The organism is Gammaproteobacteria bacterium, from assembly GCA_013697705.1.
GTDB lineage: Bacteria > Pseudomonadota > Gammaproteobacteria > UBA6002 > UBA6002 > UBA6002.
On sequence record JACCWJ010000002.1, the window covers coordinates 1 to 115343 of the forward strand.

Here is a 115343-nt window from a genome sequence, read left to right on the forward strand (position 1 = left end):
ATCCAGGTTCGAGGCTGGATCCCGCGATCAAGTCGCGGGACGACGAGTGAGTGTTTATCGCGGGACGACGAGTGAGTGTTTATCGCGGGACGACAAGTGAGTGTTTATCGCCGGAGGACGAATGAGTTGTGCCCTCCGGAGGACAACTGAGGCATTAAGTTACCAAGCAGGAACAGCCTCGCCTTGGAAAAGCTTCTTAGCTCTGTTAACTACTTCAGGAGAGTGGAGGGCATTCATTAGCTTTACGAACTTGGGATCATCTTTGTCCGCAGTTCTAATGACCACTATATTTGCATAGGGAGAATCAGAGCCTTCCACAAATAGCGCATTTTTGGAAGGGAGTAAACCGCCCATCATCGCATAATTGGTATTGATTACTGCCAAATCCGCATCGCTCAAAATACGAGGTAATTGGGCTGCGTCTAATTCTTTGATTTGGATATGTTTAGGATTATCGATGATGTCTTGAGAGGTTGCTTTTAAAGCAAGTCCGGGTTTTAGTTTTATCACACCTGCCTTTTCCAGCAGCATTAGAGCTCGTGCCTCATTACTCGGATCATTAGGAATGGCGACTATGGCGTTATCTTTCAGCTGGTCCAAATGCGCTATTTTGGTAGAGTAAATGCCCATTGGATAAATAAATGTTTTACCAATTGGCGATAATTTATAATGCTTGGCTGCGATAGTTTGTTCTAGATAGGGGAGATGTTGAAACATATTGGCATCAATACTACCGTCGGCCAATGCTTGATTCGGTAAAACATAGTCGGTAAATTCGACGACATCGATGTCTAATCCGTACTCTTTCGCGGCTACATTTTGAGCCACTTCCATTAGAGAGGTCTCCGGCCCGGCTATGGTTCCTACTCTTATTTTATTCGGGTTATTCTTCGTGGACTGTGAGCAACATGTTAAAATGAGAGTACACGCAAAGACAAAAAGTAAGTTTCCAAACTTCTTCATTATTTTCTCCTAATGTGTGAAACGATTCGCAATTCTGTCACCTAAATACTGAATGACATAGACTAATAAAATCAGAATGATGATGGTCGCCAGCATGATCATTAAGTCAAATCGTTGGTACCCATAATTAATGGCAACAGCGCCTAGACCGCCCCCGCCGACAGCGCCTGCCATGGCAGAGTAGCCAACTAGCCCAATTAAAGTAGTAGTGAAACCATGAATGATAAGTGGAAGCGCTTCAGGAATCATAATTTTGGTAATTGTCTGTAGAGGAGAAGACCCCATTGCAATGCCTGTCTCAATTAAGCCATCTCCAATTTTCACAAGAGCGCTTTCAACAATTCGCGCTACAAACGGGATAGATGCGATGCTGAGCGGGATAATAGCCGCATTAGTGCCTATGGAGGATCCAACAATAAGACGTGTTAGTGGAATGAGCGCTATGAGTAAGATGATGAATGGAATTGCACGTAGTACATTAATAACAGAGGATAAAGTTCTGTTGTATATGGAGTTTTGAAGAATGCCACCTTTCCTCGTGGTGAAAAGGATAATGCCGAGAGGCAGTCCTAAGCCGATGGCAATGATGCCTGACAAGACCACCATGTAAATGGTTTCTAGGGTACCTTGCCCGAGAAGCCAGAAGAAATTATTTTGCATAATATCCCACCACCTCTACAAATACATCTTTGGATTGTAAATATTGAGTGGCTTGCTCCAGTCTATCCGCTATATCAGAAACCTGGATCAGCATTACGCCGATAACATTGTCACGTATAACTTCAATATTTGCCTGTAAGATGTTGATATCTATTTTGAAATTTTGAACTATATGAGCGATGAGAGGTTCTTGGGCAGCGCCGCCAACAAATGAAAGTCTCAACAGAATATCGCTATTGGGCATTTTAGCTCTCGATAAGCGCTCTTGTATAAAGGTAGGCAAATTATCCTGTAGATTTGATCTTATGAATTGTTTGGCCATCGCTGTTTTAGGTTTGCTAAAAAATTCCAGTACATCCGCTTGCTCAATAATTTTTCCCTGTTCCAAGATGGCGAGGCAATGGCATATTTCCTTAACCACTTCCATCTCGTGGGTAATTAAAAGGATGGTGACACCCAATTGTTCATTAATGTCTTTAAGTAATTGTAATATGGAGTGGGTAGTGTGTGGATCAAGCGCCGAGGTGGCTTCATCGCTTAACAGTATCATCGGCTTGTTAGCCAGTGCCCTTGCTATAGCTACTCTTTGTTTTTGTCCGCCGCTCAGTTGGCTGGGATGAAAGTCTTTTTTATCCGTTAAACCGGTTAGTTCTAGGAGAGGTTTTACAGTTTCATCTATCTGCTTTTTCGAAAATCTAGCAATTTCAAGGGGTAATGCGATGTTTTCAAAGACTGTACGCGAGGAAAGCAAGTTAAAATGTTGAAAAATCATTCCTATTTTTCTGCGTTCACTGCGCAATTCTGGTGGGGAGAGCTGGGTCATGTCTCGCTTGGCTATCACTACTTGCCCTGAAGTAGGCTTTTCTAACATATTAACACAGCGTATTAATGTGCTTTTACCTGCTCCGCTCGGTCCGATAACACCGAAAATTTGCCCCTTAGGTACGCTAAGATTGACATTATCGAGTACTTTAAAGGTGGGAGAGTAATTTTTTGTAAGATTAATTAATTCGATCATGCATATTCGCTAATGTAATCCGAAAACTCCAAATGTGTGATCTTATCATTAGATTTTACTTCTGTCATGCAGCCCCCGCCTGCTTGACTGATCTCTGTTTGATCTCTATACTTTAGTGATTATCCAGAGGGAGTTGCATGTTGACGTTAAGCCAAAGAAAAGTTTACGAATTTATACAGCAGTTTATCCAAGATCACGACTATTCACCTACTATGGCGGAAATTGCTAAAGGGATTGGTATTCAATCCCGAGGCGTGGTTCATCGCTATGTAGCCGCATTAGTTACCGAAGGACTTATCAATATTACCCCGGGGAAGAGGCGTAATATTCATCTTATCAACTCGGAGAGCGTACTTCGCCTTGAAGGCAAGATCGCAGCCGGTAGTCCCATTGAAGCAATTCCTGAAAATGAAACCCTAGATATTGTGAATATTTTTCTCGGTGCGAACCGTTACGCGCTTAAAGTTAAGGGTGATTCTATGATTGAAGAAGGGATTTTTGATGGCGATGTCGTTGTCTGTGAGTATTGCAATGCTCCTGCTGATGGCAAAATCGTTGTCGCCTTGATTGATCAACTAGAAGCAACCTTAAAGAGAATCAAATACGATAGTGACGATACCATAACGTTGATTCCTGCAAACTCCAACTTGCTCCCGATCACCTATTCACGTGACAGAGTGACAATTCAAGGCATTTATATTGGTCTACTTCGCTTTGAGGGAAATTTTTAATGGTGCAGCAAGGGTGGTTGCCGTATTTTCAAGGACTTTCGCCTGCCTACCAGATGTTCTCCTGGTTCCCGCAGCAATTATTTTCAGGTGCCTGGCCGACGATTGATGACTACAATACGCTCTTTGCCTCGCGCCATGAAGAATTCGCTATTCGGTTTGTGCCGCAAGGGGCTAAGGCTCTGCGTTTTATAGAGGGCTATGAGCCACGTATTTTTCTGTCAGGTGAAATACAAACGAGGTCTAATAATTGGCATGATTTTTTCAATATGCTTATCTGGTGCAACTTTCCCACTTTAAAATCGCAGTTGAATAAACTTCAATATAGCGAGCTGCTCAAGCGAGAGACAAAGGATGCACGACGCTCTGCCCTTGAAAATTTTCTTACCTTATTCGATGAAAATGGAGTGGTTATACTGTCGTCCGAGGACAGTCTGCTTTCAAGAATTCGAACAATGCAATGGAAAGACTTTTTTTGGAACCAACGTCGTTTATTATCTCAAAAATTGCGTTGTTACGTGTTTGGACATTCTCTGCACGAGAAATTGCTGAACCCTTATATTGGAATGGTGGGACATGCTTTGTTGTTGAAAGTGGCAGATTCTTTTTTTGATAATAGTTTAGAACAACAATTTAAAGTAATTGAACAAAATCTCTGCGCACTAGATTTTGAACTTATTACTTCAAAAGCGCTTTATCCAATTCCTGTGCTTGGGTTTCCAGGTTGGTGTGTAGAATCAAATGATCCTTCTTTTTACGACAATAAAGATTATTTTCGTCCCCAACGTTTAACTAACACGATGGGCAATTAACCTTATTGGCGCGAGAGCTGGGGAGGGTTTCTAAATAGAGGGAAGTAAGGTCAATCGCGCGCGAATGCTTTTTAAATTATCAAAATCAAGATCTACACACATGAATCCAGGATCAGTACCCAGATCTGCAATTATATTCCCCCAGCCATCCGCTGCAAGAGAGTGACCCCAACAATCTCTGGTTTGATTATTTACTCTATGATTACCGGTTTGGGCGGGTGCGATTAAATATGTTTGGGTTTCCATGGCACGCGATCGACACAGTATTTCCCAATGTGCTTTACCTGTTTCATACGTAAAGGCCGAAGGTACGACAATCACATCTACTTTTTTCTTGATGAGTTCTTGAAATAAATTTCCAAAACGCAGATCAAAACAAATAGCACAACCGATTGTCGTAGTTCCAATCTGATAGGTGACAACTTTATCTCCGGGAGTGAGGAAACTAGCTTCATCATACTGATCGTTTTGTGTCGTAAATTTGAATAGATTTATCTTGCGATAATGCCCAATAAGTTTACCTTGGGAATTTATCACACAGGTTGTGTTGTAATACTTACCTGAAAAATACTCGCAAATACTACCGCTATGAATAAAAACTTTATATTTAAGGGCTAGCCTCATTAATAAAGCAACTGCTTCGCTTTTACCTGAGATGTCTTCCGCCGCAGCCTTTTTTTGCTCTATCGTGCCTCCCATGAAATGGAACATTTCAGGGAGTGCGATAAGATCAGGTTTATTTGTTTCGCAGGCTTGTTCGATCCATTTCTCAGCCTGCGACAAATTACTCTCTTTATCATTTTGAGAATTCAGCTGGATGATCGCTACCTTCATTGAGGCTGTTCTCGAATCCAGTTTATGAGTCCACCGGCTTTGACGATTTCAATTTGTCGTTCAGATAAAGTATGTTTGACCTCGAATTCTTTATTGGTATTCTTAATTTGCAACATTGCCTTACCATTTTTGAGAAAGGAATCAATGTCAGCAAGCTGAATGACTTCTTCCTTTTCAATTTCATTGTACACACCCGGTGCCATAAATTGAGCAGGTAAAATCCCAAAATTAATAAGGTTTTGCCAATGAATGCGAGCAAAACTTTTTGCAATAACCATTTGCAGACCGAGATAGCGGGGTGCTAATGCAGCATGTTCTCGACTAGAACCTTGCCCATAATTTTCGCCACCCACAATAATATGTCCTTTTACTGCAGATAATTCTTTGGCACGTCTTGCATAACTGGGATCCACCAATTCATATACGAATTCACTGATTTTAGGGATATTGCTTCTATAAGGTAATACTCGAGCACCCGCAGGTAAAATTGCATCAGTAGAAATGTTATCGCCCACTTTGAGCAAAATCGGGATTTCAAAAGCTTTCGCTAAAGGTCCGAGCGAAGGTAAGGAGGCGATATTCGGCCCTTTGATTAAGTTAACTTGTAGCGCTTGTTCTTCTGCAATGGGCGATTGCAACATTTCACGATTAAAGGGTCTTTCATCGCGATTAACAATATTGGGGTAGGGCATGTCTAGATCACGAGGGTCGGTAATTTTTCCGGTTAAGGCGGAAGCTGTGGCTGTTTCTGGGCTACATAGAAACACGCTGTCTTCAGGCGTGCCAGAACGTCCCGGAAAATTTCTAGGAGTTGTTCTTAGGCTGTTACGACCGGTTGCGGGTGCTTGCCCCATTCCTATGCAGCCATTACATCCAGCTTGATGCACTCTGGCGCCTGCATGAATCATATCCCCTAAATATCCTTCGCTTACTAACTCCTCTAAAGAGCTTCGAGAGGTAGGGTTCACGTCGTAGGAAACATAAGAAGGTACTTTTCGGCCTCTTACTATCTCAGCTGAAATAGCAAAATCGCGAAAGCCGGGGTTGGCTGAAGAACCAATATAGGCCTGGTAAATAGGTTCCCCAGCCACTTCTTTGACTTTAACGACTTTGTCAGGATTAGAAGGTTTTGCAATAAGGGGCTCCAGATCGCTAAGATTGATCTCGTCTTCTTTATCATAGGTGGACCCTTCATCGGCAAGGAGCTCAATCCATTCTTCTTCTCGATTTTGACCTTTCAGAAAGCGCTTTATATTTTGGTCAGAAGGGAACACGGTGGTGGTGGCTCCAAGTTCGGCGCCCATGTTTGCAATAACATGACGATCCATTGCACTCAAGTGTTCAAGGGCGGGCCCGTGATATTCAATGATGTATCCTACGCCACCTTTGACACTGTGTCTGCGTAGCATTTCCAAAATGACATCTTTAGCGCTGACCCAATCCGGAAATTTTCCCGTTAATTTCACCCCAAAAATTTTAGGCATTTTCACATAATAGGGCTGGCCTGCCATTGCTAGCGCAACTTCAAGTCCTCCGGTGCCTATTGCTAACATGCCAAGCGATCCGGAGGCGCAGGTGTGGCTATCGGAGCCGAGTAACATCTTGCCGGGCTTGCCAAATACCTGCATATGAACAGGGTGGCTTACCCCGTTACCTGGGCGGCTATACCAGAGGCCAAATTTTTGACAAGCGCTCTGTAAAAAAAGATGATCATCTGCATTTTTGTAATCTTCTTGGATAAGATTGTGATCGACGTATTGCACGGAGACTTCAGTCTTTACTCTTTTTACCCCCATCGCTTCAAGTTCTAACATGACTAAAGTCCCGGTAGCATCTTGAGTAAGGGTTTGGTCGACTCGTAACCCGATTTCGCTATCAGGCTCCATCTTGCCATCGATTAAATGTGAGTGTATGAGTTTGTGGGCAACGTTCATGGGCATAATTTTTTCCTCCTTGAAAAGAATTATTGTCGCATGTTTTTAATTTGGGAGGAATAACTTGAGGAGACAAACACTACGGCCATGCCTTGTTGTTGCCCCGCAGTCTGAAGTTAATCATTCGGCGGGGTCTCTTTATTCACTAACGTGTAGTTGCATGGGGGTTAGCCATTTTTGCGGGCTGCACAGCTTCATCAAACTGCTCGGCGGTTAAAAAACCTAATGAGAGTCCGGCTTCTTTAAGAGTAGTACCTTCCACATATGCTTTATGCGCAATTTCAGCCGCTCTATCATAACCAATAACAGGGTTTAAGGCAGTTACCAGCATCAAGGAATCTCTCACGTAGCTAGCGATTTTTTGTTTATTAACCTCCATGCCTCGAATAGCGTATTTTGTGAAGCAGCGACAAGAGTCTGCCAAAATATTAATCGACTGTAGCAAGTTGAATATCATCACTGGCTTAAACACATTAAGCTCAAAATTTCCTTGCGAACCTGCAATTGTTATCGTGTTGTCATTACCCATTACTTGGACGCATACCATAGTCAATGCTTCGCACTGGGTCGGGTTCACTTTTCCAGGCATGATAGAAGACCCCGGTTCATTCTCGGGGAGAATAAGTTCCCCCAAGCCGCATCGTGGGCCAGATGCTAGCCAGCGTATATCATTTGCTATTTTCATCAATGACGTAGCTAATGTTTTTAAAGCACTACTTGCCATCAGAATAGCTTCATGACTCGCCAAAGCAGCAAATTTATTGGGCGCCGTTGTGAATTCAATGCCGGTTAAAATTGCGATTTCTTTTGCAGCCATTTCTGCAAACTTGGGATGAGTATTTAGACCTGTACCGACTGCAGTGCCTCCGAGTGCTAATTCTTGTAGAAAAGGTAGTATTTTTTCAATAAATTGAAGATTCATATCCAACTGCGCAACATAGCCGGAAAATTCTTGGCCTAACGTCATAGGAACTGCATCTTGAAGGTGGGTTCGCCCAATCTTTATAATGCTATCGTATTCTTTTTGCTTCTTGGCTAACTCATCACGTAATTCTTTAACTGCCGGAATTAATTTATTGATTATTTGTTGGGTAGCGGCAATATGCATTGCAGTGGGAAAGGTGTCATTTGATGATTGAGACATATTTACGTCATCGTTCGGATGAATAAATTCTCGGCTGCCTCTCTGTCCACCCAATTTCTCGGCGGCCCGATTGCCAATCACTTCATTTACATTCATATTAGTTTGGGTACCACTACCTGTTTGCCATATTCGTAGCGGGAACTCTTGATCAAACTGTCCCTTAATCACTTCGTCAGCACTTTCCACAATCGCATTTGTTTTTTCTTTTGAAAGTTTGCCTAGCGCCAAATTGGTGAGCGCTGCCGCTTTTTTCAAAATAGCGAACGCTTTTATAAGTTCTGGAGGCATCACATCACCCCCAATATCAAAATGTGTGAGCGAGCGTTGCGTTTGGGCTCCCCAATAACGATTAGCCGGTACCTCAATTTGACCCATACTATCGGATTCTATTCTGGTTTTTTCTGACATAATGGCCTCATTGTTTAAATTTTTTTTGAAAGACGTAATCATACATAACACCTATAATTAAAAAAAGATAATTGGATTATACAATGCCGCAACAAGATGATTTTGATAAATATACCGAAAAGTCAGTGAAATCAATAGATCACGCATTTATTGAAGCGACAGAACTCAAGGAGCCCCTGGAAGTGGTGAAGGCGAGTTTCGAGCTCGCTGATAGAACCCATCGACCTCTTTTAGAAGCCCTGCAGACTATTGCCAGTGCCATTCCTCCTCTCAAGTTATTAATCACCAGTATTGTAGGTATTTGGGAAATTATTCATGCCATCTTTCTGGATAGAGAGACTTCTAAATTATCACGTGGCGCTAAAGTAGGCATGACGCTCACCCTTATCGGTCTTGGTATTGCAGCGATTGTTGCCTTACCGGTGGCGGGCGCTTTGTTAGTAGCAAGTGCGGGGGTGGCACTAGGAAAAGAACTGTTGAATGTGGCTACCTCTATGAGTGCTTATATTTCAGCGAAAGGAAAACTCTCGGCAGAATCTGATCCGGTTAAAAGAGTTGTTCTAGAAAAAGAGGTAAAAGCGAAGCGCGATAAGGTCATCGATAATATAATTTCAACGACATTGGCGGCTGCAAGTTTGGTGGGATTTGCTATGCTCATCACTCCATTAGCGCCGGTGGGGTTAGGAATATTAATTGCTACGTCTTCCATTGGTATCGGTATAAAACTCTTGCCGCCCCTATTTAAAAAAATAGGCAAGGGCATAAGCTCCATTTTTCAGCGAACTAAGAATGAAAAAACTGCAACATCGATTTCTGATGATGAATTATCACCTCAAGAAAAACTTAAAAATGATATTTCTCCTGCACCTTCTTTGGAAAAAGAGACCACTGCTCTCATCTCTGAAATTATTTCAGATCATCCAAAACAAGAAGTTGAAATGGGTCTTCAAGAAATGCATCAACCCAAAGAAGTGGATGAGCCAATTGTTCAATCAATACAAAAGGTCCGAGTTAAAGACCCGGAAATTTCTGCAGATAATCAGGATGAAGATCCGAGTAGTGGCAAATCCTTCGATAAAAATTCGTAATTAGATAGCGGCACCTCTGTTTCACCTAAGGAGGTTATATTAATCTATCCATCTTTTTACGGTTTTATTTGTGGACGATTGAAAAAAGCTTGCGCAATTTTTTCTGCGTCTGCTTGCTCCTGATCTTGGGATATTTTTGTATGACCCGCTATTTTACAGAGTAGTTCACGGGGGAGAGACGCGAAAATAAAATTAGAAGGGTGTCTGGTGGCTTGAGCTAAAAGTTGAGAATTTTTTCTAATTTCTTGGTGATTTATCTTAACCTCCATATATTCGCTTGGTAATTTCAAATTACCAGAATTACGATACAGAGGATTAATATCTTTTACCAGAGATTCCCACGAATTTACTACTGCCACTTTAAGTGGATAAAGCATGCTTTTAAGATCGGGTCTTACTTGATTTATTATACTAACGAATGTCTTTTGTAATGAAATCATTTGAGAACTTGGCTTGCTATTATTGTTGTTCTCATCTTTTATAAGATTGTTTATAATTAGTTTAATCAGGTTACTATCAATATCTTCGCTTATATACAATAATAGAAGAGTGAAAAAAGTTGTCGCGTATGAGCCGTATTCTTCATCTTCAATACCTCCTGATTTTCCAATAAAAAGAATGAGATCATTTATTGAGAATTGAGCATTGATAGTGATTAAAACCAAACTCGCCAAAAATTATGGATGGAGATATCCGCTGTGCCTCATCATCTGAGATAAATGAACCTAGATAGGAAATCACATGATGTAGAAACTCTTCTAACATCTCGTTAGATTTATCTACCTCAATAGCAGCGTGTGAGTTTAATTTATTTAAAAGACTAGTTTCTAAACTGTCTGTTAGTGTCGTTTTGACCCATGTGGATTCTTCATTTTTTAAGTTCATATTAATAATTTTCAATATAAATAAGGTATTAAAGTAAAGTATTTGCTATCTACCTACATAATAACCATTAAAAATTAACAAAATATTATAAACTCCAAAAATTGCTCAAAATCGAATGTTTTTCTGTTGGGAAGGCTGAAAAAGTTGGTATTTATGGGGGTTATGTTGAATAAAGGGAGGTAATGAATCGATCTATGTTTTTTTTCTGGTAAATAACTGAGGTGAGTTTAAAAAATCTAAAAACTCATCCGTAACTCTTTCAAGAGGGAAGTAAAGACTCAGGCGTTCAGGCGCTATAATCAGAATGTCCTTTTCTTTGCGTGTTAGTTTCTTGATATATCGTTCTGCCTGCATTGCTTGAGCTTTGGTGCCCATTATAAGCCAGGATTGCACTAAGCTGTGCGGTTTAAAACTTTTAGTATATTTACAGCCTCCTGTGCCTTTTAGGTGATGTTTATAGCGCTTGACAAGATCGGTGGTAAAACCGGTATACAAGCTATTATTGCTACAATGCAGTATGTATACAAAATATTCCTTTTGTGACATCTTTTTTGACTCCCTGGTTTAAGAATTTGGTTCTAATAATTAATTCGTCTCTTCCGATTTAATTTCTACACTAGAGATCAGGGGGTTCGCTAGGCTCAAACTCCTTTTTTAAACTCATGGCAAAACTATATTCAGTTTTGAGTAGGCCTTCAACATTAGTCGCATTTTTTTGCGGTCTTCTTGATTCCCCCGTCTACCTCTCAGAAATAATGAAGGGCACAAATTATATCTGTGCTGAATAGTTCAAAACAATGTAGCCTTGATGAAATCAAGGATCCTGGATTCCGCTGGCGCTTCATCCAGGCTACATTACTTTCGCGGCAGAATGATAAGTCGGGTCTCTTTAAAAGACATCGCTGAATAGTTTCAAACAATGTAGCCTTGATGAAATCAAGGTTTCTCTATTTGACTATTTATCATACAATGTGTGCCAGCCCCCACTGTGAAGCTTAACGCAATATTAATTTTTTTAAAAAAATGCGTCACCCAAAAAAAATTAAATGAGGTTAAAATGTTAATTAATATCGAAGGAAAGCCTTTTAGTATTCAATCGCAAAGCGAGTTTAAAGCAATTTTAATGCAGTATCCTAGTTTGCAGCACAATATTTATTTTCCTCTAATAGAGAGTTGGGCAGATATTGTGAGTACGATAAAGACATTTCCAGATAGCCGAGAATTTTTATTCCAAAATTTAATTGTACCTGTTCAAATGCATGCTCAATTTTTATCTAAGATTTTCCATTGGAAATGTACATTAGAAAATTTCCCTGATCATAGAGGAGATATTTTCGAACTTGTTTTAAACAAACAAAATTTTGCAATAAAAGTGCAATCCTTATTTGATTTGCGATCTGCTGTTGAGCTTTTTCCGGAATATAGTGAAGTTTTATTGCAATTTCTCACAAGTTCTTCGGAGATTTTCAATAGAATAGTAACGCCCTGCGTTGGTGCCCTTAGTTCGCTGGCGACGATATTTCTTAATCAAAAACAAAAAATATTTGAATTGACCTTAAAAGAAAAAGACGCTTTCCTGAGATTTGTGAAAAGTGCCGGCGATTTAGAGCTGGTAGTTAAACATTTTCCAGAAAATAAAGAATTATTATATCAAATGGTAATTACTAATCATGATATATTCCGGTCATTTATTATGAAATCTAGCGAAGAATATAATTTAACTGTTCTCTGTCAAATATTTAATGAACATGCTCAAGAAATCAAACAACTCTATTACGGGTTACTAAGTCAAGGTCAGGATGCAGGAAAATCAACTGAGTTCGTAGACGAATTTTTGTCGGACCAAAATTCTCAAGTAACCAAAGAAATGGTAACCGAATTTATTGCTGAAAATGAGACAAATGCTTATGTTAACGACTTCCTAGAGGAAACTAATTTGATAGCTGATGCCACCGAAGATTTGGTGAACGAATTTTTGGAAGAAGCGATAATTGATTTTATCTCCGATAAGCCAGAGCCTGTGAATAACCGCGCACTACCACGTATAGCGACCATCGCGAAGCATCTTTTTTATAAAAATTTAGACAATGTAATCAGCAATCAGAATAATGAATCTGACTCACCTAACATGGAAAATATAATTGATAATTTTAGAGAAACGAAGCAATTTCAACAACGATTTGTGCGTTCTTGTTTATAATCTCTATTGTGTCGTAGGGGAGAATTACACTTTTTATAGGCTCACATTACTCACGGTTATAGACTAATGCTAACGGTATATACCTTACTTTTGGAGGCCAAACATTATAGGTATTATTTGTTATTCATTTATGCAGAATTAGCGACCTATTTGTAGTTTAAATCAAAAAAACCCCCAGTATTTGCTATACTTGCCTTATGTCGCTTTTTTTTAATGGCTTATAGGCGATTTTCAACGCTAGAATCAACAATCACACGGACAGATACAAACAATAAGGTGTAAACTGCGAGGTGTGGTATGGCTATTATTTTGGGTAATTCTGAGGATAATCTAATTAATGGAACTTCCTCAAATGATGTTATTACTGGGGAGAACGGTGCCGATACCATTGAGGGAGGGGCTGGCAGCGATATTATAGATGGCGGCAATGGAGCTGATACTATTGAAGGAGGGTCAGGAAACGATATTTTAAGTGGGGGTAACGGCGAAGATACCTTAGATGGAGGCGCAGGTAACGACATTTTAAGCGGCGGCAATGGTGAGGACACTCTCGAGGGCGGAGCGGGAAATGATCTGTTAAGCGGCGGTAATGGAGATGATTATCTCGAAGGCGGCGCAGGCAACGATCTGGTCAATGGTGATAGTGGTAATGATACCCTGGCTTATAATGTAGGTGAAAATTTAACTAGCGTAGATTTTTATAATGGAGGTAATGGCACAGATACACTCCAATTTACTTTTGACTTCAGCGTTTTAAGTCAATTATCCAATTCATTTGGCTATTCAAGTGTTAATTCTTATTTATCGTCTATTCAAAATTTCTTTACGCAACAGAAATCCGCGGGTTACTCGATCGATTTTTCGCGTTTCGGATTTAATCTTACTGCTCAAAACATCGAAAACCTAACTATTAATATAGTGGATGGGCCGAATATTGCTCCTACAGCTTTACCTGGAGCTACTGCTGTTACCGTAGAGGATGCTTCCTATACATTTAAGCTTTCAAATTTCGGGTTTAGTGATCCGGATGTGGGCGATACCTTACAATCAATCCGCTTTACCAATTTACCTTCGAGTGATAACGGTCAGCTACTGTTAAATAGCGCTCCCGTAATTGCAGGTCAGACCATTTTAGCCACCGATATAGTGCAAGGAAAACTACAGTTTTCGCCAGCAGAGAATGTTAATGGCACGAATTTAACACAATTTAACTACCAAGTGAGTGATGGCGATAGCTGGAGTACGAATTCAGCGGCCACAAACATTAATGTCTCAGCAGTTAATGATGCTCCTATCGCACATGGTATATCCAACCAAGTAGTTAGCGAAGAGTCAACGTTCACTTTTACAGTGCCAAATGAAGCTTTTACTGATGTAGATAAGGCGACTAATGGCGATACCCTAACTTATAGCGCAACCTTAGCAGATGGTAATGCCTTACCTGATTGGCTCCATTTTGATTCCACCTCGCATACCTTAAGTGGCACGCCTGATGACCCAAATGTGGGAACAATAAATATAAAAATAACGGCGACTGATAGTAATAATGCTCAGGCTTCGAATATTTTTAATCTCACAGTTAATCCAGTCAATGATGCACCGGTTGCAAGAAACGATACTGCTGTCGTAAATGAAGACAATCAGGTCGTAATTAATCCATTAGCCAATGACACCGATGTGGATGGTGATAATTTGGTAGTAAGTAATTTTGATTCAGCCAGTGCGCAAGGGGGGGTAATTACTTACCAAGATGGTAATTTAGTGTATGCTCCTGCTGCAAATTTTAATGGTACCGATACATTTAATTATTCCATAGCCGATGGTAAGGGTGGCACGCACAATGCAACAGTTTCAGTAAATGTTCTTGCAGTGAATGATGCCCCAACCGCCAATGCCGATAGCTTAATTGTCGATCAAAATAGCAATAATAATATTATTAATGTGCTTAACAATGACACTCAAGGTCCCGCAAATGAATCCTCACAATTGCTGAAAGTTATCGCAGCAAACGCTGATTTTGGATTGGTTACTATCAATGAAGACGGTACGTTAAGCTATAAGCCTAATGACGGCCATTTTGGAGATGATGTCATTCATTACACCATCCAAGATAACGGTCTTACCAATGATGTTCTTGATCCCAAGACCGCTTCAAGTGTGGTCAATGTAACAATTAATCAAGCGGGTGATTTATTTACAGAACAAAATGACACCGTAAATTTTAATGCAATAACAGCCGGGCAATATCCTGTTGACCAGTATTATAATGCGCTAGGAGGTAATGATACTGTTTATCTACCTCAAGATGAAGCCCATGCCCAGCTCAGTGGTTATGATATTAACGTTGGATTTAGAGATGGCGCTGGATCAGACAATATATATGGCGGTAATTTAAACGATCTGTTTATTGCGAGCAGTGCTCCTGCAAGCGACCGGGATTTTTATTCAGGTGGTGGTGGAGTGGATACTGTGTTCTTCGGACAAGTGAATGCTGCTGTTACGGTGATATTAGAAAATGTATATCAAAATACAGGCGGTGCAGGTACTCAAGCCTATGGCAGTATCGAAAACGCAATTGGCACGAATTTCAACGATGTTTTAGTGGGCAACAGTGACGCTAACCAATTGGCGGGTGCAGGTGGCGATGACACCCTTTATGGTCAAGCGGGCAATGACTATCTTGTAGGCGGGCTGGGCAACGATACAATCTATGGCGGTACAGGTATAGATACTGTTTCTTACTATGATGCTGCTTCCCAGGTTAATGTTATCCTCTCTTCTCAAACAGATGGTATAGGCCACGTAACCGGCGGCGCTGGAAACGATACAGTTAGCGGTATTGAAAACATCGTAGGCTCCTATTGGCATGGTGGCACCTTAACAGGAAGCGATGACGACAATACCTTCTTTGTTGGCGTAGGTGACGATTTCGTGAATGGCGGCAAGGGCACAGATACTATTTCCTATGAGCTGGTAGATGCAGGTGTTGTGGTTAACCTATTATTTTCAGATATCAATAATAGCCCTTATGCCCAAAATACCCAGGGCGCGGGGGTTGATCTTATATTGAGCATAGAAAATGTGACTGGTACCCAATTCAATGATGCGATACAGGGCGACGCAAATAACAATATTATTGACGATGGTGGCGCAGGTAATGACTTGCTGGTGGGAGGCCTCGGTAACGATACCGCATCGTATTCTCTTGCTCAATCAGGGGTAACCGTTTCGTTGCTTTTACAATCTCAATCTCAAAATACAATCGGTTCAGGTTTAGATCAATTGTTTGGATTTGAAAATTTATCAGGGTCTAATTTCGATGATAAATTAATTGGCGATAATAATAATAACGTTCTTACCGGTGGTAATGGTAATGATGAATTAATCGGTAATGGAGGGATAGATACTGCTTCTTATTCTACAGCAGCGTCTGGAGTGAGCGTTGATTTACAATTACAAGATCAATATCAAAATACGCTGAGTGCGGGTCAGGATAAGCTAAGCGGCATCGAAAATCTCACCGGCTCTGATTACAATGATACATTAATTGGTAATGGCAGTAGTAATACCTTAACGGGGGGTAAGGGGAACGATACCTTAACCGGCATGGGTGGAGATGATTATTTAAGGGGTGGTCCAGGCACTAACATTCTTGATGGTGGCTTAGGCATTGATACCGTTGATTATCGCTTTCATAATTCTACGCTTCAAATCGGGGTTAATGTCTCTTTAACTGCCAATACTGCCCAAAACAATACTGGTGTCCAGGTTCCTGCTGGCGAGGTATTTCATGATAGTTTATCTAGTATTGAAAACATTATAGGGAGTGCATATCCTGATACTTTAATCGGTAATGATGCGGATAACGTTATATTCCCGGGTGCTAATAGCTTTTCACCCTTCTCTGGAAATTTTGACACGATAGATGGCAAAGGCGGAGTAGACACCGTGGACTATCTCTATTCCCTCGAATCGGTAAATGTTCAACTTTCCAATAACACTCATCTGCTGAATGTTGAAAATGTGTATGGCTCTAATTTTGATGACTCCATAACAGGCGACGCTGGGAATAATACTTTATACGGCCGAAATGGTAATGACATTCTCAATGGTGGTGCAGGCAATGACACTATCTATGCAAATGGCAATGACTTTATTGATGGGGGCCTTGGTACTGATACCGTTAGCTATAAATTTATGGACATTGGCGTAACCTTAAACCTCTTATTCCCCGGTGTATTTGCGCTTAATTCAATCACTGATACATTATCCTCAATTGAAAACATCGAAGGTACTAACTTTAATGATGGTTTAACAGGGGATGATTTTGTCAATACCATCACTGGTGGTGCTGGTAATGATACCTTAGTCGGTGCAGGGGGTGCTGATACGCTTGATGGCGGCATCGGCAATGACACATTGCGTGGTGGTGCTGATAATGATTATCTTGCAGCAGGCGAAGGATCTAACCAAGTTTTTGGTGATGATGGCGATGACTTTATGTTGGATGGAGGCATCAACAGTTCGGATCGTTATACCGGCGGAGCAGGAATTGATACCGTAAGTTATGCCAATGCTTTAAGTAATGTAATCGCCACACTGTACCCTGTTGATCAAATATTTTTCCAAGCCGGCAATTACTATCGCGATACCGGTGGCGGTGGTTCCGATTGGCATATAAGCATTGAAAATCTCATTGGCAGTAATTTTGATGATGTTCTTAATGGTAATGATGCGAACAACGTTCTCCAAGGGGGAATAGGTAACGATACGTTAGTAGGCGGCTTAGGTTCAGATACAGCTTCTTATGCAGATGCTGCTAGTTCAGTCGTTGTCACGCTGCAAACACAAGCTGCTCAGAATACTTTTGGTTCTGGCACCGATACGTTGGTCAGTATCGAAAACTTAATTGGTTCAGACTACGATGATTCCCTTACAGGCAACAGCGGTAACAATATCATCGACGGAGGAAAGGGGGATGATTTTATGGACGGGGGTCTTGGCAATGACACCGTCTCCTATGCTTCTGCGTCCGCTGGGGTTAGCATTGATATGTATCAAGTAGGCACCTATCAAAATACAGGGGGTGCTGGCAATGACGCTTTAACAGGCTTTGAAAACATTATCGGCTCTAGTTTTGGGGATGTCATCAAAGGTAATGATGGTAATAATATGATCTGGGGTGGCGCAGGTAATGACTTTCTAAGCGGCGGAGGCGGCAATGATATTATCGATGGTGGCGCAGGTGATGATGAAATCTATGGTATAGCGGGCTTCGATACCGCAAGTTATGGCTCCGCATCGGGTGGGGTCACTGTATCCCTTGCGCTGCAAGGGACTTTTCAAGATACAGGCTCTGCGGGTTCTGATAATTTAAATGGCATCAATAACCTTAGTGGCTCTAATTTTAATGATATTTTGACCGGAGATGACGGAGATAACATCATTAATGGGTTACTTGGGGCTGATACTTTGAAAGGAGGCAAGGGTAACGATAGGTTGAGTGGTGGTGAAGACCCCATGAATGTTAACCATGATACAGCAGTTTATACCGGTGCATTCAACGAATACGAAATATCCAGTCAAAACAACGGTGATTACTCTATCTTTGATACTGTTGCAGGCCGTGACGGCAGTGATGTTGTAAGTAATATTCGATATTTGTCGTTTTCTGACATGAATGTCGATCTATCAACTTTAATTATTGATTAGTGTTAGGAGGTTGGGTAAATAAGATCAATTTCTAACTATACTACTACCAAGGAGTAATACAGGCGGCGGTTTAAATGGATGAAAAGGTACAACCATCCTTAAATGACAGGGAGACAGATCCGTTATTGGGATGCCTGTTAATTATTAGTCAATATTATCGTCGCCCTTATTCCAAAGAGGCTTTACTTGCCGGTTTACCCCTTTTAAATAACCGCTTAACCCCCAGTTTATTTATTCGAGCCGCTGAACGTGCAGGCTTCATTGCAAAGCTAAATAAAAAATCCTTACCTAAAATTTCGAATCTAGTTCTTCCTGCAATTCTTATCCTACAAAATAATCAATGCTGTGTATTAAAAAATGTTGTTGATGATACTGCAGAAATAATTTTGCCGGAGTTTGGAATTTCTAATGTTGTGCACAAATCGATGCAAGAATTAGGCGAGCTGTATTCTGGTTATATGATTTTAATTAAACCTGCGGAAGGGCGAAAAAAACAAGAATTTGGCAACTTTGAAACAACAAGCCGTTCGTGGTTTTGGGGTACATTATGGCACTTTAGAGGCAATTATGTTGAAGTATTTATAGCCGCATTATTTATCAATATTTTTACTTTGGTAACCCCTCTTTTTATTATGAATGTGTATGACCGAGTTGTACCAAATAGTGCGATGGTAACGTTATGGACGTTAACAATCGGTATATTTATTATATTCGCATTCGATTTAATTTTACGTTTTTTGCGGTCATATTTGATTGATATTGCAGGCAAAAAAGCGGATGTATTATTGGCTGGCAGTATTTTTCAGCAGGTCACTACTATTCATTTACGTCATAAACCCCGTTCTGTTGGTAGTTTTGTTAATAATTTACGTGAATTTGAAACGATTAGAGATTTTTTTACCTCTGCGACATTAACAACTTTAGTTGACTTGCCATTCTTAATATTGTTTGTGGTGTTGATTTGGTATTTGGGTAGTTACATTGTGATTGTCCCTTTGATTGCAGTACCTTTAGTTATTGGTACTGTCCTAGTAATACAAAAACCGCTCTATAACGCTATGCAGGATGTCACCCAATCAGCAGGTCAAAAACAAGCCCTTTTAGTTGAAAGTATTGCGGGTTTAGAAGTATTAAAAACTTTAAATGCTGAAGGTTTAGTGCAACAAAAGTGGGAACAAATAGTTGCTGTAAACGCATCTAAAAGTTTAAGGTCACGTTTTTTATCGGGTTCGGTAACGCATTTTGCAAATTTTGTTCAGCAAATGGTGACAGTGGCAATAGTAATCATAGGTGTTTATGAAATTTCTCATAGCAGAATAACACTGGGAGGATTAATTGCATGCACTATTCTTGCGGGTCGCATGATGGCACCCTTAACGCAGTTTACTAGCTTGTTAATTCGCTATCAACAGGCCAAATTTGCATTACAGGGGTTAAACCATTTAATGAGTTTATCCACCGAGTACGATAAAAGCCGTGAATACATTCATCGTCCCAAGATAAAAGGTGACATAGAATTTCAGCAAGTCTCTTTTGCATATCCAGGGCAAGAAGCGAATAAGGCACTAATTCATGTTTCCTTCAAAATCGTAGAGGGAGAGCATGTTGCGATATTAGGCAAGATCGGCTCAGGAAAAAGTACTATTCAAAAACTCATCCTAGGGTTGTATCAACCTCTAACAGGAGCGATCTACATTGATGGAATCGATGTATCACAATTAGATACTGCAGCTTTGCGTCAAAATATCGGCAGTGTGCCCCAAGAAACTTTATTATTCACCGGAACAGTTCGAGATAATATTACCTTAGCTAAGCCATGGGCAGATGATAGAGAAATTTTAGAGGCCGCTAAATTATCAGGAACAGATGGCTTTATTAATCGCCATCCCCTGGGTTATGCTTTACCTGTTGGCGAACGAGGTGAAGGGCTATCAGGAGGACAGCGTCAAACTATCGCTATTGCTCGAGCATTATTGGGCAGTCCTCCTATTCTCCTCTTAGATGAACCCACTTCGTCTATGGATGACCAGTTAGAATCCGAGTGGATAAATAAAATGAAGCCTTATCTCGCGGGTAAAACATTGGTAATCACCACTCACAAACCAGCACTACTGCAGTTGGTTAATCGTATAATTATTTTGGATAAAGGCAAAGTTGTCATTGATGGTCCAAAGGAAGAAGTTTTGAAAAAAATTGTGAAACCACGAGATCAAAAATGAAAAAAATAAAAGATTTTTTTCGAAAAAATAATGATTCTCATATGAATAAGAAAAAGGAGGCGCGTCCTTCTCTTGCTGAAGAAGATTTTATTCGTGATAGTAAAGCCGCTTTAGGCGCTCGTACTTCGCGCAAAACCCACTTTATTTTATATGCAATTATCTTACTTATTTTACTGGGGTTAATTTGGGCATACTTTGCAACTATTGAGCAAGTGACGGTGGGAATGGGCAAGGTTATCCCTTCCTCTCAAATTAAGATTATTCAAAGTCTCGATGGAGGCATTGTAAAAGAAATCGATGTGAAAGAAGGTCAAATCGTCAAAAAAGATCAGATGCTATTGACGCTTGACGATACGCGTTATAAATCGGATTTTCAAGCCACCCACGCTAAATATATCGCGCTAGCTGCAATGATTGCGAGACTTAATGCAGAAGCTCAACAGAAGAGCACCATAGATTTTCCTGCAGAAGTAAAAAAACATCCCGAAGTAATTGCACGCGAAAATAGATTATTTGAGCTGCGAAAAAAATCATTAGAAGAAGAATTGAAATTGCTTCAAAATAGTTACGAAATGGCAAATAGACAAGTCAAAATGTATGAAGCGTTGGTGCCTCAAGGGTATGCTTCGAGGCTAGATTATTATAATAGTATTCAACGGGCGACAGATATCCAAAGTAAAATTGCTGAAAAACGTAATAGGTTTAGTGAGGGAATCAAAACAGATTTAACTAAGAATGAAGGTGAGCTGACTTCACTCCTAGAAGTACTGCATTCATTACGTGATAAAATGATACGAACTACATTGTATTCGCCTGTTTATGGTGTTGTGAAAAAAATAAATATTTATACGCTGGGTGGAGTAGTGAGCCCAGGCATGGATATCATGGAAATTGTGCCGCTGTCCGATACACTTCTTATTGAAACCAGAGTTCGACCCCAAGATATTGCTTTTTTAATTGTAGGCCAACCTGCAACAGTCAAAATTACGGCTTATGATTTTTCAATCTATGGGGGATTAAAAGGCGTTGTGGAATACATTAGTGCTGATACAGTGCAAGTGGATACGGATGCTAAAAACAAGGAAAGTTTTTATCTAGTTAATGTCCGCACCAATCGGAATTATCTCGGTACAGAAAAAAGAAAATTACTTATCATGCCGGGAATGTTGGCTACGGTACATATTGAAACTGGCAAAAAGACCGTATTGCAATATCTTTTGAAACCCTTGATCAAGGCGAAAGAGGAAGCATTGCGAGAAAGATAAGTTAGAATCCTGGCACTTTTTAAATCTTTTTGGGTTTCCTTGATTTCATCAAGGCTACATAATCAAGTTGTTAGCGCAGGTCCCTCATATTTGTAGCCTTGATGAAATCAAGGAAACCCAAAAAGATTTAACAGTCGACGGGGGAGCAGCAAAATGAAAGCGGTTAGCTATTAAATTCAGCAAAAATGATCAAACATCCCTTGAGAGAGATAAGTACTATCATCTAGGTAATTAAGCAATAAAGCTGAAGGTAAATTTTAATGAACTATCCTAGACAATTGGCTAAAGTGATAGATTTTATCGGTCAACATCTCGATGAAGAAATATCACTTGAACAGTTAAGTGCTATTTCCTGTTTATCTAAATTCCACTTTCATCGCTTATTTACGGCATTTATGGGTCTTTCTTTGCATCAATATATTAGATGGCTGCGTTTAAAAAGAGCGGGACATCAACTTATTATTGATAAAGACCAACCCATTATTAATATTGCAATTAATGCGGGATTTGAATCCCACGAGGCATTTTCTCGTGCTTTTAAAAAAGAATGTGGGCTCAGTCCTAGCCAGTACAGACTGGCATCAAGCTGGGCGCATTGGGACCAGTCTCCGTATTATTTGCCTAAACAAGGTGAAATTAACATGAAAGTAGATATTAGAAAAACAGATGCAATAAGATTAGCGATGGTAGAACATCGAGGCGATCCAAAATTGGTAGCTGAAAGTGTAACAAAGCTTATTACCTGGGCAAAAGCTCAACCGATCAGTCTTAAACCCGCCCCGGGTGACGCTTTTGGAATCGCATATGATGATCCTAAGACTACACCTGCCGATGAATTTTGTTTTGATCTGGGCATAAAAATCCCAGCGAATTTCAAACTTGAGGGCGATATCATTGAAAAATATTTGCCTGCAGGGCGTTATGCGATAACGATGCACAAGGGATCTTTCAATAATATTAGTGAGACCATACATGCATTATATCGGGAGTGGTTGCCTAATTCCGGTGAAAAACTAGGCGACTTCCCATGTATTTTCTGTTACCACAATTTTGACTATGAGGTTGCAGAAACAGAATTATTAACGGAATGTTGGCTTTTGCTAAGTTAAATTGTAACTCTAATCAAGCACAGGGAGTGTTTGATTAAAATCAATAAAGGTGATTAATCGAAACGACACCCTTCATTCCATTTTGAAGATTGATTTCCATAATCTGGAAATCCGTTTTTATTTTTTAAAATATTTGCGATATGCATTAAATTCCATGTCATAAAAGTTGTATTGCGATTGGTAAAATTATTTTCAGGACCACCTGAGTCTTTATCGCAATAAGAAGGTCCAGGACCCGCTTCCCCCACCCAGTAGGCATCTGCTTGAGGCGGAATAATATATCCCAGATGTTGTAGTGAATATAATATTTCCATAGAGCAATGCTTACCCCCATCTTCGTTGCCCGTAATGATGCAGCCACCGGCGCGTCCATAATAGGTATATTGCCCTTTATTATTGAGATCTGCAGAATTCGCGTAGAGCCTTTCAATTATTTTTTTACACACAGAAGATATCTGTCCTAACCAAATGGGAGAAGCAACGATCAAAATATCCGCTGCGAGTACTTTTTGGTATAGCTGAGGCCAATCATCTTTATCCCAACCATGCTGAGTCATATCGCCATAGATTCCATAGGCTATATCGTAATCAACGGGGCGAATAACTTCGGTGGCGACATTGTTTTTTTGCATGATCGCTTTAGAAATGCTAATTAAACCATCGGTATGAGAGGGATCTGGGCTACGTTTAAGGGTGCAGTTTAGAAATAGGGCGGTTAATTTAGAGAAATCCTCATTGTTTTTACCGCAATCGCTGCCTTCATTTCTATTTAAATCCATTAAATTCTCCCTTTTTGGATCTGCTAATAAATCTTGGTTTCACTCCATTTCGACTTCAAATAAATTATGTTTCACAAAATATGATTCGATAACTTTGACTGCGTTTTCATAATGTTTGCGTAGTAGTTTGGTTGCGACATCACTATTTCGCGCTAACGTTGCATCCATTATTTTTTTTTGCGATTTTGCATAAGGCAATCCGTCAATTTGAGTAGTGCCCGCAATTAGCCATTGCCGTCGGTAGCGCTCAGTCAAGTTATAAAGTTTTGACTGCACATTTAGTAAATAGGTTAACCCGCACGCATTTATTAATGCGAGATTGAAAGCACGGTGCCGGATTTCCCACTCTTGATAATCTTCTGTGTTAATAATCTTATGCTCAGATTCATATTTCGAAAGTTGATGATAGGCTGCAATAATATCTGCTTCCCATTTATCATTGCCCTGCTCAATAGAAAGTTGCAGCGCTAATAGTTCAATATGAATGCGGGTTTGATATATATCATATAAATCAGCGGAAGAGACGGGTGCTACGCGGAATCCTTTTTGGCTAATTGACGTAACAAGTTCGGTAGCGAGTAGTCTAGATAGAGCTTCCCGGACAGGGCTTAACCCAACGTTATACTGAGCTGCAAGCTGCGAGATATGGAGTCGTTGATTAGGCTGTAGATCGCCGGAAATAATCTCCTCAAGAATCTTTTCATAAATAGAATCAATTAAAGTTGCCATAAAATTATTAGCCAAGTTAGCTGCTGTTTACTGTATATCTATTATAGCCCCGATAATCGATTAAAACCAATTTATAAAGCAAACCCAATAAAATCGATTTTAGTTTGACAAATCGATTATGACAGGATAATATGGTCAAATATTGAACAATATTAAACGAGGTGATGTATGCAAAATAGACAATTAGGTAGTGGATTCGGAATAGTTGATGTGAAATTTCTCACAAAAATGCCAACGAAAGCGGAATTAGAAAATTACGGTCCTAATGAATATCTTTTGATAAAGGAAAATGACGAATTACGTCTTATTTATATTGATGTAGAAAGCAATGAAATCGACGTAGCAATCGATGAAGTTCCTGGCTTGAAAAATGCGTTAGCTCGCTTACCACAGTTGTCGATTGATGAGCTACAAGAAGAAGAGAGGAGTGAGGTTTTAGGGCGAATCCAGGCTCATCATTTAAAAACACATGGGGGGAATGAATTCCTACTTTTCAGAGATGAAAAATATAGGGGATTAATAAATGATTTTCCTAAAGACAAAATGGAGCTAATAAATAATTGGATAAATAGTAATGATCAAGAAAATAAAGATATTACCTCCATTTTAGATAAGGATACATTAGCACGTGTTATGCCTGACGTTTTGGTTAATCTTGAAGTAACGCGTTTGATTAAAATTTTACCGAAAATAATTGCAAGTTTGTCAGAGGAAATAAAAGCATCATTTTCCGATGAAATTCTCCTAAAAAAATTGGATAGACGATTTGTTGGTTCCTTGAAAAAATCCTTGCGCAATGATATGCCATCCAAGCTTGACGCCAAATCATTATCACTCTTTTTAGCAAAAGATAATCTGGTAAAAATTCGTCCAGAATTGATGGCTTATTTAATTCCAGCGATATTGGATTTGATGGAAGATAAAGAATTGGAAGCAGCATCGGTCGCGATAGCGAAGCAACTGGATAAAAAAGATTATCGTATGATTTCCAATGAAAAATATTTTAATCTCGATCTTGAGACAGTAGAGGATGAAGTAACTGTAAAAAACAATCATCGTACACTTGCATTTTATTCGAGTAACTCCTTAAGCACAGCATTTTTTAAAAATAAAAAATGGAATCTTAATAACACGCATATTCATCCTGAAGATGAGGGGCAAGAACCTGAGTATAGAATCTATGAATCTCGAAAACAATTAGAAGAGGTAAGGAAGGGCATTACTAGAGATCCTAATTTAGATACATTAGCTGAAGTGCATACCGTCTACAGTCGCGTTTCTAAGAGAGGCAATTTAAAATATATGGCAATTGGATTTGTATTCGTGAAGGGCAAAGAAAATGAGAATTTTAACAAGTTACTCAACCAAGTGGCCAATTTAGATCAAATTACGGATGACATGAAATTAAATTTACTTATAAATTATCAGCAATTTTTTATGCCAACTCTGCAACAAGCGCAACAGCGAAATTCGATTTTCTTTCATAGCTGGGGAAGCTTAAAGTCACCCACATATGGATTCAAGGCGGGTCTGCAATTTAATGTTGTTCCAGACACAATTGAAATTTCACAAAACCAATACAATCGTTTTAAACAATTGTTTGGTGAAATGTCAGTGTTAACAGACGATAAAGTACTAGAGCCTATTGATAGAAAAGCTGACCATCGCCAGCCGCGACCCTAATTTAGGGAGCTTGAGAAGTGGCTGATATTAATAGTAATAGATAGGATATAAAGTTGATGAAAACGCTGTAACATTATAAGCTATGATTTTTTCGCAACCTTGTTAAATGAACGAAACCCAACGGGTATAACCATGAGTTTTAAAAGTTGCTTCATTATCATAGCTTTACTCCTATTTTTTTCAGTCAACATTTACGCTGATGAAGAAAAACTACTCTTTGCAATAGATCTAATTCGACATGGTGATCGCACACCAACCGCTAAAATTCCACGGCAACCATATCCCTGGAAAGAAGGACTGGGCATGTTAACGCCAGAGGGTAGGGAACAGGTGATTCGGCTAGGTGAGCAGATGCGAAAAATTTATGTATCTCAATACCACTTATTATCAGGGAAATATAATAAATCGGATATCTATGTGCGCTCCACCGATACTAAGCGAACCATCGCTAGCGCTCGGGCATTCTTAATCGGTTTTTATTCTCTCAGTGATACCGTATGGATAGAGAATCGGGCGGTAATTCCCATCGCAGTCGTTTCTAAAGATCGTGACAATTTACTACAGGTAAAGCCAAGTAAAAATATTTCTTCTCTATTAAAAGTCTATTTATTATCGCGTAATGGGTGGAAAGAAAATACCCATACTATTCAAGTCAAGTTAAAACTTTGGAGCGACGCCACGGGTATCAAATTAAATGGCTTTAAAAAATTAAATATATTAGCAGATAATCTATATATTAGGCAGGTACATCATGTCACCCTCCCTCAAGGTATCAATAATGAAGATGCCACTAAAATAATTTCATTAAATGAACGGGCAGTAGTGCAAAATTTCAAACTAAAGGAAATTACGCAGCCAATGGGTCAGGCATTTTTGAAGCGAGTTGACCAATATTTCAATCTTGCAGCAAACAACAAAACGCCATTGAAATATATTTTATATGTGGGACATGATAGTTCAATCATGAGTGTTATGAACACCTTGGGAACGCCTTTATCTAAAATTCCTCCTTATGCTTCGCACATCAATTTTTTATTGTTTGAAAGAAATAAAATAAATTACATGCGTGTACTTTATAACAATAAACCTGTTTTTATTCCGGCCTGCCATGGCCAAATATGTTCAATATCTCAATTTAATACGCTTATAAATAACAAATAGCAGACCAAGAGGCTGTATATTTCCTGAAAAATTGTCGCTTTACCTATCCTATAATTATAAAAGTAGGTAAATGTGACCTCATTGTAAGGAGTATTAATGGCTTCAAGGCAACCTATAGCAATAGTAGGAATAAGTGGATTGTTTCCTGGATCAAATAATGGTAGAGGTTTTTGGCGCGATGTTGTAAGCGGCAAAGATCTTATCATTGAAGTGCCTCGTGATCGTTGGTTAGCGGAAGACTACTATCAGCCAGGAGCTAAAGTTCCTGATAAAACTTATAGTATGCGCGGCTCGTTTTTATCTGAATTTGATTTTGATCCCATTGAATTTGGTATTCCTCCCACAAATTTGTCTTCAACAGACAGCACGCAGTTATTAGCCTTAATAGCCACCAAACAGCTTTTAAAGGATGCCTATCCGAACGGAAAGTTGAGTGATAATGAACTTAGCAAGATAAGTGTTATTTTAGGTGTTACTTCCTCTCAGGAATTGGCAGAAGATGTCATTTCTCGTCTGCAACGACCCGTCTGGGAATTTGCAATGGGTCAGTATGGAATTGATAGAAAAATTATTAGTGAGATTAGTGAGCAAATTTTAAAACTGTATGTGCCTTGGTCGGAAAATACGTTTCCAGGAGTTTTAGGCAATGTAGTAGCAGGTAGGATCTGTAATAGATTTAATTTTGGCGGCACTAATTGTGTGTGTGATGCAGCCTGTGCAAGTTCGTTAGCTGCCATTTCTATGGCAGTGAACGAATTACAATTACATCAATCCGATGTGGTCATTTCGGGTGGTGCGGATACAATGAATAGTATTTTTATTCAAATGTGCTTCACTCAAACTCCTGCGCTATCACCTACAGGCGATTGCCGTCCATTTTCTGAAAATGCAGATGGAACTTTATTAGCAGAAGGCATAGGTTTAGTTGCACTAAAAAGATTAGAAGATGCAGAAAGAGATCAAAATAAAATTTATGCCGTTATTAAAGGTGTTGGATCATCTTCAGATGGAAAATCAAAAAGTGTATATGCTCCGACCGCTCGGGGTCAAGCACGTTGTATTATTCGAAGTTTCCAATCGGCAAATTATTTAGCCGACACGGTCGAATTAATGGAAGCACATGGAACGGCCACAATTGTGGGTGATTATGAAGAATTTCATGGTTTAAAATTAGCCTTTCATGAACTTAATGGTGATAAAAAGCAATTTTGTGCGATTGGCTCAGTCAAATCCCAAATTGGTCATGCTAAATCAGCTGCAGGGGCTGCAAGTATTTTTAAAGCTGCTTTGGCATTATCCCATCGTATTTTGCCGCCTACCATTAAGGTGACCCAACCGAATTCTAGGCTTGAAATTGAACAATCACCATTTTATATTAACTCATTTGCTAAGCCTTGGATCAGAAGTGAGGATCATCCTCGGCGAGCAGGTGTTAGCTCGTTTGGATTTGGGGGAAGTAATTTCCATATTGCTATTGAAGAATATTGTGGTAGCACGCTTAGAGCTAAAAAATGGCGTTATTTAGATCAAGAATTAATTATCCTAAGTGCTGAAAATTTGCACAGATTAAAAGCAAAATTAATTATGCTATTAAAAGATATTCCTAATATGACGCTGCCATATGTAGCAAAACATACACAAACCACTTTTTTGCCGACTGAAAATACACGAATAGCGATCGTAGTATCATCCCTTGATGAATTGAAAGAAAAGGTTGAGAAGTTTCTACTCCAACCAAATGAAGAGTTGCAGCAACCCCTCCTAAACGCGAATCTCCATTACTCGCCTAGTTCATTTCACAAAAAGGTCGCGTTTGTATTTCCCGGCCAGAGTAGTCAGTATTTATATATGGGGAAAGATATTGCAATGGCATTTGATGCTGCATTGAATTATTGGGATCTCGCAGCTAACCACGCTATAGGTAACGAAGATCATTTGCATAAAGTTGTTTTTCCTAAGACAGCTTTCAGCCAAGAAGAAAAAATTCAACAACAGGAAAAACTTGATAGAACGCTATGGACTCAGCCTGCAATGGTTGTAACTAATTTTACTTTTGGCGCACTATTGCAAGCGCTCGAAGTGAAACCGGACATATTAGTGGGTCATAGTTTAGGCGACCTTAATGCACTCGCTTATTCACAAGCTATCGATAAAAATGATTTGCTTTCACTCGCTATAAAGCGAGGAGAATTATTTTCTGCACAAGGAAATGATGCTGGCGGTATGACTTGTATCTTAGCGAATTACTCCGAAGTGAAAAAGCACATAGATGATAATCAGCTTTCATTAGAAGTGGCTCATATAAATGGCCCCCATCAAATCGTAGTTTCAGGTTCAATCGAAAATTTACAATTACTCGAAAATATTATAAAACAGCAGCACATTAGCTATCTCCGCTTAGCTGCTACTAATGCCTTTCACTCAAGTATGATGCTTCCGATTGAACGGGCTTTTAGAGATGAATTAGCGAATGTCAATTTTAGTTCGTTACACATCCCAGTATTTTCTTCAGTTTTTAATCAATTATATCCAAGCAATGATACACATCAAATTAAAGAAATGTTAGCTCAGCAAATTGCAAAACCTGTTTTCTTTCAACAGGCAGTTGAGACTTTAATTGATCAAGGAGTGAATTTATTTATTGAAGTAGGTCCCAATAACTCATTAACGAAAATCATTAAAGAAATTAATCCTCAGATACATGCTATTGCTTTAGACCAAAAAGATTCGCCCTTTGCGGCGTTTTGGAATGGTATAGGCTATTGTTTTGTGGCTGGGCTTAATCCAAATTTTAAAAGACTTTGGGAGGAATATGAAGATCAACCGATACCTGAAGTAGAGAAAAACAAATTTTCCTTAAAGCTTTCAGGTAAGACATATGGAAAAATATATCCACAAGCAAAATTAGATGCTATTGAAAATAAATTAACCAAAGAATCAGTTATACTAAATTTGAATAGCGGTGGTAATGAAGCGGAGGAATCTATGGACGATGCACAAACCTTAAGAATTTTTGAAGAATTAATAAAAACTTGTCAAAGTTTGCAAGGCCAAATAGTTGCAAGTCAGCAAGCATTTGACACAAGTGTAAAGCAAAATCAAAAATTATTTTCTGAATTACTCGCTACATTAAAGGCTACTGATAAAGGTGGTGCTTCTCTTCCTACTGAAATAAAACAACCTCACATTAAGCCTGTCGTACATAATGAACCAGCACCAGCAAAGCAACCACCTAAAATTGCAATGCCAACCCCACCTTCTTTTAAATCAGCTATTAGTCCTATGCCAAGCAAATCATTTGAGGAACCCTCTGCTTTACACATACAAACACCTGCTGAAAAAATTACACCATCTGTTGCTGCTGTTTCTGCTTCTGAATCCAGCTCAAAGGACACTTCGAAAATTTATCACGATATGATTGAAATCGTAGCTGAAAAAACCGGTTATCCAGTAGAAATGTTGGGTGGTAATATGCACCTTGAAGCAGATTTAGGGGTTGATTCCATTAAACGTGTCGAAATTTTGTCAGCCTTGCAAGAAAAAATTCCTTCTTTGCCCGAACTTAATCCTATTGAATTATCTACATTGAATACGATTGCGGAAATTTCTGCCTATATTAAAACACAAATGGAAATCGCTTCGTCTGCACCATCTCCAACATCTGGTGCAACATCTCCACCTTCTGCATCATCTCCAACACCCCAATTCACTAACACTAATATTACTGGGTCAGTGACGCCTTCTGTATCAGCGAATATCCAAAGCCCATCACAGGATAAAAAAGCTAATATTGATCAAGAATTGTTGAAAACTATGTTAGAGATTGTTGCTGAAAAAACCGGCTATCCTTCTGAAATGATTCAAATGGATATGAATATGGAGGCTGATTTGGGGATTGATTCCATCAAACGTGTGGAAATATTATCAGCAATGCAAGAAAAATTTCCTGGACTACCAGAGATGAATCCAGCAGAAATGGCATTATTAAATACTATTGCCGAAATCGTGGGTTATATAAGCTCCAAAGGGTCTTCAGAGAGTGGCGGAGGGGTTTCTGGCGCTGCGCCAAAAGTAACAAGTTTAGAACGCAATGAAGTATCATTACAAGCCACAGATGAGCATAAAAATGCAGAACTATTTTCTAAAAAAAAAGCATCTTAATAGTTAGCTCAGCTTCTGATATAGCAGAGCATTTGGTCAACAACTTTAGAGAAGCAGGCCACGAAGCTATTATAAGTTCTGATTATATTAGTAATGCAGATGTAGTGATTAGTCTATTGGGTCTGAATTCACTTTCTACTATTGATCAAGCCAAACATATCCAAACACTTAATTTTCAGCTTGCGCGTAAAATTGCCACGGAAAAAATTCAAGGATATATAGTTGTCGAAGGAATAGATGGCTATTTAGGCCTTAAAAATGATAATGAATCTAAAGCCTATTTAGGTGGTTGCGCTGGTTTGCTCAAAACGGCTGCTCAGGAATGGAAGGTTGAATATTTAAAATTAATTGATATTGATGTAACTGATGTGGATGAAGCCATTAGTGCTTCACGATTGTACAATGAAATCACGCAAGGTGCTGATAGTCTTGAAGTGGGTATTGCGAACAATGGTTTACGTTTTATTCCTAATTTATCCACAAATCCCATAGAAAGCATTGATAAAGCCCGTATCAGTAAAGATTCCGTAATTATTGCATCAGGGGGTGGCCGGGGCGTCACTGCATCTTGCATTCTCGCCTTGGCACGCGAAATTCCTTGCACCTTTATTTTATTGGGAAGGACCAAACCAATCGTTATTGATGACATATATAAAGGTATTGATGATGAACTTATGCTAAAGAAAAAATTAATTGAACTCGCTTTAAAAGAAGGTCAGACAATTACACCAAAAGAAATAAACCAACTACTACAAAAAATTATTGCTTCAAAGGAAATAAATAACACGCTTACTCAATTACGTTTATTAGGCGCAACAGCCGAGTATGTTATTTGCGATATTAATAGTTTTGATAATGTAAGTTCAGTTTGTGAACAAATTCGAAAAAAATACGGCAGAATTGACGGTTTGTTACATGGTGCAGGTATTTTAATTGATAAGCTCATAAAAGATAAAAATGATGAACAATTTAATATGGTATTTAGCACTAAGGTTGATGGTTATAATAATTTATTAAAAGCTACGCATAATGATTCTTTAAAACTAAATGTCATCTTTTCATCTGTCGCTGCGCGGTTTGGTAATAGAGGTCAAGTGGATTATTCCATGGCGAATGAAACATTAAATAAAATTGCACAGTACGAACAACGCCAGCGAGGGGAGGAATGTTTGGTTAAGGCAATTAATTGGGGTCCTTGGCAGGGCGGAATGGTTAATGAGACACTAAAAAAAATGTTTATTAGTAGAGGTGTTTGTCCGATTCCCATAGAGGAAGGTGTAAAAGCATTTGTTAATGAAATATTTGATACGCGTTTCGACCATGTAGAAGTTGTAATAGCCTCAAAGATGGGCACACATTATGTTTGAACCTATCGCTATCATTGCTCATAGTGGCATATTTCCTGGTGGTGCTAATGATGCTGAGACATTATATAGTGCCATTAATGATAAAAAAATTTTACTAGACGATGTGAGAGAACACTTTCAGCGAGTGAATCTTGAATGGGTCTTAGCAAAAGAGGGCCTAACGAAAGACCGAACATGGGGAAAAAAGGGAGGTTATATTCATAATTTCGAACAATTCATTCACCCTGACGAGATTGATTTTAATCAAATTGAATTTTTAAAGTTGGATCGTATCTATCAATGGTTGCTCTTTCTTTGGTCGCGCATAAGAAAACAACTCAATGAGAAAACACTCTCTGGCTTAGATGAACATACCGCTATTATTTTGGGAAATTTGGCTTTCCCTACTATATCCCTATCAAAAATTTACGAACACCTTTGGTTAACCAAAAATAAAATAACACCTTATTTCTCTTTGCCTGAAGCTATGAATCGCTTTCAATCAGGCTTGCCTGCCCAACTATTAGCCGACGTAATCCATGTCAACCCTTACACCGCTTATTGTATTGAAGCAGCTTGTGCGTCTTCTCTTTTTGCTATTAAGGGTGCTTGTGACTACTTGCAGGCGAATATTGTTAATGTGGCAATTGCAGGAGGCATAAGTTGTTATGATGACTTATATATCCATATGGGTTTTGCAGCCTTAAATGCACTGAGTAAAAGTGGCCAGTCTAGACCGTTAGATAAAAGAGCAGATGGTTTAATACCAGCAGAGGGTGCGGGTATTATCGTATTGAAACGTTTGCAAGATGCACTTGACAATGATGATACTATCTATGGAATTATTCGTGGTGCTAGTACCAGTAATGAAGGCAAAGGAAAAGGTTATTTAGTGCCTTCAGAAGTGTCTCAAACTAAAACTATAAAATCCGCTTATGAATTATCAGGCATTGATCCGGCATCTATATCGTGGATAGAGGTTCATGCTACGGGCACTCCTGTGGGTGATACCAAGGAGCTAATTAGCATGGCGGAAGTATTCAAACATGATTTAGATATAGGCGCTAATTAAAGGTAATATTGGTCACATGCTTACTGCTTCAGGCATGGGCTCGCTGTCTATGATTTTACAATTATTTGCAACAAAAATGAAACATCCTACTCTTTTTGCAACTGAGAACCCAGTTGATATTTTGCAAGGAACTCCGTTTCGGCTACTCACAGACAAAGAACCATGGGAATCAAATTATCCACGTAGAGCGGCAATTAATGCATTTGGCTTTGGGGGAAATAACGCACATCTGATTTTGGAAGAATTCAATCCAGCGCTTGGATTTAATCCTTCGAATTACTCACGTTCATTGTTTATTGAAGAACCCATTGTAATAACTTCTTTGGCGTCGATTATTGGGGTAAATAATTTACATGAACTTATAAATCAGTTTTATTTTTCAGATACGCCCTTAAGTGAAAAACAGCGCCGAATTGACAAAATAAATTTCAATATAAGTGAATTAAATTTGCCTCCCAAGAATCTTGAGAAATCGTTAGGACAACAATTAATCGTATTGAAGCTTGTTGATCAATTATTAGAAAATATTTTATTTCCAGATAACTATACCATTAGTGTGATGATAGGCATGCAATGTTCACCTGAAATGTGTCAACACGGTCTTCGGTGGCGTCTCCCAACTTTGTTTACAGACACTCCACCTAAGGTAAAAGAGTGGCTTGAACAAGCACAAAAAACTTTACTTCATCCGTTAGAATCGGCAGACGGATTGGGTTGTATGGGAAATATTTTAACGAATCAAATCAATCGCAAATTTGATTTTAAAGGTCCAAGTTTTAGTATTTCTTCAGAGCAAGTCTCAGGAATTGATGCTTTAGAGGTAGGAATGTTGCAATTAAAACGGCATGAGGTTGATGCAGTGATAATTGGAGCCGTTGATTTATGTGTAGAACTTACTCAACAACATAGCATAGCCGCAATGGGTTTTAGCAAGAATGTAAGTGATGCAGTAGCTATGATGATTTTAATGCGGCAAACAGAAGCTCAATCATTAGGAGCGACTCAAGTTGCAAGATTGGATATTACTCAAAAAGAAGACGATTCATCAAAAGCCACTGATTTTTACAAACTTTTTAATTATCATGATCAATTTGGATACTCACATGCTACTCATGGACTGTTACAAATAATGTGGGGTGCTATTTGCTGTTCACAAAAAACACTTCCGGGGAAAAATAAATTACGTCCTAAACCGTGGGCGCCTCGTGTAAAGGAAGGTAGAAGTATCATTTTCAATCCTGATAGTTTTATTACCTTTTCAAAAGGAGTCAAAGTTTCTGAATGTTCGGGGTCAACACTCACTTATTTAGATAGGGATGAAATTACACTTTATGTGTTTTCAGGTGAAACCAAAATAGAGTTGAAAAATAATATTAGTGATTTGAAACAAAGTGCTGATATGCCTCATCGTCTTGTGGTATTGGTAAGAGATGAAAATGAGTTAAGAGAAAAACTTGAACAAATAGTTTCATCATTAACTAAGTTAGGTGATAATTTTGCTGACAATAACCTGTATTATTCTGAAAATAATTTTGAGGGTAGTGTTGCTTTTATCTATGAATGCAATTCAGAATTATACCCACAAATCAGCTATGATTTAGCTATTACATACCCGCAGCTAATAACCAATCTATCCTTAATCATTCCTAATCTACAACTAACTTTAGATAGTCTATATGATTATCATGATCCATTTTATCTCAGCCATTCACAAAATGAGGCAGCGCTGCATTTTATTCGCGGGCTGCAGCTGCAATTTTTTAAATATTTATTTAATTTTGAAGCGCTCGTAATTGCAGATTCTTCAGAAAATATTCATCAAGCCTATAGAGATGGCGTTCGTACTTTTGTAAAAATAGGTCCTGGAACGATTTTAAATGAATCATATAAACCATTCATTGAGAGCGGTAGTCGTTTTTTTGCTTGTGATGATCGTTCAAACTCCTCATTAAATCAAATATTTTCTGTAGCAGCCCAACTTATAGTAGGCGGAATTATTGTTCCTAAATTGCCTTTAATATTAAATCAAGGTGAGTTATGAAAGGTAAAAAAAATGTAAACATTGAATTTCAGGCGCATTATCCTGATCCTGATTTCACACCTCCATACGAATCCACTAAGGGGTTTTTGCGAAGGAAGGAATTTATAAAAAATGATTATCCGGGGCCAAAATTTACCCGTGAAGATTTAATTTATCTATCTCATGGATCGATCTATAAGCTATTTGGTGAAATTTTTAAACCTCAAGATCAATATGCTAAACAAGTGCGCCTCCCCGAACCTCCCTTATTACTTTGTGGTCGTGTATTAGGCATTAAAGGCGAAGCAGGCACTTTAGGAAAGGGCACTATTTGGACTGAAACTGACGTGGTTACTAACGGCTGGTATTTACACTATGATCGAATGTTACCGGGCTTGTTGCTGGAGGCGGGGCAAGCTGATTTATTACTTATTTCATGGCAAGGAATTGATTTAATAAATCGTGGTGAGCGTGTTTATCGCGTGCTAGGCTCGGAATTAACTTTCCATCAAATGTTACCAAAACCCGGGGATCTGTTAGCTTATGAGATTAATATAGATAGTCATGCAAAGCATGCTGATATTAGATTATTCTTTTTCAATTTTAAATGTTTGGTTAACAACGTGCCTGCTCTCACGGTTCATACCGCTCAAGCAGGATTCTTCACACAGGAGGAATTAAATAATTCTCAAGGTGTTTTGTGGAACCCTGAATCTGCCGATTATACTGAAGATGTGGTCCCCTTAGCGCCTGTGGTCAAGTGCCAACATAGAGAATTAACTAGAGAACAACTTGAACAATTTGCAGCAGGGAATGCATGGAATTGTTTTGGTAAAGGTTTTGAAATGGCGGCAATACATACTCAAACGCCTAATATACCACCAGGCGAACTTCTATTAATTAACAAGGTCGAGATATTTGATTCACAAGGGGGGCCAGCGAAACGAGGATATCTTCGTGCAATCCAAGATATTTCTCCCAATGACTGGTTTTTTAATGGGCATTTTTATAATGACCCTTGCATGCCCGGATCATTAATGTTCGATGTTGGTTTACAAACCATGGCAATATATATGACTGCTTTGGGGATGACTTTAGATAAAGACGGATGGAGATTCCAGCCTATTTTAAATACTAAATATACTTTACGTTGTCGTGGTCAAGTGATTCCCACTTCCAAAAAAGCAGTATATGAATTATTTATTGATCGTGTCATTTATGAACCCAGGCCGCAACTATGGGCACATATTTTGACGACTGTGGATGGGAGAAAAGCATTTCATGTAAAAATGGGACTAGAGCTTGTGCTTGACTATCCTGTTAAGGAGGCCGTTATATATGCCATAGAGGGTACAGATTTCGACTCTGTTCCTCAGCATCAAGGTTTTAAGTTTGATCTAAAATCCATTCAACATGGTATTTATGGCCCACCTACAAAAGCATTTGGAAAAGAATTTCATATTTTAGATAAAGGCGAAAGAAGAACGACTTTTTTCCCCAGCCCTCCGTATAGTTTTTTAACACGCATTGCTGAAGTAACGGGGAAATTTGGCGAGTGTGATAAAGATTCTAGCGTCATTATGGAATATCATATTCCACCTAATGCTTGGTATTTTCAAGAAATAAATCCTGTCATGCCTTTTTCGGTGATGATGGAAGTTGTTTTGCAGGCATGTGGTTGGTTAGCAACTTATATGGGATCTCCCTTAAAAGTAACTAAAGGTGTTCACATTCGCAATTTAGATGGAAAGGGAATTCTCCATAGGGAGGTAACTTCCAAAGATAAAATGGTTATTACAAAAGCACGTTTAAAAAAATATTCCCAAGTGGGCGATCTGATCATCATTTCATTTTATATAAATTGTTATACTGAAACTGGCCAAGAAATTTATTCTCTAGAATCGAGTTTCGGTTATTTCACTCTAGAAGCATTTGCAAGACAAATGGGTATTCCCGTTAAAGAAACTGAAAAGACTGTCCTCCAAGATATTTCTGACTTTGAATGTGATACGAGAACCCAAATTGTTTCTGGAAGTAAATTGCAACTACGAAATGACAAGTTATTAATGATAGACAAAATAACGGGTTATTGGCCGGAAGGCGGAGAACACAAGAAAGGAAGATTGCGAGCGATAAAACACGTAGATCCATCATTGTGGTTTTTTAAAGCTCACTTTTTTCGAGATCCTGTGCAGCCTGGATCGCTGGGAATAGAAGCTTTATTGCAATTAATGCAATTTTACATGCTGCAAAAAAACATGGACGAAGGGTTTGTCTCACCCTATTTTGAACCGATCATGCTAAATCATGAGCATGAATGGAAATATAGAGGTCAGGTTCTTCCTCATCAAAAATTGATCACAATTGTAATTGACATTATGGAAGAGGGTAAAAATGATAAGGGATCTTATGTTATCGCATCTGGAAGCTACTGGATTGATGGGCTAAAAGTGTATGAGGCTAATCTCGGCATGAGAATCAGTGAGTATCCTTTTAGTGAAACCAAAGAAGAAGACACCATTGAAAATGATTATCCCGGTTTAAAATTAAATCGCTCCCAACTTATTGATTTAACCAAAGGCAATGTTGCAGATGTTTTAGGAGAAAAATTTAGAGAGGTTGAAAATTACCTGCATAAAATTTCAATCCCTAAGGGAGATTTGCTTCTTTTTGATCGTGTGTTAGGAATGGACGTTCCACCTAATCAAATGTCAAAAGCCAAACTTTGGAGTGAAACATATATCAAAAAAGGGGAATGGTATATGTTTCATAATCACATGATGACGGGACCTTTAATTGAATCAGGGCAATCCCATATATTACTTGTTATTTTGATGGGTCTTGATTTTATATTTAAAGGGACACGGTTCTATCGTATGCTGGGAAGTGACCTCACTATTTTAGGTCATCTTCCCCCTGACAATAAAACTTTATTTTTTAACGTCGAAATTACAGGATCATTAATTAAACAAGAAAATTATCTTTTCTTTTATGATCTGCAATGTTATTGCGAAGGCAAATTACTGGTTGAGGTAAAGAATGCGCAGTTTGGATTTTTTACACGAGACGAATTGAAAAATACACAAGGATTACTCTGGAATCCGACTAAAATCTCAATACCCCCCGCAACAACCAAAAGCGAATTTTCAGAGGCAACTAAGTTTCGGAAATTTTCCAAGGAACAAGTTGAGGCATTTGTCGCAGGTGATTTAGAGCAATGTTTTGGACCACAATTTTCATTAGCATCCACTCATCGAAGAACCCCCACAATCCCAGGCGGTAAATATAAATACTTTGACGAAATTCTGGAGTTTAGTCCACAAGAAGGGATCGATCAAAGAGGGTACATGAAGGTGGCTTATTACCCCTTACCAAATGAGTGGTTTTTTGATTATCATTTTCCTAATGATCCCTGTATGCCAGGATCCTTGATGATAGAAGGAGCACTACAATGTCTATCTTTTTACCTCGCAGCCCTCGGTCTTACGCTCGATAAAGATGGGTGGCGTTTTGAGCTTATAAAAAACGAAACCTTTAAATTACGTACACGTGCGCAAGTTGCTCCAACTACTAAGATCGCTACCTACGAAATTTTCGTTGAGCAGATTTATACTTCTCCTCGACCTACCATAATCGCTCATGTGTGGGGAAAAGTAGATGGTATTTCCTCTTCACATGCACGTTTAGGTTTAGAGCTAGTGCCTGATTGGCCATTAGCTGAAGATGATCCGAAAATTGTAAATTATTATAATGATCGTCCCGCCTTTTCCTATCAAGATTTCACTTATGATTACCCCTCTTTACTCTTTTTTGCTGAAGGCAAACCATCAAAAGCCTTAGGGCCCGCTTATCAAGAATTCGACGATGGTCGACGAATTACTCGATTACCCTGTGAACCATTTCTGTTCATTTCTCGTGTAGTTTCAGTCGACGCGCCTCCTGGTAAACCTATAAGAAATGTGCAAGCGATATTTGAATACGATGTAGTAAAAGACGCATGGTATTTTGAAGGAAACTCATATCTTCCCTATTTTGCATTGCTTGAAATTGCCTTGCAACCTTGCATATGGCTGGGCAGTTATTTGGGAAGTTTCTTAGCGCCTGATAAAGTTATTTTATTCAGAGTTCTTACCGGAAAAGCTATCTTAAAACAACCCATTGGCGCTTCAACCTCACGTGTTAGTGCTCATCTTGTATTAAAAGATTTTTCCAAATTAGGAAAAACGACTATCGACACTTTTGAAATTAATTGTTTTGATGAGCATCAAAATTTACTTTATCAATTAGAATCACAAGTAGCTTTTGTTCCAGAAGAAGCTTTTGACACTGTAAAAGGATTACCTGTTGCAGCGTTCGAACAAGAAATTATGGCTACTCCTGACACCTCCTTGTCGTCATTACCCTTTATCATACCATCAGATAATCAATTACGTTTGGTAGATGCAGTCACGGGTTTTTGGGCTGAAGGCGGAACTAAATCTTTAGGACTGATTCGCGCAGTACGCAAAGTAAGCCCACATGATTGGTACTTCAAAGCACACTTTTTTCAAGACCCGGTGCAACCCGGCTCTATCGGGATTCAAAGCATCATTCAACTTATGCAGATTTATTATCTTTCTCAACAAACTGATGCAGTTAATAAACAATTCATTGTGATACCCAATCAAGAACACTATTGGAAGTGTCGCTCTCAAATACTACCTCATCATAAAGAAGTAGTTTTTATCGTTGATATCCAGGATAAAAATTTTGATAAAGATAAAAACTATATAATCGCTAATGGTTCCTGTTGGGTAGATGGATTGAAAATTTATGAAATAAAAAATATTGGGATTACGACTGTTGATTAAAGGGGTAATTCGATGATAAATAAACAGATACCGCACATTGAGACCACCGCGCAGGGTATTGCAGACTTGGCAGCCTCTTATTATTTACCCCTGGTCGTAGTACGAGATCAACATCAAAAGTTGGGGGCTTTTCTTCAGGGTGAAGATAATATTGAAGCGATTCTTCGGCAGTTAAATTTATCCTTAGTGGGAATTATTCCTGCTATTTATCCTGAGTTATTGGGCGATCAAAGATTCACTCAGATTCATGGCTGTCGCTATCCGTATATAGTCGGTGAAATGGCAAATGGAATTGCAACCGCGGATATGGTGATTGCTAGCGCGAAAGCGGGTTTGATGGGGTGTTTTGGCGCCGGAGGCTTGGTGCCTGAATTAGTTGAAAAAAATATAAAATATATAAATTCAAAATTGTCAGATCAAGAAATAAATTGGTCTTCAAATCTCATTCATAGCCCCAATGAACCGACAATAGAAGAAGCAGTGGTGCAACTTTATTTGCATTACAAGGTGCGTCGGATATCAGCTTCTGCGTATATGACACTTAGTTCTGATGTTGTTCATTATGCCTGTAAGGGTCTACATATTAATTCTCAAGGTATTATTGAGAGAAGCAACTTTATTATGGCAAAAATTTCTAGACCAGAAACTGCGTTGCATTTTATGAAGCCTGCTCCAGAAAAAATGCTTGCGCTATTAGTTGAACAAGGGAAATTAACACATCAAGAGGCTGAACTTGCACGTCACATTCCTTTAGCACAAGACATCACCGTCGAAGCAGATTCAGGTGGGCATACAGATAATCGTGCGTTAACTGCTTTGTTTCCGACCATTATGCAATATGCAAAAAAAATCACTCTGGAACACCAAAATCGTTTTCAATTTCGTATTGGCGCTGCAGGAGGTATTGGGACACCTGAGGCAGCTACAGCAGCATTTTCGATGGGCGCTGCTTACATTTTAACAGGCTCTATCAATCAAGCTGCAGTTGAATCAGGATTATCAATGATAGGGAAAAAAATGTTAGCTAAGGCTGATATGGTCGATGTGATGATGGCTCCAGCAGCAGATATGTTTGAATTAGGCGTAAAGCTACAAGTACTCAAAAAAGGCACTTTATTTGGAATGCGTGCTGCTAAATTATATGAGGTCTATAGTAACTACAAATCATTTCAAGAAATTCCACAATTGACTAAAAATAAACTCGAACAAGAACTGTTTCATGATACTTTAGAAAATATTTGGTTAACCACACGTGAGTTTTTTTTAAAACGTGATGTAAAACAAGTGGCCCTCGCAGAAAAAAATGAACACTATAAAATGGCATTAGTATTTCGATGGTATTTAGGTTTGTCCAGTCGTTGGGCAATTACGGGGCAGCAAGATAGATTATTCGATTACCAAATTTGGTGCGGCCCGGCTATGGGCTCTTTTAATGACTGGGTTAAAGGGAGTTTTCTCGAATTGCTAGAAAATAGAACGGTGGTACAAATTGCCAAAAATATATTGGCTGGAGCTGCATATTTAACAAGAGTTTATCAGCTTAAAAGCTTCGGTTTTGAGTTCCCAGTCGGGACCTCTGATTTTAAACCAGAAAAATTTTCATGATAATAATTGGGAAAGATTATGAAAGACATTAAGGTTAGATTAGTCACGGATCCTCAGGAGTTAGAAGAGGTTTATAGATTTCGTTACAAAGTCCTCATCGACATTAACAGGTTTCCTGATTCAATGAATCATGAAACTAAACAACTAGAAGATTCTGTTGATAAGAAATCATACATATTGGCTGCATTTGATAATGATAAAATGGTAGGCACATTAAGATTTTTGAAATTTTCTGATATCTTGCCAGAGGAAAATAAATTTGATTGCCGACATAATATCTTTCGTTTTGAAAATGTGTCACCCAAAAATTCTGTTGAAATTGGAAGATATATAGTAGAAAAAGACTATGAAAAACACGGTGTAGGGGTGCAGTTAATGAAGGAAACACTAATTCTTCAATCTAAATACGATCCCCATGTAGAGTATGTTTTCATTGAAGTATATGAATGTTTAGTTCCATATTACAAATTTTTAAATTTCAAAGTTTTTTCAGACCCCGTCTATGTTGAAGCTTATAATGACTCATTAGTTCCAATGGTGCTTGAAGTAAAGGATGTTGCGAAACAGTTTGCTTTGAAAAAGGAATAAAGTTCCCATGTAACCTTGGTGAAATTATGGAACCAAGGCAATCTGAATGCCCCTAGAGTGGGCGTCCTAGCCTATGGATCGCTTTGGGTGCGAGTAGATACGCATAATGTTCATGTCTAACCGAAATAGAACTATTGGGATGCTTTTTGCTGTGAGGAATCTGTACCCTTCCTAGGGGCGAGATTTTAGTTTATCAATGAGCTGTATGAAAAAGTCATTTGACCAAAGTCGTACACTGTCAGTATTTTTTAAAAAAGGTACCACGTCATCTTTCGCTTGATTAAAATCAATTTTCGCAATTTTTTCCTCGATCATGGATACAAGCTCATCATGAGTTAATTTTTTATTTTTCTGCCAATGATTGGTTTGTTGCAATCGTTTCTCTAAATGCTGAAGATTTACTGGAATTTCGCGTGCAATATACCATACAAGATCATACCAATGACGTCCTTTGATTCTATTTTTCCAGGGTCTGCAGAGAATGGCGTGCATTTTCCCCGCAAATAAATCAGAAGGAACATAAGTATTTACTGAAAATGGAATGGGCACGAGCAATATTTTAGCTTCAGTCTGAAACCCGCCTGGAGGATTTACGTCTACCTCTAGTTTGATTTTTAATAGCTCATCACGATGTATTATATTATTAATCTCAAAGGGCATTTTTATTTTTAATAAATTTGTTTTCGTTCCAGCCTTTATAAAAGCAGATTTTATACCCGTAGCATATTCTTTATTTTTGGTTTCAATCGTGACTTCAAAACCTATACCTTGCAATTCCATTTGTATTGCCTTTAAGTATTCATCTAGGGAAAAATTAGGATCCTTAGATAATAAGGAAAAGTCTAAGTCTTCCGAAAAACGATCTAGGCCATACAAGATTCGAAGCGCCGTTCCCCCATAAAATGCAGCTTTCTCAAAAAATTTTGATCGCCATAAACCTAATAAAGCAATTTCCTGTATGATTTCTTTAAGTGCGTTTTCATAATCTTTTCTACTTTTACAGTCATAACGCTGCAACATAAACTCTAATGCTTCGTTCATTATAATTTTTCCTTTTCAAAAAAATCCACCAATGAAAAAACATTCGCATTGGAATAAGTTAATGCTATTTGTCGCATTTTCTTCAGATCCAGATTGTGGACTTTATCAGGATACAGCCGCAAATCTTCATAGAGGTATTTAGCTACATCTTGCTCGTGATTCAGCTTCAGACCAGGACTTTCTAACACAATTTTATCAACTAATGCTTTCTCAGGCGTTGCGAATAATACAGGATGTGTATCATCAATTATTATTTGAGTAATGCCAACAGGATACTTTTTGGCGTTGAGATAGCGATAAGTAAAAAAACCGGCAGGGGTTTCAAAAGTTTTATCTCGTTTATTAGTAACACTCGTAATCACTTCCACCCTTTCGGGAATCATCCCATAAAAAGCTAAAGCGTACTCTAAAGATATGTAGGAAGGACCATAGATTAAATTGGCGAGTGTCTCTGTTATAAATGGTTTCTTGGCATATCGCTCACCAAAAATGTATAGACCTTTTTTGATACGTATTAAAGCTTTGGTTTTTAGTAAATGAGTAATTTTGTCTCGGGGATTAGAATAATTTTTTAAGAAGCTTGTTAGGAATAAATAATCTATTTCTTCATTAACAGCTGCTTTTCGTATTTGATCTATAATCATTGATCCCTCCAGTATGTCGTCAATTATTAGACATACTGGGTAAATAGTCAACTATACAGTTTGGTTTATTCGCAATTTTAATAGATTTTGAATCTACGACGATTGCTATAATTGCTGAGAACCTTGAGTGCAACACGCTCCTTAGTAAATTCCCACCAGTTTAGAAACTGCCTATGTCTAAGACATTAGTTCAATGAGCTGCTTATCTTTCCGTCAATAATCATTAAATGTGCCACCAGTAAGCCGATCGTCAATTTACATACTGGTAAATTACTTGCTAGTCCAATTATGGGAGTAATGCACTCTCCGGGAATCTTTCTGATAGCAAGGTGAGCTGATGGGCTATTAATTTTTTTGAGGCTGATTTATTTCGGATGGCGCGCCCGGAGAGATTGACTCAGGCCATCCTGGCCTTCGCCCCTTCGGGGCATTTGCTTTGCAAATGTCCAAAAATGCTTCCTGCATTTTTGCCGAACTCTTTCGTTCGAACTCTCCGGGAATCTTTCTGATAGCGATGTGAACTGATGGATTACTTATTTTTTTGAGGCTGATTTGTGTCGGATGGCGCGCCCGGAGAGATTCGAACTCCCGACCACTTGGTTCGAAGCCAAGTACTCTATCCAACTGAGCTACGGGCGCAGAGCTGGGGATTATACACAAATAGTTCTTCAGATAGGAATCGAAATATAACGATTTTGGATTTTAGCTGGCGATATTGTTTTCGTGAAACAGGGTCACGATATCTGCGTAAAGAGAATCGCGTAGGGCGTCATAATTTTTATGAGCGGACCATGTTGATAGTTGTAAATAAACGTCTGAGCCATCCAGCTCCACTATTGAGGCAGAGGGCAGGGGTGTCTTTAGGCTTAGGGGATTTTTTTTAGCCATCTCTACTAGCAGGGCTTTAATTTGGGGTAGATTTTCTTCACTTGATACTTTCAAATTCAGATCTAACCGCCTTGATTCAAAACGAGTTATATTTGTAATTTCAGATTTGATAAGTAATTCATTAGGGATTCTAACTAGGGTGTTATTCGCGGTTAAAATTTTGACCGAAAGCAAATCGATAGAAGAAATGATGCCGCTGGTATTGCCTACCTTAATTCTGTCGCCGATTTGAAAAGATTTCTCCATGATTAAAAATAAGCCGCTGATTATGTTAGAAATAGACGTTTGTGAAGCAATGGCAACTGCCGCTGTGGCGATGCCTGCAGAGCCTAAAAGAACACTCAGTTTGAATCCTAGTTGTTGCAAACCAGCCACAACAAAGAGAATTAGAATCGAAAAATAGATAATTTTTTGAAACACCATGGCCTGTTGAGAGGAGGCGTAGCGACCGAGGAGTTTTTCAGAAGCTTTGCTGGTGATGCGTGCCAGTAAAAACCCACTCACAATCAAGATGATCGTCTTAAGAATCGCCAACATTTGAGCTTCGTGAAAGCTGGAGACAAAATCACACATATTTTTCATGCAGTTTCCGGAAGATGAATTAACTAGATTTTGGAAATCTCTTCTTCCCAAGTTTCTTCGAGGTATTGGCGCTTATCAGTGACTTCTTTCCATTCATCAGCATCAGGAGGCGCATCTTTTTTAACAGTAATAGTAGGCCACTTTTTGGATAAGTCAGCATTGAGCTGAATAAATTCTTTTTTATCTTCAGGAACGTCATCGTCAGCATAAATGGCATCAACTGGGCATTCAGGCACACACAAATTACAATCAATGCATTCGTCAGGATCAATTATCAGCATATTGGGGCCTTCTTTGAAGCAGTCGACCGGGCATACTTCAACACAATCAGTGTATTTGCACCTTATGCAGTTGTCAGTAACGACAAAGGTCATTGTTCACTCCTTGCTAAGATAAAAGCTTGATTATAGTGGAATATAATGAAATTACTAGTAGTTTTCTTTTAAAATCAATATAATACCCCCTTATTTTCATCAAAAAAAGAGAGATTTTTTATGGTGCTTCCAGAGCAAATAAAAGAGTGGATTGAGACCGGCTTGCCCGGAGCAAACGCAACGGTCACTGGAGATGGACATCATTTTGAAGCTAAAATTGTGTATGAAGGTTTTCAGAATAAAACAATGATACAACAACATCGTATGGTGTATGATGCCTTGGGTGATAAAATGCAAAATACCATTCATGCATTATCAATGAAAACCTATCCTACAGATCACATTAAAGAGGGTTAATATGACAGTCCAAGAACGTATCCAACAACAATTACGTGATAATCCTATCGTTCTTTATATGAAAGGTACGCCGGAGCTTCCTCAATGTGGCTTTTCAAGTCGCGCAATCAATATTTTGCGGCAGTGCGGAGCGGATTATTTGACTGTAAATGTTTTAGAAGATTCTGAAATTCGTGAAGGAATCAAGGCATACGGAAACTGGCCAACTATACCCCAGCTTTATATTAATGGTGAGTTGATTGGTGGTAGCGATATCATGAGCGAGTTACTTGCGAGTGGTGAATTACAGACGCTTTTGACTAAAGTTGAGCAATAAACTAGGAAAAAAATTCGTCTTCATGGATGTTATCAGCAATAGGTTGGTCTCTTAGCGCAAAGACGCGTTGATACTTTTGAATTTCGGCTAATTGTGATTCAGATTTAGAGTGTTTGCGATCGAATTCATTAAGAAAAATATCAATGCTACTGACGTAGTTTCTTATTTTTTTACGGAACATGGATTTACCTTGTGCTAAGTTTAACTTCTTGATAGCTTACTTATTTTCGTTGAAATGTAAACCTATAATGAAGAATATTAGAGTGCCAACATTGCCTGAACTACATCTAGAGGGCTTTAGCTTCAAGGAGCTATTTGATCCTGAGGCGCTGGTGCGTCTCGACGAAAAATTTTTAAATTATCTAAAATTAAAAGATATTGCACTTCATGACGGATTGCTAGCATATCGTTTGAAACTCGCCCACTTCTCGCCTAAGGAACTCGGTAATCTATTAATCGAATGCGCAAGACATTTAGAATGGTTTGTCGGTCAACTCTTTCAAATTGAATCAGCCGTTACCAAGGCTCAAGTTACTGTATTAAGCAATGACCCCATTTTCTTGTTCAAACAATGGTATGTGTTACGTGAAGCCAAACGCAAATTAAACAAGGCAGGGGAATTTGACGATTTTTCTACCCTGACAATTTGGCTTATGCGTGCTTTAGCTGAGCACAATATCGACTATGCAACCGATCTAGAATTAGCCGTCAGCACGCTGGGTCAATTATTGTTAAACAACCCCGACTCATTCGCCCAAGAAATAGAAAAATTAGTAGCTTGGTGTGTCCAAGCTTTAACCGATCCAGAAGGGCATGAGTTTACCCAGGGTTGGACCTCTTTTCATCTTCCGAATCGTATTGATTATTCCCATCTTGTGCCCCTGCAATCTGTGCCTGATGATAACTTGGATCGTTTAGAAGGTAAGCCTAATAATTTGAGATTACGCGATGGGTTTAAATTAACCGATCCGCGTATGAATCAACGCCAAGTCTTGGGTGAAGTTCACTATTGTGTTTATTGTCATAAGAATGATGGTGACTTTTGCTCTAAGGGTTTTCCCGTCAAAAAAGGTGAACCGTCCCTTGGCTTCAAAACGAATCCATTAGATGAAGTGCTTACCGGTTGTCCTCTAGAAGAAAAAATATCAGAAATGCATGTGCTCAAACGCGATGGCTATAATATTGGGGCTTTGGCCATGGTCATGGTAGATAATCCGATGTGTCCAATCACCGGTCATCGTATTTGTAATGATTGTATGAAGGCCTGCATCTACCAAAAACAAGATCCAGTTAATATTCCACAAACGGAAACAGGGATTCTAATTGATGTATTGAACCTTCCGTGGGGAGTTGAAATTTACGATTTATTTACGCGATGGAACCCATTGCGTGACTCTCAATGGGTGGCTAAACCTTATAATGGTCTCAAAGTTATGGTGATGGGAATGGGACCTGCAGGGTTCACTCTAGCGCATCACCTCACTATGGAAGGTTTCGCAGTTGTAGGGGCAGATGGATTAAAAATTGAGCCGCTACCTTCGCGCTTTATAGAGGATCCTATTTTTAGTTATGAACACCTCAAGGAAGATCTGGATACCCGAATATTAGCGGGTTTTGGTGGGGTGGCCGAATATGGTATTACCGTAAGATGGGATAAGAACTTCCTTAAACTTATCTACATAACTCTTTCAAGAAGAAAGTTTTTTCAAGTTTTTGGCGGGGTGCGATTTGGTGGCACCTTGACTGTGGAAGATGCATGGGAGCTTGGCTTCGACCATATGGCGATTGCAGTAGGAGCCGGTCTGCCAAAAGAATTAAATATCGCCGGCAGTTTAGCCCCAGGTATGCGTCAGGCCAACGATTTTCTCATGGCGCTGCAACTTACGGGTGCCGCAAAAAAATGTAGCTTAGCGAACTTACAAGTCCAACTTCCGGCAGTGGTTATCGGCGGTGGCCTAACCGGTGTGGATACCGCGACTGAGGTGCAAGCTTATTATATTGCTCAAGTTGAGAAGACTTTAGAAAGATATGAAATCCTAGTGGCCCACTTCGGTAAAGAAGAGATTAAAGAACAATTTAATCATTATAACACCCTAGTATTAACCGAATTCTTGCTGCATGGCCGTGAAGTCAGAAAAGAAAGAATGCTTGCAAAACAAGAAGATAGGGAACCAAACTTCATCCCTTTGTTGAGAAGTTGGGGCGGTGTCACGATTGTCTATCGACGTAAATTACAAGAATCTCCTGCTTATACGCGTAATCATGAAGAAGTCACCAAAGCCTTTGAAGAAGGCATTTATTATGCAGAAGACCTAGAACCCACCGCGGCTCGTCTAGATGAATTTGGTCATGTCAGCTCACTGGTGTGCCAGAAAAAAGTAGGTGCAGCAGCCTGGGAAGAATTCATTATACCTTCGCGCTCAATTTTCGTTGCTACAGGAGCTAGGCCCAATATCGCGTATGAATTTGAGCATAGAGGCACTTTTCATCGAGAAGGATCTGAATACCAAACCTATCGCGAACACGATGATAAGCTGGATGTGATTTTCTCCGATGGTAACTGCAAGGTAGAAGAGTTCGGTCCCTTTACCAGCTATCAATCAAATGGCTACCGCGTATCTTTTTTAGGTGACACTCATCCTATTTTTCATGGCAGCGTGGTTAAGGCAGTGGCTTCGGGAAAAAGAACCTATCCCAAAATTGTAGCGCTATTTGGAGAGCGTGTTTCTGCTGTCGGCTCGATAAAAGAATACGAAAAATTCGCAGATAAAATCCAATATTTATTTAATGCCTCAGTCGTAACTATTAAACGTCTATCACCGACTATGTTAGAACTAATCATAAAAGCGCCAATGGCAACAAAGAATTTTAAAGCGGGACAATTTTATCGCGTTCAAAATTTTGAAAGTAATGCACCACTAGTGGGTGCAACACGCTTATTATCCGAAGGTGTTGCCTTGATTGGTGCCAGTGTAAATCAACAAGAAGGATTGATTTCATTACTGGTGATAGAGGAGGGTGCAAGTACTCGTATTTTTGCCACTTTTAAAGAAGGGGATCTCATTTCATTAATGGGCCCGACGGGTGTACGCTCGAAGATACCTCAGGATAAGGAAACCGTATTAATCATTGGCGGCAGAATGGCGAGTGCTCATTTGAGAGCGATTGGTCCTACATTAAAGGAATCAGGAAACAAAGTCTTGTATATAGGCAATTATGAAACTGCCGGTGAAGTAAGTCATAAAAAAGAGTTAGAGGCTGCCTCGGATGCCATCTTATGGATTACTCAAGAAGGCCCGCTTGTGGAGACAATCCGTAAACAAGATATTGCAGCATCAGGTGAATTTATGAAAGTTTTAGTGGAGCAGTTAGATAATAATAATATCGAATTGCAAAGTGTTAATCGCGTTCATGTTGTTGGCACTCATCGTTTTATAAAATTAATGCAATCTGCAAAAGAATCTATTTTGAAAAATCAATTTAAACCAAATACACAATTTATTGCATCCATCTACGGACCGATGCAATGTATGTTAAAGGGCGTGTGTGCGCAATGTCTGCAGTGGCAAATTGACCCTGCGACCGGTAAAAGAACAAAAGCAGTTTTTGCTTGCTCGTGGCAGGATCAGTCAATAGATATTGTTGACTTAGAAAATCTCGACGCTCGTTTGTCACAGAATCAGATGCAAGAACAGTTAACCAATTTGTGGTTAGATTATTTGTTCGATTATCATGAAGTTTCTCGCATCTAATGTAAGATTAATGTTTTTTTTATTATGAGGTGATCAATGGAAAGACCTAAAAAAAGTAATTATTCAAATCCGGCTCCAAAACATAAAGGTGTGCGTTACGGCGGCGGTAATTTTATTTACGATGTTTATAATTCTGGCGGAAGACGGCTTTACCGCATTTCAAACCTCGAACTAGCATTACTCTCTATTTTAGGAGGTGCTTTTATTTGCGCCGGTACTTTATTTTCGCTCTTGATCATTACTGAGGTAACCTCGGTGGGAATGCAATACCTGCTCAGCGCTTTAGGCTTGACGACAGGTATGCTGCTGGTTCTCCTGACCAATTCCGTATTATTTACTGAAGCCAACATTTATGTGCCCAATAATTTCTATCATATTACGATGATGAGAGGGTGGTTACGCTTATTCAGATTTTGGCTAATTTCTTGGTTTGGCAATATAATAGGCGCCTTTGTTTTTGCTTATCTTGTTTACTTGACTCAAGAACATTCAGCTATTTTCAAACAAAATCTTGCCACTATCATTAATGCTAAACTAGTTCACTCCCAAACTCATAACTTCCGCAGTACAGGCGAATTAATTCTGTCAGGCATGTTGGCCAATTGGATCATTGGCTTTGTTGCTTATTTTGCCTTGGTATCTAGAAATCTAATGAATCAATTTGTTATCGTGTTATTAGCATTTGCCCTAGTAATAGCCGCCAACTTTCAATACTTTCCCTTTAATGTAAGTTACTTGAGTTTGAATACATTTTTGGGCGCCCCAATGCCTTTGTCAGAAGCTATCTTCTTTAATTTAATTCCAGTTAGTTTAGGGAATATTTTAGGAGCAGGTTTGCTGGTGGCGGCCCCATTATTGTTTCTCTCTAAGAAAAGGTAGTAATGACTGATTTTACTGTACCGATAACAATACCTAACCTTTTTTCTCCTGAAAAAGAAAAGGGCTTTATTGATAATATTAAAGCCCTTTTGAAAGAACGTAATGCTGTGCTCATCGCACACTACTATGTTGATGAAAAAATTCAGATGTTGGCTGAGGAAACAGGGGGCATTGTTGCAGATTCACTTGATATGGCCAAGTTTGGTCAAGCACATCCCGCAACTACCCTAGTGGTGGCGGGTGTGAAATTTATGGGCGAAACGGCTAAAATTCTGAGTCCAGAAAAAACAATTATTATGCCAACACTGGAGGCCACCTGCTCACTGGACTTAGGCTGTCCTTATGATGAATTTAAAGAATTTTGTCAGTCGCATCCTGATCGTACCTCTGTTGTTTACGCTAATACTTCTGCCGCAATAAAAAGTATTGCAGATTGGGTGGTCACTTCAAGTATTGCGGTAGAGGTAATTGAATATCTCCATTCACAGAATAAAAAAATAATCTGGGCGCCCGATCGCTTTCTAGGGAGCTATCTTCAGAAAAAAACACAAGCTGATATGATATTGTGGCAGGGATCCTGTATCGTTCATGAAGAGTTTAAAGCACATGAACTGAAGAAATTAAAAAAAATCTATCCCGATGCGGCAGTCTTAGTTCACCCGGAATCTCCTGCAAACGTTATTGAACTTGCTGATGTAGTCGGTTCAACTTCTCACTTGCTTAAAGCTAGCGAAAAGCTTCCGAATACAGAATTTATTGTTGCCACGGATAAGGGCATTTTTTATAAAATGCAAAAGCATTCTCCACATAAGAAATTTATTGAAGCACCAACGGGGGGCAATGGAGCAACCTGCCGTAGTTGTGCGCATTGTCCATGGATGGCAATGAATAGTCTTGAAAATCTTGAGTCTTGTTTAGTAAAGGGCCACAACGAAATTTATTTAACAGATGATGTGATAGCTAAGGCGAAAATACCGCTTCAGCGAATGATTGAATTTAGCTATAGTTAATTATTATTCACGACACATCTTAGGATGTTAAGTTGCGAAGTTGTATCGATTGGATTGAGTAAAAATGCAGGAAGTGTAATGGAATATGCTAAGGTGCAGCATGAAGAATAAATTAGACAAGGAAATTAGTCCCTACCTTAAAATGCATGCAAATAATCCAGTAGCATGGTATCCCTGGGGTGATGAAGCGCTAGACAAAGCGGCAGAAGAGAATAAACCTATTCTACTTTCTGTAGGATACACAGCTTGTCATTGGTGTCATGTTATGGCACATGAATCTTTTGAAGATCCCGCGACCGCGCTGCTCATGAATAACTATTTTATTAATATCAAAGTCGATCGAGAAGAAAGGCCTGATTTAGATAAAGTGTATCAACTGTCTGCCCAGTTACTAACGAGACAAGTAGGGGGCTGGCCTCTAACCGTTTTTTTAATGCCTAAAACCCATATCCCCTTTTTTGCAGGGACCTACTTTCCTAAAATTCGCATGGCAAATTATCCTTCATTCAAGGAAGTGATTGAATATGTACATAGCATATTCAACAATAATCAGGAACAAATCGTTCAACAGAATTTCTCTTTTAATGAAATTATCAAGGAACTAGAATCACAATCCGCTTTGCAGGCGACTTCACTCAATATTGAACCCTTTCATGAAGGCTTGCGACTACTGATGGCTAGTCACGATTCTCAAAACGGTGGTTTTGGCAAAGCACCTAAATTCCCGATGACAACGGCACTATCTCTATTATTAACGGGTTATGTATCGGGAAATGCTGATTCGGCAAAAATTCTTTTTAATTCTATTATTAAAATGATTCAGGGCGGAATTTACGATCATGTTGGTGATGGATTCTTCCGATATTCTGTTGACGAAAAATGGGATATTCCGCATTTTGAAAAAATGTTATATGACAATGCATTGTTGCTGACATTACTTTCAGAAATCTATGCGGCCACAAACTGCACGAATGATTACCCAGGAAATAAGCAAACAATTTTACACGCAATGCGCGGAACGGCCGAGTGGATGATTCATGAAATGGAGTCGCCCGAAGGGGGATACTATGCAACTCTGGCAGCGGATAGTGAAGGCAAAGAAGGTGAGTTTTATGTTTGGACTCAACAACAAATAAAAGTTATTTTAACGGATGACGAATATGAGGTAATAAGCCACTATTTTAATCTAAATCAGTTGCCAAATTTTGAACAGTCGTTTCATTTCAAAATTGCGTTAACACCTCACGCGATTGCTGCGCAACTAAAAACGGATGTTGCCACCATTTTAAACACCATCCAATCGGCAACAGAAAAACTTTATGCTGCCCGCCAGAAAAAAATCAAACCAGAACGTGATGAAAAAATAATTCTAGCCTGGAATGGACTTGCAATAAAAGCAATGGCATTGACGGGTTTCTATCTTCAAGAAAAACAATATATTGCAGCTGCAAAGAAATGCTTGGATTTTATTCGTAAAAATCTGTGGCTAGAAAACAAGCTTTACTCGGTATACAAAGAAGGTGAAGTACGACAGCTGGCTAACTTAGATGATTGCGTATTTTTAATGGAAGGTATTTTATTTCTATTGCAAGCAGAATGGTCGAGTGAAACTTTTGCGTTTCTACAAATAATTCTTGTCTACTGTTTAGATCAATTTGAAGATAAGTCAGCGGGAGGTTTTTACTTCACTGGTAACAATCATGAACCATTAATTTATCGTCTCAAACAATATACCGATGAATCAATTCCTTCCAGTAATGCTCTCCTTACAAAAATACTACTTCAAATGGGTTATTTATTAGGAGATAACAAATTACTATTGAGTGCTGAACATAGCCTCAAAAATGCTTTCCCCCATCTACAGAAAACACCTGATTATTATTGTTCTTTTCTAGACGCCTTAGTCTTTTACTTTAATCCTCCGCAGATAATTATTATAAGAGCGGACGAGAAGAGCATGAGTAGCTGGAAAAATGTTGTCATTAATAATTATCACCCCAATAGACTGTGTTTTATCATCCCCGAAAATCAGGCTTTGCCTCAACTCTTGGATATTAAAAAAATGATTGCTGGAGGTGTCGCATATTTTTGTAAAGGCCCTGAGTGTCTAGCGCCCATTTTAACCCCACAGGATTTAGCGAATGAATTCCAATCTAATAAATTTAGAGTTACAGGATAAAATATCTCTGCTTGGACTCGATAAAATAAAACGGCATATTTTTTTATGTTGTGATCAGACTACCCCTAAATGTTGTACCCAGGAAGCGGGGCTGCTTGCGTGGGAGTTCCTCAAAAATCGGCTAGCTGAGCTGCACATGGCAGGTGAATTTGGCATCTACCGAACCAAAGCTAACTGCTTAAGAATATGTAAATTCGGGCCTATTGCGGTCGTCTATCCTGATGGAATATGGTATCATTCATGCACCCCCGAAGTACTGGAACGTATCATACAAGAGCATCTTGTTCACGGTCATCCAGTTGAAGAGTACATGATCAAAAAAGAGTAATCCATGCAGCAGTTTACAGGGCCCATTAAAAAGCTAGTATCACATCTAAGTGAGCCAATTACATACTCATTGCCCGTGGGTGATGAAAATATCGCATTAAATCCTTTAATTGGACGAAAAATTTCTTTAGCTTATCAGCTTGAAATTTACTGCGTTCAGTGTAATAGAAAAACGACAAAAAGTTTTCAGCAAGGATATTGTTACCCCTGTTATCGCAAATTGATGGATTGTAACCTCTGTATTATTCATCCTGAAAAGTGTAATTATCCTAAAAATGAATGTCCAGACACTTGGGAGCATGAACATTGCAAGCAAGACCATATTATTTATTTGGCAAATTCCTCCGGCCTTAAAATTGGCATCACGCGCAGCACTCAACTGCCCACGCGGTGGATTGACCAAGGCGCCAGCCAAGCTATTCCTCTTTTTAAGGTGAGCAATCGCTATCATTCTGGAGTGGTAGAAACACTTTTTAAAAAATATATTGCTGATAAAACTAATTGGCGCAAAATGCTTAGCGTGGGAATTACTACATTTGACATGATTGCAGTAAAAGAGGAGTTGCTCCAAAAAGCACAACACGATCTTCATGATCTCTCGACAGAACATCCCCAAATTGAATGGCTTAATGACCCTGGCATAACGTTGTCTTATCCTGTGCATCAGTATCCACCTAAATTAACAGCACTTTCATTAGATAAATCGCCTGAAATTACGGCTCATTTATTGGGCATAAAAGGGCAATACCTCCTATTAGACTGCGGAGTAATCAATATTAGAAAACATAGCGGTTATAAAGTGACGGTTACTGTATAACCATTTGTCGCATTTAATCTGATTTATCTTTTTGTTGAGGGATAGATTCCTATTTGTGCACCGGTGATCAAGGGCGAACTACGCCCAAGGCCTGCCTTAAGTTTCTGATTTTTAGGTACTTATTTAAATTTCCCTGTTGTTGACAATGAATAACCAGCACTATAATATCGTGCTTTCTTTTCAGGTGGTAGGCTATGTGTGGGATAGCGGGTATAGTCTCGTTAAGTAAGAATCCAATAAAAGATCTCAACACCAAGCTCAAAGTGATGAATAAACTTATTGCTCACCGGGGGCCTGATGATGCAGGGGTGTGGATAGAAGCCACCCAACAAGCAGGATTGGCTCATAGACGATTGAGCATCATCGATCTATCAAAACATTCCCATCAACCGATGATTGGCCAAAATGGCACAGCCATAATATTTAATGGCGAGATATATAATTATCAACATCTTCAAAATACACTAAAACATCACTGGGATTTCACCACTCACTCAGACACAGAGACCATTTTAGCGGCATATGATCGTTACGGCGTTGATTGTGTTGACCACTTACGCGGCATGTTTGCATTTGCTCTTTGGGACAAAGATCGATTATTTATTTCGCGCGATCGATTTGGCATCAAACCTCTTTATTACACGGTGGTTAATCGAGAGTTTATTTTTGCGTCGGAAGTAAAAGCATTGCTGCCGTTTCTCGAAAACATAGCCACCGATCCTCATGCTTTCACTGACTATATTACATTTCAGTACCCCATCGGCGAAAATACCTTATTTAAAGACGTCTATCAGTTGATGCCGGGTCATAATTTATTGGTGCAAAATGGCGAGCTTAAGATATGGCGATATTGGGATGTTTATTACGATATTGACTATACAAGCAGTGCCGAAGACTTTCAGCAACGTTTTCAAGATTTAATGCATGACTCAGTGACAGCACATTTAACCAGCGACGTACCCGTTGGGTGTTATCTCAGTGGCGGCCTTGATTCGAGTTTAATCTCTTCGATGGCGTCTTCACATTCCTCCACTACAATTCCCTTCTTTCATGGCCGCTTTCTAGAAGGAGAGAGCTATGATGAAAGTCATTATGCCAAGTTAATGGCTTCACAGTGCAATGCCCCGTTGCATATTGTAGATATTACCTCCACAGACTTTATTCAGAATTTCGATAAATTGATCTACCATCTTGACTATCCAGTCGCAGGACCAGGAGCATTTCCGCAGTTCTTTGTTTCAAAACTGGTAAGTCAACATGTTAAAGTCGTTTTAGGTGGGCAGGGCGGTGACGAGATTTTTGGTGGCTATGCGCGCTACTTGCTTGCCTACTTTGAGCAATGTATTAATGCGGCTATTGAAGGCACTTATCAGAAGGGTAATTTTGTAGTGACTGCTGAATCTATTATTCCTCAGCTGGTGAGCTTAAAAGAATACAAACCCATGATAAAACAGTTTTGGAATAAAGGCTTGTTTGAGGATCTCGATAGACGCTATTTCAGATTAATTGATCGATCTGCGGATATTACGACAGAGATTTGCTGGGAACAGCTCGATCGTGGCTATACGTTTGAGCGTTTCCTCAAAATCTTTAATAGTACGAAAAATGTGCGCAAAGAGTCATATTTTGATAGCATGACACACTTTGATTTCAAATGCTTACTCCCGGGGCTACTGCATGTGGAGGATCGAGTCAGCATGGCGCATGGTATAGAGGCACGAGTGCCATTTTTAGATCATGCCTTAGTAGAATTTCTTGCCACCGTTCCAGCCGATGTCAAGTTCAAAGACGGGCAGATGAAGATTTTTTTAAAACAAGCTTTAGCTAAATATATTCCGAGTGAGATACACAACCGTCGTGACAAAATGGGTTTTCCAGTGCCCTTAAATGAATGGTTAGAAAACGATTTAAAAGATTTTGTTTATGATTTAATGCATACAGGTAAAGCAAAAAATCGTGAATTTATTAATTATGATGCCGTACTAAATAATTTAAAAAATGTTTCGAAGTACAGTAGAAAGATTTGGGCTTTTTTATGTCTAGAGCAATGGCATCAATTATTTCATGATAACGCACAGAGTTATCGTAATATGATTGTTAAAGGAGAATAATATGAAAATTTTGATTACAGGTGGTGCAGGTTTTATTGGTTCGCATTTGGCAGATAGGCTATTGCAACGTGGCGACCAGGTAATGGTGATTGACAACTATGCGACCGGTCGAAGAGATAACCTTTCCGCACATGCCAATTTACAAATTATTGAGGGCACAATTGCCGATCAAGAATTAGTCATTCAGTCATTTGAACAGTTCCAACCAGATTTAGTGGTTCATGCTGCAGCCTCTTATAAAAATCCTGATAATTGGGAAGAGGATACTTATACTAATATCACTGGAACAGTAAATGTCCTTCGTGGAATGAAGCAGGTTGCTTGTGATCGAATAATCTATTTTCAAACCGCATTATGCTACGGCGTTAAACCTCTCGCGCAACCTATTCAGTTAGACCATGCATTATTTCCTGCTAATAGCAGTTATGCCATTACAAAAACGGCCGCTGAGCACTTCATTGAGATTTCAGGGTTGAATTATGTAAGCTTTCGCTTAGCCAATGCCTATGGTCCTCGAAACATTAGTGGTCCATTACCCACTTTCTATCAGCGTTTAACACAAGGCAAAGCTTGCTTTGTAATGGATACACGTCGTGACTTTATTTACATTGATGACATGATAGATTGCGTTATGAAGGCCGTAGAAGGAAAAGGCAAGGGCATTTATCATATTTCTTCGGGCAAAGATTATTCTATTAAAGAATTATTTGATGCCACTATTGCCGCATTAGATTTACAACTTGACAATGATGTGGAAGTTAAACCGCGTAATCCGGACGACGCTTTTACTATATTACTTGACCCCAAAAAAACCAATGCCGAATTTGGTTGGGATATTAGTACGCCTTTAGTAGAGGGAGTAAAGCGTGCCATCAACTATTATAATAATTTTGGCATCAACGAAACTTTCACCCATTTAAAACAAGAAAATTAATTGGATAAATACATGACTTTCACAAATGCTAAGATTTTAGTTGTTGGAGGGGCGGGATTTGTCGGAAGTAATTTGTGTAATGCATTATTAGAGCATGATCCCAAAGAAATTATTATTGTTGATAATTTATTATCTTCTGAAATTTCTCAGGTCCCAGATAACACAAAAATAACATTTATCTTGGGCTCTATTACTAAAGATGCGATTTTAGAATCGTTACCTAACGACATAAATTACGTTTTTCATTTGGCGACCTACCATGGTAATCAAAGTTCAATTCATGATCCATTAGCGGATCATGAAAATAATACGTTGACTAGTTTAAAGTTATTCGATCGTATCAAATCATTTACAGAATTAAATAAAGTTGTCTATTCTTCGGCAGGTTGCACAGTAGCGCAGAAGACATTTGATGAAGCGACAGCAACCACCGAAGAAGATAACGTGTCACTATTCTTAGATAGCCCCTATCAAATTTCAAAAATTATAGGTGAACTATACGGTAACTACTATTGGCATCGTTATCGACTCCCCTTTGTTAAAGCACGTTTTCAAAATGTTTACGGACCGAACGAAGTTTTGGGCGCTGGTCAATGGCGGGGTACAGTCCACACAGTCTGGCGTAATGTCATTCCAACTTTTATTTTTCAAGCACTACATCATGAGGCGTTACCGGTTGATAATAATGGCATAGCCACACGAGATTTTATTTTTATTGATGATATTGTGAAAGGCCTTATTTCTTGCGCGCTAGAAGGGACGCCTGGCGAAATTTATAACTTAGCTTCCGGTCAAGAGACCTCGATCTTAGAGTTAGCCCAAAGCATTAATAATATTGTGGGTAATCCTACAGAAATCCATTTTAAATCCGCACGAGATTGGGATAGATCAGGAAAACGCTATGGGGATACCGAAAAAGCTAAATCAAAAATAAATTTCAAAGCAGAGATAGATATTAATCAAGGTCTCAACAAAACTATCGAATGGACTCTAGCTAATCTCAATATCATTAAACATTCCATTGCTAAGCATGTCCATTACACTTCGGGTATAAAAAAATATCTTGAGGTTACTTAATGTGCGGTATTGCAGGAATTGTTACTAATAAAACATCCAATTATATTCCTGTAATTAAACAAATGAATTATTTGTTGGCACACCGCGGTCCAGATGGCGAAGGCATTTGGGCAGATGCTACTCAACGAGTACATTTTGGCCACACGCGGCTTGCTATCATTGATTTATCTACCCACGCAAGCCAACCGATGCTTTCAGTTGATGGTCGATTCGTTTTAGTTTTTAACGGCGAAATTTATAATTATCTAGAATTACGTGCCTTGTGTGAAAAACAGGGTAGTCAATTTAACTCTCAATCAGATAGTGAAGTTATAATTGAGTGCTATCGTCATTGGGGCGAAAAGGCATTCAAGCTCTTTAATGGAATGTGGTCGTTTGCATTGTATGATCAACTGAAAGATGAAATTGTTCTTTGCAGAGACCCTTTTGCGATCAAACCTTTATATTATGTGATACATAACCAAACTCTTTATTTTGCTTCTGAAATAAAAGCACTGAAAGCGATCAATTCTCGATTTAATGAAGTGGATGAAGTCTCAGTGCAGCTTTTTGCTCAGCACGGTTACCTGGATAGAGAAGATTGGACTTTTTATCACCATATTAAACGATTTCCCCACGCGCATTATACAATTATCAATCTCAAAACGTGGCAGCACAAAATGACCTTGGTCCGTTATTGGTCGCCGCCTCTCCCAATACAAAAAATTAATAAAGCAGAGGCCACAGAACAATTAACCAAACTATTAATTAAAAGCATCACCTTGCATTTACGCAGCGATGTTTCTATTGCAGCTTGTCTTAGCGGAGGATTGGATTCATCGGCCATTGTATGTATCAGTGCAAAGAATAATGCAGGTAATTTAGAGGTATTCACTACTCACTACCCCGAACATCTCGCTATAGATGAGTCCCTTTGGGCTAAGCATATTGCAAATCATGTTTCTGCTAAACACCACTTTGCTACACCACGTTATGATAACTTTGTGAATGAATTTGATAAATTGTTAGATGTGCAAGATGAACCTTTTGGAAGTTTAAGTATTTTTGCGCAATATACGCTTTTTAAAAAAATTAAAGAGCAGAGTTTCAAAGTTGCTTTATCAGGGCAGGGCGCAGATGAGCAATTTGCAGGCTACCATGGATACTTTAATACCTATCTGGAATCCTTGTTATTCAAAGGTAACCTATTTGGATTTGCTCGTGAATTTTATTATCTAAACAAACATCACCAACATAAATTAAATGGCGTACAACTAGTCAAAAAAGTAGCGAATCGTTTGACATCTAATAATAAAGTACAAAAGCACCTGCTGGGTAATGCTGATGAATATCATTTTAGAATGAACACGTTACTACAACCCTATATCAACTTCGATGATACACTCGTTTCAATGTTGACCGAAACTAATCTCCCTCAATTATTGAGATATGAAGATCGAAACTCAATGGGTCAATCAATTGAATCGCGGGTTCCTTTTTTGGACAAAGACTTGGTTGATTTTTGTTTATCGTTACCTTCGAGTCTAAAAATTAATAAAGGCTACACAAAGGCAATATTGCGTGATGCGCTCAAAAATATTGTGCCTGACAATATTCGATTGCGCATGGATAAATTAGGCTATCCGGTACCCGAAAGCGAGTGGTTAAAGAAGGCTTACAATATGACTGTAACGAGTAATGGCAGCCGTGATTTCCGAGACATGATAGTAGATAAATGGCGTGCTCGGATTAATCAATAATTGATGGATAACACTATGCTTGATATTTTGAACAAATTTGATGCTGTTATTATGTTAACGTGGTCCGATTGGAAGACGGAATTACGGAGTAATAGATACCACTATGCATCACGTTTTTGTAAATTCCTGCCAGTTATCTTTGTACAGCCCGACTTGTTAACAGAAAAATATTATTATGAAAAAACTGAGCTGGCGAATGTTTTTATTTTACATGTCTCAAGAAAATTTTCTCAAAAACAATCCTTTATTCTTAATCAAGCATTGAGAGCTAAAAATATTATTAAGCCCTTAGTATGGGTATATAACTGTAGGTTTTCAAAGGTAATTGCAAACCTGTGGTCCCCGTTGGTGGTATATCATGCAACAGAAGATTATTTTTGTCATTCACCTCATCAAATAACGTCAGCGTCAATTTTGTACCCTGACATGATGGACACGTTACAGCAAGTCGACTTATTGGTGAGTGTTTCAGCAGGCGTTGAAAAAAGCTTTATCGAACAGGGCAAATATGCTGGCAAACATATTACCATTACAAATGGTTGCGATTTCAAGTTTTATTATGAAAAGAGACTTAGTCTAACTGAAAATTCCAATAACATTATTTTATATCAAGGCAACATTAATTCCAAACTTGATTACCCGTTATTATTAGAATTAGCTACGCGCATGCCTGAATATGAATTTTGGTTCTGCGGGAAAGTATCGGGTAATAACTCGCAGTGGAAAGACTTAATAAAAAAATCTAATGTGAAATACTTTGGTACTTTAAATTGCGATGAATTAAAAATAAAAATGTATCAAGCCGCTGTCGGAATCATTCCATTCCAAACCTCTGAATATATTGAACATTCATTTCCTTTAAAAGCCTTTGAATATTTGGCATGTGGACTACCCGTAGTATCGGTTCCCATCGAATCGTTACAACATTATAAAGACGTCTTTCATTTTGCAGTAAATGTTAATGAATTTGAATTGTCCATTAAAGCTGCTTTAATCTCATCACGAGATAAGAACTTAATTGAGTCAAGACAAAGCGTAGCTTCTGAGCAAGATTATGATCTCAAGTTTTCTGCGTTATGCAAATCATTGGCTTCCACATTACATCAAACCGAAGCCGCCGTTACTTCGAATCGACCTTTAGAGATGTTGGTGTTGTACGATGCTAATAGCATTCATGTCAGCACAATCAGCGAACACCTACGTGCATTTAAAAAATATTCCAAAAACAATATTTATTATGCGAATGCTACGGGTAATATAGATTGTTATATTGATTTATCTGTTTTTGATGTAGTTGTAATTCATTACTCCATTCGAATCAACACCAATAATTGTGATTCATCCCTCTCACCTCATTATATCCGCGCATTAAAAAACTATGGTGGTTTCAAAGCATTGTTTATTCAAGATGAGTACGATACCACCAACATTGCTAAAACGAAGATGTTGGATATAGGCATCCATACGGTATTCACTACTGTGCCAAAAGCCTATGTAGACGCTGTTTATCCTCCCGCAGAGTTTTCACATATTGACTTCATTCAGACATTAACGGGTTATATTCCAGAGCATCTAAATAATTTAGGTGATATAACACCGCTTCATACACGCAAAATGTGGATTGGATATAGAGGGCGAGATCTTCCTTATTGGTACGGCAATCTAGGTAGAGAAAAATTTATCATCGGAAAAGAGATGAAGCGGATATGTTCAGCTAAAGACATTCCGATTGATATCGAGTGGGAAACCGATAAACGTATTTATGGCGATAATTGGTATAAATTCTTATCGAGTTGTAGAACTACATTGGGAACCGAAAGTGGCTCCAATGTTTTTGATTTTACCGGTGAGATCAGTCGCAATATTCAGTTAGCCATGAAACAAAATCCGAGTGTAACCTACGAAGAAATCTTTGAACGATTTCTTTGTGCAGATGAAGGCAAAATAGTAATGAATCAAATATCTCCAAAGATATTTGAAGCCATTGCTCTTCGAACTGGCCTTGTTCTTTTTGAAGGTTCGTATTCTGGTATCATAGAGCCGGATTTACATTTCATTGCTTTGAAAAAAGATTTTAGTAACTTCGATGAAGTATTAACTAAAATTGGTGATGATAACTATCTTCAAAAAATGACGACGCGCAGTTTTGATGATGTGGTGAAGTCAGGTCGATTTAGCTATAAAGCTTTTATTAATGAAATAGATATCTATTTCGGGACTAAGGTAAAAAGTCGCAGCGAAGCGTCAATTATACCCATACTATTTGCGTATGCTAATCATTCGCGTTGGTCGCACACAAATACCAGTTCTAAAGGTTCTATCCAATCGAGTCTTCTTACAAATGATTTAGTTAATAACCCAGCCTCACTATCTATCATCAATAAAATCGGTATTAAAAATTATAAGGGCCTACCTACTAAACCATTTGCTCATTTATTACCCCGAATGCTGAAGGGTATTTTGGCTTCGAACCTAATTATCAAGCCACTTATTCGGGTGAATAATGTACTTCCGGGTAAACCTTTAACCAAGGTTTACTCGACCATAAAAAGATGTTTAAAAATATAAGTTACTGAGTTATTGAAAGGGAGTCATCATGATAATTTGTCCAGATTGTCATAAAGATATTGATTTAAGTTATAAATGTAATACCTGCAATTGGAAATTAACTCATCACCATGGCATATCCAGCTTTTTGTCTAAAACAGATATGGCGGATATGACTTTTCAGAAATATATTCAGAATTATGATGAAATAAGCGACGATGATCTTGCTGAAAGTATTCAAGACATAGATTACATTCGTTATCAGACTCATAAATTTCATTCCTATCTAGGGAGTATTCAAAATAAAAATGTATGCGAAGTAGGAATTGGTAAAGGTTTATTATTCGATATGCTGATAGAAAATACTCCAAAAAACTTAGTCGGAATTGATATCAGCGTGCCTTATCTTAAAAAATATAATGATATAATGCGTCACAAAAATGATGTCAACGTCATTCTAGCCAATGCTGAAAATATTCCTTACAGAAATGAGTTTGACCTAGTAGTCGCCGCCGATATTTTAGAGCACGTATTTAACGTCGGAGATTTTTTATACTCCGTGCGCCGTTCCTTGAAAGATACCGGCGTATTTGTCGTAAGAACGCCTTATGATGAAAATATAAATATTTACTCTAAATTTGCGGGCTGTAAATATGATTTTGTACACCTGCGTAACTTTTCTAAACGTTCACTTAAGACGGTGTTAGAAGGTGCGGGATTTCAAGTAATAAAATTCCATTTTGATGGTTTTTATTCGTATAAAAAACGCAAACTTTTTAAGCTTAATAAATATATAGATTACTTGTTTGAAAAATGCATGAAAATGAAATATCACGACCCTCATCATGTTACTAAGATAAGTAATGCATTAGGAAAATTTTTGATGAAACCCAGTGAAGTGGTGGCTGTGTGTCGAAAAATAAATACTGCGTAGTTTATAAGAGAGCGTTATGTTAAAAATAGTGACCATTATTGGCGCCCGTCCTCAGTTCGTTAAAGCGGCTGCACTCAGTCGTGCCTTTGACAAATGCGAAAAAGTAAATGAGATCTTAGTTCATACAGGGCAGCACTATCACGATAATTTATCAAAAATTTTTTTTTCACAATTAGATTTAGCAACGCCCAAATATAATTTGCAAGTAGGCTCCGCTTCACAGGGTTACCAAACTAGCCAAATGTTGAGCAAAATCGAAGATCTGCTCATAGCAGAACAGCCTGATTGTGTCTTAGTGTATGGAGATACCAACTCGACTTTAGCGGGCGCGCTTGCTGCTGTAAAATTACACATTCCAATCGTCCACGTTGAAGCGGGCTTGCGATCTTATAACAATAGTCAGCCGGAAGAAGTCAATCGAATTCTAACAGATCGCATTTCAGATCTCTTATTTGTACCTAGCCAGGCGAGTGCAGACAATTTGTTAAAAGAATCAATAGAATCTCACAAAATTCATATTGTGGGGGATATTATGTATGATGTGGTGAAACTTTTCGAAAACCAATGTGAAACATCTTCTATTCTCGCCGACTTAAACTTACCAGCAAAATCTTACCTAGTTGCAACCATCCACCGTGCAGAAAACACTGCATCCGACAATTTAATTAATATTTTCGAAGCCTTTAATTCACTGAGCACCGAACAAAATATCGTCATTCCATTACACCCCCGGACGCATAGAAGGTTGGTCGAATGTTCTTTTAATATAAATCCCGCCATTAAAATCATTGAGCCGCTTGGATTTTTTGACATGATGAAGCTAGTAAAAAATTCTAAGTTAGTAATTACCGATTCGGGCGGCTTACAAAAGGAAGCCTTCTATCATAAAGTTCCTTGCATAACCTTGCGAGAAGTCACTGAATGGAAAGAATTGATTGAAAGTGGGTGGAATGTATTGTTGAATCCCAACGCTATGTCCGATATCGCGACATTTATTAATAGAATGGAAAATATAACCCCTGAATGGAATAATCCCTACGGAGAGGGAAAAACTGCAGATTTAATTGCTGCTAAAATTTTGAATACCTATCATTTGTGATGCCTCTTTTTCGTCCTTCGAGCGACGATTCAAACTCTTTTTGAAAGGCCATAGAATAGCCATACAACGCAACTAAATACCCCAGCATCCCGCCGGCAATCACATCACTGAGAAAATGGTAATCCTTACCGAGAATCCCTAGGAGGCCGCCTAGAGTTAACACTAGATAGAGAGGCTTTAGACGAGGGTAGAGGAGCCACAACACGGTGACTCCCGAAAGTAGTGTGGCAGCATGACCAGAAGGAAATGATTCAAAGTTCACCCCCTTGTTAAAAAAATGAAAACCATACATATTATCCTTTATAAAGGAAGGGTTGTTGTACGCCCAAGTTTCTGGCCAATAACGCCCAAATATAAATTTAAAAAAGTCTTTCATAAAGTCTGTAATTGCTATAACATTCGCAAACAGTAGGGCGTGCCGGTCAAGTAGACTCCAGCGACCTAAGCTAAAGCGGATCAGTATAGTGATATAGATTATAGGAACTGCCACAGCGAATAATTCTGGGATTTTTGCCAAATAATCAAATACTGCTAAAGAACGAAGATGTTGTGATAACCATGTTGCAAGTTGTCTGTCAATAAAGAAGTAACAAAACACCACTGCCAATATCGTTGAGGCTATTAATAAAGTCGTCCTCATTAGTGATCTTTTATCCATTATTCACCTATTTATTAACAGTTAATGATTCTCGACCCGCATTGAGTCCTCTTTTCACTAAATTTAATGTTCTCTATTCTGAAGTGTAGCTAACAATTTGATTTTAAACGATTTTTTATTTTGGGCAAATTATGTTCATTTTGTAGCAGAGCCAGTCCCGAAGCGATTTTTTGGTCTCTGCTCACTTAATATCAACAGAGTTATCCACAGAATCTGTGGGTAATTTTAGGGCATATTATGACCCATAAAAACAACCGTGACTTCCAGTCCCGTTCCAAGTTGGGGTGATCCCAAAATTATCTCAGCATCATGAATTTCAACAATTTGCTGGACTATGCCCAGGCCGAGACCACTACCGGTGGTCTTATTACCTAAAATTCTGAAAAAACGTTCAAAAACACGATTATGCAATTCTTCAGGAATGCCGGGGCCATTATCAGTCACTTTCAAAATAACATTATTTTTCTCGGAATATATATTTACCTTAATCAAACTTCCCATCGGAGTATAACGGATTGCATTATCGACTAAGTTGCGAATAAGTATAGAGACAGCTGTAGGATAGCCCATTATGGTGCCTCCATCCTCCGGCGCATCCAATTCAATTTCGGTATTCTTCTCTAGAGCAGCTGGAGCGAGATCAGCAATAACGTCCCTAGCTTGCTTGACGATGGATACTTCCTCAAATTCTTTAATAGTGGCTTGGGGCACCATGCGGCTGAGCGTTAACAACTGTTGTACGACATGAGAGCTGCGATCTACACCTTGTAGGACTTTACCCAGCGCTTCGCGCATTTCAGTTTCAGTAATGGCTTTGAGGGCAACTTGGGTTTGAGCACGCAAAGCAGCTAAAGGAGTGCGCAGTTCATGGGCTGCATCTGCCGCAAACCTTTTTTCTCTTTCAAAGGCTTCGCGTAATCTTTTAAATAACTTATTTAATTCGTCTATAAGCGGTTTTATTTCAGTGGGGACAGCTTCTAAGTCAACAGGTTCTAAATAACTGGGCGCACGTTGCCGAATTTCATTGGTAACTTGCTTGATGCTGTCCAATCCTCTTCCCACTATAATCCAAATTAAAAGTCCGAGAAAAGGGTAGGTGATTAACATGATAAAGATAGAGTCTTGAGTGACGCGTCCTTCCAGTTCTTCGCGAAAATCACTGCGCTCAGCCACATCCACCCGCATGCCTGAATTTTTATCAACTGTGGTAAACACATGCCATAATTGACCCTCTATCCATTTAGTACTAAATCCGGGTTTTCCATGGGAGAGTGCCTGTTTAGGAGCGGTGCTCGAACTTAGCACTAAATTGCGGTTTTTGTCCCAGACTTGAAACTGAATTAACTCATAGGTGGGGGTGAAAATTTTTTTATGGTCATTCTCATGATAAGCATCAGCTATCTGAGGTAAGCTATTGATTTGTTTTTGTATTATGCTGATGTCGCGTTTGCTAATATCATCGCTGACAAACGCAGCAATGGTGAGTGCACTTACCGTTAATTGAGCATTGAGATGCTTTTGTAAATCTTTGTGCTCGAGAAAAAGATTACCAATAATGGCTAATGAGGTGATAAGCGTAATGCTCAACAATAGATTGATGAGTAAAAAAGTACGAATTGACGGAGTCATTAGCTACTGCCTAGTGCTATATTTGAAAATGAAGTACATAGAGAAGATTAGGTGTCTTTTTTCTCCTTATCCACCATATACCCCACCCCCCGAATTGTTCGTATGAGCTTTGTGCCAAATTTCTTTCTTAAATTATGAATATGCACTTCAAGCGCATTACTATCTACATCGTCTCCCCAGCCATAGAGGGTGGAGGTCAGGTGCTCACGAGACAAAACGCGACCTGCATTTTCGAGTAGTTTTTGAAGTAAAGCAAATTCTCTGCGAGAAATATTAATAAGTTCATCATTAACATGAACCGTATGGGATGCAGGATCAAGCGCGATTGTGTCGTAGGTTAATATCGGTTCTGCTCTCGAAGTGGTTCTTCTTTGAAGTGCACGCATTCTGGCGCAAAGCGCATCTAAATCAAAAGGCTTAACAATATAATCATCAGCCCCAGCATCGAGCCCTTTTACCTGGTCTTCAACAGTTTCTCGCGCAGTCAATATGACAACCGGAGTGGCGATATTTTTGGAGCGCATCGATTTTAATACTTCGAGGCCCGATCGTTTAGGGAGGCCTATATCGAGAACTACAATATCAAAGCTTTCCGATAAAACAGCCTGCTGAGCGCTTTGACCATCTTTAACCCAGTCCACTGTGTAACCATATTGAATAAGGCCATTACGAACGCCATCGCCTAATAGTTCATCATCTTCAACTAATAATACGCGCATCTAATTCACCTTTGGTTGAATATTAAAGCTGCCTCACTAAGCTGCCATTATATTGCATATATACTTACATTTATTATAGCTATTATCCTACAAATAATAAAATATATCAAAAACATAATATATATTCTCATATAAAGATAGATCACCCAAACTGAATTATTTTGATTTCTTAAGTTTGCGTGGCGAAAAGCTTAATGGTAGGGTATTCTTAATTCATTTTATTATCACTGTCAGCGATTCCCGCTGTCAACTGTTAGCAGCTTATTTAAGCGCTTTGGGTTCGGTAAAGGTTAAATCCACCGAGTATTCTTTGACTATTTTTCTTAAAAACTAAGGAGAATAAATTGTCCTCTGTCAACTCAACACGAAAAGATACAATTGATCGCAAAAAAATTGTCAAAAAAGTGGTTGCCTGTGCTAAAAAACGAGTTGAATCTGATGAAGTAAAACTATTAACTTCATTCATTGAACTGTATTTTTCCAATGTACCCATTGAAGACATAGCAGAAAGAAGTACTAAGGCCCTTTTTGGTGCGGTATGTTCTCATTGGAATTTACTTAAAACTCGCAAGCCTCATCAATCTAAAATTAAGATTTTCAACCCCACAGAAGACAAAAATGACTGGCAATCTACGCATACTATTGTAGAGGTTATCCATGATGACATTCCCTTTTTGGTCGATTCTTTGCGTATGGAAATTAACAGCTTGGGTTATACGATTCACCTGATTATCCATTCGGGCGGGATGAAAGTTTATCGGGATAAGGCGGGCCATATTACCACCGTTCTTCCAATAGATTCTAAGGCGACCGATGCTATTACCGAGGCGCCAATTTATTTTGAAATTGATAAGCAAACTGATCCCCAAATATTGAATAATCTCACTGAAAATTTGCAACGGATTCTCATTGACGTGCAATTGGCAGTGAATGATTGGAAAAAAATGCAGAATAGAGTGGGCAATATTTTAGAGGAAATGGTTGCAAATCCTCCCCCCCTTAAACACGAAGATATTGAAGAATCTAAAACTTTTCTTGAATGGCTAAAGAATGACCATTTTACTTTTTTAGGAAGTCGAGAATATGTTGTTGTAGAGATTGATGGTGATAAGGCCTTACAGCTCGTTCCAAACACCGGCTTGGGAGTATTGAAAGATGAGGGCAGAAGCAAAGTTATCCGCTATTACGATGAATTGCCGTCAAAAGCGCGCAAACAAGCTTTATCAAAACAAATACTGATCATTTCTAAAACGAATACTATCTCGACCGTTCATAGACCAACCTATACAGATTACATTGGTGTAAAAAAATTCGATGAGAGAGGCGAGATTATTGCATTAACTTTATTCATTGGTCTTTATACCTCCGAAGCTTATAACAGCAAATTAAGTGATATCCCATTTATACGAGATAAAGTTCAAACTATTTTAGAAAAGTCTGGCTTAACACATAATTCACATGCCCTCAAAACGCTGCAAAATATATTAGACACATTTCCCCGTGATGACATGTTTCAAGGCAATGTTGATATGCTGTGCGAAATTATGGTGGGAATTCTCCATCTTCAAGACCGCAAACGAATACGTATGTTTGTATTAGAGGATCTTTATGGGCGTTATGTGTCTTGCTTAGTTTATGTGCCACGTGACAATTTAAGTACAGACCTTATCTATCGAATGCAGGCTGCGCTGGTCACTGCTTTTAATGGCCGCAAAGTAACATTCACAACCTACTTCCCCGAATCGGTTCTTACGCGAATCCATTTTGTTATCCGCGTAGACCCTAAAAAGAAGTTGAACTATGATCTTAAGCAAATTGAAAATGAGTTGATTCACATTGGACGATCTTGGAAGGATGATCTACAAGAAGAAATACTTGCGAATTTTGGTGAGGAAGCAGGGATAGTACTTATGAGCCGCTATGAACGCGCATTTCCTGCAGGCTATCGTGAAGCCTATTTGCCCCGCAATGCCATTTATGATATTCACCATCTGGAAAAGCTATCCGAAGCGCATGATCTTGAATTAAGTATTTACCATCCCACAAATGCCGCTCCCAATAATCTTCGTTTCAAATTGTATCGACTGAACAATTCTATACCTTTATCAGATGTACTACCCATATTAGAAAACATGGGACTTCGGGTGATAGGCGAACAACCTTTCCAAGTTAGCTACGATGACGGATCGATGGCTTGGATCAACGATTTTAATATGCTTTATAATATTGACGATGCATTGGATATCAATGAGATCAAGGACATCTTTCAAGAAGCTTTCCATAAAATTTGGTACGGTTATGCCGAAAATGACGGGTTTAATAAATTAGTACTCGGTGCTAAATTAACCTGGCGTGAAATCTCTGTTCTAAGAGCTTATGCAAAATTTTTACGTCAGCTAGGCTTTACCTTTAGTCAACAATACATTGAAGATGCCTTTTCAACTAACCCTGTTGTTGCTCGGCTTCTAATGGATCTTTTCAATCTTATCTTTGATCCAGCAATCACTAAGAAAGCAGATAAAATATCATTTATCGAAGAAGAACTTTCACGTGAACTTGATAACGTGGCCAATCTTGATGAAGATAGAATTTTAAGACGTTACTTAGAGGTGATGAAAGCTACCCTCAGAACGAACTACTATCAGCAGACCCATGAGGGTGAATATAAGCCTTATCTTTCTTTAAAGTTTAACTCCTCCTTGATTTCTGACATTCCTCTCCCAATTCCAATGTTTGAAACCTTTGTGTATTCCACCGATTTTGAAGGTGTCCATCTTCGCACGGGTAAGGTGGCAAGAGGAGGGCTGCGATGGTCAAATAGACGCGAGGATTTTAGAACAGAAGTACTGGGCTTGATGAAAGCGCAGCAAGTGAAGAATGCTATTATCGTCCCCTCCGGTGCAAAAGGGGGGTTTGTGGTTAAAAATCTACCCCTTGATGCAAATAGAGGAGCAATGATGGAAGCGGGGGTAAATTGCTATCGCAATTTTATCCGCGGATTACTTGATATTGCTGATAATTTAGTCGGAGGTTCTGTTATCCGACCTAGCGATACCGTTTGTTTTGATGAGGAAGATCCTTACCTGGTTGTGGCTGCCGATAAAGGGACAGCTACTTTTTCCGATATCGCCAATGACATAGCGGCTGAGTACGGTTTTTGGTTGGATGATGCATTTGCTTCCGGTGGGTCCACTGGCTATGACCATAAAAAAATTGGCATTACCGCGCGAGGAGCTTGGGAATCTGTCAAATCGCATTTTCGTGAATTGACTATTGACCCCTATCACGATGACTTCACTGTGATTGGTATTGGCGATATGGCAGGCGATGTTTTTGGTAATGGGATGCTTTATACCGATCATATTAAATTGATAGCCGCTTTTAATCACACTCATATCTTCATCGATCCTAATCCAGATACCAAATTAAGCTACTTTGAGAGATTACGGTTATTCAAACTGCCAGCCTCTACGTGGGAAGATTATGACCCTAGCCTTATTTCAAAGGGAGGCGGCGTTTTTAAGCGGTCCGTCAAATCCATTAAGCTTTCTTCTGAAGCACGTGCTGTCTTAGGTATTTCCAAAGAGGCAATTATTCCTAACGATTTGATAAAAGCTATTTTGAAAGCTCCTGTTGATTTGTTTTGGAATGGGGGCATTGGCACCTACGTCAAGTCTAGCGCTGAAACCCACAGCGAAATTGGTGACCGCGCCAATGACGCCTTAAGAATCAATGGCAATGAACTACATTGCAAAGCAGTTGCTGAAGGTGGCAATTTGGGCTTTACACAATTAGGGCGGATTGAGTTTGAGCTATCCGGCGGCAAAATAAATACCGATTTCATTGATAATTCAGGCGGCGTTGATTGTTCAGATCATGAAGTCAATATCAAAATCCTTCTCAATCAGCTGATCGTTGATGGTGTGTTAACCGAAAAGAAACGTAATCAATTACTTTCTGAAATGACGGATGAAGTGGCTCAGCTCGTTTTGTATGATAATTATTATCAAACACGTTCAATTAGTTTTGCTGTAAGCAATTCAATGACCTATTTAGAACTGTATCGTCTGTTTATGCAAAGCCATGAAATGCACGGCAATCTAAATCGCCCGCTAGAATTTTTACCCGATGACAAAACCATTAATGAACGTAAAGCTAATCATCAGGGGCTCACACGCCCTGAAATTGCAGTATTGATGGCCTATAGTAAAAATATTCTTAAAAAAGAAATTTTAAACACTAAGTTGCCAGAAGAAAAATCGCTATCAGAATATATCGAGCTCGCTTTTCCACGCACACTTTGCAGACGCTACGCATCTCAGATGCAGCAACATCATCTACGACGTGAAATCATTGCTACCCAATTGAGTAATCATCTTGTGACTGAAATGGGTACTACCTTTGTTTATCAAATAAACGATGAAAATAATGCTAGCACAGAGGAAATAGTACGCGCTTATATGACTACCCGTAAACTTTTTGATTTACATTCACTGTGGACTCAAGTGGAAGCTTTAGAGCATAAAATATCTATTGAAGTACAAAATGAAATGATCTTGGATATTATGCGTTTAGGGAGGAGGGCGACGAGATGGGTATTGTTGAATAAACGTTACTATTATGACATCGATGAAATGGTTGCGCATTTTTCACCTTATCTGACTAAGGTTGCTAAAATATTACCCACTATTTTATTTGGTCAAGAAAAAGAAAAGTTTGAAGCTAGAACAAAATACCTTATCTCTGAAGGCGTTCCCGAAGACATAGCAACTAAAATATCTGCTACGCGCCCACTTTATTCGGCGCTTAACATTATTGAAGCCGCCATTACCAATAAAGTGGATGTTCTTGAAGTAGCCAAAATTTATTTCAAGATTATGGAACGTTTAGAATTAATTTGGTTCCGAGAAAAAATTAATGATTATCCCGTTGATAATCACTGGGCAGTATTAGCGCGCGCGGATTACAAGGGTGATTTAGATTACTTACAACGTATTTTGACAGTGAGTGTAATTAAGTTTGCTGGAAGATCTAAGCACATAGATGATCACGTCAATAAATGGTTAGAAAGTAACAAGAAACATATTGCAAGATGGAAAGCAGTTTTAGGAGAATTGCGTAGTACAAATACCAATGAGTTTGCAATGTTAACCGTGGCAATGCGTGGCTTACTCGAACTTGCACAGGTCAGTCGACAAGAGGGTCAAACTGAAGGTTTTTGCTTTTTTCAAGAAGCATAATATTGCGCAAACTTTGAACAGAAAAATCATGAGATGTTTTTTTTTCATATTAAAAAAAAGTGAAAAAAATTGTACTTCCTAGTTAAAAAACATAGTTAGGAAATATAATTATATTTTTTGTTAATTTTAACTTGCATTTACTCTCAAGATAAGTCTAAATTACCCATGTAAAGAGCAATGGACATGCTGACTTTCAGCAACCATCTCTAAGCATCATTGCGAAAGTGATGAATGTTGGTTCAAAGTTTTTTTTAAAAAAACTTTTTGGTGATTTGTCTTAAACTCAAATAAAGAGGGAAGTGAATTATGATTATGAAAACAGGTTTGATTGCAATTGCTGCTGGCGCTATGTTACTTGCTGGTTGTGCTACCCAGGTTCCATCTGACTCTGGATGCTGCCCAACAAAATGCAACCCATGCGCTCCTGCTTGCCCAAGCTGCAAAGGAATGTCATCTTGCAAAGCTAAATGTGACCCATGCAGCCCATGCGGTGGCAACTCCTGCAAAGGTGAATAGTCGCAGTAGAAAGTAGAAGATTTTTTAAATTTTCTAGTGTCAGTTGTTAGCCGAGGTTTACCTCGGCTAACTCTTTTAAAGAAGTCCCACTATGCAAAAAGATAATTATCTAGGATTTGGGCTAGGACTACGGCCAAACCACTACCATGACATTCTCGCAAATAAACCCCCCGTTGATTGGTTTGAAGTTATCACCGAAGATTATTTAGTTCCCGGCGGTAACAGATTACATTTTCTTGACCAAATTACGGACAACTATCCTGTTGCTATGCACGGAGTCTCACTCTCCATTGGAAGTTGTGATCCGTTGGATTGGGATTATCTGCAACAATTAAAAAACCTTGCCGCGCGCATTAAGCCTCGCTGGATTTCTGATCATTGTTGTTGGACAGGGGTGAATGGCACTAATCTCCATGATTTATTACCTTTGCCTTTTACCAGTGAAGCGGTTAAGCATGTGGCCGAACGGATAAGTCAAGTGCAGGATTATCTGCAATCTCAAATCTTAATTGAGAACGTTTCCAGCTATGTTACCTATAGCCATTCTGAAATGTCAGAATGGGATTTTATGAGACAAGTGGCCGAGGAGGCCGATTGTCTTATTTTACTTGATATAAATAACGTTTATGTAAGTTCCTACAATCATCATTTCGATCCCCTGGATTATTTGAAGGGTATTCCCGCTGAACGGGTAAGACAATTTCATTTAGCGGGACACAGTAACTTTGGCACACATATAATAGATACCCATGATCACGATATTATTGATCCTGTCTGGGATTTATATGCTTTTTCAGTGCAGCATTATGGCTTTGTTTCAACAATGATTGAAAGGGATGACCATATCCCCCCCATTGATGAATTGCTTGTGGAATTGAATAAAGCCAGATCCATTGCAGAAAAGATTTATAGCGAGAGTGAAAATGTCAGCGTCACTGCGTGAATTACAAGAAAATTTTCAAGCATACGTCCTAGAGGGCGACAAAAATATCCTGGAGTCTATCTCAACCGAATACAATAACGCGGTTGAGCGAATAGATATCTATAAAAAGGGGTATGTGCTTCGTTTGTTAGAGATCCTTGAAAAAGACTTCCCCTTGCTGCGTGACATGCTTGGTGAAGAAGCCTTTACCAAAATTGGTCGGGAATATATTCAGAGCTTTCCCTCTGATCATTTTTCAATCTGTAATTTTAGTCGTCATTTTAGTAAGTTTGTATTAGATGTGCATGCGCAGCTCTTTTGGTCTGAATTTGCTACCTTTGAATGGGTTACTTCTCAAGTTCTAGACGCCGCAGATGCTCGGCATATAGCAATAGCCGAGCTAGGCACCGTTGCACCTGAATCTTGGCCTTACATACAATTCACCTTCCATCCTTCCGTTGTGCTGCATCAGTTTCATTACAATGTGCCTCAAATTGCCTACGCTATGATGATAGAGCAGGAGAGCTTGCCTGAGGCTGTCCATAATGAAGCTAAAGTCACTTGGGTAATATGGCGATTCGAGTTGAAACCTTTTTTTGAATCGGTCACCACAGAACAGGTGTGGATGATCGAAGCTCTCAAACAAGGTAAAACGTTTGCGGAAATCTGCGAAGGCTTATGTCAATGGCTGCCTGAAGAAGAGGTAGCAATGTTTGCAGCGGGCTCTTTGCGCAACTGGATCGAAAAAGGACTATTCTCGGAACTAAGCATTGCAGAATCAACCATTATGGTTGATGCGGAAGCTGCTGCTGTATAACATGTTTTGATTCTAGGCTCCTAAAATCATATTTTTTTATCTTCTTTGTTTTTGCGCCATCTCAGGAATATTTTTTAGAGTTAAAATTGTATCAGGATGAAACCTTGCATCAATTTCTCCTTGATGGAGCTTAAAGGCATTTTGCTTTTTATAGCTGTTGAAAATACCAATTCCACTTGTTAAGCCTGCGATGGTAATAGCGCCTGAGCTAGCCCCGATCGCGGTCCCGATGGAAAAGCCTTTCGCTGCTCCGATGGCAGCGGTAATAATACCGCCGCAGCCGCCCACATAAGCAGTGGCTACTGCACCAATAGTTGCTCCCAAAACAAAACCGACGAGTGCACCCAATAAGCCACATAATAAAGCTTTAGTTTTTTTATTCATGGGCGCTTTACCATATAATTGCCGATCTAATTCATATGAGGATTTTTCTATGATTTTTAAATATTTATTTTTATTTATAGCTAATTCTCTCCGATTATCTTGAAGCTCCTGACATAAATTCGTCATGTGCTTAAAAAGTATAGGATAAGGTGAATTATTAGCCGTATATAAACTTGGTTGCTGGCACATTAGTATTTCTAAGTGTTGATATAATGGTTGGAATAAAGCTCGAATTTTCTCATATTCGATAATCGTCATTACTTTTTGGAATGCGAGTAGAGAATGTGTTACTAAATAAAGTTCGTAATATGTTTTAGCCATTACTTGTGGAATGGTTTCCCTACTAATTTTATATTCGAAAGCCAAAAAAGATCGAATTAATTTTTGTAATAGTTTATTTATTTCCTCATGGATTTCAGCTTTACCGCGAGTTTGAAGTTCTAACTCCTTCAAAAAAAGTTCTTTATCGCAATGAATGTTCTTCCATATTTTAATTAAATTTTCACTAATAATTTGGTATGGAGAATCCTCTGCCTCAATTAATTTTGCAGGTAAGGTGAATAAGACATTAGCGAGTTCCTGAATGATAGTTTGAATGGAGCGCTCATTTTCATGTTCGAAGAACTGTCTTTCAGAGGTAACTTCGTTATAGAGAAAAAATAATTTGTTTTGACTCGGATGAAATGCTTTAGTTAATTCTGCTTGAATCTGATAAATTTTACCGGTCAGTAATGAATCGGTATTGGTAATTAAAAAACTCGGATTACAGTTATTGTCACTAATATTCAATTTTTTCATTACAAATGAGAATATCAAACCGTCCTGTGTATCGCTAAAAACTATTTCAATACTGGAACCGTCAGGGATATCATCATCAAAATAATGGCGTATTTTTGCCTGGGGTAGAGTATTTTTCAATACCATTAACAGATCCGGCGGTTCTTTTAAATGTTCTTGTTTGACATCCTGAGGTATGGTTAATACCTCATTTGAAGTTTCAGCAGTCTGACTTATCTTCTCTTCATTTATGGCAGGAGGAGGTGTAATTTCAACTTCATCATTTATTTCTTTTATTTGTCCTTCATATGTCACGCCTCTTTCTTGAGCTAATGATAAGGCAGAGTAAAATGTCCGCATATTGGTAATATCGGGTTCATTTTTATGCATTTTTAAATATGCAGCCACAAATGCCTCCGGTTCGGGTATTCCAGATTCTCTGGCAATAGCAATCAGAGATTTTCGTAAATATCCTTCCATGTAAATCACTTGCAATCGGTTTCGTAACGCTGAAGAGAGTGATTTGCGTCCAATAACAGAACTTGGATTTTGTGATCCAAACACTATTAGGCCAGGTTTAGGAATAAATAAAGATACTAAGTTTTTGTAGTCATTAGAGGAAAGCGATTGTTTTAAGCCGATTCCAGATGGAGTCAGTTTGTTAATTATTAATTGGTATTTAGCAATATCACTGATGAGAGGGGAGGCTGAAGTCCCTTGATTATTGATATAATAAACATGCCCTCCCTTCAAGCATATATAACTATTTTTATAATTGGGCAATTCATCCTTTTTAGGAAAAGATTTGAGATAATAAGTATCATTTTCTGTTATGACGTTTTCACCCATTAATAATTTTAATAATAATGCTTCTAATTCTTCCCCTAAATTCAGTTCGTCTAAAATAACTGCTGAACCTTCAAGGTTTGCTTTGATCAATATTCCTCGTACGGCATCATCATCGCTAACAGATAATTCATAATAATATTTATGAGTATTATTGTTAGAAGAAAAACTATGATTTTCAAATCCAAATTTTTCTAATAAAGCTTTGATTAAATATGATTTACCTAAACCTGCGTCACCCTCGAGTAATACACCTCTTTTATAGTAAAAAGGTTGTGGTTGCGGTTGCTTCGCAGCTAATGCTTTATTTCTTATTAATATGCATTGCTTTATGCAATCAATGATATAAGATTTTTCACTCGGAATTAAACAGGTATCCGAAACTTTTATGATCTCATGTTGTGGTTGAGGAGACACACCAAATTTCGTGCTAAGTTCAGCATTAAATTTTTGTCTTACGTCAGGATAAAAAATAGTGCCTGCAAATTCACTAACACAGCTGGAGTATAATATTTCGTTAGTGACCGTGTGGGCATTATTTTGTTGTTGATACAACACGATAAAGCGTTGGCATAAATTTTCTAAATCGCGTGTGGAATAAAAATAAGTAGGATTATATTTTTTTGCCAAATTATATACTAGCAACATATCACTAGCTATGACATTTGCATTATTTTCATTCAGGCATTCTAGTAATAAGGGCTCTAAAATTTTATTTTGAATATAACTATCTACAGGCATGGAAAAATATATAGTTTCTGCATATTGCTGAAATAAATCATGATAATATCGATTAAATGTTTCAGGGTTACAGGTTGCTACAATTTTTTTATGTTGATTGATAAAACCCTTCAGGCTGTCCCATGTGCCGGGGATAGCCATGTTTGCTTCATCTAATAGTAATACGCTATCCCTTTGATCAGATTTCCATGCTTCAATATCGGCTTCCCCTTCATAGCATTCCAGGTTCATCGCACGGATTAGCTGGCGTGCTGTGCGCGTTTTTCCAACGCCTGGAGCCCCTTTGACCATTATGATGTGAGTAGTGTCATCCTTTATTAATTCAGACAATTGTTGTTCTCGTTTACTCACTGTTGGGGAAGTTACTGGTCTATCACTTGATGTATAGGTGACGCTATTAAAGTAATTCCAGGCCAGTTCAAGTTTAGATTGTTCAATGGTGGGGTAGCCGAAGGTAACAATTGAAGATAAATCATGACCTATAATGTTCAACAATTCTAATTTAGAAAAACAATTCAATACATGCCAAATATTTAATCGAAATTTTTCTAAGGTATTTAATTCCATTCCATTTTTAATTGTATTTAGCTTATCTATTCTAGTGACAAAAGTAACATTTGTATTTGAAAATGCTATTTTTGCAATCACATTTAAATAGGCATAGTCTTGGCTATTGCGGGGGTAATCATAATGAAATAATCCTTTAATTGGGTTATGTGGATGTCGTGGACGTAGGCGTATGACTTTGATCATCCTTTCAATCCGCTTAAACGACAAATGACTGTTCAAAGGTCTTCCTTCACCACCTAAAGGTAAAAATTTTGCAAATTTTTTAAATTGAATTATTTGATCAAGGTACGGGTATAACGTTGCATCTATTACCTTTTTATAATCTTCAAATTGATATTGAATAAGTTGGTACTGACTGATACCTGTAAATTTAACAGTGTGAGGTTGTATAGAATAGACTGTAACAGGGTCACTCAGTTCGATACGTTTGCCATTCTTGTAATAATAACCTTGCTTTGAATAAAATGAGTTAAGTTTTTGGCAAGAACCATAAGACAATTCACCACACAAAATTACTATTTTATTTTTACTCAGCGCTTTAATTATCGACCCTTCAGCTTCAGCAAATTCCACCATCCCAGTTTCAATTTGCGGGTTAATATCTAATTGCAATACTAAACTGTTGAAGGTTGTTTGAGGGGAAACATAGATTATTTCAACTTCTTGATTTTTTGCTGTCTTAATAGCTTTTGCCAATAAAGAGGCTGTAAAATCGGGGTCATTGCTTAAAATCATAGGGCAATCTAACGGAATAGGCCCTAATGGATCATTCAAGGGTGTTGCCATTGTATGAGCAGTGTTGGTTAAAACATTTTCGATAGCAGCCCCCGGCGCTAGAAAAAAATGGAAAGCTCTATTCGGATAATGTTCGGCTACATAAGTATTTAGATAGTTCCAATCCGATTTTGGTAGGGTTTCAGTAATATAAAAATAATAATGTTCGTCATCATAGTTGTGTAGTAAACCATGGGTATCAGTGGTGGCTTTTGTATTTGCAACCGCTAATGTTTCATAGCATGAATGGATATTATGTAAGCCAATATGAATAGGTTTTTTATTGGCATTGGGCATTTTATCAGAGATGATAATATTTTTTGCAGACAGGGTGGCTTCATGTTTGAGAGTAATAATAAACGATGGTGGTATAAATAATTTTTGTCCATTGTATAATATATAATCATCATATTGGAGCCTTTTCATTAGTTCATCAAATGCTTTATTATTTATGGGTGGGTTGATTATTATCAAATGTCCACCAGATTGAATAGCTTCAACCAATTTCCCATGAGCTAATTCGAGTGCATGTCCTGAAAAGTTGATTTTACCTAATACCCATTGTCTCCATTGGACACTCTCATGTAAGTTTATGGTATATTCATTAAGACTATTATCTTTAAGCTTTGGTAATGAGGAGGGCATTAAGTCATTTTGGAACGTGAATAATTTGCACCGTGTCATAAACGCTGAACAGGATGACTGTAAATCATCGGTAATTCCGATAATTTTAATCTTCTGTTTATTAACTGGATTTCCTAAAATGGTTGGTGCTTTATCTAAAATACTTTTATAACTGGCCATTTGCGTCGCAGTGAAATTAGCCCAGTTTATGACAACAACGCCCCCCTGACTAATCAACTCTTTGAGTGGACCATCACGCAATAGGCGTTTACCATTATTTATTTGGAAACATTGAAAATAGAGTGAAAAATCCTCCGGCTTATTTATGTATAAATAAAAACCTGTTGTCGATGCTTGTTTCACATGCTCATGTATTTGTTGACTTATAACAAAGGGGTCATGTGATTTTAGATATTTAACTAATGGAACTAAAATAGGAGACAGCAATAAATCATCCCAATTACTAATCTGACTTGATGCAATTAATTCGCGGAAAAGCGGTAAATAAATTCTCTCCATTATTTTGGTAGTAAATTTATCAATGGGTGGCATCAATGGGGTTGATAGTATTAGATCATTAGCAGTGGGGAGATTAGCTTTAGCGTGCTCTGCCCCTTCAAGAGCTGCATTGAGTAACTTCTCACGTACTACAATGGGAGTTTCATCCAATAAGATAGATCCACCCAAATCGATACGTAGTGCCTGTAGATCACCCCCTTGTTCTAAAGTGAAAAAGAGAAAACAAAAACTATGCTTTTCACTGATGATTTGTTGTACATTGACTCCTAAATATTGTGATAATAGAAGCATCGCATAGCTTCGATGGCGGCATACACCTTTCCTTTCAATGATGATTTGCAGCATATTATCTAGGGTACCTGATTCTGTAGTTTGATCTAAGTCTACATCGTCAAATCTACAGTAATCTGCTAGGGAAAGTATTTTCTCGATAATTGGTCTTTCATTATCAAATACAAATAGTAATTCTTTGGGTAAATTTGGCTTGGCAGCATTGATACATTGAGTGATATCATCAGATAATAAAGAGGGGACAAAAGATTCGATAATAGCATTGCTGGGTAATTTGTCGTAAACGGGGGATCTAGAATAGGTATAATGAAAAACAATGCGTGGTATTGGTTTGCTTGCCTTGAAATAAAAATGTTTATGCTTTTCATTCCAATATAATGATATATCATTGGAATGATCCGTCATTAATCTTAATAAATTTTTTGTAATTATGGGATTTTTTGAAGGTAATGAATAAAAATCATTTGGCTCAATATCATCACCCACTAATCGGACGATGATAACGTTGTCGTCTTGTTTATCAAATAGATCACTTTTATTTTGTTGTGTTAGGGGCTCAATAGCAAAGTCATATAATTGTGTAGATTGATGATTCACTGTAAATTGAAGTTGCTGACCTTGCAGGTTTATCTGATCTAATATTTCAATGCAATAATGGTCTGGATTAGGTGCCTCATAAGGATCAATAAACGTAACAGAGAACTTACCCCCTGCTCGGTGAACAGTATCGTTTTTACCCGTTTTTGTGTCGGGGCTATATCGACTTTTGGAGTTATAAATAGCGACTGGACACTCTTTATTTAATCGAGTTAATTCATCACTATCTTTAACCAATAATTCATCTTGTAACCTACGCCAAATTGCCTCCACATCAAGATGTGATAATTCTGATTGAACGGAATATTCTACAAATTCACAACTATCAGGCAAACTATATACAATATAATTTGGCATTTTAAGTAATCCGGCATATACAAACTTCTTTAAGGTAAATAATTTTGTTATCCCATTTATTTCAATATCTGGGCCTGCATTACTAACTAGAAGAAAGCGTATATCTGTACAATTTTTAAAATTTAAATTACTAGCATGGCAATAAATGTGTACATCGCGCAATTTTTGGCAATGGTTACTATTAATTTTTAAGGTTGTTTTTTGCAGATTGGTAATATTTATGTATTTTAAAATTGGCAATTTTTCTATATTAATAATCTCTAGCCTTCCTGAGCAAGTAAAGCTTTCTAAATTAATATTTCGAGATAAATCAATTTTAGCTAATGCGCAATCTAGAATAACCAGTGTTCTTAGATATCTTAATGATGAGAAATTTATATTCGTTATCCGTGAGCAAGAATTGATACACAAGTATTCTAAATTTGGCAAAAATGTAAAATCGATATTCTGTATGTTTGTGCAGTTATCGATCTTTAACACTTTTAAATTATATAATGAATTATTAAAGATAATACTTTCACACTCTGAATCCATTATGCGCAATTCGACTAATGACGGCAAGAAGGATAAGTTAATCGTATTGCTTTTAACTTTATCTATTTGTAATACTTTCAATAGCGGGCAGTTATCAACGCTTATATTTTCTTTTATTACATTTTCTATTTTTATAAATTCTGTGTTTGGAAAATCACAAATGTTATCGAGGTTAGGATTAGATAGGCACATTTTCTTTGCTGTTAATTTATGCATGCTGATATCATAAATATTTAACTTTAACTCTTTTTGTCGCGCATTGAAATTACCGATAATACGAATATTATCTTGGTTTGGAGTTTTAAATATCATCAGATGATTGCAATCCATAATATCAATTTCGATCGGTATCGCTGCTATGCCATTTGCAATCATGGATGTTAAATTTCTTATTTTTGATAATTTAATATTTGAGGTTATGTTGGTTACAGTTAGCGAGTTTAATTTCTCATGATTGCTCAGTAATTTGATGACATCGTCATTTAACTCGTGGATAACTATACCAGTCAAATCTGATTTTATAATATTAAGGATGAACATTGTTTGTTGATAATCCAGAGTTGGCAGTTCCAAATTTTTTATGGGCAGCACACCCAATTTATGTTCTCCAATCAGTTTAATGCGACTGCTATTTAAAGAAAGTTCTTCTAACTGCTCAGCCTCTGTTATGTCTAATGTGAATGATTGTAATTCTTGTGGGATCTTAAAAGATGTTAAACATCGTGTAACTTTAAATTGCTTTAATTGGTCAGCGTTTGTGAAATGAATTTTTTTTAGCACTTCGATAGCTTGATAATTGTTGTTATTAACTCCCCCGCAAAATATAGCAGGACCCACATAATTATCTGTGCTTGGTGGGTTGGTTATTTTTAAAGATTGTAATCGGTCATCTATCTCTAAATATGATAAAACAGTATTCTGTGCGAATATGATTGATTGTATAGTTGGATTCTTAAGGATTAATTTTTTTAATGAGCGACAGTTATTTAAATCAAGCACTTTTAATTTGTTACATCGAGTATTATTTTGTATTACAAGTTCTTCTAAATTATGGGCATTGGTAAAATCAATATTTTTTACGCTACTTTCCGAGATAGTTAATCGACGAAGTTTTTTAGCATGCCAAAGATCTAATGAGTGTATGGCGACAAATCTAAGATTTAACTCTTCTAAGATATTATTTGAGCTGTCAACTAAATCTATTTTTACGAGGTCGTTTACTTCTGAACTCTTGGATATCATTTGTATTTTTTTGTATTTATCAGTTTTAATGGCAATTTTTTTATATCGTCCAGAACTATTTATATGGCCAATAATTGCGAAATGTTTGTTATAAAATTGAGTGTCTATTTTTATAATGAGATCTGTGATATTTGGGAGGCTTTGAAGTACCGATACTTCTTCTTGAGTTAGACGTATAATATCGGATAAATCTGCACATGTTAACTTTGATAAATCAATATTTTCTAAATACTTTCTTAAATCGTTATTGGGAAAAGGCAATGTTAAAGTGAAATTTAACCTCTGATTAAGTATACTGATAACACTGTCATATTCCATATCATCAATAATTTTTATGCCATCCAGAGATTGTCCTTGGTGTGATAAAGCCTGTTTGACATGCTCTTCTTTCATTGGAGTTATTAGTTGACGAGTTTCCCATAATTGTACTGAGTTACTAATTGGCTTGGTCACGGCAAATCTGATATCTTTTCCCAACCATAAATAAATTTCAATATGATGATATGTCAGTAGCTGGTTTAGAAAAGAGATAACTACCTGGTCAGGAGGAGTATCTCGAAAATACGTACTACTAATTATTATTTTAATTTTACCATTACGTTGTGGGTTACCTTCCCGCGCAATCCATGCATTAGCATTATTTTCGATTAAGCCTAACCATGAATCGTAATAGCTATCCGGACCAGTAGTTTGATAAGTGGTAGTAATTTCGGAATGATCATCAGTAGATTTTAGTTTTAACGTGTTATCAATCGAATTTTTGTCGTAATAAGGCATGCGAGCTTTTCCAATATTGGTTAATTTTAAGTATAACCGACAATTATTAAGAGAGGATTAACCAGTGTTTTTAAATGCGTGAGATCATGGCAACCGCATCAAAAACCCCCTTGACAAACATTTGAGGCTTGAATTTCCCTGGATTTCGCTACGCTACATCCAGGCTACTTTGAGTGATGTAGCCGGGATGTAGCGTAGCGAAATCCAGGATTTATTCAGTTTGATGCGGTTGGCATGCAATGGCCCATGCGTAACTCGGTTGAAAAGGGGTTTCGGAACTTAAATATGAAATGGCTTAAGTGAGTCGATAATTAAATTGTATATGGAGTGATGATGTTTTCCGCATGGTAATTGAAATCATCCTAGTAAGTTGCTGTCGCTTGGATAGATCGTTGGGTTAATCGCGAAAGAAATGATGCTAAGCTCTTAGTATTTAGATTTTAACACCACTCTTTCATCTTCTTCATTGCTGGAGAGTTGTTCTTCATTGCTGGGGAGTTGTTCTTCATTTTTATTTTTATCGTCACTACCAAAGTTTATTCGCGCACGATTTTGACTTAAACGAATGGAGCTCGAAGCTGATCCAACGGACAATTTTATTGGTAGCGTTACTACTTGCTCAGCAATTTTCTTCTTAGGAGTTAATAATATCACACTATTGCTTCTTGACGTTTGGCGGGCTGGTTTATCCTGAATGATAACAACTGGAGCCTCTTGCTGTTGATCTGCTCCCTCTAAATTGTTCACCTTGGAAAGAGGAGTGGAGGTAATGAGTGATAGAAGGTTAGACGCAGCCATATAACAGTCTTTTGTAATATATTTAGGTTTAACAAGAGCGAACCAACTATCATTGAGCGATACAGCAGTTGAGAGTGCTGTTATTTTTTCAAATGATGTTTTAATCGGATCATTAATAATGTCATATATAACAGCAATGCCTTTGGGAACTGTAATTTTTTTATCATTAAAAGTTACGTCTGTTCCTTCAAACCAACCTGCTTTATCTGCCCAAAAATTCAGATGAGTTAATTTATGCTCGTCCGTGAAAGTTTTAAGCATTGAAGTATATCGTAAATCAACAAGTGCTTCATAATCCAGTTTTAGTGATTCAAGTAAAAGATCATCCGTTGAATCTTCTTTCATATCCGGGTTAATAATACTCTGTAGAGCCTTCGTATAAAATTCAATACAGTTGAGGTCGCCTAATTTTGAACCTTCCTCTAGATACTGTTTGGCCTTTTCAAGTGCATTAATTTCATCATTATTTTTTTGTAGGGTGTTCTGATAGATATGTATTCCCATTCCATAACAAGCTGCACCTCGGGATCCTGAGTTAGATGGGACCTTAGAGTATAGGGATAGCGCACCGGCAATATTCCGTTTCTGAAGTTCTTGATTTGCGCTTGTTAAATACCAGGAAGCGATGAAATCAATGTTTGCTTGATTTATTCGATCAAAACCATTGGAGGGAAAGTTTTTAACAAAGAAATTTAAACCAACCGGATGAAGAGAAGCGTCTTCCGAAGCCAATAAATTTAAAAATTTATTGGGGTGTGTATTCAGGTAGCTATCATTAGCTCCCACTAATGAGGCAGTATACTGTATTTCCAAAGAAGAAATTTTAAAGCGGTTTATATACTGGATTCTTCTTGCTGCATAATCGGTAACCTTCCTATCAGAACTTTGAAAATACGCGCGGCGGTATAATTTGACGGCCTCAAGCCATTTTTCATTTTCTTCATGCATACCGGCCCTATTAATCATAGCCGAAACATTCTTCAGTTTTATTGCTCTATCAAATAATGCAATAGCTTTTGGGTATTTTCGTGTATCTCTAGCGATACAGCCTGCGGCATTCATTGCCTCGGCATGTCCCAGCTCTATGGCTTTATCGAATAAGGGAATGGCTAATTCAGTATTCTGAGAGCAGCCTTCCCCTTTATGATGCATCCATGCCATAAAATACAGCGCAGCTCGATTAGTCGGGTCCTTATTAATAACCTGCTTAAATAAATCAAAGGCGGTTCTATAGTTGCCTTCGGTATAATACGAACAAGCAATACGACATATTGCATCAGAGTTACCAAGCTCTTGTGCTTGAAAAAATAAGGAATCGGCGGCAGCGTAATTTACTTCACCACCCTGACCAGTTTCATGCATACATGCACGAAGATACATTGCATGAGAGTTTTTATTGGCAATTTCCTCATCAAAACACTCAATACAGCGTGAAAGCTCTTGTAGAGATAATTTCCCCTTATCGATGCGGGAACGTAGTAAGCGGGTAGCTCCTGTTTCACCCTGGAGGCTTGCTTGTAATATCTTTTCGAAGTTAATCATACTATTTCTCGTGAATTTTTAGGGCTTTAATGATGACCAATACCCTATGATAAACCTCCATCCTTAATAGACTCTTAAATAGAGTGGAAATGTGTAATTTTTCGTGATTTGTGGCTGTTTCCCTTGATTCCGCTTCGCTGCATCAAGGCTACATTGATATATATAGTAGCCTTGATGCAGCGAAGCGGAATCAAGGAAATCCCTTAGGCCAGATGGGGTAGGGCGCTATATTTGCTCTTCGGCTTCTTCTAACAATTGAATATCTTCCTCTTTGGTCAGGTCAACTTTTTCAATTTTGATGAATCGACTGGTGAGCTTCTTAGAGGATTTATGTACTTCTTCTACGTCTTGGTGGGCCATATGAATATGTTTTGCTAAATTATCTATTCTTTTTTGGAAACGCTCGAAGTCCCTGCCTAGTTGCACTAAATGCTCCTGAATAATATGTACTTGCTTACGGGTTGCAGCATCTTTTAAGACGGCGCGTGCAGTGTTGAGGACGGCGATTAACGTTGTAGGTGACACTAGCCATACGCGTAAGGTATGAGCAAAATCTATGACCTCAGGTAGTCGAGAATGAATTTCAGAAAAAATAGCTTCTGCGGGAATAAACATGACGGCGCCATCCGAGGTTTCGCCTTCGATAATATATTTGTCACTAATATCTTGAATATGTTTGCGGATATCAACGCGAAATTGTTGTTCAGCAATTTTACGATCTTGTGCAGGTAAGTTAATGTCTGTATAGCGACGATAGCTTTCCAGCGGAAATTTAGCATCAATCACAATATTGCCGGTGGGCTCAGGTAAAAATAAAATAGCATCGGCGCGTTTATCATTAGAGAGGGTATATTGCAATTGATAGCTTTGTTCTGGGAGTACATTTTTAATTAAATGATTTAATTGTACCTCGCCAAAAGCGCCCCGAGAGCGTTTGTCTGATAAAACCTCTTGTAAGCTGACAACATTCAAAGAAAGTTCGGTGATTTTTTTTTGCGCCTCATCGATTAACGCGAGTCTCTTAATAATATCGGTAAATGTAGCGTTAGTCTTTTCAAAACCATCCGCTAAACGTTTATCCACCTGCAAACTAATTTCTTTCAATCGTTGGTCGGTATCAGCGGTAAGTTTTTCCATTTTTTGAGTGATGCTTTCGCCGTGTTTATTCAGTGTCTCCGTAATTTGTAACCGAATATCACCCATGCCTTGCTGTAAACTTTCCTGTAATGTTTTTAGAGTATTGAGTTGATGCAGGTCAAATTGAGTACGTGTGTCCGATTGCTCTTTTTTCTGTTGCGTGACAAGTTGAATAAGCTGATCTCTGAGGTCCTTAAGGGTTTTATCGCGTTCATCTAAGCGTATGAGCAGTTGATCTATCCAGATTTGGTTATTGCCGATTTTTTTACTCAGGCGGCTAAAACAAAAGAGTAGGAGACTTACATTTAACATGCATAAGATTATGAATAGAATTGATATGATATTCATTATTGCTCCACTTGATTAATGAGTTCGTAAGAGGGGAAAACATGGTGAGACAATACCATATAACGGTCAATACCTCAGGCAAAAGCTTCAACGAGATAACACATATAGTAACAGATTTTGTCGCCAAAGCCGGAGTCAGCACAGGCATTTGCTCATTATATATGCAGCATACCAGCGCTTCCCTTGTATTATGCGAAAATGCAGACGAAGACGTCAAAAAAGATTTGGAAAATTTTTTTCAAAAGCTCGTACCTGAGGATATCCATCAATATCATCATAAAGCGGAAGGAAAAGATGATATGCCGGCGCATATTCGTACTGTGTTAACCAAGTGTGATCTTACTCTACCTATCGTGAAAGGTGAGTTAGGTTTGGGGACATGGCAAGGAATTTATATCTGGGAGCACAGGAATTCTGCATTTGAACGCCGTGTTGTCGTGACCATTATCGGAGAATGAGATGCACTTTTACCGAAGCTACTGATATTCTCTTCAGTATCATTATTTCTTATAATCTTGAGTAAACATCATCACCACAGGATCAGTCATGAATATCATTGAAAAAATTGCCAACGGCCTGTCACTGAAAGTCAATCAAGTCTCAGCTGCAGTCGACTTACTTGATGAAGGGGCCACCGTACCCTTTATTTCTCGATATCGTAAAGAAGCCACGCAGAATCTTTCAGATACTGACCTGCGAAATGTCGTGGAGCAATTAACGTACCTGCGCGAATTAAAAGATCGGCAGGAAACGATCTTGAAAAGTATTGCTGAACAAGAGAAATTGACTCCTGAGCTAGAAAAATTAATTCTTGCGGCAGATAATAAGGCGCGATTAGAAGATCTGTATCTACCTTTTAAACCAAAGCGTCGGACCAAGGCTCAAATAGCCAGAGAAGCTGGCTTAGAGCCGCTGGCAATGCAATTGTGGGAAACACCTGATTTATTACCTACTGAAATAGCCAGCCAATATATTAATGAAGAAAAAGAGGTCAAAGACAGTGATGCGGCTCTTGAAGGGGCACGCCAAATATTAATGGAAGTATGGGCTGAAAATCCTGAATTGACCCAATTATTACGCGAGTTCATATGGGAAAATGGCATCATTACGAGCGTTGTTAGTGAAGGCAAGGAAGAAGAAGGCCAAAAATTTTCTGATTACTTTGAATATAAAGAGGCAATTAAGCAAATTCCGTCACATCGGGCATTAGCTGTATTTCGGGGCAGGAAGGAGAAAATTCTGAAAGTTTCATTAGACATCCCAGAAACAAAAAAAAATCTTCCAGAAGAAACAATCGCCTCCTACTTCAACATTAAACATGAGCAACGCCCGGCAGATGCCTGGTTACTCGAAACTGTCCATTGGACATGGCAAATAAAACTCTTTACGCGTTTAGAATTGGATTTACTTAATCGTTTGCGTGAAAGCGCGGAGTTACAAGCAATTCATGTATTTGCGAATAATCTGAAAGATCTTTTGATGGCATCCCCCGCGGGCGCCAAGGTGACCATGGGGTTAGATCCTGGCTTTCGCACTGGGGTTAAACTTGCCATTATTGATAGTACTGGCAAATTACTTGCCTATAAAACAATCTTTCCACATCCACCAAAAAAGGATTGGGACGCTTCACTGGTGACATTGGCCAATCTTTGTCGCGACTATAAAGTTCAATTATTGAGTATTGGTAACGGCACCGCCTCACGAGAAACGGACAAACTCGCTAGTGATCTTATTAAAGCCAACAAAGATCTAGACCTCACAAAAATTGTTGTGTCTGAAGCGGGGGCCTCTGTCTATTCTGCCTCTAAAACAGGAGCAGAGGAATTTCCAGATTTAGACGTTACTTATCGCGGAGCGGTCTCTATTGCAAGAAGGTTACAAGATCCTTTGGCTGAATTAGTAAAGATAGATCCTAAATCTATTGGTGTGGGTCAGTATCAACATGACGTGAGTCAAACACAGTTAGCCAGAAATTTAGATGCCGTGGTGGAGGATTGTGTTAACGCTGTTGGTGTAGATGTTAATACGGCTTCTATTCCACTCTTGGGGCGTGTTTCGGGTTTAAATGAAGCGATCGCAAATCAAATTGTGCAATATCGCGACACTCATGGAGCATTTACTTCTCGAGAATTTCTCAAAAAAGTGCCACGGTTAGGCGACAAAACCTTTGAACAAGCCGCAGGGTTTTTGCGAATTATGAATGGCGAAAATCCCTTGGATGCTTCGGCTGTCCATCCCGAGGCCTATCCTGTCGTACAAAATATATTGCATAAAATGAATGCTACGATTAACGGCATCATGGGGAATACCTCGCTGTTAAAAGCATTGAATGCCTCTGAATATACCAATGATCAATTTGGTCTACCCACGGTGGTGGATATTATTAAAGAATTGGAAAAACCGGGTAGAGATCCCCGCCCCGAATTCAAGATGGCCATTTTTAAAGAGGGCGTAGAAAAAATCAGTGATCTGAAAGTGGGTATGGAATTACAAGGTGTGATTACTAATGTAACTCACTTTGGTGCATTTGTTGATATTGGTGTACATCAAGATGGATTGGTTCATAAATCGCAATTAGCCAACCGTTTTATCAATGATCCACGAGAAATTGTTCGAGTAGGGGATATTGTTGAAGTTACCGTGGTAGAGGTTGATGCATCGCGGAAGCGAATTAGTTTAACCATGGTCAAAATTAAAAATGAGGTTAAAGAGCCCAAAAAGAAGAAAATGGTAGACGTAACCAGGGATAACGATTCATTACTTGCCTTAGCGCTTGGAAAAGCATTACGGGGAGATTAGCCGGTTTATCTCATCAAGTGCTAAAATAAAAAGGATATGACAAGGAGGATTTATTTTGGGGTATAAAGTAGAACATTTTATAAAGGGTAAACGCACGCATGACAAGGAAGATCAGCCCCACGCATTATTGAACCCAGCAACCAATGAACATCAAGGCGAAGTGTATTATGCTTCGCCTAATTCGATTGAGTTAGCACTTGCCTCGGCAAAAGAAGCTTTTGCAACGTGGTCTCAAACTACCCTCGCTAAGCGATCACAAATCCTTTTTAAATATAAAACGCTCATTGAACAAAATCAAAATGAACTTGCTGCTTTAATCACACAAGAACACGGTAAAACGTTGGCAGATTCGATTGGATCGATTCAACGCGGTCTTTCCGTTGTGGAATATGCGTGTGGTATCGCAAGTCATTTGAAAGGAGATTTTGCAATTGATGCTAGCACCGGCATCGATTGTTACTCTTTACGCCAACCTCTCGGCGTTTGTGTTGGGATTACGCCTTTCAATTTTCCGGCAATGATACCGCTTTGGATGTTTCCCTTATCGATTGCATGCGGCAATACCTTTATTTTAAAGCCTTCCGAAAAAGATCCTTCCTGTGGATTGCGTTTAGCAGAATTAATGCATGAAGCAGGCCTACCTGATGGTGTTTTAAATGTTCTCCAGGGAGGCAGGGAAGTGGTGGATGCCTTACTTCACCATCCCGATATTAAAGCAGTTAGTTTCGTCGGGTCTTCTCCCATTGCAGAATACGTTTATAAAACGGCAACGTCACACCATAAACGTGTCCAAGCTTTTGGAGGAGCTAAAAACCATTGTATCGTCATGCCTGATGCAGATTTACAGGACAGTGTGAATTCCATTATGGGAGCGGCCTATGGTTCTGCTGGAGAACGCTGCATGGCTATCTCAGTTGTCTTAGCCGTGGGCGATGAAGTCGCAGATGCATTAATTACTCGCCTAAAAGAAAAAATATCACATCTATCTATCGGCCCTGGCACCAGTGATGTTGATATAGGTCCATTAGTGACTCAAGAACATTTACAAAAAGTAACGTCATACATTGACCTAGGGATAGAAGAGGGCGCAGAACTGGTAGTTGATGGACGTGATACCCACAAAAATCAATCTGGCAATTTTTTAGGGGCAAGTTTGTTTGATCGTGTTCAACCTTCCATGCGGATTTATCAGGAGGAGATCTTTGGTCCCGTGTTATCCGTAGTCCGGGTGCCTGATTTTTCTACTGCCATTGAATTAACCAATAGTCACCAATTTGGTAATGGCACTGCAATTTTTACTCGCGACCCTAATGTGGCGCGAACATTTGCAAAAGAGGCGCAAGTTGGCATGATTGGCATTAATATCCCCATTCCAGTGCCGGTGGCTCAATTTAGTTTTGGGGGATGGAAACGCTCATTGTTTGGGGACCTTCATATGCATGGACAAGAAGGTATTCAATTTTATACAAAATTGAAAACGATAACCTCCAAATGGCCAATCTCTAAAAGTGGAATTGCTGAATACAAAATGCCGACCTTAGATTAGGAAAGAACGATGGCGAATATTGGATTTATTGGATTGGGGCATATGGGAACACCCATGGTAGAAAATCTGTTGCAACATAAGCACACGGTGCGAGTGTTTGATCTTTCAGAGGAAGCAATGGCGAAGGCTGCTGCGTTGGGTGCATTACCGATGGGTTCCATTAAAGAATTGGTTTCTAACTCAACAATAATATTCACCATGTTACAAACTGGCGAACAAGTTGAGCAAGTAGCGCTGGGCGAAGAGGGCATTTTAACTATTTTGTCTAAAGAGGGGCTTTATATTGATTCCTCTTCTATCGATGTAGTGACCAGTCGAAAAATCCACGCGCTAGCAAAACAAAAAAAAATCGCGATGATTGATGCGCCTGTTTCAGGAGGAGTAGCAGGAGCCAAAGCCGCTACGTTAACATTCATGGTTGGGGGTGAAGAAGAAAATTTTTTACGTGCTCAAAGTTACTTAAATTGTTTAGGTAAAAAAATTATTTACGCTGGCCCTGCCGGGAATGGTCAAGCTGCAAAAATTTGTAATAATATGATCTTAGGTATTTCAATGATTGCCGTATCAGAAGGTTTTTTATTAGCAAAAAAACTCGGGCTCGATCCTAAAAAATTTTTTGATATTGCATCGAATGCATCTAGCCAATGTTGGTCAATGTCTCAGTATTGCCCTATGCCAGGCGTGTTAGATAATGTGCCTTCGAGTAATGAATTTACGCCGGGTTTTACCGCTTCCATGATGTTGAAAGATTTGAAATTGAGTCAAGAAGCGGCACAATATGCGGATGCGAGTACGCCCTTGGGTGCTGAGGCAACCGCATTGTATTCTTTGTTTGTAGAAGAAGGCGGTGCAAGCACAGATTTTTCAGGCATTATAAAAATGCTCGCTGGGGGTGAGGTGTAATTTTTCCCTCGATACAGGGAACCCGGATTTCGCTGCGCTTCATCCAGGCTACATGAGATTAGTTTTTCGCATCGAGAAAATGGAAACGCGGTTACATTTGTGCAAAGGCGTGTGAAAGATCTTTTTTCAAATCTTCGACTGATTCAATTCCAACAGATAGGCGAACAAAACTATCTTTGATACCGAGTATTTCTCGTTTATCTTTAGGTATAGAGGCGTGAGTCATGATCGCTGGGTGTTCAATTAAACTTTCTACTCCTCCTAAACTTTCGGCCAGCGCAAAAAGTTCACAGTGCTCTAAAAACGTAACAGTTTGTTTTAGATCTGCCTTTAATACTATTGAAATCATTCCGCCATACATTTCCATTTGGCGGGTAGCAAGTGAGTGTTGAGGATGAGAAGGAAGACCAGGGTAATACACTTTTTCAACTTTTGGATGTTGCGCTAACCAGCTTGCTAGTTCTAATGCATTTGAACAATGACGCTCCATCCTAATTGCCAGTGTTTTTAATCCTCTGAGCGCCAAAAAACTATCAAATGGACCTGCGATAGCGCCCACTGCATTTTGCAAATAAGCCAATTTTTCGGGCAGGTTAGGGTGGTCATTTACTACAATCACTCCGCCTACGATATCGGAATGCCCGTTCAAATATTTCGTTGCAGAATGCATTACAATATCAAAACCAAGTTCTAGTGGCCGTTGCAGGAGAGGGGTTGCAAAAGTATTGTCTGCCACTGAAATCAAATCATGTTTTTTTGCAATCTTCACAATTTCAGTAAGATCAATTAGCTTTAACATTGGATTAGTCGGCGTTTCTACCCAAATTAGTTTAGTCTCAGGAAGTATGGCCTGCTCTACCAGTTCTGGGTTGGTAAAATCGACAAAGGTAAACTTAATTCCCGCAGAATTTTTTTTGACGTTTTCAAATAGTCGATAGGTGCCCCCGTATAAATCATCACATGCTACAACGTGGTCCCCAGGAGATAACAACTCCATAATAGTTGCAACAGCGGCCATTCCGGATGCAAACGCTAAACCCAACGTTCCTGACTCTAAACTGGCTATGCAACGTTCATAAGCCAAGCGAGTAGGGTTCTTCGTTCTTGAATATTCAAAACCCTTATGTTTGCCAGGACTTTCTTGAACGTAAGTGGATGTTGCATAAATAGGTGTCATCACCGCACCCGTAGAAGGATCTGGTTGTTGACCTGCATGTATGACACGAGTGGCTATGTCTAGATCTGAATCATTTTTCACGTGTTTCCGTCTCCGCTTTAAGCAAAATTGTTTTCCTGCAACCATTTGTCATCGACAAACTTGGTCAGATAATTTCGAATTGAATCAGGTAAAATAACTAAGCATTTTTGGCCTGGTTTAAGATTTTTTGCCGCTTGCAGCGCTGCCCACACCGCCGTTCCGGAGGAGCCACCGACCAGTAATCCTTCTTCTTTAATAAGGCGCCTAGCGATGGTAAAAGAATTTTTATCATTCACTTTGACGTATTCATCCACTAAATCATTTTCAAGCACATCGGGGAAGAAATCGTAACCAATTCCCTCAACCATGTACGACTTCACTTCTGTGCCACCCCCTAATATAGATCCAAAGGGATCAGCGCCCACTACTTTAAGATGCGGCATAGTTTGCTTGAGCCGACGGGCAAGACCGGTGATTGTTCCGCCTGTTCCCACGCCAGCCACTAACATGTCAAAGTCACCTAAATCATCGATTATTTCTTGTGCAGTAAACTTAAAGTGGGCTTCAGGATTTGCTGGATTAGCATATTGATCCAAAATATACGCTTTGGGAATTTCATCTCGTAATCGCTTTGCTAAAGAAATATGGCTATCTGGCGCATCGGAAGCAACTTCGGTAGGCGTTCGATAAATTTTTGCGCCCAGCGCTTCTAGAACAACTTGTTTTTCATGACTCATTTTTTCAGGCATGGTAATGATTACGTTATAACCTTTTACAGCTCCGGCGAGTGCTATTCCAATACCCGTATTTCCCGAGGTAGGTTCAATCAATGTGTCTCCTGGACGAATTTTCCCCGCCTTTTCAGCTTGCTCTACCATGTAATAGCCAATTCGATCTTTAACCGAGCCACCTGGGTTTAAAAATTCGCATTTTACATACAAATCACAATCCAGTTCTTTTCCAACGCGATGAAGAGGTAAAATCGGTGTCTTACCGATGGCTTGCAGAATATTATCAATAATCATGTAGACTCCTGTAAAAAGAGGGATCCTAATTTAAATAAGAAAAGGGGGTATTATAGGTTACCTATAGAAGGCTGTCATCTGAGGATAATGAATCGTGTGGAATTATTATAAACTCAAGACCGGTGATGTTAGGCGGCCTTTTCCTGTTTAGCGAGCATTTCTTCATATTTTTTATGCATCTGTTCCGGCATCCCAGCCCCTTCATTTTTCGTATATTCAGTGGAGCCCACCTTATCGTAGAGAACATTTTTGCAATCAATCAGTCGATTAATAATGGGACCTCGATTGTTCATAAAATAGGCGTCATGCCAAAGGCGCACTGTTTCTCCCTTACTGCCAATGAGTAAATTGTCTTTATTATCCAATGTTATTTGCTCAACTTCGGGATAGTAAATATAGGTGAGTACTTTTTCGATATCTAATTTCAAAATTTTATTAGTGTCATTAAGGTAACGAATAAATCCTTCTAATAGATCCGTCATTTCCTTCACCTTACTGACCTCATCTATATTGTTCTTTTCGATACGCGCCAATTGCCGAGAAATATAATTTATTATTTTCTTTTGAGGAGGGTAGAGCCCATAGCGAGGCTTGGTATGCTTAGTATTAATAGCTTTCACAAGTTCGTTTATTTTATAAGGTGTGAGCATGGCATGTCTCCTGTTTGATTAATGCCAAAGAATTAATACTGGAGCTGCGCAAATACACTTAAACTATAGTCTAAATTTATTAAACAATGCGGGGTAATTAGTTAAAATTGGCAATTAATGACCCTTGGCTACCGGGATTTACCCACTTGGCCGTCGTAGTATTTATTAGCAGTATCCAGCAGAATTGACCGTCGTACCGCGATTTACGCGCGAGTATCCATGAAAGTAGGCGTTATAAACAAAAAACGATATACTCTATACGTTTTTTCAAAAAATCAAAGTGGATCTCAGTTGTACGTAAGTTACAATTTTCTGAAATTGCAAAGGAGAAAAAAATGCACAAGTATAAAGAAGAAATGCTTCCTCTAGAGCTGCAGGATGAAGGTGAAACGCTTCCGCAGAATGAAAATGAAATGCTTCCTCCAGAGGTGCTCTATTACATTTTAAGTTTTTTAAAGAAGCCAGAGATTCTATTAGCTAGGAGCGTAAACAGAACTTGGTATCATCTTATACAAGAGAGCCCTGTTTTATTTGTCCCTCTAGTTGATGGACATATTAAAAATATTTTAAAAAGAAGATGTCCTGATAAAGAAATACCTGACTATCCTCAAGATGCATATACAGTAGCGGCAATCGCGAAGGCATTAAATTCTTCTCCAAATCCACAAACTTCTCGAGCTCTAATCACAGTTAAAAACCAACTATCGCCACACAATTTATTGAATATATTACAGCGATCAGGAGAATCTTTTTGGGATGCCTTTTCACCTCACTATGATGGACAGCCTATTTTTGGACGACCTTCACTCACTAAAGTAGCACTTGCGTTTTTAGGAGTCTGTTGGTTTCTGGGAACAGTGGGAACAATGGCTTATTTATTCGCTGATGGACAAATGAGTTATCGCGAGGCTTTACAAGGAACCGCTTCTAGAATGGCGACTTCCTTTTACAACACGCATAAGTACACTGCGGTCCTAACATTATTATTCTGGTTTAGTTATAAATTATATTCCAAATATTTAGAGTCTAACGCTATAGATCAAGAGCAGGTGCTTGATCAAGTAGCTCAGGCTCGAGAAGTTTCTATTAATGTTGACACCTTTTTCGTTTCCGCTCCGGCTACATTATTAAGCATGAGCTGGAAGCGTGAGAACGTATTGGATTCTCAAATCATGAAAATTCCTTCGGCTGATTTGGAGAATAACGATGATCATCAAGAGAATAATCATTGGCAAAAAAAGATTAATTAGGGCAGGGCTTTCCTTTCTTTAAAGATTTCTTTATGGCAATTTTCAAAAGCTTACTTTTATTTGCAGCGACACTGACGTTAGCAGTATCTCCCACATACTCAGCGTCCAAAATTTTACCTAATGGTACGAGTAATCATTTTGCTAAAGTTAATGGTATTAGACTTCATTATATTGAAATGGGAAAAGGTCCTTTAGTTATTTTGTTGCATGGGTGGCCAGAAACTTCATTCGCATGGAACAAAACGATGGGTGTGTTATCCAACAAATACAGAGTTGTTGCTCCAGATTTGCGAGGGCTCGGTCTCTCTGAACGCACACAAAATGGGTACGATAAAAAAACAATTGCTACCGATATCAAGGCTCTTATTGAATATTTGGGAGAAAAACAAGCGTATATCATTGGCCACGATATGGGCGGAAAAGCAGCTTACGTAATGGCATATCTTTATCCTCAATCTGTAACAAAACTTGTGTTAGTCGACTGTCTTATCCCTGGAACAGAAAATGCTGATGCTCTTCATAATGGTGCATGGCATTACGGATTTCATATGACACCTGAAATACCCGAAATGCTAACGCGAGGACGTGAAAAAGAATACATTCGCGCCCAAATTAAAGCCTGGTCATTATTAGCGACACTGCCATTGATGAATATGCAAGACAATATTCAACAAAAGGAGGCATGACTGCTGGGTTCAATTATTACCGTGCACTCAAAGAAGATGCAGCACTCGTTAGAACTTTCCACAGCAGAAAATTGTCAATGCCTGTCTTAACAATTAGTGGTCGCCATAGCGTTGGAGATAAATTGCCAAAAGCCTTAGAGAATGAAACAACCTCTCTAAAAAGTATAATTGTTGAAGATAGTGGTCATTTTGTGGCTGAAGAAGCTCCAGAGATATTCAATTCTTCAGTAATTAAATTTCTAGAAAATGAAAATAACACATAAATTGTGTAGGTTTTGAAATTGTATATAGCGAACAATTCAGCACTTCAACTAGGTGGGGCTAATTTATCAGAAGAACCAATAAAAGCCCCCTTATCATATAGTTCCAGTAAGAAAAATTACTGGAAATAGCAGAGGATGGGTCTTGTGTGACAGTCGCTTCAGGTTGACCGCCCTCTACTCCACCCGTAAATACTCTTTTGTGGCCGCAGCTATTTCTATAAAGGCGTCAAATTAATTATGAAGCATGCTTCTGTTGTTTGTAACACACTCTAATAGATCAATTCCTATAGGACCAAAAAGCGGATGCTTGACTAAATCCTCAATATCAAGCTGATAGTTATCTTTAATTAATTCCCGATCAGCATAGATTGCTGTAAAAATGTCTTGTGTATTCTTGCCCATTCCTTTATTGATACCTAACGCATTTGTTTTGAAACATTCAATAAACCATTTATCAGGATCAACATTTTTATTAGGTTCGCCCCTCATGAGCTGGGTCACTTGATCCATTAGTGCAAACAAGCCCATATACTCCGAATCGCCACTTGTAACCTGATTGATATCAATGTTTAGATGTTGCATCACTTTGGGCAGTAAATATTCAAATATAAATTGATGTTGGTTCTTACGCACAAAGTTTGCTAAATAGAGATGCCCTGCAATATCGTGCAATAAAGAAACTACCGGACCACTTCGATAATTATGAATGGTGGGTGGATTAGAAGCCACATAAGGTGAATATAAGCTAACCGGCTGCAGACCTTGCTGTTTCAATTTGAATGAAGTATCAAAACCAATGCTGCCGAAAAAAGGTGCGCATCTTAATCCATTGTCAGGATTTAAAGTAGAAGTTAAAATATTCAACAAAGACGCAGATGGAAAATAATAAAACGCACTATCCTCAGCAATAAGTGAGGTATCACTAGCAAAGCCATTCATCAAAAACAGTACTTGGTCTGGTGGAGTAAATTCATTTATTTTAAATTCAGCAAACTTTTTTATTTTAATCACAAGCTGGCCTAAATCATTCAACTGCTCTATATCATTGTTGAATTTTGCTTCGTTTACATGGGTATTAAAATGTCTGGCAAAATGTATATTTAATCGTCTAATAAATACTTCTCTCACCTCGTTATCATTAACAGACACCGCTGCGACCTCTGCATCTCTTTTTACATCGAGGTCTTCATCCCTCAAAAACTGTTTATTTGTGAACTGCATTAATGCGATTAGAAAAATATTCACAGTAAAAAAATCATCGAAAGCAATTTCTTTTTTAGAGAATAAATAAATCAAATATAATTGGCATTCAGGATCGGAAAATAATGGATCTGTTAAATTAACTGCACTAATCTTTTCTTTTAAGGAATTTATTTTTATTTGATATTGGGGAGAGGACTCATATTCGATCAATTTTGCTGGGATTATTTTATTCTTTTTAACGAATTGCATTACCGAATCATAGTCATGGGTATAACGAATATGACTAGTTAATTTCTTATTTTCTACTGGCTTAAACATGGAATCTCTTTACAAATAGTAGGTTATATGAAAAATGGAGACTGTATCTATCACTGAACGATGGCACAAATTTTGTCATGTCCAAAGAATATGATTACTTTACCTCAATAAACTTAAAGAACTCTTATGAGGCTTGAATTTCCCTGGATTTCGCTACGCTACATCCAGGCTACTTTGAGGGTATTGTAGCCTTGATGACACGAAGTAGAATCAAGGACTTATTCAGTTAAGAGGAGTTAAATGTACGTTGCCCCCAGGTTGACCGCTAAGAGCGCGAAAGTGAGGGGAATTCTTCGTAGAGTATGCGAGTGTCTCCATCCGTCAGTAAAACTTCATGATTGCCTTTTGGTGTTAGATGACGGGCAAGAATAGCGTGGATTCCAGCGTCATTCAGTGGTCTTACTTGGTAAGTGGCGCCATTATCACTATAAATTACAATATATAAATAACCCCATATTGGTTCCTGACTATCGATTTCACCATCATGATTATTGTCATAATACATGATGTCGAAGGGCTTAGAGTAATAGCTACTTAATTCTGGATGTGCGGGGATAAATTCATTAACAAAATTATTTTCATCGAGAACGAGTAATATATCATTGCCCTTAGCCACACTTTTAATGCTGAAATCATGGCTAGCATCCATATCTATGACGCCCAATAATTTTAGATTCGAGGGCAAAGGAGACAGTAAGATAGTTGGGTTAACCCACCGATATAAAGAACTTAGAGCAAGAATAACGATAAGAGCACCAATTGTGAGCACCAACGCTCGCATTTTCACATCCTTGAGATATTTCTATAAAAACGTTTAGGAATAGGAATTGAAGGATGACTTTGTATAGAGCAAATTACAAAATCGGCCACTTGGGACAGCAGAATGCGTGTGGCCTTATTTGCAGCAAGAACCCCACCATAAGGATTATTTTGGGGAGCAATCACGACTACTTCAAACACTCTCTCAGCAATGGCTTGATGACAGTTATTGTCGACTAAAACCGCGTGCATAATCATGCGCACCTTACTTGGACAGCAAAAAAATTCATGCTGCAGCTTTATGAGTCGAGTATCTAATCTAAATTGCGATTCGCCAGTAAAGGGGGCATTAACCACTGCTTTGAAAAAACAAGTATTACGCATGCTTTGAGAAATTAATGTGGTGAGCATTTCATTAGGAGGCGCAACCCAACGATTTCGACTGTACGCTTTAAGTTGATACGGGCACTGTAAATAAATTATTTGATCCGTATCATAACCTGGCTGGGCGGTAGGTTCTGCAACGAATAATGTGTAGCAGGAATTACACGCATGAGGGTTAATACATATACTATTAAGTGCATATCTATTATTGTTAACGTTAACTGCACAGCCCTGGAGTAAAAACAATAAGAAAAAAATGAACCACCCTGCTCTTCCCTTCATATTATTCTCCTGGACCAGGCGGAAGTGGTTGAGTACCTCGGACAATCACCGAAGGATTTTGTTTCATTTGTGAGGTAATGCCTTTGACATTGTTGAGCGTTTTCTTTAATGAATTTGCTGCTTGATAAACTTCAGGCAGAGTTTGTTCTGTTAAGCTTCTAAGGGCGACATCAAAATTTCTAATGGATCCTTCGCTGCTTTGGAGTGTCGCTTTAACTTGATCACTTGCAGCAGTGAGACTAACCGTGGCGCCTCTAATTTTGAGCATAGCATCGGGAAATTGACTACTAGCGAGCGATGTTTTTTCTAAAATATTTTGTATTGAGGCTAATGCTTTGGGATTAAACACCTGTTGAAAAGTAGCACTAATACCTTTAAAGCCTTCACTCATTCCCCTTAAACCCGTGGTGACTTCGCGCAGTGCTTCATTAAGTTGCACTAGCAATGAAGCTTCAGAAGGGATTACGGGATAAGGCTCAGAAGGAGCTTTTTCTAAAGGAGCTGCATTCGGGGTCTTAGCCTTTAGCCCCACATAAGTACCGCCAGTAATACCTTGAGACATTAAAGTAGCTGTGGTGCTTTGAGTGATAGGTGTGTTTTCGTCTATTTTAACGAGCAATTTGACTTCTTGAGGGTCCTTAGGGTCAATCTGAATAGTGTCGACATACCCGACATCCACTCCGTTGAATTTCACCGGCGCTTTATTGGTCAATCCTGCCACCGATTCTTTCATATAAATCAGATAAAGATTGTATTTCTTAGAATGTTCCGTCGATAACCAAAAAACAATCACAGCCAAGACCATCGATAATACGACGACGAATATTCCTACTGCAGTGTAATTGACTTTTGGATCCAATGACTACTCCTTTACAGGCTTTGAAGTTTCAGATTCATGCGTACGTTCTGCTCTTTGTCCGCTAAAGTATTCTTTAATACTGGGATGACTTTCTTTTACCAGCTTATCGATAGGTAAGGTAGCAAGAATTTGTCCTTCGCCTAAAAAAGCCACACGATCAGTGACTCTCCATAAAGTATCTAAATCGTGGGTGACTACTATGATAGTCAAATTTAGCGCTTTACGTAAGTCTAAGATTAACTGATCTAACGCTTGAGCGCTATGAGGATCAAGGCCAGAACCAGGCTCATCTAATAAAAGTAGTTCTGGGTCTAATGCAATTGCCCGCGCAAGCGCTGCTCTTTTCGCCATCCCACCGCTTAATTCAGACGGATATTTATTGCCCGCATCCAGAGGTAAGCCTGCCAACGCTATTTTAAGATAGGCAATTTCTTTTTGTAACGTTAGAGGTAGATCTGTTTGAGTGCGCAGTGGAAACAACACATTTTCAAGAACAGTAAGCGAGCTAAATAAGGCATTTTGTTGGAACATAACTCCCCAACGTCGCTGAATGTCGATCGCCTTTTTTTCAGTAATGCGTGTGATGTCTTTACCAAAAATTCTAATAGAGCCTTTACTTACGTTATCGAGCATTAAGATACTTCTAAGTAACGTGGTTTTACCGCAACCGCTCTGCCCCACTATGCCAAAAATCTCATCCTTATAAATATCGACATTGATATCTTTCAGAATATCTTGGTGGTTTACTCTTAACGTGACATCACTTACTTTGATGATTACTTCTTTGTCGTGTTGCGTGGGTTTTATCATAAGCTTCCGCTAAATATTTAACTTGCTGTAGACGATGGAAAAAATAGCGTCTGCAATAATAATTAGAAAGATGGCCTGAACCACGCTTTTGGTGGTTTGAATACCTACACTATCAGCCGTCGTTGACACGTTGAGTCCCTGAAAACAACCCACCATTGAAATAATTAATGCAAACACGGGGGCTTTACTTAGTCCGACCAACAATGTGTTTACATCTACTACATCTCTAAAACGACTTAAAAAATCTCCATATTGGGTGCCAAAAAAAGCCTTGGTCATTATCATGCCACCCATCACTCCAAAAATATCGGCCCAGAGGATTAATAAAGGAAAGGCGACCAGGGAGGCGACGACACGGGGAATAACGAGAATGTCAAAGGGGGAAAAGCCCATGGTTTTGAGCGCATCGATCTCTTGATTTATTTTCATCGTTCCGAGCTGTGCTGTAATGGCAGAACTAGTCCTGCCCGCTCCAATTATTGCTGTAATCAAGGGCCCAAATTCTCTTAGTACAGCTTGCCCGAGCAAGTTGACAATATAGGCATTGGCCCCATAGGTTTCTAATTGAACACCCAATTGATAAGCAAGTACCACTCCTATCAAAAATGACAACAAAGCGATGATGGGAAGTGCCCGGTAACCCATTTCATTAATGGAATTGAGGAAGGATCGCCACTGCAACTCACTGAAGTGTCGGATGGAATGAAAGAACATTATGGCAAATTGGCCCAGAAAGGCTAAATATGCATTAATCTGGACTATTTTCTTTATCGTTTCTCTGCCAATGGAGGTAAAAACGCTTTCAGGAGGGGGCGTTTTAGGAATATGCGATAAGCTTTCTTCCTTGCCAGCAATTAATTGGAGTAAGGCCTGATGTTCATTGTTAAACCCAACCATGTTAGGAGTAAGCCATTTTTTGCTTATTCGGTTGATTAATTTTTGTAAGGTGATAGCGCCTGCTGTATCAAGACGACCTAGCTGTGATGCATCTAATGTAAGTTCTCGGCCAGAGATGCGGCGTATTCTTTTAGATTTTTTCTGTATCAAATTTATATGGTGTTTAGTCCAATCACCTTTAATGTAAAGGTGATTGTCTTCTAATTTTATATCTGCTGGCTTTAGGGGATGTATGTACGCCCTATCCATGTCTACCACTCCTCTCGTGGTGTAGTGACACCCTCTACAAATTGCTTAATCTTTACCCGACCATTAATGAATTGAATAGATATCTTGCCGTTTCTATTTTCCCAGTAGGTACTGGTGCCAGTTGAGTCTCCTAAGCTGAGAGTGGCGCTAGTACTGGGTTCACCCAGAATGGCGACAACCTCTGGATAGGTCATGCCACTTTCGATGAGATCGAAATTTTTTTTATTGATACTTGATGTGCAGGAGACAAGCACTAAGGCAAGGACTAGGGTAACGAGTAGCTTGGTAATCCTATTCATAAGTATCCATCTTTAATTAAAAACCCACCCCTTTCTTTCCAGGATGTCAAAAATGAGTGGTGAGAGGGTAATAATATGTGGGTCAGTATACCCAATTTGGCAGTTGCTGTTCTATAGTTTTAAGCTGCTGGCGCAACGCTTTGTAGTCTGGGATTATTCTTGCCACTTCCTTCCAAAAAAGAGCAGAATGATCAAAAACGATGGTGTGAACGAGTTCATGCACTATGACATACCGAGTTATTTCAAAGGGCAAGAGTAACAATTTACAATTGAGACTAATATTTTTAGCTTTAGAACAACTGCCCCAACGAGAAGTTTGATATCTTACTTTTGCAAGATTATAGGGAAGTCCAATTTTTTGACTACATTCTTCGAGCATGGATAATAAATGTCGCGTTGCTTTAGTACGTAGCCATTTTTTTAATAAAGGGATGGTTGCCTCAATCGGACCTTTAAGTCGTATTCTTTTTTGTTGCTCATCACAACCGATAATTGCACGGCACCCCATTTCTGGCGAGTAGTCAATTGTCCAGGTTTCATTGATACTGCAAAGAAATACTGTTTCTGGCACCGTGATTAAGTTATTTTTTGACTGTAATAAGTGTAGATGCTTCTGTACCCAATTAAACTTAGAATTTAAAAACTCTATTGCTCTTTTCTGGCTTTCCCTTTTAGGGATAACAATAACTAATCCCTTACTTGAAGAAATACGTAGAGAAATCCGTTTACTATTTAAACTCTTTTTAATTGTATAAGGCGGAGGCCAATCAGGCATCAAGCTTTTCATCCACAACTACTTTTTCGATAATGATATCTTCAACAGGAACATTTTCATGGCCAGACTTGGTCGTTGTTGCAACTTGTGCCATTTTGTCAACTATATCTAGACCTTTCACAACTTTTGCGAACACACAGTATCCCCACCCTTGTGGAGTTTCAGAGGTGTAATCTAAAAAGTGGTTATCTTTTAAGTTAATAAAAAATTGAGATGTCGCAGAATGAGGGTCGCCGGTTCTCGCCATCGCTACCGTACCGCGATGATTTTTTATGCCCTTTTTTGCTTCGTTACTAATGGGAGCTCGGGTCTTTTTCTGGGTCATACCGTTCTCAAAGCCCCCACCTTGAACAACAAACCCGGGAATGACTCGATGCATAATTGTGTTATTATAATGCCCTGCTTCGGCATATTTTTTAAAATTTGCACTTGTATCTGGGGTGTTTTCGTTATCGAGTTCTAACTCAATAGTGCCTAAATTTGTTATTAAAGTAATCATACTTTCTTCCTTAATGTCGTGATCTTGAATCAGGTAAGCTGCAGAGCTGTCTTCCCGCGGCTTTTAGCGAGATTCAGCAAGGTGCCATTTTAAATTTATATTAGACATAGTCAACTAATGTGATGGAGAGGACTATCAAACACTTCTTAGCAACTGTGACGGCACAAGATCTCGTACTGACGGCGAATCGCCGTCTCGCTGTTTATCTCCAAAAAAAGTATGACCAATATCAAATTGACCTCGGAAATTCAGCGTGGGAAACACTACCAATAATGCCTTTGGTCACCTGGATAGAGTCAACTTGGCATCAATTTAGTGATGATTCACGCATGCAATTATCCGACTTTCAAGAACAAGTTCTGTGGGAGTCAATTGTAACTGAATCACCCGCAAGCCAGGATTTACTCAATGTTTCAGCAACCGCGCGAGTCGCAAAAGACACGTGGCGTTTATTGATCTATTGGTTAGTAGATTTAGCTGAAGTTGATTCAAGGGCAGAAGATATTCAAGTATTCAAAACCTGGGTTAAGGCATTCCAGCAAAAATGTGCAGCAGCCAATTGCGTTACCCGAGCAACTATTTTTCAATTATTTGTTAAGACATTACAAGAAAACAATGTGTTTTTTCCCTTACCCACAAAAATTTATTTTATCGGCTTTGATGAAATATCTCCGATTATAATGCACCTCCAGAAAACCCTGCAAAATTTAGTTGCCATAGAAAATTTTCAATTTTCTCCTAAAACAGCAGAACCTAGGCGTCTTCATTTTTTAGAGTCGCAAGAAGAATTGCAAGCAATGGCCCGCTGGGCTTATAAAGAATTAAAGCAGCATCCAGAGATGACTATTGGCTGCGTGATTCCCAATCTAACGGAGAAAAGAAATCAGGTTATCCGCATTTTTCAGGATGTTTTTTACGCAGAAGAGTTACACCATCATTTTCCACAACCTCCCTTTAATATTTCAGCTGCCAATCGATTAGACCAGTATTCACTTATCCAAATGGTATTCACAATTTTAGCGCTAAATTATTCCGAGGTTAATCTTGAAGATATAAGTGCTTTGTTGCGCAGTCCATTCATTATTGGCGCAGAAAGTGAGTTAAATGCCAGAGCAAAATTGGATGCACGACTTCGATCTTTTGGTGAGAAAAAAATAACACTAGCACATCTTACATCCAGCAATTTGTTAGATCGCACTCCAGTGCTACAGAAATGTCTTGCGGTGATAACCAAAATACTGGTCCCGGCGAACCAAGTAATGTCTGTGCCAAGCTGGTGCCAAATTTTCGTGCAACAACTTAGCGCTCTGGGGTGGCCCGGAGATCGGAGTCTAAACAGTACGGAATTTCAATTAATCGAACGCTTCAAAAAATTGTTGGATGAATTTATTGCACTAGACAAATTTGTTGCTGATCTCTCATTTAGCGACACACTCAAAATGCTACAACAGTTAACTAAAGCTACTTTATTTCAGCCGAAAAGTGCGGATTTACCCATACAAATTTTAGGGGTGTTAGAAGCAAGCGGTATTGCTTTCGACCATTTATGGATTGCAGGGCTAGATAATGAAACATGGCCGGCCCCTGCTTCGCCGAACCCATTCATTCCTGTCGAGGTGCAAAGGCGCTATGAAATGCCTCACTCCTCCTCTGAACGCGAACTTCAATTCAGCTTAGGTGTGACTAAACGATTCATACAAAATGCTGACACAATAATTTTTAGTCATCATGAATTCGATGGCGATAGACCGCTCAAAGTAAGTCCTTTAATAGAAAATCTGCCTCTCACAAATTATGCTGTTACGCCATTTTACTCTATTGAAAAAAAAATCTTTGCCACTAAAAAATTAGAATATTTTAATGATGACATGGGGCCAGCAATAACGAATACATTTGTCGCTGGAGGAAGCTCAATTTTTCAAGCACAAGCAGCCTGTCCTTTCCAAGCTTTTGCAAAGTTTCGTTTACATGCAAGGCCACTAGATGATTTGCAAATGGGGCTTGCTGCTCATGAGCGTGGCTCTATCGTTCATGACATCTTGGCGCATCTTTGGAACAAAATTAAAACTCACGAAACGCTTTGCTCCTTAGAAGACAGCGCTTTGAATGCAATTATTGTTGAAACTGTAGAGATAGCTCTGGCTAAAGCACGCAAGAAAAAACCTTTTACGCTTAAAAATGGTTTACTGACACTGGAAAAAAAGCGCTTACAAAAACTACTTTTTAAATGGTTAGCTATTGAAAAACTTAGGCAGCCATTTGAGGTTGTCAGTTGTGAACAACAACAAGTTGCGCATCTTGGTTCTTTAGAGCTTCAAGTTCAAATTGATCGTATTGATCGCTTGCTAGATGGATCTCATTTAATTATTGATTACAAAACAGGCCGACCCTCTCTACTTGATTGGTTTACCCAAAGACCTGATGAACCCCAGTTACCACTCTATTCTGTTCTCTCAGATCAAGTCATTTCTGGAGTTTTATTTGCACTAGTGCGTTTAGATGAAATGAGCTTTAGAGGCCTTACAGCGCATAATGATATTGTTCCAGGAGCAATCACCATTGACCGACTCAAAGACCATGAGTTTCAAAACTTTACTGGCTTAATGGAATATTGGAAAACCAATCTCTATCAACTTGCCGATGATTTCTGTCATGGCAATGCACAAGTCTCCCCTAAAATCCCCAGCACTTGTCAGTATTGTCATTTCCAAGAGCTTTGCAGAGTAAACGATAGACAATCGCATCATTCTAGGAAAAAAATATGACAGCGGTGAAAGATATTAAGCAGAGGGCATCTGCATTAGATGGTTCTCACTCTTTTATTATTCAAGCGCCTGCGGGGTCAGGAAAAACTGAATTACTAACACAACGATTTTTAGTGCTTTTAGCCGCTGTTAGAAATGTGCCAGAAGAAGTTGTTGCTATCACGTTTACTCGAAAAGCGGCGACTGAAATGCGTGCGAGAGTTTTAGAAGCCTTACAAAATGCACACCAAAACAGTCCCCCAGAAAAAGCACATGCATTGCAAACCTGGCAATTGGCTCGCCTTGTATTGGAGCGCGACAAATCAGCACACTGGAATCTTCTGCAAAATCCGAATCGATTACGTATTACTACCATTGATGCCTTGTGTGCCCGCATCGCAAAATCAGCACCTATCGTTTCCCATTTTGGGACAGTGCCGCAGGTAGTAGAGGATGCTGGGCCATTATATAAAGAAGCGGTCCATTCGTTACTCGCCTCGTTAGATGAGTTAAGTCCCTATACTGACTCTCTAGTGGAATTATTATTGCACCTCGATAACAATTATCTGCTTGCAGAAAATATGTTTATGGCAATGTTAAGTCGCCGTGATCAATGGCTGCCGTATATTATGCAGCATCGCAATGTAAGTGACTCACGACAGGTGTTAGAAACAAGTTTGCAAAATATTATTTTAGATAGTTTGCAGGTAGCACTAAAACATTTTTCTGAGGAAGAGAAGCAAGAACTTGTAATCCTTAGCTCTTTTGCAGCAAAAATGATCAGCGATGTCGAAAAAAAATCAGCCATCCGCTCGTGCGAAAATTTGCGCCATTTCCCTGAAGTGAAACTTGAGCATTTAGAGAAATGGCTAGGTATAGCACAGCTATTACTAACCGGTGCATTTGAATGGCGGCGCGCAGTAAACAAAAACTGTGGCTTTCCAGCCGCTAACAATGCGCTGAATGCTGAAGAAGAATTACTCTTTAAACATATGAAGGAGCGTATTACACGTCTACTTAACCGCTTTAGTGAAAATGATGCATTGCGTCTAGCGCTCAAGAATATTTTACTGCTGCCGCCACCCTGCTATTCTGCAAATCAGTGGCAGATTGTAAGTTCGCTAACCCAGCTGCTGCCAGTGCTGGCAGCGCATTTAAATGTTGTCTTTCAAGAACGCAACGTCACAGATTTTATTGCTATTGCACAAGGCGCTATTCATGCACTCGGCGACCCCGAAAATCCGAGTGATTTAGCTCTAAATCTTGATTATCAAATTCAACATTTGTTAGTGGATGAATTTCAAGATACCTCAGTTACTCAATACCGCTTACTTGAATTACTTACAGCCGGCTGGCAGAAAGGAGACGGACGAACCTTATTTTTGGTAGGTGATCCTATGCAATCTATCTACCGTTTTCGTGAAGCCGAAGTGGGTATTTTTCTTCGAGTGAAGCAAAATGGCATTGGCTCAATCCAATTAATCCCCTTGACGTTAGAAGTAAACTTTAGATCGGAAGCAAATATAATCGAGTGGTTCAATAACACATTTGCTGCAATTTTTCCTAAGGAGGAAAACAGTGAGCTGGGCGCAATTTCCTTTGCTGCAGCTACCGCTTTTGACAACTTACAGACGAGTGCAGAAGTCTGCATTCATCCCTTACTAGATCCTTTGGATACTGACGAAGCAACTCTAATTGTTGATGTAATTAAACGCGAGCAGAATCAGGACGCGGAAAAAACTATTGCGATTTTAGTTCGATCGCGAAGCCATCTTCACACTATTATTCCGACCTTAAAAAATGCCAATGTAAATTTTCACGCGGTGGAAATTGAAAAATTAATTCACTCTACCGCAGTTCAAGATTTATTTGCTTTAACGCGTGCATTGTCGCATATGGCCGACAGAATTGCCTGGTTAGCTATTTTGAGAGCACCTTGGTGTGGGCTGGGTTTAGAAGATTTGTACATTATTGCAAATCACAATAAGGAGGCCACGCTATGGCAAACGCTACAAGAATATTCTCAATTAGTCGCACTCAGCGCTGACGGACGACAACGGATATTACGAGTGATACCGATCTTGCAGCATGCAATTAATGAACGATCACGTGATAATCTGCGTGCTTGGGTGGCTTATACCTGGTATGAACTTGGAGGACCCGCGTGCCTCGAAGAACAACATGAATTATTCAATACCGAAGCTTATTTCAATTTATTAGAACATTTTGCAGATGACTCTATAATCGATTTTAAAAAATTGGAACAAAAGCTGGAGCGCGCCTATGGGCAGAGCGCTTCTGCAGATGCAAAAGTTCATCTGATGACGATACATAAAGCGAAAGGATTGGAATTTGATGTCGTAATACTACCTGCGTTAGAAAGAAGGCCTGCCTTAGATGAAAGCCGATTATTGATCTGGCTAGAACGGCAAAATAATAGAGGACTAATGGACTTAGTGCTAGCGCCTATCAAATCGTTAGAAGAACAGTTCGATCCCATCTATCGCTATGTGCGTAATCATAATACCTTAAAAAATCAGTATGAAGTCACGAGGCTTTTATATGTAGCCGCTACGCGCACTAAAACAAAGCTACATTTAATCGGCAGTCTCTATAAAAATGATAAAGATGAATTTAAAGCTCCCTCATCTGGAAGTTTTTTACATCTGCTTTGGCCAACGTTACAGGCGACTTTTGATCAAGCAGTAGTGCCCACTCCCTTACTTGAACCCACGTTAGAAATGGAAGCTCCATTACTTTTAAAACGATTGACCTTAGAGTGGCAGTTACCTGATTTATTGCCCACCGTTAAGCCTGACAATATTTATATTTCAAATAATCAATTCAGCTGGTCAGCCCCTTTTCTAAATCATATCGGAACCGTTGTGCATCAATTCCTGCAAAAAATTGCCGCAAATGTAACGCTTGATTTAGAAAAAATTGAATGGCAGTTAGAGCGAAAGTTATGGCGAAAAAAACTGCTTCAGCAGGGTGTTGTGCAAGATAATTTAGAGCATGCGCTAACGATCATTGAAACCGCTGTTACTAATATGTTACGTGATCCACGTGGCCAATGGATACTCTCAAGTGATCACTCTGATGCAAGAAATGAGTTTTCACTCTCCTTATCCAGTGACAATGAAATATTACGCTGTATTATTGATCGCACGTTTGTGGATAAACAGGGAGTGAGATGGATAATCGATTACAAAACTTCAGAATTATTAGCTGAAGATGAAACATTTTTTTTAGTTAAAGCTAAAGCTCGTTATACTGAACAGCTGCAAAATTATGCTAAGGTTATAAGATTACTTGAAAATAGACCGATAAAATTAGGCCTCTATTTTCCTCTATTTTCTGGATGGTGCGAGTGGGATTACCAACATTAACTTTTAAATTCAGCGTAAAACTGAACGTTCGAGCAAAATTCAAAAATTAGTCCTGAATAGTTACTTTATGGTTAGAAATTCACAAGAGGTGACAATGACGCAAAATATTACTGATAAATTAATAGTGGCTATTTCTTCTCGAGCGCTATTCGATTTAGACGAAAGTAATCTTGTTTTTGAAACAAAAGGGGTTGATGCCTATTCTAATTATCAAATAGAACACGAAAATGAAATTCTTCAGCCGGGAGTTGCTTTTTCCTTAGTGCAAAAATTTTTGAACTTGAATCAAGAATGCGCTCATGTTGAGGTGATTTTGCTTTCCCGTAATAGCGCTGATACTGGTTTAAGAATCTTCAATAGTATTCAACACTATAAATTAGATATTTCACGCGCTGTTTTCACCAGTGGTGAAAGTCCTTATCCCTATATCAAAGCATTTGGATCGCATTTGTTTTTATCAGCGAATACGGAAGATGTGCGCAAAGCGCTCGCCGCTAATTGTGCCGCCGCTACCATTCTTGCGGGGTGCAGTCATTTATCTCAAAGCGAACAATTACGCATTGCATTTGATGGCGATTCCGTTATTTTTTCGGACGAAGCAGAAAAAATTTACCAAGCCTCAGGTTTAACTGCCTTTACTCAAAGTGAGATCGAAGCCGCCCACACTCCTCTTTCAGGAGGCCCATTTAAGGGTTTTTTATCTGCCCTCCATCGATTGCAAAATCATTATGACATTAAGGATTCACCGATTCGCACCGCCTTAGTCACAGCAAGGTCAGCTCCCGCACATGAAAGAGTGATTAGAACCCTCCGAGCTTGGAACATTCGGATTGACGAAGCCATCTTTTTAGGTGGATTAGAGAAAGGAGAGTTCCTACATGCCTTCGGGGCAGATGTTTTTTTTGATGATCAAGAAGTGCACTGCCAATCAGCCAATAAGCACGTAACGACCGGGCATGTCCCGCACGGGATAGTAAATAGCTAAGTGCTTATACTGATTGACATTTTAAGTATTTCTCGTAAAATACAGCATTGTTTGACTAGAATTCATTGAGTATGACATTATTTTCATCAAACAGACCTAATAACTATTAATTTTTAACAAAACAAGAGAAGCTATGAAAATTAAAACAGAAAAGGCTTCCACGAAAGCGAGACACAAAGCTAATCCTTATCTCAAAATGCGGGTCCGTAAAGACGAGGACAACTTTAAAACTGCAGCACTTCTAGATAAAAACATTGTGCCGAGTGGCGTCGATCAGGGTGAGTTTGAACAACAAATACTTAATAAATTTAACGAAATTCCCGGCAACCGCCCCGTTGCTGAAGTAGGATCTCCTTCCAATACACCCCAAAAACGTCCAAAATATGTAATTAGTCCCGATGGGCATAAATATTTACTAGATAAATCGGTAGGATTTCTTTTAATTTATTCTAATGCCACGGTGACCGAAATTTCTAGGAATACTGTCCCACTAATCCCTGAAAACGTCCGTAATAACCTTGAAAATACTACAGCCCTGAAATTTGAAGCTATTACTATTACAAATGAACTCATAGAAGAAATGCTTGAGCAGCGTCGTAAGGGCCTCAAACGAGGAACTAACGGCATCCCAG

Annotated in this window: 77 protein-coding genes, 1 tRNA gene and 1 pseudogene (1 of these 79 running past the window's edge); 45 read left to right on the plus strand and 34 right to left on the minus strand. The window is 38.7% G+C overall.

The window, feature by feature from the left end; translation table 11 throughout:
* Positions 1–159 precede the first annotated feature (159 nt).
* From H0U71_00165 to H0U71_00175, 3 genes are read right to left on the minus strand one after another with little or no spacing between them, the layout of a single operon-like run.
* The gene (locus tag H0U71_00165; GenBank protein ID MBA2653466.1) at positions 160–963 is read right to left on the minus strand and encodes a MetQ/NlpA family ABC transporter substrate-binding protein; all 804 of its coding nucleotides are present in this window, start codon (positions 961–963) and stop codon (positions 160–162) included.
* A 9-nt stretch (positions 964–972) separates the two neighbouring features.
* A complete protein-coding gene (locus tag H0U71_00170) occupies positions 973–1623 on the minus strand; it encodes an ABC transporter permease (protein MBA2653467.1) in 651 nt (216 codons plus the stop codon).
* Positions 1613–2641, minus strand: a complete 1029-nt coding sequence (locus H0U71_00175) for a methionine ABC transporter ATP-binding protein (GenBank protein MBA2653468.1) — start codon at positions 2639–2641, stop codon at positions 1613–1615. The genes H0U71_00170 and H0U71_00175 overlap by 11 nt, the downstream gene beginning before the upstream one ends.
* 137 nt (positions 2642–2778) lie before the next feature.
* Here H0U71_00175 and lexA point away from each other — a divergent pair, with 137 nt between their 5' ends.
* Both lexA and H0U71_00185 read left to right on the plus strand, forming a co-directional pair.
* Positions 2779–3372: a repressor LexA gene (gene lexA, locus H0U71_00180; protein ID MBA2653469.1), complete on the plus strand. Its 594-nt coding sequence runs from the start codon at positions 2779–2781 to the stop codon at positions 3370–3372.
* Positions 3372–4181 carry a DUF3025 domain-containing protein gene (locus tag H0U71_00185; protein ID MBA2653470.1) on the plus strand — a complete coding sequence of 270 codons (810 nt, stop codon included), beginning with the start codon at positions 3372–3374 and terminating at the stop codon, positions 4179–4181. The genes lexA and H0U71_00185 overlap by 1 nt, the downstream gene beginning before the upstream one ends.
* Positions 4182–4211: 30 nt before the next feature.
* Here H0U71_00185 and H0U71_00190 read toward each other — a convergent pair whose 3' ends face one another.
* The 3 genes from H0U71_00190 to fumC form a co-directional block, all read right to left on the minus strand.
* Entirely contained in the window at positions 4212–5015 is an 804-nt protein-coding gene (locus H0U71_00190; GenBank protein MBA2653471.1) for a carbon-nitrogen hydrolase family protein, read from the minus strand.
* Positions 5012–6955: an aconitate hydratase gene (locus tag H0U71_00195; GenBank protein MBA2653472.1), complete on the minus strand. Its 1944-nt coding sequence runs from the start codon at positions 6953–6955 to the stop codon at positions 5012–5014. The genes H0U71_00190 and H0U71_00195 overlap by 4 nt, the downstream gene beginning before the upstream one ends.
* A gap of 139 nt (positions 6956–7094) precedes the next feature.
* Positions 7095–8501 carry a class II fumarate hydratase gene (gene fumC / locus H0U71_00200; protein ID MBA2653473.1) on the minus strand — a complete coding sequence of 469 codons (1407 nt, stop codon included), beginning with the start codon at positions 8499–8501 and terminating at the stop codon, positions 7095–7097.
* 83 nt (positions 8502–8584) lie between these two features.
* Between fumC and H0U71_00205 the strand changes: the two genes are divergently transcribed.
* A complete protein-coding gene (locus H0U71_00205; protein MBA2653474.1) occupies positions 8585–9589 on the plus strand; it encodes a MotA/TolQ/ExbB proton channel family protein in 1005 nt (334 codons plus the stop codon).
* 56 nt (positions 9590–9645) lie between these two features.
* Here the strand turns inward: H0U71_00205 and H0U71_00210 are convergent, their stop codons facing one another.
* Both H0U71_00210 and H0U71_00215 read right to left on the minus strand, forming a co-directional pair.
* Positions 9646–10254 (minus strand): hypothetical protein, encoded by a 609-nt coding sequence (locus H0U71_00210; GenBank protein ID MBA2653475.1) that lies wholly within the window; start codon positions 10252–10254, stop codon positions 9646–9648.
* 412 nt (positions 10255–10666) lie between these two features.
* Positions 10667–11020 (minus strand): GIY-YIG nuclease family protein, encoded by a 354-nt coding sequence (locus tag H0U71_00215; protein MBA2653476.1) that lies wholly within the window; start codon positions 11018–11020, stop codon positions 10667–10669.
* Positions 11021–11531: 511 nt separating this feature from the next.
* Here H0U71_00215 and H0U71_00220 point away from each other — a divergent pair.
* The 5 genes from H0U71_00220 (at position 11532) to H0U71_00240 (ending at position 22979) form a co-directional block, all read left to right on the plus strand.
* Entirely contained in the window at positions 11532–12674 is a 1143-nt protein-coding gene (locus H0U71_00220) for a hypothetical protein (protein MBA2653477.1), read from the plus strand.
* A gap of 297 nt (positions 12675–12971) precedes the next feature.
* Positions 12972–18386, plus strand: coding sequence for a tandem-95 repeat protein (locus tag H0U71_00225; protein MBA2653478.1), 5415 nt, complete (start codon positions 12972–12974; stop codon positions 18384–18386).
* Positions 18387–18460: 74 nt separating this feature from the next.
* On the plus strand, positions 18461–20605 hold the full coding sequence (locus H0U71_00230; GenBank protein MBA2653479.1) for a type I secretion system permease/ATPase: 2145 nt from the start codon (positions 18461–18463) through the stop codon (positions 20603–20605).
* Positions 20602–21870: an HlyD family type I secretion periplasmic adaptor subunit gene (locus tag H0U71_00235; protein ID MBA2653480.1), complete on the plus strand. Its 1269-nt coding sequence runs from the start codon at positions 20602–20604 to the stop codon at positions 21868–21870. Before H0U71_00230 ends, H0U71_00235 begins: the two co-directional genes overlap by 4 nt.
* Positions 21871–22130: 260 nt before the next feature.
* Positions 22131–22979, plus strand: coding sequence for an AraC family transcriptional regulator (locus H0U71_00240; protein ID MBA2653481.1), 849 nt, complete (start codon positions 22131–22133; stop codon positions 22977–22979).
* A gap of 53 nt (positions 22980–23032) precedes the next feature.
* On the opposite strand, the gene H0U71_00245 is transcribed toward H0U71_00240, so the two are convergent.
* Complete coding sequence (locus H0U71_00245) at positions 23033–23758, minus strand: flavodoxin family protein (protein MBA2653482.1); 726 nt, start codon at positions 23756–23758, stop codon at positions 23033–23035.
* A 39-nt stretch (positions 23759–23797) separates the two neighbouring features.
* Positions 23798–24502, minus strand: a complete 705-nt coding sequence (locus H0U71_00250; protein ID MBA2653483.1) for a GntR family transcriptional regulator — start codon at positions 24500–24502, stop codon at positions 23798–23800.
* 153 nt (positions 24503–24655) lie between these two features.
* Between H0U71_00250 and H0U71_00255 the strand changes: the two genes are divergently transcribed.
* From H0U71_00255 to H0U71_00295, 9 genes are all read left to right on the plus strand, one after another.
* The gene (locus tag H0U71_00255; GenBank protein MBA2653484.1) at positions 24656–26170 is read left to right on the plus strand and encodes a carbonic anhydrase family protein; all 1515 of its coding nucleotides are present in this window, start codon (positions 24656–24658) and stop codon (positions 26168–26170) included.
* Between the two features lie 132 nt (positions 26171–26302).
* The gene (locus H0U71_00260) at positions 26303–27331 is read left to right on the plus strand and encodes a histidine-type phosphatase (GenBank protein ID MBA2653485.1); all 1029 of its coding nucleotides are present in this window, start codon (positions 26303–26305) and stop codon (positions 27329–27331) included.
* A 96-nt stretch (positions 27332–27427) separates the two neighbouring features.
* A complete protein-coding gene (locus H0U71_00265) occupies positions 27428–31492 on the plus strand; it encodes an acyltransferase domain-containing protein (GenBank protein ID MBA2653486.1) in 4065 nt (1354 codons plus the stop codon).
* Between the two features lie 32 nt (positions 31493–31524).
* Positions 31525–32859, plus strand: a complete 1335-nt coding sequence (locus H0U71_00270; GenBank protein MBA2653487.1) for an SDR family NAD(P)-dependent oxidoreductase — start codon at positions 31525–31527, stop codon at positions 32857–32859.
* A complete protein-coding gene (locus H0U71_00275) occupies positions 32852–33910 on the plus strand; it encodes a polyketide synthase (GenBank protein MBA2653488.1) in 1059 nt (352 codons plus the stop codon). Before H0U71_00270 ends, H0U71_00275 begins: the two co-directional genes overlap by 8 nt.
* Positions 33911–33926: 16 nt before the next feature.
* Positions 33927–35951 (plus strand): hypothetical protein, encoded by a 2025-nt coding sequence (locus H0U71_00280; GenBank protein ID MBA2653489.1) that lies wholly within the window; start codon positions 33927–33929, stop codon positions 35949–35951.
* The gene (locus tag H0U71_00285) at positions 35948–40780 is read left to right on the plus strand and encodes a hypothetical protein (GenBank protein MBA2653490.1); all 4833 of its coding nucleotides are present in this window, start codon (positions 35948–35950) and stop codon (positions 40778–40780) included. Before H0U71_00280 ends, H0U71_00285 begins: the two co-directional genes overlap by 4 nt.
* A gap of 12 nt (positions 40781–40792) precedes the next feature.
* Positions 40793–42385, plus strand: a complete 1593-nt coding sequence (locus H0U71_00290) for a PfaD family polyunsaturated fatty acid/polyketide biosynthesis protein (protein MBA2653491.1) — start codon at positions 40793–40795, stop codon at positions 42383–42385.
* 18 nt (positions 42386–42403) lie between these two features.
* The gene (locus H0U71_00295) at positions 42404–42973 is read left to right on the plus strand and encodes a GNAT family N-acetyltransferase (protein MBA2653492.1); all 570 of its coding nucleotides are present in this window, start codon (positions 42404–42406) and stop codon (positions 42971–42973) included.
* A 171-nt stretch (positions 42974–43144) separates the two neighbouring features.
* Here H0U71_00295 and H0U71_00300 read toward each other — a convergent pair whose 3' ends face one another.
* From H0U71_00300 to H0U71_00320, 5 genes are all read right to left on the minus strand, one after another.
* Entirely contained in the window at positions 43145–44014 is an 870-nt protein-coding gene (locus tag H0U71_00300; protein ID MBA2653493.1) for a nucleotidyl transferase AbiEii/AbiGii toxin family protein, read from the minus strand.
* On the minus strand, positions 44014–44658 hold the full coding sequence (locus H0U71_00305) for a hypothetical protein (GenBank protein MBA2653494.1): 645 nt from the start codon (positions 44656–44658) through the stop codon (positions 44014–44016). Before H0U71_00305 ends, H0U71_00300 begins: the two co-directional genes overlap by 1 nt.
* A 562-nt stretch (positions 44659–45220) precedes the next feature.
* Positions 45221–45297, minus strand: a tRNA-Arg gene (locus H0U71_00310).
* 63 nt (positions 45298–45360) lie between these two features.
* The gene (locus tag H0U71_00315) at positions 45361–46128 is read right to left on the minus strand and encodes a mechanosensitive ion channel family protein (protein ID MBA2653495.1); all 768 of its coding nucleotides are present in this window, start codon (positions 46126–46128) and stop codon (positions 45361–45363) included.
* Positions 46129–46151: 23 nt separating this feature from the next.
* Complete coding sequence (locus tag H0U71_00320; GenBank protein ID MBA2653496.1) at positions 46152–46502, minus strand: ferredoxin family protein; 351 nt, start codon at positions 46500–46502, stop codon at positions 46152–46154.
* 120 nt (positions 46503–46622) lie between these two features.
* Here H0U71_00320 and H0U71_00325 point away from each other — a divergent pair, with 120 nt between their 5' ends.
* Together H0U71_00325 and grxD are read left to right on the plus strand one after the other, a co-directional pair.
* A complete protein-coding gene (locus tag H0U71_00325) occupies positions 46623–46859 on the plus strand; it encodes a BolA/IbaG family iron-sulfur metabolism protein (GenBank protein MBA2653497.1) in 237 nt (78 codons plus the stop codon).
* Position 46860: 1 nt separating this feature from the next.
* Complete coding sequence (gene grxD / locus H0U71_00330) at positions 46861–47175, plus strand: Grx4 family monothiol glutaredoxin (GenBank protein ID MBA2653498.1); 315 nt, start codon at positions 46861–46863, stop codon at positions 47173–47175.
* 1 nt (position 47176) lies between these two features.
* Here the strand turns inward: grxD and H0U71_00335 are convergent, their stop codons facing one another.
* Entirely contained in the window at positions 47177–47356 is a 180-nt protein-coding gene (locus H0U71_00335; GenBank protein MBA2653499.1) for a hypothetical protein, read from the minus strand.
* 67 nt (positions 47357–47423) lie between these two features.
* On the opposite strand from H0U71_00335, the gene H0U71_00340 reads away from it, so the two are divergent.
* From H0U71_00340 to wecB, 13 genes are all read left to right on the plus strand, one after another.
* Positions 47424–50927, plus strand: a complete 3504-nt coding sequence (locus H0U71_00340; protein MBA2653500.1) for an FAD-dependent oxidoreductase — start codon at positions 47424–47426, stop codon at positions 50925–50927.
* Between the two features lie 36 nt (positions 50928–50963).
* Positions 50964–51806 (plus strand): formate/nitrite transporter family protein, encoded by an 843-nt coding sequence (locus tag H0U71_00345; protein ID MBA2653501.1) that lies wholly within the window; start codon positions 50964–50966, stop codon positions 51804–51806.
* A gap of 2 nt (positions 51807–51808) precedes the next feature.
* On the plus strand, positions 51809–52816 hold the full coding sequence (gene nadA / locus H0U71_00350) for a quinolinate synthase NadA (GenBank protein MBA2653502.1): 1008 nt from the start codon (positions 51809–51811) through the stop codon (positions 52814–52816).
* A 100-nt stretch (positions 52817–52916) separates the two neighbouring features.
* Positions 52917–54995 carry a thioredoxin domain-containing protein gene (locus tag H0U71_00355; protein MBA2653503.1) on the plus strand — a complete coding sequence of 693 codons (2079 nt, stop codon included), beginning with the start codon at positions 52917–52919 and terminating at the stop codon, positions 54993–54995.
* Positions 54958–55323: a (2Fe-2S) ferredoxin domain-containing protein gene (locus H0U71_00360; protein ID MBA2653504.1), complete on the plus strand. Its 366-nt coding sequence runs from the start codon at positions 54958–54960 to the stop codon at positions 55321–55323. The genes H0U71_00355 and H0U71_00360 overlap by 38 nt, the downstream gene beginning before the upstream one ends.
* Positions 55324–55326: 3 nt before the next feature.
* Complete coding sequence (locus tag H0U71_00365) at positions 55327–56139, plus strand: DUF2797 domain-containing protein (protein MBA2653505.1); 813 nt, start codon at positions 55327–55329, stop codon at positions 56137–56139.
* 194 nt (positions 56140–56333) lie between these two features.
* Positions 56334–58250: an asparagine synthase (glutamine-hydrolyzing) gene (gene asnB / locus H0U71_00370; GenBank protein MBA2653506.1), complete on the plus strand. Its 1917-nt coding sequence runs from the start codon at positions 56334–56336 to the stop codon at positions 58248–58250.
* Between the two features lies 1 nt (position 58251).
* Entirely contained in the window at positions 58252–59184 is a 933-nt protein-coding gene (locus H0U71_00375; protein ID MBA2653507.1) for an NAD-dependent epimerase/dehydratase family protein, read from the plus strand.
* A 12-nt stretch (positions 59185–59196) separates the two neighbouring features.
* On the plus strand, positions 59197–60261 hold the full coding sequence (locus H0U71_00380; protein MBA2653508.1) for an NAD-dependent epimerase/dehydratase family protein: 1065 nt from the start codon (positions 59197–59199) through the stop codon (positions 60259–60261).
* The gene (gene asnB / locus H0U71_00385) at positions 60261–62000 is read left to right on the plus strand and encodes an asparagine synthase (glutamine-hydrolyzing) (GenBank protein ID MBA2653509.1); all 1740 of its coding nucleotides are present in this window, start codon (positions 60261–60263) and stop codon (positions 61998–62000) included. The genes H0U71_00380 and asnB (H0U71_00385) overlap by 1 nt, the downstream gene beginning before the upstream one ends.
* 15 nt (positions 62001–62015) lie before the next feature.
* The gene (locus H0U71_00390; GenBank protein MBA2653510.1) at positions 62016–64568 is read left to right on the plus strand and encodes a glycosyltransferase; all 2553 of its coding nucleotides are present in this window, start codon (positions 62016–62018) and stop codon (positions 64566–64568) included.
* Between the two features lie 28 nt (positions 64569–64596).
* A complete protein-coding gene (locus H0U71_00395; GenBank protein ID MBA2653511.1) occupies positions 64597–65481 on the plus strand; it encodes a class I SAM-dependent methyltransferase in 885 nt (294 codons plus the stop codon).
* Between the two features lie 16 nt (positions 65482–65497).
* Positions 65498–66580: a UDP-N-acetylglucosamine 2-epimerase (non-hydrolyzing) gene (gene wecB / locus H0U71_00400; GenBank protein ID MBA2653512.1), complete on the plus strand. Its 1083-nt coding sequence runs from the start codon at positions 65498–65500 to the stop codon at positions 66578–66580.
* Here the strand turns inward: wecB and H0U71_00405 are convergent.
* From H0U71_00405 to H0U71_00415, 3 genes are all read right to left on the minus strand, one after another.
* A complete protein-coding gene (locus H0U71_00405; GenBank protein MBA2653513.1) occupies positions 66552–67238 on the minus strand; it encodes a phosphatase PAP2 family protein in 687 nt (228 codons plus the stop codon). The genes wecB and H0U71_00405 overlap by 29 nt on opposite strands.
* Positions 67239–67463: 225 nt before the next feature.
* Positions 67464–68867 carry a two-component sensor histidine kinase gene (locus H0U71_00410; protein ID MBA2653514.1) on the minus strand — a complete coding sequence of 468 codons (1404 nt, stop codon included), beginning with the start codon at positions 68865–68867 and terminating at the stop codon, positions 67464–67466.
* Between the two features lie 47 nt (positions 68868–68914).
* On the minus strand, positions 68915–69586 hold the full coding sequence (locus H0U71_00415) for a response regulator transcription factor (GenBank protein MBA2653515.1): 672 nt from the start codon (positions 69584–69586) through the stop codon (positions 68915–68917).
* 344 nt (positions 69587–69930) lie between these two features.
* Here H0U71_00415 and H0U71_00420 point away from each other — a divergent pair, with 344 nt between their 5' ends.
* The 3 genes from H0U71_00420 to H0U71_00430 all read left to right on the plus strand — a co-directional run bounded on the left by H0U71_00420 (position 69931) and on the right by H0U71_00430 (position 77081).
* Entirely contained in the window at positions 69931–74826 is a 4896-nt protein-coding gene (locus H0U71_00420) for an NAD-glutamate dehydrogenase (GenBank protein MBA2653516.1), read from the plus strand.
* Positions 74827–75433: 607 nt separating this feature from the next.
* Positions 75434–76285 carry a DUF692 domain-containing protein gene (locus tag H0U71_00425; protein MBA2653517.1) on the plus strand — a complete coding sequence of 284 codons (852 nt, stop codon included), beginning with the start codon at positions 75434–75436 and terminating at the stop codon, positions 76283–76285.
* Positions 76266–77081, plus strand: coding sequence for a putative DNA-binding domain-containing protein (locus tag H0U71_00430; protein ID MBA2653518.1), 816 nt, complete (start codon positions 76266–76268; stop codon positions 77079–77081). The genes H0U71_00425 and H0U71_00430 overlap by 20 nt, the downstream gene beginning before the upstream one ends.
* A gap of 36 nt (positions 77082–77117) precedes the next feature.
* On the opposite strand, the gene H0U71_00435 is transcribed toward H0U71_00430, so the two are convergent.
* From H0U71_00435 to rmuC, 3 genes are all read right to left on the minus strand, one after another.
* Positions 77118–86114, minus strand: coding sequence for a hypothetical protein (locus H0U71_00435; protein MBA2653519.1), 8997 nt, complete (start codon positions 86112–86114; stop codon positions 77118–77120).
* Positions 86115–86540: 426 nt separating this feature from the next.
* Positions 86541–88454 carry a sel1 repeat family protein gene (locus H0U71_00440; protein ID MBA2653520.1) on the minus strand — a complete coding sequence of 638 codons (1914 nt, stop codon included), beginning with the start codon at positions 88452–88454 and terminating at the stop codon, positions 86541–86543.
* A 225-nt stretch (positions 88455–88679) separates the two neighbouring features.
* Entirely contained in the window at positions 88680–89939 is a 1260-nt protein-coding gene (rmuC, locus tag H0U71_00445) for a DNA recombination protein RmuC (protein ID MBA2653521.1), read from the minus strand.
* Between the two features lie 44 nt (positions 89940–89983).
* On the opposite strand from rmuC, the gene H0U71_00450 reads away from it, so the two are divergent.
* The 4 genes from H0U71_00450 (at position 89984) to mmsB (ending at position 95187) form a co-directional block, all read left to right on the plus strand.
* Positions 89984–90397 carry a YjbQ family protein gene (locus H0U71_00450; GenBank protein MBA2653522.1) on the plus strand — a complete coding sequence of 138 codons (414 nt, stop codon included), beginning with the start codon at positions 89984–89986 and terminating at the stop codon, positions 90395–90397.
* Between the two features lie 88 nt (positions 90398–90485).
* Positions 90486–92738 carry an RNA-binding transcriptional accessory protein gene (locus H0U71_00455; GenBank protein ID MBA2653523.1) on the plus strand — a complete coding sequence of 751 codons (2253 nt, stop codon included), beginning with the start codon at positions 90486–90488 and terminating at the stop codon, positions 92736–92738.
* Between the two features lie 55 nt (positions 92739–92793).
* On the plus strand, positions 92794–94284 hold the full coding sequence (locus H0U71_00460) for a CoA-acylating methylmalonate-semialdehyde dehydrogenase (GenBank protein ID MBA2653524.1): 1491 nt from the start codon (positions 92794–92796) through the stop codon (positions 94282–94284).
* A 9-nt stretch (positions 94285–94293) separates the two neighbouring features.
* Positions 94294–95187, plus strand: coding sequence for a 3-hydroxyisobutyrate dehydrogenase (gene mmsB / locus H0U71_00465; GenBank protein ID MBA2653525.1), 894 nt, complete (start codon positions 94294–94296; stop codon positions 95185–95187).
* 91 nt (positions 95188–95278) lie between these two features.
* Here mmsB and H0U71_00470 read toward each other — a convergent pair whose 3' ends face one another.
* The 3 genes from H0U71_00470 to H0U71_00480 all read right to left on the minus strand — a co-directional run bounded on the left by H0U71_00470 (position 95279) and on the right by H0U71_00480 (position 98060).
* Entirely contained in the window at positions 95279–96490 is a 1212-nt protein-coding gene (locus tag H0U71_00470; GenBank protein MBA2653526.1) for a cystathionine gamma-synthase, read from the minus strand.
* Positions 96463–97410: a pyridoxal-phosphate dependent enzyme gene (locus tag H0U71_00475; protein ID MBA2653527.1), complete on the minus strand. Its 948-nt coding sequence runs from the start codon at positions 97408–97410 to the stop codon at positions 96463–96465. Before H0U71_00475 ends, H0U71_00470 begins: the two co-directional genes overlap by 28 nt.
* A 128-nt stretch (positions 97411–97538) precedes the next feature.
* Entirely contained in the window at positions 97539–98060 is a 522-nt protein-coding gene (locus H0U71_00480) for a hypothetical protein (protein MBA2653528.1), read from the minus strand.
* 335 nt (positions 98061–98395) lie between these two features.
* On the opposite strand from H0U71_00480, the gene H0U71_00485 reads away from it, so the two are divergent.
* Together H0U71_00485 and H0U71_00490 are read left to right on the plus strand one after the other, a co-directional pair.
* Positions 98396–99310 carry an F-box protein gene (locus H0U71_00485; GenBank protein MBA2653529.1) on the plus strand — a complete coding sequence of 305 codons (915 nt, stop codon included), beginning with the start codon at positions 98396–98398 and terminating at the stop codon, positions 99308–99310.
* 32 nt (positions 99311–99342) lie between these two features.
* Positions 99343–100259: pseudogene (locus H0U71_00490) on the plus strand (alpha/beta hydrolase).
* A 231-nt stretch (positions 100260–100490) separates the two neighbouring features.
* Here the strand turns inward: H0U71_00490 and H0U71_00495 are convergent.
* The 9 genes from H0U71_00495 to H0U71_00535 form a co-directional block, all read right to left on the minus strand.
* On the minus strand, positions 100491–101780 hold the full coding sequence (locus H0U71_00495) for a hypothetical protein (GenBank protein ID MBA2653530.1): 1290 nt from the start codon (positions 101778–101780) through the stop codon (positions 100491–100493).
* Positions 101781–102045: 265 nt separating this feature from the next.
* On the minus strand, positions 102046–102561 hold the full coding sequence (locus H0U71_00500) for a hypothetical protein (GenBank protein ID MBA2653531.1): 516 nt from the start codon (positions 102559–102561) through the stop codon (positions 102046–102048).
* Positions 102562–102563: 2 nt separating this feature from the next.
* Positions 102564–103205 (minus strand): membrane integrity-associated transporter subunit PqiC, encoded by a 642-nt coding sequence (locus H0U71_00505; protein MBA2653532.1) that lies wholly within the window; start codon positions 103203–103205, stop codon positions 102564–102566.
* 1 nt (position 103206) lies between these two features.
* On the minus strand, positions 103207–104064 hold the full coding sequence (locus H0U71_00510) for an MCE family protein (protein MBA2653533.1): 858 nt from the start codon (positions 104062–104064) through the stop codon (positions 103207–103209).
* A gap of 3 nt (positions 104065–104067) precedes the next feature.
* The gene (locus tag H0U71_00515; protein ID MBA2653534.1) at positions 104068–104874 is read right to left on the minus strand and encodes an ATP-binding cassette domain-containing protein; all 807 of its coding nucleotides are present in this window, start codon (positions 104872–104874) and stop codon (positions 104068–104070) included.
* A gap of 9 nt (positions 104875–104883) precedes the next feature.
* Positions 104884–106020 carry an ABC transporter permease gene (locus H0U71_00520; protein ID MBA2653535.1) on the minus strand — a complete coding sequence of 379 codons (1137 nt, stop codon included), beginning with the start codon at positions 106018–106020 and terminating at the stop codon, positions 104884–104886.
* 2 nt (positions 106021–106022) lie between these two features.
* A complete protein-coding gene (locus tag H0U71_00525; protein ID MBA2653536.1) occupies positions 106023–106319 on the minus strand; it encodes a DUF3862 domain-containing protein in 297 nt (98 codons plus the stop codon).
* 82 nt (positions 106320–106401) lie between these two features.
* Positions 106402–107094, minus strand: a complete 693-nt coding sequence (locus H0U71_00530) for a M48 family metallopeptidase (protein MBA2653537.1) — start codon at positions 107092–107094, stop codon at positions 106402–106404.
* Positions 107087–107593 (minus strand): peptidyl-prolyl cis-trans isomerase, encoded by a 507-nt coding sequence (locus tag H0U71_00535; GenBank protein MBA2653538.1) that lies wholly within the window; start codon positions 107591–107593, stop codon positions 107087–107089. Before H0U71_00535 ends, H0U71_00530 begins: the two co-directional genes overlap by 8 nt.
* Before the next feature lie 122 nt (positions 107594–107715).
* Between H0U71_00535 and H0U71_00540 the strand changes: the two genes are divergently transcribed.
* From H0U71_00540 to H0U71_00555, 4 genes are all read left to right on the plus strand, one after another.
* Positions 107716–110358, plus strand: a complete 2643-nt coding sequence (locus H0U71_00540) for a PD-(D/E)XK nuclease family protein (protein MBA2653539.1) — start codon at positions 107716–107718, stop codon at positions 110356–110358.
* Entirely contained in the window at positions 110355–113726 is a 3372-nt protein-coding gene (locus H0U71_00545) for a UvrD-helicase domain-containing protein (GenBank protein MBA2653540.1), read from the plus strand. Before H0U71_00540 ends, H0U71_00545 begins: the two co-directional genes overlap by 4 nt.
* Before the next feature lie 94 nt (positions 113727–113820).
* A complete protein-coding gene (locus tag H0U71_00550) occupies positions 113821–114711 on the plus strand; it encodes a 5'-nucleotidase (protein ID MBA2653541.1) in 891 nt (296 codons plus the stop codon).
* Positions 114712–114844: 133 nt separating this feature from the next.
* Positions 114845–115343: the 5' portion of a hypothetical protein gene (locus H0U71_00555; GenBank protein ID MBA2653542.1), read on the plus strand. The gene runs 755 nt beyond the window's last position; only the first 499 of its 1254 coding nucleotides appear in the window; it begins with the start codon at positions 114845–114847; its stop codon lies off the right edge, out of view.

Excerpts from the sequence above, each read along its gene's own strand:
- H0U71_00165 (MBA2653466.1), bottom strand. The coding sequence starts at position 963 with ATGAAGAAGTTTGGAAACTTACTTTTTGTCTTTGCGTGTACTCTCATT.
- H0U71_00170 (MBA2653467.1), bottom strand. The coding sequence starts at position 1,623 with ATGCAAAATAATTTCTTCTGGCTTCTCGGGCAAGGTACCCTAGAAACC.
- H0U71_00175 (MBA2653468.1), bottom strand. The coding sequence starts at position 2,641 with ATGATCGAATTAATTAATCTTACAAAAAATTACTCTCCCACCTTTAAA.
- lexA (MBA2653469.1), top strand. The coding sequence starts at position 2,779 with ATGTTGACGTTAAGCCAAAGAAAAGTTTACGAATTTATACAGCAGTTT.
- H0U71_00185 (MBA2653470.1), top strand. The coding sequence starts at position 3,372 with ATGGTGCAGCAAGGGTGGTTGCCGTATTTTCAAGGACTTTCGCCTGCC.
- H0U71_00190 (MBA2653471.1), bottom strand. The coding sequence starts at position 5,015 with ATGAAGGTAGCGATCATCCAGCTGAATTCTCAAAATGATAAAGAGAGT.
- H0U71_00195 (MBA2653472.1), bottom strand. The coding sequence starts at position 6,955 with ATGCCCATGAACGTTGCCCACAAACTCATACACTCACATTTAATCGAT.
- fumC (MBA2653473.1), bottom strand. The coding sequence starts at position 8,501 with ATGTCAGAAAAAACCAGAATAGAATCCGATAGTATGGGTCAAATTGAG.
- H0U71_00205 (MBA2653474.1), top strand. The coding sequence starts at position 8,585 with ATGCCGCAACAAGATGATTTTGATAAATATACCGAAAAGTCAGTGAAA.
- H0U71_00215 (MBA2653476.1), bottom strand. The coding sequence starts at position 11,020 with ATGTCACAAAAGGAATATTTTGTATACATACTGCATTGTAGCAATAAT.
- H0U71_00220 (MBA2653477.1), top strand. The coding sequence starts at position 11,532 with ATGTTAATTAATATCGAAGGAAAGCCTTTTAGTATTCAATCGCAAAGC.
- H0U71_00225 (MBA2653478.1), top strand. The coding sequence starts at position 12,972 with ATGGCTATTATTTTGGGTAATTCTGAGGATAATCTAATTAATGGAACT.
- H0U71_00230 (MBA2653479.1), top strand. The coding sequence starts at position 18,461 with ATGGATGAAAAGGTACAACCATCCTTAAATGACAGGGAGACAGATCCG.
- H0U71_00235 (MBA2653480.1), top strand. The coding sequence starts at position 20,602 with ATGAAAAAAATAAAAGATTTTTTTCGAAAAAATAATGATTCTCATATG.
- H0U71_00240 (MBA2653481.1), top strand. The coding sequence starts at position 22,131 with ATGAACTATCCTAGACAATTGGCTAAAGTGATAGATTTTATCGGTCAA.
- H0U71_00245 (MBA2653482.1), bottom strand. The coding sequence starts at position 23,758 with ATGGATTTAAATAGAAATGAAGGCAGCGATTGCGGTAAAAACAATGAG.
- H0U71_00255 (MBA2653484.1), top strand. The coding sequence starts at position 24,656 with ATGCAAAATAGACAATTAGGTAGTGGATTCGGAATAGTTGATGTGAAA.
- H0U71_00260 (MBA2653485.1), top strand. The coding sequence starts at position 26,303 with ATGAGTTTTAAAAGTTGCTTCATTATCATAGCTTTACTCCTATTTTTT.
- H0U71_00265 (MBA2653486.1), top strand. The coding sequence starts at position 27,428 with ATGGCTTCAAGGCAACCTATAGCAATAGTAGGAATAAGTGGATTGTTT.
- H0U71_00275 (MBA2653488.1), top strand. The coding sequence starts at position 32,852 with ATGTTTGAACCTATCGCTATCATTGCTCATAGTGGCATATTTCCTGGT.
- H0U71_00280 (MBA2653489.1), top strand. The coding sequence starts at position 33,927 with ATGCTTACTGCTTCAGGCATGGGCTCGCTGTCTATGATTTTACAATTA.
- H0U71_00285 (MBA2653490.1), top strand. The coding sequence starts at position 35,948 with ATGAAAGGTAAAAAAAATGTAAACATTGAATTTCAGGCGCATTATCCT.
- H0U71_00290 (MBA2653491.1), top strand. The coding sequence starts at position 40,793 with ATGATAAATAAACAGATACCGCACATTGAGACCACCGCGCAGGGTATT.
- H0U71_00295 (MBA2653492.1), top strand. The coding sequence starts at position 42,404 with ATGAAAGACATTAAGGTTAGATTAGTCACGGATCCTCAGGAGTTAGAA.
- H0U71_00300 (MBA2653493.1), bottom strand. The coding sequence starts at position 44,014 with ATGAACGAAGCATTAGAGTTTATGTTGCAGCGTTATGACTGTAAAAGT.
- H0U71_00305 (MBA2653494.1), bottom strand. The coding sequence starts at position 44,658 with ATGATTATAGATCAAATACGAAAAGCAGCTGTTAATGAAGAAATAGAT.
- H0U71_00315 (MBA2653495.1), bottom strand. The coding sequence starts at position 46,128 with ATGAAAAATATGTGTGATTTTGTCTCCAGCTTTCACGAAGCTCAAATG.
- H0U71_00320 (MBA2653496.1), bottom strand. The coding sequence starts at position 46,502 with ATGACCTTTGTCGTTACTGACAACTGCATAAGGTGCAAATACACTGAT.
- H0U71_00325 (MBA2653497.1), top strand. The coding sequence starts at position 46,623 with ATGGTGCTTCCAGAGCAAATAAAAGAGTGGATTGAGACCGGCTTGCCC.
- grxD (MBA2653498.1), top strand. The coding sequence starts at position 46,861 with ATGACAGTCCAAGAACGTATCCAACAACAATTACGTGATAATCCTATC.
- H0U71_00335 (MBA2653499.1), bottom strand. The coding sequence starts at position 47,356 with ATGTTCCGTAAAAAAATAAGAAACTACGTCAGTAGCATTGATATTTTT.
- H0U71_00340 (MBA2653500.1), top strand. The coding sequence starts at position 47,424 with ATGAAGAATATTAGAGTGCCAACATTGCCTGAACTACATCTAGAGGGC.
- H0U71_00345 (MBA2653501.1), top strand. The coding sequence starts at position 50,964 with ATGGAAAGACCTAAAAAAAGTAATTATTCAAATCCGGCTCCAAAACAT.
- nadA (MBA2653502.1), top strand. The coding sequence starts at position 51,809 with ATGACTGATTTTACTGTACCGATAACAATACCTAACCTTTTTTCTCCT.
- H0U71_00355 (MBA2653503.1), top strand. The coding sequence starts at position 52,917 with ATGAAGAATAAATTAGACAAGGAAATTAGTCCCTACCTTAAAATGCAT.
- H0U71_00360 (MBA2653504.1), top strand. The coding sequence starts at position 54,958 with ATGAATTCCAATCTAATAAATTTAGAGTTACAGGATAAAATATCTCTG.
- H0U71_00365 (MBA2653505.1), top strand. The coding sequence starts at position 55,327 with ATGCAGCAGTTTACAGGGCCCATTAAAAAGCTAGTATCACATCTAAGT.
- asnB (MBA2653506.1), top strand. The coding sequence starts at position 56,334 with ATGTGTGGGATAGCGGGTATAGTCTCGTTAAGTAAGAATCCAATAAAA.
- H0U71_00375 (MBA2653507.1), top strand. The coding sequence starts at position 58,252 with ATGAAAATTTTGATTACAGGTGGTGCAGGTTTTATTGGTTCGCATTTG.
- H0U71_00380 (MBA2653508.1), top strand. The coding sequence starts at position 59,197 with ATGACTTTCACAAATGCTAAGATTTTAGTTGTTGGAGGGGCGGGATTT.
- asnB (MBA2653509.1), top strand. The coding sequence starts at position 60,261 with ATGTGCGGTATTGCAGGAATTGTTACTAATAAAACATCCAATTATATT.
- H0U71_00390 (MBA2653510.1), top strand. The coding sequence starts at position 62,016 with ATGCTTGATATTTTGAACAAATTTGATGCTGTTATTATGTTAACGTGG.
- H0U71_00395 (MBA2653511.1), top strand. The coding sequence starts at position 64,597 with ATGATAATTTGTCCAGATTGTCATAAAGATATTGATTTAAGTTATAAA.
- wecB (MBA2653512.1), top strand. The coding sequence starts at position 65,498 with ATGTTAAAAATAGTGACCATTATTGGCGCCCGTCCTCAGTTCGTTAAA.
- H0U71_00405 (MBA2653513.1), bottom strand. The coding sequence starts at position 67,238 with ATGGATAAAAGATCACTAATGAGGACGACTTTATTAATAGCCTCAACG.
- H0U71_00410 (MBA2653514.1), bottom strand. The coding sequence starts at position 68,867 with ATGACTCCGTCAATTCGTACTTTTTTACTCATCAATCTATTGTTGAGC.
- H0U71_00415 (MBA2653515.1), bottom strand. The coding sequence starts at position 69,586 with ATGCGCGTATTATTAGTTGAAGATGATGAACTATTAGGCGATGGCGTT.
- H0U71_00425 (MBA2653517.1), top strand. The coding sequence starts at position 75,434 with ATGCAAAAAGATAATTATCTAGGATTTGGGCTAGGACTACGGCCAAAC.
- H0U71_00430 (MBA2653518.1), top strand. The coding sequence starts at position 76,266 with ATGTCAGCGTCACTGCGTGAATTACAAGAAAATTTTCAAGCATACGTC.
- H0U71_00435 (MBA2653519.1), bottom strand. The coding sequence starts at position 86,114 with ATGCCTTATTACGACAAAAATTCGATTGATAACACGTTAAAACTAAAA.
- H0U71_00440 (MBA2653520.1), bottom strand. The coding sequence starts at position 88,454 with ATGATTAACTTCGAAAAGATATTACAAGCAAGCCTCCAGGGTGAAACA.
- rmuC (MBA2653521.1), bottom strand. The coding sequence starts at position 89,939 with ATGAATATCATATCAATTCTATTCATAATCTTATGCATGTTAAATGTA.
- H0U71_00455 (MBA2653523.1), top strand. The coding sequence starts at position 90,486 with ATGAATATCATTGAAAAAATTGCCAACGGCCTGTCACTGAAAGTCAAT.
- mmsB (MBA2653525.1), top strand. The coding sequence starts at position 94,294 with ATGGCGAATATTGGATTTATTGGATTGGGGCATATGGGAACACCCATG.
- H0U71_00470 (MBA2653526.1), bottom strand. The coding sequence starts at position 96,490 with ATGGTTGCAGGAAAACAATTTTGCTTAAAGCGGAGACGGAAACACGTG.
- H0U71_00475 (MBA2653527.1), bottom strand. The coding sequence starts at position 97,410 with ATGATTATTGATAATATTCTGCAAGCCATCGGTAAGACACCGATTTTA.
- H0U71_00480 (MBA2653528.1), bottom strand. The coding sequence starts at position 98,060 with ATGCTCACACCTTATAAAATAAACGAACTTGTGAAAGCTATTAATACT.
- H0U71_00485 (MBA2653529.1), top strand. The coding sequence starts at position 98,396 with ATGCACAAGTATAAAGAAGAAATGCTTCCTCTAGAGCTGCAGGATGAA.
- H0U71_00495 (MBA2653530.1), bottom strand. The coding sequence starts at position 101,780 with ATGTTTAAGCCAGTAGAAAATAAGAAATTAACTAGTCATATTCGTTAT.
- H0U71_00500 (MBA2653531.1), bottom strand. The coding sequence starts at position 102,561 with ATGCGAGCGTTGGTGCTCACAATTGGTGCTCTTATCGTTATTCTTGCT.
- H0U71_00505 (MBA2653532.1), bottom strand. The coding sequence starts at position 103,205 with ATGAAGGGAAGAGCAGGGTGGTTCATTTTTTTCTTATTGTTTTTACTC.
- H0U71_00515 (MBA2653534.1), bottom strand. The coding sequence starts at position 104,874 with ATGATAAAACCCACGCAACACGACAAAGAAGTAATCATCAAAGTAAGT.
- H0U71_00520 (MBA2653535.1), bottom strand. The coding sequence starts at position 106,020 with ATGGATAGGGCGTACATACATCCCCTAAAGCCAGCAGATATAAAATTA.
- H0U71_00525 (MBA2653536.1), bottom strand. The coding sequence starts at position 106,319 with ATGAATAGGATTACCAAGCTACTCGTTACCCTAGTCCTTGCCTTAGTG.
- H0U71_00530 (MBA2653537.1), bottom strand. The coding sequence starts at position 107,094 with ATGCCTGATTGGCCTCCGCCTTATACAATTAAAAAGAGTTTAAATAGT.
- H0U71_00535 (MBA2653538.1), bottom strand. The coding sequence starts at position 107,593 with ATGATTACTTTAATAACAAATTTAGGCACTATTGAGTTAGAACTCGAT.
- H0U71_00540 (MBA2653539.1), top strand. The coding sequence starts at position 107,716 with ATGGAGAGGACTATCAAACACTTCTTAGCAACTGTGACGGCACAAGAT.
- H0U71_00545 (MBA2653540.1), top strand. The coding sequence starts at position 110,355 with ATGACAGCGGTGAAAGATATTAAGCAGAGGGCATCTGCATTAGATGGT.
- H0U71_00550 (MBA2653541.1), top strand. The coding sequence starts at position 113,821 with ATGACGCAAAATATTACTGATAAATTAATAGTGGCTATTTCTTCTCGA.